92 protein-coding genes, 1 pseudogene and 1 riboswitch (2 of these 94 running past the window's edge) are annotated in these 115,343 nt (G+C 64.5%); of the genes and pseudogenes, 59 read left to right on the top strand and 34 right to left on the bottom strand.

Annotation, left to right across the window (positions count from 1 at the left end; translation table 11 throughout):
- Positions 1-429: the 5' end (the start) of a Tm-1-like ATP-binding domain-containing protein gene (locus tag NYE40_RS23695; protein ID WP_101807492.1), read on the bottom strand. 795 nt of this gene lie to the left of the window's left edge; only the first 429 of its 1,224 coding nucleotides appear in the window; the start codon lies at positions 427-429; its stop codon lies beyond the left edge, outside the window.
- A 237-nt stretch (positions 430-666) separates the two neighbouring features.
- Here NYE40_RS23695 and NYE40_RS23690 point away from each other — a divergent pair, with 237 nt between their 5' ends.
- Both NYE40_RS23690 and NYE40_RS23685 read left to right on the top strand, forming a co-directional pair.
- The gene (locus NYE40_RS23690; RefSeq protein ID WP_339279062.1) at positions 667-1,500 is read left to right on the top strand and encodes a phosphoenolpyruvate hydrolase family protein; all 834 of its coding nucleotides are present in this window, start codon (positions 667-669) and stop codon (positions 1,498-1,500) included.
- Positions 1,501-1,657: 157 nt separating this feature from the next.
- On the top strand, positions 1,658-2,872 hold the full coding sequence (locus NYE40_RS23685; RefSeq protein WP_101807493.1) for a phosphoenolpyruvate hydrolase family protein: 1,215 nt from the start codon (positions 1,658-1,660) through the stop codon (positions 2,870-2,872).
- Here the strand turns inward: NYE40_RS23685 and NYE40_RS23680 are convergent.
- The 4 genes from NYE40_RS23680 to NYE40_RS23665 form a co-directional block, all read right to left on the bottom strand.
- On the bottom strand, positions 2,869-3,771 hold the full coding sequence (locus NYE40_RS23680) for a histidine kinase dimerization/phospho-acceptor domain-containing protein (RefSeq protein ID WP_339279061.1): 903 nt from the start codon (positions 3,769-3,771) through the stop codon (positions 2,869-2,871). The genes NYE40_RS23685 and NYE40_RS23680 overlap by 4 nt on opposite strands.
- 22 nt (positions 3,772-3,793) lie before the next feature.
- Positions 3,794-4,564, bottom strand: coding sequence for an ABC transporter permease (locus NYE40_RS23675; protein ID WP_339279060.1), 771 nt, complete (start codon positions 4,562-4,564; stop codon positions 3,794-3,796).
- Positions 4,557-5,480: an ATP-binding cassette domain-containing protein gene (locus tag NYE40_RS23670; RefSeq protein WP_101807496.1), complete on the bottom strand. Its 924-nt coding sequence runs from the start codon at positions 5,478-5,480 to the stop codon at positions 4,557-4,559. The genes NYE40_RS23675 and NYE40_RS23670 overlap by 8 nt, the downstream gene beginning before the upstream one ends.
- A 92-nt stretch (positions 5,481-5,572) precedes the next feature.
- Complete coding sequence (locus NYE40_RS23665) at positions 5,573-6,268, bottom strand: response regulator transcription factor (RefSeq protein ID WP_339279059.1); 696 nt, start codon at positions 6,266-6,268, stop codon at positions 5,573-5,575.
- A 164-nt stretch (positions 6,269-6,432) separates the two neighbouring features.
- Between NYE40_RS23665 and NYE40_RS23660 the strand changes: the two genes are divergently transcribed.
- The 12 genes from NYE40_RS23660 (at position 6,433) to NYE40_RS23605 (ending at position 25,887) form a co-directional block, all read left to right on the top strand.
- On the top strand, positions 6,433-8,139 hold the full coding sequence (locus tag NYE40_RS23660; protein ID WP_101807498.1) for a histidine kinase: 1,707 nt from the start codon (positions 6,433-6,435) through the stop codon (positions 8,137-8,139).
- Positions 8,136-9,557 carry a response regulator gene (locus tag NYE40_RS23655; RefSeq protein ID WP_101807499.1) on the top strand — a complete coding sequence of 474 codons (1,422 nt, stop codon included), beginning with the start codon at positions 8,136-8,138 and terminating at the stop codon, positions 9,555-9,557. Before NYE40_RS23660 ends, NYE40_RS23655 begins: the two co-directional genes overlap by 4 nt.
- Positions 9,558-9,574: 17 nt before the next feature.
- On the top strand, positions 9,575-11,185 hold the full coding sequence (locus NYE40_RS23650; RefSeq protein WP_101807500.1) for an extracellular solute-binding protein: 1,611 nt from the start codon (positions 9,575-9,577) through the stop codon (positions 11,183-11,185).
- Between the two features lie 186 nt (positions 11,186-11,371).
- Positions 11,372-13,162 carry a glycoside hydrolase family 66 protein gene (locus NYE40_RS23645; RefSeq protein ID WP_180968347.1) on the top strand — a complete coding sequence of 597 codons (1,791 nt, stop codon included), beginning with the start codon at positions 11,372-11,374 and terminating at the stop codon, positions 13,160-13,162.
- Between the two features lie 37 nt (positions 13,163-13,199).
- Positions 13,200-14,789 carry an ABC transporter substrate-binding protein gene (locus NYE40_RS23640; protein WP_101807502.1) on the top strand — a complete coding sequence of 530 codons (1,590 nt, stop codon included), beginning with the start codon at positions 13,200-13,202 and terminating at the stop codon, positions 14,787-14,789.
- 94 nt (positions 14,790-14,883) lie between these two features.
- On the top strand, positions 14,884-17,880 hold the full coding sequence (locus tag NYE40_RS23635) for an extracellular solute-binding protein (protein WP_244912689.1): 2,997 nt from the start codon (positions 14,884-14,886) through the stop codon (positions 17,878-17,880).
- On the top strand, positions 17,870-18,823 hold the full coding sequence (locus tag NYE40_RS23630; protein ID WP_101807503.1) for a sugar ABC transporter permease: 954 nt from the start codon (positions 17,870-17,872) through the stop codon (positions 18,821-18,823). The genes NYE40_RS23635 and NYE40_RS23630 overlap by 11 nt, the downstream gene beginning before the upstream one ends.
- A 36-nt stretch (positions 18,824-18,859) precedes the next feature.
- A complete protein-coding gene (locus NYE40_RS23625) occupies positions 18,860-19,720 on the top strand; it encodes a carbohydrate ABC transporter permease (RefSeq protein WP_244912690.1) in 861 nt (286 codons plus the stop codon).
- 45 nt (positions 19,721-19,765) lie between these two features.
- Positions 19,766-21,757: a YIP1 family protein gene (locus NYE40_RS23620; RefSeq protein ID WP_146000431.1), complete on the top strand. Its 1,992-nt coding sequence runs from the start codon at positions 19,766-19,768 to the stop codon at positions 21,755-21,757.
- Entirely contained in the window at positions 21,751-24,033 is a 2,283-nt protein-coding gene (locus tag NYE40_RS23615) for a DUF5696 domain-containing protein (RefSeq protein WP_101807506.1), read from the top strand. Before NYE40_RS23620 ends, NYE40_RS23615 begins: the two co-directional genes overlap by 7 nt.
- Positions 24,034-24,140: 107 nt before the next feature.
- Positions 24,141-24,914 (top strand): sugar ABC transporter permease, encoded by a 774-nt coding sequence (locus NYE40_RS23610; protein ID WP_244912691.1) that lies wholly within the window; start codon positions 24,141-24,143, stop codon positions 24,912-24,914.
- Positions 24,895-25,887 (top strand): carbohydrate ABC transporter permease, encoded by a 993-nt coding sequence (locus tag NYE40_RS23605; RefSeq protein WP_244912692.1) that lies wholly within the window; start codon positions 24,895-24,897, stop codon positions 25,885-25,887. Before NYE40_RS23610 ends, NYE40_RS23605 begins: the two co-directional genes overlap by 20 nt.
- A gap of 147 nt (positions 25,888-26,034) precedes the next feature.
- Here the strand turns inward: NYE40_RS23605 and NYE40_RS23600 are convergent, their stop codons facing one another.
- The 3 genes from NYE40_RS23600 to NYE40_RS23590 form a co-directional block, all read right to left on the bottom strand.
- Positions 26,035-26,844, bottom strand: a complete 810-nt coding sequence (locus NYE40_RS23600; protein ID WP_339279058.1) for a hypothetical protein — start codon at positions 26,842-26,844, stop codon at positions 26,035-26,037.
- The gene (locus NYE40_RS23595) at positions 26,811-27,299 is read right to left on the bottom strand and encodes an FAD-dependent oxidoreductase (protein ID WP_339279057.1); all 489 of its coding nucleotides are present in this window, start codon (positions 27,297-27,299) and stop codon (positions 26,811-26,813) included. The genes NYE40_RS23600 and NYE40_RS23595 overlap by 34 nt, the downstream gene beginning before the upstream one ends.
- A gap of 65 nt (positions 27,300-27,364) precedes the next feature.
- Entirely contained in the window at positions 27,365-27,952 is a 588-nt protein-coding gene (locus NYE40_RS23590; RefSeq protein ID WP_101807510.1) for a TetR/AcrR family transcriptional regulator, read from the bottom strand.
- 171 nt (positions 27,953-28,123) lie between these two features.
- Here NYE40_RS23590 and NYE40_RS23585 point away from each other — a divergent pair, with 171 nt between their 5' ends.
- Positions 28,124-28,621, top strand: a complete 498-nt coding sequence (locus tag NYE40_RS23585; protein ID WP_339279056.1) for a sigma-70 family RNA polymerase sigma factor — start codon at positions 28,124-28,126, stop codon at positions 28,619-28,621.
- The gene (locus NYE40_RS23580; protein ID WP_339279055.1) at positions 28,602-29,165 is read left to right on the top strand and encodes a hypothetical protein; all 564 of its coding nucleotides are present in this window, start codon (positions 28,602-28,604) and stop codon (positions 29,163-29,165) included. The genes NYE40_RS23585 and NYE40_RS23580 overlap by 20 nt, the downstream gene beginning before the upstream one ends.
- 114 nt (positions 29,166-29,279) lie before the next feature.
- On the opposite strand, the gene NYE40_RS23575 is transcribed toward NYE40_RS23580, so the two are convergent.
- The 3 genes from NYE40_RS23575 to NYE40_RS23565 form a co-directional block, all read right to left on the bottom strand.
- On the bottom strand, positions 29,280-30,263 hold the full coding sequence (locus NYE40_RS23575; RefSeq protein ID WP_339279054.1) for a nucleoside hydrolase: 984 nt from the start codon (positions 30,261-30,263) through the stop codon (positions 29,280-29,282).
- A 105-nt stretch (positions 30,264-30,368) separates the two neighbouring features.
- Positions 30,369-31,583 (bottom strand): MFS transporter, encoded by a 1,215-nt coding sequence (locus tag NYE40_RS23570; protein ID WP_339279053.1) that lies wholly within the window; start codon positions 31,581-31,583, stop codon positions 30,369-30,371.
- A gap of 75 nt (positions 31,584-31,658) precedes the next feature.
- Positions 31,659-32,258 (bottom strand): TetR/AcrR family transcriptional regulator, encoded by a 600-nt coding sequence (locus NYE40_RS23565; protein ID WP_028600176.1) that lies wholly within the window; start codon positions 32,256-32,258, stop codon positions 31,659-31,661.
- Between the two features lie 193 nt (positions 32,259-32,451).
- Between NYE40_RS23565 and NYE40_RS23560 the strand changes: the two genes are divergently transcribed.
- Positions 32,452-33,342: a DMT family transporter gene (locus NYE40_RS23560; protein WP_101807515.1), complete on the top strand. Its 891-nt coding sequence runs from the start codon at positions 32,452-32,454 to the stop codon at positions 33,340-33,342.
- A gap of 220 nt (positions 33,343-33,562) precedes the next feature.
- On the opposite strand, the gene NYE40_RS23555 is transcribed toward NYE40_RS23560, so the two are convergent.
- The gene (locus tag NYE40_RS23555; protein WP_339279052.1) at positions 33,563-34,099 is read right to left on the bottom strand and encodes a hypothetical protein; all 537 of its coding nucleotides are present in this window, start codon (positions 34,097-34,099) and stop codon (positions 33,563-33,565) included.
- A gap of 186 nt (positions 34,100-34,285) precedes the next feature.
- Here NYE40_RS23555 and NYE40_RS23550 point away from each other — a divergent pair, with 186 nt between their 5' ends.
- Positions 34,286-35,146 (top strand): NAD(P)-dependent oxidoreductase, encoded by an 861-nt coding sequence (locus NYE40_RS23550; protein ID WP_043111724.1) that lies wholly within the window; start codon positions 34,286-34,288, stop codon positions 35,144-35,146.
- 1,036 nt (positions 35,147-36,182) lie between these two features.
- On the opposite strand, the gene NYE40_RS23545 is transcribed toward NYE40_RS23550, so the two are convergent.
- On the bottom strand, positions 36,183-36,938 hold the full coding sequence (locus tag NYE40_RS23545) for a glucose 1-dehydrogenase (RefSeq protein ID WP_339279051.1): 756 nt from the start codon (positions 36,936-36,938) through the stop codon (positions 36,183-36,185).
- Between the two features lie 142 nt (positions 36,939-37,080).
- On the opposite strand from NYE40_RS23545, the gene NYE40_RS23540 reads away from it, so the two are divergent.
- Both NYE40_RS23540 and NYE40_RS23535 read left to right on the top strand, forming a co-directional pair.
- A complete protein-coding gene (locus tag NYE40_RS23540) occupies positions 37,081-38,337 on the top strand; it encodes a helix-turn-helix domain-containing protein (RefSeq protein ID WP_052333518.1) in 1,257 nt (418 codons plus the stop codon).
- Between the two features lie 134 nt (positions 38,338-38,471).
- Positions 38,472-39,596 carry a GDSL-type esterase/lipase family protein gene (locus NYE40_RS23535; RefSeq protein ID WP_339279050.1) on the top strand — a complete coding sequence of 375 codons (1,125 nt, stop codon included), beginning with the start codon at positions 38,472-38,474 and terminating at the stop codon, positions 39,594-39,596.
- A 193-nt stretch (positions 39,597-39,789) separates the two neighbouring features.
- Here NYE40_RS23535 and NYE40_RS23530 read toward each other — a convergent pair whose 3' ends face one another.
- Together NYE40_RS23530 and NYE40_RS23525 are read right to left on the bottom strand one after the other, a co-directional pair.
- Entirely contained in the window at positions 39,790-42,048 is a 2,259-nt protein-coding gene (locus NYE40_RS23530) for a M56 family metallopeptidase (RefSeq protein ID WP_339279049.1), read from the bottom strand.
- On the bottom strand, positions 42,045-42,431 hold the full coding sequence (locus NYE40_RS23525; protein ID WP_028600181.1) for a BlaI/MecI/CopY family transcriptional regulator: 387 nt from the start codon (positions 42,429-42,431) through the stop codon (positions 42,045-42,047). The genes NYE40_RS23530 and NYE40_RS23525 overlap by 4 nt, the downstream gene beginning before the upstream one ends.
- 207 nt (positions 42,432-42,638) lie before the next feature.
- On the opposite strand from NYE40_RS23525, the gene NYE40_RS23520 reads away from it, so the two are divergent.
- The 3 genes from NYE40_RS23520 to NYE40_RS23510 all read left to right on the top strand — a co-directional run bounded on the left by NYE40_RS23520 (position 42,639) and on the right by NYE40_RS23510 (position 46,270).
- Complete coding sequence (locus NYE40_RS23520; protein WP_339279048.1) at positions 42,639-44,438, top strand: DUF5050 domain-containing protein; 1,800 nt, start codon at positions 42,639-42,641, stop codon at positions 44,436-44,438.
- Positions 44,439-44,563: 125 nt separating this feature from the next.
- A complete protein-coding gene (locus tag NYE40_RS23515) occupies positions 44,564-45,055 on the top strand; it encodes a pyridoxamine 5'-phosphate oxidase family protein (protein ID WP_339279047.1) in 492 nt (163 codons plus the stop codon).
- A gap of 225 nt (positions 45,056-45,280) precedes the next feature.
- Entirely contained in the window at positions 45,281-46,270 is a 990-nt protein-coding gene (locus tag NYE40_RS23510; protein WP_028600184.1) for a Gfo/Idh/MocA family oxidoreductase, read from the top strand.
- Positions 46,271-47,245: 975 nt separating this feature from the next.
- Here the strand turns inward: NYE40_RS23510 and NYE40_RS23505 are convergent.
- The gene (locus tag NYE40_RS23505; RefSeq protein ID WP_339279046.1) at positions 47,246-48,502 is read right to left on the bottom strand and encodes an MFS transporter; all 1,257 of its coding nucleotides are present in this window, start codon (positions 48,500-48,502) and stop codon (positions 47,246-47,248) included.
- Between the two features lie 478 nt (positions 48,503-48,980).
- Between NYE40_RS23505 and NYE40_RS23500 the strand changes: the two genes are divergently transcribed.
- On the top strand, positions 48,981-52,889 hold the full coding sequence (locus tag NYE40_RS23500) for an S-layer homology domain-containing protein (protein WP_339279045.1): 3,909 nt from the start codon (positions 48,981-48,983) through the stop codon (positions 52,887-52,889).
- A 69-nt stretch (positions 52,890-52,958) separates the two neighbouring features.
- Here the strand turns inward: NYE40_RS23500 and NYE40_RS23495 are convergent, their stop codons facing one another.
- Positions 52,959-54,245, bottom strand: a complete 1,287-nt coding sequence (locus NYE40_RS23495) for a HAMP domain-containing sensor histidine kinase (protein ID WP_323744210.1) — start codon at positions 54,243-54,245, stop codon at positions 52,959-52,961.
- The gene (locus NYE40_RS23490; protein WP_153784560.1) at positions 54,242-54,919 is read right to left on the bottom strand and encodes a response regulator transcription factor; all 678 of its coding nucleotides are present in this window, start codon (positions 54,917-54,919) and stop codon (positions 54,242-54,244) included. Before NYE40_RS23490 ends, NYE40_RS23495 begins: the two co-directional genes overlap by 4 nt.
- A gap of 235 nt (positions 54,920-55,154) precedes the next feature.
- Here NYE40_RS23490 and NYE40_RS23485 point away from each other — a divergent pair, with 235 nt between their 5' ends.
- The 5 genes from NYE40_RS23485 (at position 55,155) to NYE40_RS23465 (ending at position 59,880) form a co-directional block, all read left to right on the top strand.
- Positions 55,155-55,904, top strand: a complete 750-nt coding sequence (locus NYE40_RS23485; protein ID WP_028600189.1) for a polyphosphate polymerase domain-containing protein — start codon at positions 55,155-55,157, stop codon at positions 55,902-55,904.
- Entirely contained in the window at positions 55,901-56,584 is a 684-nt protein-coding gene (locus NYE40_RS23480) for a DUF4956 domain-containing protein (RefSeq protein ID WP_153784559.1), read from the top strand. The genes NYE40_RS23485 and NYE40_RS23480 overlap by 4 nt, the downstream gene beginning before the upstream one ends.
- Positions 56,585-56,613: 29 nt before the next feature.
- Complete coding sequence (locus NYE40_RS23475) at positions 56,614-58,920, top strand: carbohydrate-binding domain-containing protein (RefSeq protein ID WP_339279044.1); 2,307 nt, start codon at positions 56,614-56,616, stop codon at positions 58,918-58,920.
- A gap of 285 nt (positions 58,921-59,205) precedes the next feature.
- Positions 59,206-59,586 carry an AbrB/MazE/SpoVT family DNA-binding domain-containing protein gene (locus NYE40_RS23470; RefSeq protein ID WP_043111725.1) on the top strand — a complete coding sequence of 127 codons (381 nt, stop codon included), beginning with the start codon at positions 59,206-59,208 and terminating at the stop codon, positions 59,584-59,586.
- Positions 59,587-59,880, top strand: a complete 294-nt coding sequence (locus NYE40_RS23465; protein WP_101807524.1) for a type II toxin-antitoxin system RelE/ParE family toxin — start codon at positions 59,587-59,589, stop codon at positions 59,878-59,880. It abuts the gene before it with no gap.
- Positions 59,881-60,445: 565 nt separating this feature from the next.
- Here the strand turns inward: NYE40_RS23465 and NYE40_RS23460 are convergent.
- Genes NYE40_RS23460 through NYE40_RS23435 form a run of 6 tightly spaced genes read right to left on the bottom strand, consistent with a single transcriptional unit; the run spans position 60,446 to position 66,181 of the window.
- Positions 60,446-60,688: an HPr family phosphocarrier protein gene (locus NYE40_RS23460; RefSeq protein ID WP_028600192.1), complete on the bottom strand. Its 243-nt coding sequence runs from the start codon at positions 60,686-60,688 to the stop codon at positions 60,446-60,448.
- 60 nt (positions 60,689-60,748) lie between these two features.
- Positions 60,749-61,675, bottom strand: coding sequence for an AEC family transporter (locus NYE40_RS23455; protein WP_028600193.1), 927 nt, complete (start codon positions 61,673-61,675; stop codon positions 60,749-60,751).
- Between the two features lie 9 nt (positions 61,676-61,684).
- Positions 61,685-63,091, bottom strand: a complete 1,407-nt coding sequence (locus tag NYE40_RS23450) for an NAD-dependent malic enzyme (RefSeq protein ID WP_028600194.1) — start codon at positions 63,089-63,091, stop codon at positions 61,685-61,687.
- Between the two features lie 60 nt (positions 63,092-63,151).
- Positions 63,152-64,678, bottom strand: coding sequence for a tripartite tricarboxylate transporter permease (locus NYE40_RS23445; protein ID WP_028600195.1), 1,527 nt, complete (start codon positions 64,676-64,678; stop codon positions 63,152-63,154).
- 15 nt (positions 64,679-64,693) lie between these two features.
- On the bottom strand, positions 64,694-65,164 hold the full coding sequence (locus NYE40_RS23440) for a tripartite tricarboxylate transporter TctB family protein (protein WP_028600196.1): 471 nt from the start codon (positions 65,162-65,164) through the stop codon (positions 64,694-64,696).
- A gap of 51 nt (positions 65,165-65,215) precedes the next feature.
- Positions 65,216-66,181 carry a tripartite tricarboxylate transporter substrate binding protein gene (locus NYE40_RS23435; RefSeq protein WP_228551929.1) on the bottom strand — a complete coding sequence of 322 codons (966 nt, stop codon included), beginning with the start codon at positions 66,179-66,181 and terminating at the stop codon, positions 65,216-65,218.
- Positions 66,182-66,422: 241 nt separating this feature from the next.
- Here NYE40_RS23435 and NYE40_RS23430 point away from each other — a divergent pair, with 241 nt between their 5' ends.
- Complete coding sequence (locus NYE40_RS23430) at positions 66,423-68,009, top strand: sensor histidine kinase (RefSeq protein WP_153784555.1); 1,587 nt, start codon at positions 66,423-66,425, stop codon at positions 68,007-68,009.
- Positions 68,006-68,698: a response regulator gene (locus NYE40_RS23425; protein ID WP_339279043.1), complete on the top strand. Its 693-nt coding sequence runs from the start codon at positions 68,006-68,008 to the stop codon at positions 68,696-68,698. Before NYE40_RS23430 ends, NYE40_RS23425 begins: the two co-directional genes overlap by 4 nt.
- 985 nt (positions 68,699-69,683) lie before the next feature.
- Here NYE40_RS23425 and NYE40_RS23420 read toward each other — a convergent pair.
- Positions 69,684-70,601, bottom strand: a complete 918-nt coding sequence (locus tag NYE40_RS23420; protein WP_339279042.1) for an aldo/keto reductase — start codon at positions 70,599-70,601, stop codon at positions 69,684-69,686.
- A 206-nt stretch (positions 70,602-70,807) separates the two neighbouring features.
- On the bottom strand, positions 70,808-71,746 hold the full coding sequence (locus tag NYE40_RS23415) for a diacylglycerol kinase family protein (RefSeq protein ID WP_052333531.1): 939 nt from the start codon (positions 71,744-71,746) through the stop codon (positions 70,808-70,810).
- 218 nt (positions 71,747-71,964) lie between these two features.
- On the opposite strand from NYE40_RS23415, the gene NYE40_RS23410 reads away from it, so the two are divergent.
- From NYE40_RS23410 to NYE40_RS23395, 4 genes are all read left to right on the top strand, one after another.
- Entirely contained in the window at positions 71,965-72,891 is a 927-nt protein-coding gene (locus NYE40_RS23410; RefSeq protein WP_339279041.1) for an iron-hydroxamate ABC transporter substrate-binding protein, read from the top strand.
- 181 nt (positions 72,892-73,072) lie between these two features.
- Entirely contained in the window at positions 73,073-73,495 is a 423-nt protein-coding gene (locus NYE40_RS23405) for a MerR family transcriptional regulator (RefSeq protein ID WP_043111726.1), read from the top strand.
- A gap of 22 nt (positions 73,496-73,517) precedes the next feature.
- Entirely contained in the window at positions 73,518-74,744 is a 1,227-nt protein-coding gene (locus tag NYE40_RS23400) for an MFS transporter (protein ID WP_339280105.1), read from the top strand.
- Positions 74,745-74,965: 221 nt separating this feature from the next.
- The gene (locus NYE40_RS23395) at positions 74,966-76,522 is read left to right on the top strand and encodes a DEAD/DEAH box helicase (RefSeq protein WP_339279040.1); all 1,557 of its coding nucleotides are present in this window, start codon (positions 74,966-74,968) and stop codon (positions 76,520-76,522) included.
- 228 nt (positions 76,523-76,750) lie between these two features.
- On the opposite strand, the gene NYE40_RS23390 is transcribed toward NYE40_RS23395, so the two are convergent.
- Positions 76,751-76,903, bottom strand: a complete 153-nt coding sequence (locus tag NYE40_RS23390) for a DUF1540 domain-containing protein (protein WP_084137510.1) — start codon at positions 76,901-76,903, stop codon at positions 76,751-76,753.
- 261 nt (positions 76,904-77,164) lie between these two features.
- Here NYE40_RS23390 and NYE40_RS23385 point away from each other — a divergent pair, with 261 nt between their 5' ends.
- From NYE40_RS23385 to NYE40_RS23375, 3 genes are all read left to right on the top strand, one after another.
- On the top strand, positions 77,165-78,856 hold the full coding sequence (locus NYE40_RS23385; protein ID WP_028600205.1) for a methyl-accepting chemotaxis protein: 1,692 nt from the start codon (positions 77,165-77,167) through the stop codon (positions 78,854-78,856).
- 166 nt (positions 78,857-79,022) lie between these two features.
- The gene (locus tag NYE40_RS23380; RefSeq protein WP_339279039.1) at positions 79,023-80,441 is read left to right on the top strand and encodes a DUF3500 domain-containing protein; all 1,419 of its coding nucleotides are present in this window, start codon (positions 79,023-79,025) and stop codon (positions 80,439-80,441) included.
- Positions 80,442-80,576: 135 nt separating this feature from the next.
- The gene (locus NYE40_RS23375) at positions 80,577-81,428 is read left to right on the top strand and encodes a neutral zinc metallopeptidase (protein ID WP_339279038.1); all 852 of its coding nucleotides are present in this window, start codon (positions 80,577-80,579) and stop codon (positions 81,426-81,428) included.
- Positions 81,429-81,610: 182 nt separating this feature from the next.
- On the opposite strand, the gene NYE40_RS23370 is transcribed toward NYE40_RS23375, so the two are convergent.
- A complete protein-coding gene (locus NYE40_RS23370) occupies positions 81,611-82,336 on the bottom strand; it encodes an HD domain-containing protein (protein WP_339279037.1) in 726 nt (241 codons plus the stop codon).
- A 299-nt stretch (positions 82,337-82,635) separates the two neighbouring features.
- On the opposite strand from NYE40_RS23370, the gene NYE40_RS23365 reads away from it, so the two are divergent.
- The 9 genes from NYE40_RS23365 to NYE40_RS23325 all read left to right on the top strand — a co-directional run bounded on the left by NYE40_RS23365 (position 82,636) and on the right by NYE40_RS23325 (position 94,805).
- Complete coding sequence (locus tag NYE40_RS23365; RefSeq protein WP_339279036.1) at positions 82,636-83,790, top strand: MoxR family ATPase; 1,155 nt, start codon at positions 82,636-82,638, stop codon at positions 83,788-83,790.
- Positions 83,790-84,917, top strand: a complete 1,128-nt coding sequence (locus tag NYE40_RS23360) for a DUF58 domain-containing protein (protein ID WP_339279035.1) — start codon at positions 83,790-83,792, stop codon at positions 84,915-84,917. Before NYE40_RS23365 ends, NYE40_RS23360 begins: the two co-directional genes overlap by 1 nt.
- A 420-nt stretch (positions 84,918-85,337) precedes the next feature.
- Entirely contained in the window at positions 85,338-86,942 is a 1,605-nt protein-coding gene (locus NYE40_RS23355; protein ID WP_339279034.1) for a hypothetical protein, read from the top strand.
- A gap of 1,157 nt (positions 86,943-88,099) precedes the next feature.
- Positions 88,100-89,572, top strand: coding sequence for a phospholipase D-like domain-containing protein (locus tag NYE40_RS23350; protein ID WP_339279033.1), 1,473 nt, complete (start codon positions 88,100-88,102; stop codon positions 89,570-89,572).
- A gap of 333 nt (positions 89,573-89,905) precedes the next feature.
- Positions 89,906-90,676, top strand: coding sequence for an HAD family hydrolase (locus NYE40_RS23345; RefSeq protein WP_101807536.1), 771 nt, complete (start codon positions 89,906-89,908; stop codon positions 90,674-90,676).
- 190 nt (positions 90,677-90,866) lie between these two features.
- Positions 90,867-92,225, top strand: a complete 1,359-nt coding sequence (locus NYE40_RS23340) for an MFS transporter (protein WP_180968351.1) — start codon at positions 90,867-90,869, stop codon at positions 92,223-92,225.
- A gap of 94 nt (positions 92,226-92,319) precedes the next feature.
- On the top strand, positions 92,320-93,462 hold the full coding sequence (locus NYE40_RS23335) for a DUF3221 domain-containing protein (RefSeq protein ID WP_146000435.1): 1,143 nt from the start codon (positions 92,320-92,322) through the stop codon (positions 93,460-93,462).
- Between the two features lie 110 nt (positions 93,463-93,572).
- Positions 93,573-94,373 carry a tyrosine-protein phosphatase gene (locus NYE40_RS23330; protein WP_339279032.1) on the top strand — a complete coding sequence of 267 codons (801 nt, stop codon included), beginning with the start codon at positions 93,573-93,575 and terminating at the stop codon, positions 94,371-94,373.
- A 57-nt stretch (positions 94,374-94,430) separates the two neighbouring features.
- Positions 94,431-94,805 (top strand): glyoxalase, encoded by a 375-nt coding sequence (locus tag NYE40_RS23325; RefSeq protein ID WP_339279031.1) that lies wholly within the window; start codon positions 94,431-94,433, stop codon positions 94,803-94,805.
- 65 nt (positions 94,806-94,870) lie between these two features.
- Here the strand turns inward: NYE40_RS23325 and NYE40_RS23320 are convergent, their stop codons facing one another.
- Positions 94,871-95,821, bottom strand: coding sequence for an aldo/keto reductase family protein (locus NYE40_RS23320; protein ID WP_101807541.1), 951 nt, complete (start codon positions 95,819-95,821; stop codon positions 94,871-94,873).
- 160 nt (positions 95,822-95,981) lie between these two features.
- Here NYE40_RS23320 and NYE40_RS23315 point away from each other — a divergent pair, with 160 nt between their 5' ends.
- Entirely contained in the window at positions 95,982-96,314 is a 333-nt protein-coding gene (locus tag NYE40_RS23315; protein WP_244912694.1) for a helix-turn-helix domain-containing protein, read from the top strand.
- A gap of 37 nt (positions 96,315-96,351) precedes the next feature.
- Here NYE40_RS23315 and NYE40_RS23310 read toward each other — a convergent pair whose 3' ends face one another.
- Entirely contained in the window at positions 96,352-97,311 is a 960-nt protein-coding gene (locus tag NYE40_RS23310; protein WP_028600213.1) for a cation diffusion facilitator family transporter, read from the bottom strand.
- A gap of 165 nt (positions 97,312-97,476) precedes the next feature.
- On the opposite strand from NYE40_RS23310, the gene rlmN reads away from it, so the two are divergent.
- The 3 genes from rlmN to greA all read left to right on the top strand — a co-directional run bounded on the left by rlmN (position 97,477) and on the right by greA (position 100,384).
- Complete coding sequence (rlmN, locus tag NYE40_RS23305) at positions 97,477-98,574, top strand: 23S rRNA (adenine(2503)-C(2))-methyltransferase RlmN (protein WP_339279030.1); 1,098 nt, start codon at positions 97,477-97,479, stop codon at positions 98,572-98,574.
- Between the two features lie 176 nt (positions 98,575-98,750).
- Entirely contained in the window at positions 98,751-99,806 is a 1,056-nt protein-coding gene (locus NYE40_RS23300) for a GNAT family N-acetyltransferase (RefSeq protein ID WP_052333527.1), read from the top strand.
- 104 nt (positions 99,807-99,910) lie between these two features.
- On the top strand, positions 99,911-100,384 hold the full coding sequence (gene greA, locus NYE40_RS23295; protein ID WP_028600214.1) for a transcription elongation factor GreA: 474 nt from the start codon (positions 99,911-99,913) through the stop codon (positions 100,382-100,384).
- 677 nt (positions 100,385-101,061) lie between these two features.
- Here greA and NYE40_RS23290 read toward each other — a convergent pair.
- The gene (locus NYE40_RS23290; RefSeq protein WP_028600215.1) at positions 101,062-101,640 is read right to left on the bottom strand and encodes a YetF domain-containing protein; all 579 of its coding nucleotides are present in this window, start codon (positions 101,638-101,640) and stop codon (positions 101,062-101,064) included.
- A 135-nt stretch (positions 101,641-101,775) separates the two neighbouring features.
- Positions 101,776-103,164 (bottom strand): threonine synthase, encoded by a 1,389-nt coding sequence (gene thrC, locus NYE40_RS23285; protein ID WP_028600216.1) that lies wholly within the window; start codon positions 103,162-103,164, stop codon positions 101,776-101,778.
- Positions 103,165-103,283: 119 nt separating this feature from the next.
- On the opposite strand from thrC, the gene NYE40_RS23280 reads away from it, so the two are divergent.
- The 3 genes from NYE40_RS23280 (at position 103,284) to NYE40_RS23270 (ending at position 108,496) form a co-directional block, all read left to right on the top strand.
- On the top strand, positions 103,284-103,877 hold the full coding sequence (locus tag NYE40_RS23280; RefSeq protein ID WP_028600217.1) for a DNA-3-methyladenine glycosylase: 594 nt from the start codon (positions 103,284-103,286) through the stop codon (positions 103,875-103,877).
- 145 nt (positions 103,878-104,022) lie between these two features.
- Positions 104,023-104,871: a tail fiber protein gene (locus NYE40_RS23275; protein WP_127464585.1), complete on the top strand. Its 849-nt coding sequence runs from the start codon at positions 104,023-104,025 to the stop codon at positions 104,869-104,871.
- Complete coding sequence (locus NYE40_RS23270; RefSeq protein ID WP_339280103.1) at positions 104,813-108,496, top strand: InlB B-repeat-containing protein; 3,684 nt, start codon at positions 104,813-104,815, stop codon at positions 108,494-108,496. The genes NYE40_RS23275 and NYE40_RS23270 overlap by 59 nt, the downstream gene beginning before the upstream one ends.
- Positions 108,497-108,582: 86 nt before the next feature.
- On the opposite strand, the gene NYE40_RS23265 is transcribed toward NYE40_RS23270, so the two are convergent.
- Positions 108,583-109,164 (bottom strand): NAD(P)H-dependent oxidoreductase, encoded by a 582-nt coding sequence (locus NYE40_RS23265; RefSeq protein ID WP_339279029.1) that lies wholly within the window; start codon positions 109,162-109,164, stop codon positions 108,583-108,585.
- A 117-nt stretch (positions 109,165-109,281) separates the two neighbouring features.
- On the opposite strand from NYE40_RS23265, the gene NYE40_RS23260 reads away from it, so the two are divergent.
- From NYE40_RS23260 to NYE40_RS23240, 5 genes are all read left to right on the top strand, one after another.
- Positions 109,282-110,316, top strand: a complete 1,035-nt coding sequence (locus NYE40_RS23260) for an AraC family transcriptional regulator (RefSeq protein WP_028598828.1) — start codon at positions 109,282-109,284, stop codon at positions 110,314-110,316.
- Entirely contained in the window at positions 110,313-111,782 is a 1,470-nt protein-coding gene (locus NYE40_RS23255; protein WP_043111301.1) for an FAD-binding oxidoreductase, read from the top strand. Before NYE40_RS23260 ends, NYE40_RS23255 begins: the two co-directional genes overlap by 4 nt.
- Entirely contained in the window at positions 111,779-112,357 is a 579-nt protein-coding gene (locus tag NYE40_RS23250) for an MFS transporter (protein ID WP_052333204.1), read from the top strand. The genes NYE40_RS23255 and NYE40_RS23250 overlap by 4 nt, the downstream gene beginning before the upstream one ends.
- Before the next feature lie 61 nt (positions 112,358-112,418).
- A riboswitch (purine riboswitch) is annotated at positions 112,419-112,522 on the top strand.
- A 164-nt stretch (positions 112,523-112,686) separates the two neighbouring features.
- On the top strand, positions 112,687-113,325 hold the full coding sequence (locus tag NYE40_RS23245; protein ID WP_052333205.1) for a xanthine phosphoribosyltransferase: 639 nt from the start codon (positions 112,687-112,689) through the stop codon (positions 113,323-113,325).
- Complete coding sequence (locus tag NYE40_RS23240; protein WP_339279028.1) at positions 113,318-114,625, top strand: nucleobase:cation symporter-2 family protein; 1,308 nt, start codon at positions 113,318-113,320, stop codon at positions 114,623-114,625. The genes NYE40_RS23245 and NYE40_RS23240 overlap by 8 nt, the downstream gene beginning before the upstream one ends.
- A gap of 599 nt (positions 114,626-115,224) precedes the next feature.
- Here NYE40_RS23240 and NYE40_RS23235 read toward each other — a convergent pair.
- A pseudogene (locus tag NYE40_RS23235) lies at positions 115,225-115,343 on the bottom strand (general stress protein); its annotated part runs 367 nt beyond the window's last position; the annotation flags it as partial.

Genomic DNA, 115,343 nt, shown 5'->3' with positions numbered 1-115,343 from the left:
GATATCCTTCTCGCCGACGTAGGGCCGCGTATTGCCCGATGCGACGGTCGATACCATGAGCTTGGGAACCCCGATCGGGAGAGCCTGCATCGCATAGGTGCCGATCGTCGTGCCCGCCGAGCCGCCGAGCCCGATCACTCCGGCCACCCGGCCTTCCCGATGCAGACCGCCCAGCAGCGCCGCCGCGCCTTTCATCATGACGTCCATCGCGGCGCCGCGGTCCCTGCCGTCGATCAGCTCCTGCAGCGGAACGCCTCCGGCGCGGGCGACCTCCTCGTTCGACAGATCCGCCTGCCCGGTCAACGCTTCGAATACGCCTGCATCCAGGACGATCGTGGCGACGCCGGCGCCTTCGATCCGTTCCCGCAGGAACATGATTTCGGCTCCCTTCGTATCCAGAGTGCCGATGATAATTACGCTTCGGTTCATGCCCGATTTCCCGCCTCCCCATGATGACTGCGCTTACATGTCTTTACTTTCTCAAAGTCGGGCGGACGAGTAAATAGAGAATGGTAGGCTGCTTTAGGATTATGATAGGGAGTTTTCCGCAACTTGCGATGAAAGTGCTAGGAAGCATAACGATCGTCCCTGTCGAACGTCGGGCTCATCCTTCATACTGGAGGCATGCAGGCGGCGAACGGCCGCACGAGAAAGGAAGGCGACGTCATGGCTTCGAATAGAGGACCGATCCTGAATCGGCTCAGGGAGAAGGTCAAGGAAGGCGGCTACATCATCGGCGGAGGCGCCGGCACCGGCATCAGCGCGAAGTTCGAGGAGGAGGGCGGCATCGATCTGATCGTCATCTACAACTCGGGCCGTTACCGCATGGCGGGCCATGGCTCCTTGGCGGGCCTGATGCCGTACGGAGACGCCAACGCGATCGTCATGGAGATGGCAAGCGAGGTGCTGCCCGTCGTGAAGCGGACGCCCGTGCTCGCCGGGGTATGCGGGACCGATCCGATGCGGATCATGAGCCGGTTCTTGCGCCAGATCCGGGAGGAAGGGTTCGGCGGGGTGCAGAATTTCCCGACCGTCGGCCTGATCGACGGCCACTTCCGCGCGAACCTGGAGGAAACGGGAATGGGCTACGCCAAGGAGGTCGAGATGATCCGCATGGCGCATGAGCTGGATCTGCTGACGACCCCGTACGTGTTCGACGAGGACGATGCCGTGCAAATGACGCGCGCCGGGGCGGACATCCTCGTCGTGCATCTCGGCCTGACGACGTCCGGCGCGATCGGGGCGCGGACGGCCCTGACGCTCGACCAGGGGGTCGAGAGGGTCCGCTCGATCGCCCGCGCGGCGCTGGAGGTCCGGCCGGACATCCTGATCCTCTGCCACGGCGGGCCGATCGCCGAGCCGGAGGATGCCGCCTATGTGCTGGAGCGCTGTCCGGAGATCCACGGCTTCTACGGAGCGAGCTCTATGGAAAGGCTGCCGACCGAGCGGGCGATCCGCGACCAGACGGAACGGTTCGCGAAGCTGCGCCGCGAGCCGTGACGGCAAGGCCCGGCTCATGCGTGAGCCAAGACCGCAAGGCTCTGCCCGTTGGGGCAGAGCCTTTTTGGCGTCGGCCGGCGCTGAAACCGTGCCTTTTGAACGCCGTATCCCTCAAATGGTAGAATATAGGATACTAGGCAGGGAAGGGATGGCGAGCATGCAGACTTCGACTCAAATTCGCGAAAAGCTCATGGAAGCCGTCGCAAGCCAAAAGCCGATCGTCGGCGCGGCGATCGGCTGCGGCCTGTTCGCAGGATACGCGGAGGCGGGAGGCGCGGACCTCATTCTGGTGCTCAACGCCGGGCGCTTCCGCCTGATGGGCTGCGGCTCGACGGCGAGCCTGCTGCCGTTCGGCAACAGCAACCGCATGGTGATGGACATCGGCGTCCAGGAGGTGCTGAGGCAGGTCCGCCATACGCCGTGCATCTTCGGCCTGTGCGCGACCGACCCGGAGATCGAGCTCGAGTCCTATCTGGACGAGATCAAGGAAGCCGGCTTCGCCGGCATGACCAATTTTCCGACCGTCGGCCTGATCGACGGCGTTTACGGGGAAGCCCTTCACGAAGCCGGAATTTCGTTCGACAAGGAAGTGGAGGCCGTGGCCCGGGCCGTGCGCAAGGGGCTGTTCGCGGTCGCCTTCGTCTTTTCGGCCGATCAGGCCAGGCGGATGGCCGCGGCCGGAGCCGACATCATCTGCGCCCACCTCGGCTTCACCCAAGGAGGCGGCGCCGGCGTCAAGGGCTCGATGACCATGGAGCAGGGCATCGCGCTGTCCCGGACGATCTTCCGGGCGGCCGCCGAGGTCAATCCTCATGCGTTCAAGCTCGTCTACGGGGGGCCGGTAAGCTCGCCCGAGGACGCCGACCGGATCTACCGGGGGACGGACGCGATGGGCTGCATCGGCGGCTCGAGCTTCGAGCGCATCCCGACCGAGACGAGCATCGTGCGCGTCACGGAGCTGTTCAAGAACTACGAGGAAGTGAAGTCCGAGAACAAGCTGCTCCGGCAGCAGCTCGACCTGCAGGCCGCCATCGAGCAGGCGGACTACGTCCGGTATGTCACCTTGCACGTCTCGCTCCATCTTCACGAGCCGGTCTCGTTCGACGCGATCGCCAAGGGGCTGCATCTCAACCGGAACTACCTGAGCCAGCTGTTCACCCGCAAGATGGGCATGAGCTTCTCGCGCTGGCTGATCCGGCAGCGCATCCAGACCGCCAAGGAGTGGCTCGGCAGCGAGGAGGGGACGATCCACGACGCGGCAGCCCGGGTCGGATACTCCGACGCCTCTTATTTCAGCCGGATCTTCAAGAAGGAGACCGGCATGACGCCCAGCGAGTGGAAGGAGCGGCAGGGAGCCGATCCGGAGCGCTAGGCCAGCCGCCACTCGCAGGTCAGCTCCAGCGCGTCGCCCTTCATCTCGGCGTTCAGGCCGCCGCCCATCTTGACCATCAGCCCGCGCGCGATGGACAGGCCGAGGCCCGAGCTTGATCCCGAGCGGGACGCGTCGGCCATGTAGAACCGGTTGAACAGCAGCTCCGGGTCGGTGCCGAGCAGCTGCGGCGCGCGGTTGCGGAGCCGGAGCGCCGCTCGCCCGCCCTCGGCGGCCAGGGCGATCTCGACCCGCCCCGAGGCGTGCCGGATCATGTTCAGCGCCAGATTCTCCACGACGCGGCGCACCGCGGACTCGTCCGCGCGGATGACGAGCGGACGCTCGGACAGCTCGAAGGCGGGCTCCAGCCCCTTTTCCTCCATCGCATCATAGAAGCCCATCAGAATCTCGGGAACGAGCTTGTCGAGCCGCAGCCGCTCCGGCTTCAGCGCGTAGTCGGCGGAGTCGATCCTCGACAGCTCGTAGAAGTCGTCCAGCAGCGACTTCAGCCGCGCGGTGCGCTTGCGGATGACGGCGACCGCTTCCCGGCGCTCGTCCTCGCTGAGGCTCCCCCGCTCCAGCAGCTGGATATAGCCGGAGATGGACGTCAGCGGCGTGCGCAGGTCATGCGAGATGTTGGCGACGGCCTGGCGGAGCTCGTCCTCCGTGCGCCGCCGCTCGGCATGCGCCTGGACGATGAGGCCGGTATGGCGGTTGATCTCCGCGGCCAGCGCCTCCAGGGCGCGGTCCGGTCCGCCGATGACGGCTTGGCCGGACACCTCGCCGTCGTTGTAGCGGCGCAGATGTCGGGCGAGCGCCCGCGCCTCCTTGCGCATCCGCAGCAGCCGGAGCAGGCAGAGCGCGGCGACGCCCAAGGACAGGATGATCAGGATGGGCGCCATGCGCTGCCTCCTCCTTTTTGGTCTAGCGGATTTCCTTGCGCTCGAAGACGGCGATGCCGATGCCGATGAAGGCGGCGGCGACGAGCAGCGGGACATAGACCGACTGCGCGAGCTGCGCCGAGCTCATCGCGGGATCGGCGTAGGCGTTGATCAGGCTGAAGATGGAGTGCCGGTACATCGTTTCGACGAACGGGATGAACTTGCCGGCCATGGCGTACAGGCCGTCCGCGAAGAAATAGAAGACGAACAAGGTGCCGATCGTCTTGCCGCTGTCGGTCAGCACGGTCGCGACCGCGCCGGTCAAGGCGGCGAACGCCGCGGACAGCGTGACCGTCACGAGCAGCGAGCGCCAGGCGTAGTCCGCCGCGGACGCTCCGCCCGGCAGCTCGCCGACGCCCATCAGCGCGGAGCCGAGCGCGAAGATGACCGCCGGGAAGATGAGGGCGACGAGCACGGAGCCGCCGATGAAGACGAGCAGCTTGGCGGCGATGAAGCGGCTGCGGCTGTAGCCGGAAGCGGCGCCGCGCTTGATCGTGCCGGCGCTGTATTCGCTGGAGATGAAAAATCCGGCCAGCACGCACAGCCCGATCTTGATGACGTAGTTGTTGCCTCCCATCGCCGTGGCCAGCAGGTCGAGCCCGCTCGCCGCGCCCCGCGTCCCGCCGCCGTCCGGATCGTCGAAGTACGTCAACAGGACGTAGGCGATGCCCGATGCGGCCAGCACGGCCGCGAGCAGCCAGAGGGAGCGGTTGCGGAGCAGCTTGTAGCTCTCGGAACGCAGGAGGTTAAGCATGGCCGCCGCCTCCGATCCGCGAGGCGAAGTAGCTTTCGAGATCCTCGCCCATCGGCATGAGCTGCTCGAGCTCCAGCCCGCCGGCGACGAGCGCCGAGGCGACGGCCGCCGGCCGGTCCAGATGCGCGTACAGCCGGATGCTGCCGTCCGCCGCCACCTCGAATTCCCGGGTCGCGAGCTCGCGCTCGAGCACGACGGCCGCGCGCTCCGGCAGATTCACCTTGATGTGGATGAACTGGCGGCAGCGCTCCTGCAGCTCCCGGCTCGTCAGCTGCTCCAGCAGCCGGCCCTTGTGGATGATGCCGTAGTGCGTGGCCAGCAGATGGAGCTCGCTCAGGATGTGGCTGGAGATGAGGATCGTGATCCCGCTCTCCCGGTTGAGCCGCGTGAGCAGCTCGCGCATCTCGACGACGCCCATCGGATCGAGTCCGTTGGTCGGCTCATCGAGGACGAGCAGCTCCGGCTGCCCGAGCAGCGCGACGCCGAGCGCCAGCCGCTGCTTCATGCCGAGCGAGAACGCCCGCGCCTTCTTGCGTCCGGTGCCGGACAGGCCGACCAGCTCGAGGGTGCGGCGGACGCTTTCGCGGCCGGGGATGCCCTGCTGCAGCCGGTGCGCCTCCAGATTCTCGGCCGCCGTGAGCTGCGGGTAGAGCGCGGGGCTCTCGATGGACACCCCCATGCGCCGGCGCGCCTGCACGAGCTCGGAGCCGCTCGCCGCCCCGAACAGCTCGACCGATCCGGACGTCGGGAACGCCAGCCCCGTCACGAGCTTCATGAGCGTCGACTTGCCGGCTCCGTTCTGCCCGATGAAGCCGTAGATCGCCCCTTTGCGGACCGTCATGTCCGCATGGTCGAGCGCGACCTGCTTGCCGTACTGCTTGGTCAATTGATGCGTCCTCAAGACGTATTCCTGCATGATTGCCTCAGCCTCCTGGTCCCGGTTCGGGTCATGGCTCAAGTGTAGAGGCCGTTTCGTAAGCGTTCCTAAAGCCAATCCATAAGAAAGGCTTAAGTTTTGAGCCGGTAGCCCATGCCCCAGATCGTCTCGATGTACTCTTCCCCGGGACGGACCTTGGCCAGCTTGCTCCGCAGATGGCTGATATGCACGCCGACGACGTTGTCGCCTCCGCCGAGGAACTCCTCGCCCCAGACGCTCTCGAACAGGTTCGCCTTGGTGAAAAGCTTCTTCGGAGAAGCCATGAGCAGCGCGAGGATGTCGAACTCGCGCGCCGTCAGCGCCATCTCGGTCCCTCCCGCCGTCAGCGTCCGGGCTTCGGGATCGAGCTCCAGGTCCTTGTGCCGCAGCGGCTGCGGACCCGGCTGCTGCGGCAGGCGGCGATGGCGCCGGAGCACCGACCCGACGCGGGCCGATACCTCCTCGAGGTCGAACGGCTTGGTGATGTAGTCGTCCGCGCCGGTCCGCAGCGCGGAGATCTTGGGCTCGCGCCCGTCCCGCGCCGAGATGACGATGACCGGGCAGCCGTGCCGCGCGCTGATCGCCTCCAGCAGCTCCTCGCCCCGCTTGCCCGGCAGCATCAGGTCGAGCAGCACGAGCGCCCACGGCCGCTGCTCGAGATAGAGCTGCGCCTCCGTGCCGGAGTAGGCCGGCTGGGGCTCATGCCCGTCCTTGCGCAGCACGCCGCACAGCAGGCGGCTGATGTCGTCGTCGTCCTCGACGACGAGGATGGACAGCTTGTCCGTCATCTTTCCTCTCCCTCTCCCTCTCGCAAGTCGAGCGCGGCCAGATCCCTCGGCTCGGCCTCGATTTTTCACTATTGTAGACGTCAAACAGGAACCACAGGCCATTTTGACGAAATACACAACGGAAATCCATAACGGAAATCCATAACCATGCAGAGGTCATCGGAATGACATTGAAAAAAAGAATTTTCATCATTTATTTCCTCGGTTCGCTCGTTCCGTTCGTTTTTATCGTCATGATCTCTTACTATACCATCAACTCGATCCTGACCAACAAGCTTGAATCCAGCATCCAAAGCAATCTGAGCCAAGTCACCTTGTCCTTGGAGAATTCGCTCAGCGGCCTGAACCATATTTCCCAGCAGTTCGCCTACGAGGGCAGGACCGTCAAGGAGCTGGACGAGCTGATCCGCACGGAGGAGTCTTTCAACCGGATGAAGCTGCAGCATCAGTTCAAGAGCAAGCTGAACCTGATCACGTCCACCAATCCGGACATCGGTCTCGCCATGTATTATTTCGAGAAGGACCAGTCCTATCGGTTCGCCAACTTTCCGGTGAAATACAGCTTTTCTTCGGGAAAGCTGCCTCTCTTTGCCCAATCTTACGGAATTATTTATTATGGACCGCATGAAAGCTTCAACCGGCTGGACAACGAGCCGGTGCTGTCGGTCCTTCGGAAGGTGGATTTTCCCGGGAGGGATGACGCCTACGTCTATATCGAGTCCGGATTCCAGCTGGTGAAGAACATGCTCGACAGCAAGGAAGCCCGCAACAATCCTTCCCGGGTGGTCCTGCTGGACAGGAAGGGAAAGATTCTTTACAGCGAGGCGCCGCGACTGTTCAAGAGCGGGACGGCTTTCCCCGGATTCTCTCCGGAGAAGAGCGCCGATTACAGCAAGGGCTACTACTGGTACAAGCAGGAAAGCAAGCAGGGCTGGAGCGCCGTCTCCCTTTTCGCAGAGGCCGATTTCAACAAGGAGAAGAACCGCTGGTTCCTGCAAACCTCCCTGTTCTCCCTCGTCTTGCTGGGGGTGTCGGTGCTGCTGGCCGGGCTGTTGTGGAAGATGGTCTACAAGCCGCTCGGCGTCTTTCAGAAGGAAATCAAGACGATTACGCATGCGGAGGCGAGCGCAAGCCCCAAATGGACCGACATTCCGGAATTCGACGCGCTGCTGCGCCAATTCCAGAATATGAAGAGGCATATCTGGGAGCTGTTCCATGAGATCGGGGAGAAGGAGAAGCAGCGCGTGGACCTGGAAGTGGAGAAGCTGCTCCATCAGATCAATCCTCATTTCCTGATGAACACGCTCGATACCGCCCACTGGCTGGCGGTCATGAACGGACAGCATGAGATCGACCGCCTCGTGCAGTCGCTGAACAAGCTGCTGTACTACAATCTCGGCAAGCTCGGACGGCCCTCCACGATCGAAGAGGAGATCCAGGCGACCGAGCAGTATTTGACGCTGCAGCAGATCCGGTATGATTTCCAGTTCGATGTCCGCATCCAGGTCGAGGAGGAGCTGCTCAAGAAGGAAGTTCCGCGATTCATCCTGCAGCCGCTGGTGGAGAACTCGCTCTATCATGGACTGGACGACGAAGGATACATCCAGGTCGTCGTCCGGCAGAACCGCGGCATCGAGATCGCGATCCATGACAACGGCTCGGGAATGTCCGAGGAGAAGATCCAGGAGCTGCTCGGCAGCGAGCCTTCCGAGCAGCAGAAGACAGGAATGGGAATCGGCATGAGCTATGTCAAGCGTACGATCGAGACCCGCTACGGCGATCGGGCCAAGCTGGAGGTCCGCAGCGAGCTCGGCAAGGGGACGAGCATCTTCCTGACGGTACCGATTGAAGAGGAGAGAAGGCAACTATGATTAGAGTGCTTGTAGTGGACGACGACAAGCTGGTCCGCAAAGGGCTCATCTCGATGATGCCCTGGAGCCGCTTCGGCATGGAGGTTGTCGGCGAGGCGTCCAATGGGGAGAAGGCGCTTCGCTTTCTGGAAGCCAACGACGTCGAGCTGATGCTCACCGACCTCGGCATGCCGGTCCTGTCGGGGATGGAGCTCATGCGGGTCGTGCGCGGCCGCTTTCCCGAGCTTCCGGTCGTCGTGCTTACCCTGCACCAGGACTTTGAGTACATCCAAGAAGCCCTCAGGCTGGGCGCGATCGACTATATCGCGAAAGTGGAGCTGGAGAAGGAGCAGCTGGAGGACGTGCTCGGACGCATCGCCGAACGGATCCGCGACAAGCCGCGGGGCGAGGCGGCCGGCCGTTCTCCGGCAGGGATCCGAGAGCCGAGCCTGCAATGCGGCTATGCGCTGATCGGGCTGGACGGCCAGGATGAGGGCGGCAGGATCGAGCAGCTGAAGCAGGACGCCCAAGCCGAAGCCATCGCTGTCGACCGCAATGCCTGGCTGCTGCTTGCAGCCCGCGGGAGCGAGGAGCGGCTGCAGGCAGCCGTCTCCCGCCATAGCGGGTCGAGCCGCGATACGGCATGGATCCAGTGGTCGGATCTGCATGGCTTTACGCTGGCCGAGCTGCAGAGCTGGGTCCGGACGTTCGCCGGCACGGAGCTGTTTTATGCCTTCGACCCTCGGAGTCCGGTCCTGTCGCTCTGCATCCTTCCAGGCGATGAAGGACCGCTCCAGCCGGAGGGGGGCGAGCAGGAGCTGGAGCCGCTGAAGGAGCTGCTGCTGTCCGGAGAATGGCTGTATGACGACAGGCTGTTCGGCCGGCTCAAGGGGGGCATCAAGGGCATGCGGATTCCGCGGCCGAAGCTGATGGGACTGCTGTATGCCTTCGCCAGCGAACGGAACCGCATCTTCTCGTCGACTTGGGACGGCAAGCTGGAAGTCGACGAGTCGTTTTCATCCTGGCATCGGATCGAGCAGTGGCTCGAAGCGGTGCGAGAGAAGCTCCGCCTGCTGGCCGCGAAGATCCATTATTCGCAGGATATCGTCAACTGCGTCATGAAAGCGGAGCAGATGATGCGGGCCAGGCTGGACCAGCCCCTGACCTCTGCCGAAATCGCCAAGGAAATGAACATGAGCCGAAGCTACTTCAGCCAATGCTTCAAGGACATCATGGGTCGCACCTTCAAGGAGCATGTCCGCGAGATCCGGATGGAGCAAGCCAGGCAGTATCTGCTGCATACGAACCGGACGATCCAATGGATCGCGGAGCACACCGGGTATATGGACGAGAAATACTTCAGCCGCATCTTCCGCGACCAGTCCGGGATGCTCCCGAGCGAGTACCGGGTCCGCAAGCGGACGCCGCGACAACTTTAGACGCCCAGGAGGACCGCATGTTGAAAACGAAGGCTAGAGCGCTTCTGATCGTGATCCTGCTCGCCGCGGCTGCCGCCGCCTGCAGCGAGCCCGGATCCGGCGGACCGGCAAGGGAAGCGGAGGGAGAGCCGGCATTCTCGCCCTATAGCCGTCCGATCGTCCTGTCGATCGCCATGGAAGTAGACCCCAACTACAAATCGTATACCGGGGAGACGCCGGCCAGCAATCCATGGATCAGAGCGATCCGGAAAGAATTGAACGTCGACGTCCGGATCGACTGGTTCGCCACCAGTGAAAATATGGAGCAGCGGATCGATCTGGCGATATCCGGCAATGCGCTTCCGGATGCGATGGTCGTGTCCCGCTACCAGTTCAGCCAGATGGTCGAGGCGGGGGAGCTGGCGGATCTGACCGAGCTCTATCCGAAATACGCCTCCCCCGCTATGAAACGGATCCTGGAGAGCGCGGAAAAAGACGCGATGCGAAGCGCGACGCGGTACGGAAGGATGCTGGCGCTGCCCTCGGCAAATCCGGAGGACTTCAGCATGATGTGGATCCGCAAGGATTGGCTGGACCGGCTGGGCCTCGAGCCGCCTGCCTCGATGAAGGAGCTGGAGCTCGTTGCTAAGGCTTTCGTCGAGGAGGATCCGGACGGAAACGGGCGGAAGGATACGATCGGCATCGCCGCCGGCGCCTCGCTCTACGATGCTTTCCATGCCGGCCCGGGCAGCTTCGACCTGAATCCGATCTTCTCCGCGTACCAGGCCTATCCGGGCTTCTGGCTTCGAGGAGAAGACGGCCAGCCGGCCTATGGATCGATCCAGCCGGAAACGAGGAACGCTCTGGCCGCGCTCCAGGATCTCTATGCCAAGGGACTGATCGACCGCGAGATGGGAATGCGGGAGACGGAGGCGGAGGTCGTGATCAACGGCAAAGCGGGCATCTTCTTCGCCCCGTCCTTCGGCGGAGACTGGTCGATTCCGGAAGCCCTCAAGAACAATTCCCGAGCCGACTGGCAGGCGTACGCCTTGCCGCTCGACGCGGAGGGCCGGTTCAATGCCAAGGTGTTCCGGCCGACGCAGTCTTATGTCGTGGTCCGCAAGGAGTACGAGCATCCGGAAGCCGTCCTCAAAGTCGTGAACATGATCCTGAGGGACAGCTACAAATACGGAGACATCTTCAAGCCCCTGCCGCATGTGCTCGTTCCCCGCGATGAGATCAAGGTGTCCGTGGAAGCGATGCGGGACGTGCTCGCCGGCCGCCGGGACAAGGCCGATTTTAAAGGAATGTCCGAGTACGCGATGCTCGCGAACGATCTTGAAACGATCCGTTCGGTGAAGCGGAAGCCGTACGCCAGCACGGGCATCGTCGATTGGAATACGCGTGACGCGAATTTCAAGCGAGCCTATTCCTTGCTCGTGGGCGGACGGAACCTGCTCGATCCGAAGGTGGAGAAGGTGCAGAGCGGCGATCATGGCCTGAATGCTCTCGACCCGTCCTGGCGGCGCTTGCTGGACGAGGAAAAGGAGGTGTTCACCCAGATCATCATGGGCGACGCGCCGATTGAAGCCTTCGACCGATGGGTGGAGGAATGGAAGCGGCAGAAGGATGAGGCAGGCGAAGGGTAGACAGATGTCGGACGGGAGGGGGAAGGATGTCGCCGGGACGAAACATTTTTCCACCTGATCAGGGGACGGATTCCTATCTTAGGAATCCGTCCTTTACTTGTATCCTGATAACAGGCCACAAACATGAAAGCGCATGCGGAAAGGGGAAGCCGCTTTTCATATCCGAGCAAGAGGAGTTCGAGCAGGATGAAGATTCATGTACAGAGAGGAAGGCGCGCCGCGATCATCCTGACATGCCTCATGCCGGTGCTGGCGTCTGGATGCAGCGCGCCGCGAGAGCTGTCGGCCGTGGAGGCGGCTCATCCCGGCGAGCAGGTGCTGATGTCCCTGAACACGCAAAAAGCCGCCTACAAGCCCGGCGAGCCCGTGGAGTTTTCCCTGGAGCTGGATCCGGCCGGGAGCGGGCTGGAGCTGATCGTCCAGTACCGCCATCTCGGGACGAAAATAGGCAGCAGGAAAGTCGCGCCGCAAGGAGGCCGGGCTTCCTGGACCTGGACTCCGCCGAAGGAGGACTTCCAAGGCTATATGGCGGAGGTGTTCGTCACCCGGGACGAGAAGATCGTCGATCAGATGAACATCGCGGTCGACGTCTCGTCCGACTGGGCCAGGTTCCCCCGCTACGGCTATCTGGCCGACTTTCCGGCCATGGACCGGAAGCAGATGGAGCGGGTGATCGAACGGCTGAACCGGTTCCACATCAACGGAATCCAGTTCTACGACTGGCAGTCCAAGCATCATGATCCGCTCCCGCTGGAAGGCGGGAAGCCGGCAGCGAAATGGAAGGATATCGCGAACCGGGAAGTCGCCTACGACACGGTGAAGGGCTATATCGACCTGGCCCACAGCCGCGGCATGAAGGCGATGAACTACAATCTCCTCTTCGGCGCATACGACGATGCCGAGCAGGACGGCGTGAGGCAGGAATGGGGACTGTTCAAGGACCGGGACCGGACGGAGCAGGATAAGCATCCGCTTCCGGGATGGGCGAGCGACATCATGCTGGTCGATCCGGGCAATCCCGGCTGGCAGGACTATATCGTCGCCAAGGAGCAGGAAGTGTTCCGCCATCTGCCTTTCGACGGCTGGCATGTCGATCAGCTCGGACCCCGAGGAACGCTGTACGATGCTACGGGACGCGCCGTGAACCTTCCCCAGGATTACGTCTCCTTCCTCAAGGCGGCCAAGAAGAGCCTGGACGTCGACTACGTCATGAATGCGGTCGACCAGTACGGGCAAGGACTGCTGGCGGCGCTGGCGCCGGTGGAGTTCCTCTACACCGAGGTATGGTCCCATCCCCGCTACGACGACCTGAAGGAAGTCATCGACAAGAACGGCCGGTCCGGCCGAGGGAAGCTGAATACGGTGCTGGCCGCCTATATGAACTACGACCATTCCAAATCCGGCAAAGGTTCCTTCAATGCGCCGGGCGTCCTGCTGGCCGATGCCGTCATTTTCGCGGCAGGCGGCTCCCATCTGGAGCTGGGGGAGAACATGCTTTCCAATGAATACTTCCCCAACCGGAACCTGTCCATCCCCGCCGAGCTGGAAGAGAAGCTGATCGATTACTACGACTTCCAGACGGCTTACCAGAACTTGCTGCGGGATGGCTTGGAAGCATTCGACGCCAAGGCGGCCGGAACGTCCGGAGTCGAGGTCTCGCCGCGAGCCGAGCCCGGCAAGGTGTGGTCGTTCGCCAAACAGAAGGAAGGCGTCGACGTCATCCATTTCATCAACCTCACGCAAGCGTCGACGATGGAATGGAAGGACAACGAGGCGTCCCAGACCGAGCCTGGCGAGCTGACGGACGTCGGCATCAAGTTCCAGGCGGAACGCAAGGTGAAGCGGATCCTGCTCGCCTCGCCCGATTATTACGAAGGTTCCTCCGTCGAGCTGGAATTCGAGCAGAAGGATGGAAGCGTATTCGTAAAGCTGCCCAAGCTGCATTATTGGGATCTGCTGCAAGTCCGCTATGAATGAATCCAATCCAACTTAGGAAACGAACCGGGAGGGTCCTATGAAAAAAAGAATGATGGCCGTCACCGCGGTCATGGTGATCGCATCCATGCTGTCCGCCGCTTGCAGCAACGACTCCGGCACTGGAAATTCTTCCAACGTGGAGAACGCGGCTGTCGAGAACGGAGAGAATTCGAACACGGGCGATGCGGAAGCCGGGACGAACGGGACGGATGAAGACGGGAACGGAGTCGCCGACTGGCAGGAGCAGCCGATCGAGCTGACCTACGCGATGCGGTTCTACGGGGAAAACGACGATACCAATCCGATGTTCCTGAACGTCCGCAAGTTCATGGAGAAATACCCGAACATCACCGTGGTCCGCGACCAGCAGCTGGCGATCGAGCAGTCGGACAACGATGAGCTGGAGATCCTCACGGCGCGGGCGATGGAAGGGACGCTGCCGGACATCTACTACTCTCCGCTGGCTGCCGAAGCCTATGACCGCGAGCTGACGCTGGATCTGACGCCGTATCTCGAGGCGGATCCCGAGTCGAAATGGATCTCGGAGAATGCGCGCAGCTTCATGAAGACGTATGACGGCAAGGAGACGTACGGCATTCCGTTCCAGTCGGTGTCGGAGTTCCCTGCCTTGAACCTGGGGCTTTTGAAGGAGAACAACATCGCGGTGCCTCCATACAACTGGACGTACGCCGATTACGAGAACCTGCGGCTGGAAGTCGCCAAGCTGACTCCGAACAACCCGGTCTTCCCAGGCGGCATCGGTTTCATCGACCACGGCCCCCATTATTTCGACGGCGTCCCGAATGGCTGGAAAGGATTCAACTCCGAGACGAAGCGGTTCGACTTCGCGAACAGTCCGAAATACGGAGAGTGGCTGGACCAGTTCGCCAAAGAGGATAAGCAAGGCCTCTGGTTCTGGGATCTGCCGGAAGACGTGCGCAAGAAGAAGGTCGGCGACTCCACCAATCCATGGGGAGACGGCCTCGAAGCGGTCGGCAACTTCTGGCTCTACTCGCTCAGCAGCAGCGTCAATGAAATGATCAAGACCCGCAACATGGACATCGACATCTATCCGATGCCGGCCGCTCCGGAAGGCGGCGTGACCGCCTTGCACGGGTACTTCGATACGCTGAGCCTCTCCAGCGCGCTGGACGAGGAGCCGGTCAAGGCGGAAGCGGCCTTCCAGCTGCTGAAGTGGCTGACCTATGGAGAAGAAGGCCTGAAGTCACGCTGGGCGCTGATCGATGAATACCTGGGCCTGCCGGAAGATGCGCCGATCCGCGCGGAGGACAGCCTGATGGACTTCGTCCAAGGCTGGCCGATCACGACCAATCCGGAAGTGCTTAAAAACCATCCGCTCGTCAAAGGCTTCCCGGAGGACAGCGAGCTGTCGATCTTCAACTTCAAGGCCTTCCAGAACGTAGACTTCCAGCAGTCGCTGTCCAATCCAGTGCCTTATCCGAGGCAGCTTCCCGGCGTGAACAAAGCCTATGAGACCTTGAATCCGTGGGAGATCCGGGATCAGATCCGGGACAAAGGCAAGAAGTACACCGATGTGGCGGCGGAGTGGGACGCGCTGATGAACAAGACGCTCGACGACTACTTGCGCGAGTACAACGCCCAGTAAGGCGAGACGGAATCCGCAGCTGCCGGTCCAAGTACTCCGACCGGCGGCTGCGGATCCTTTTTAGTAAAACTCGACGAGGTTAGGTTGTGATCAAGTGAAGGCACGCAAAAAAACCGGCTATGCGTGGGCGGGCATCGGAATCATCGCCGCAGCCGGAGCGCTGGCGGTGATGCTCCCGGGCGGCAGCCCCGCTCCGCAAGCCTCGCCGGCGGAGCTGCAGCGCAGCGCAGCCGCTGTAGAGGCGTACATGAACGGCAAGGACGGCAGCAGCCAGTATGGGCATGTTCTCCGGAGCTGGACCGAGGCCAAGCTTGCCGCTCCCGAGCGGCCGGCCGGCATTTCCCTGAAGCGGGTCGGGGGAGGACAGGTGTACGGATCGGCTGAGAGCGAAGGGTACGGCGGCGATGTCATCTATGCCGCTCCGAAAGACAAGGTGGCCTATGAAGCGGAGGTGCCGGAAGAAGGGCTGTATGAGATCTGGCTGGACGACTTCATCCTGGCGCGCTCGGCCTTGAATCCGGAGCTGAGCGTGGAGGTCAACGGAGAGAAGCCGTACAACGAGATGAATGAGATCAAGCTCCCGGTGGATTGGAAAGTGCGCGAGGGAGACAAGAAGGTGGATCGGTACGGCGATGAGCTGGTTCCCGGATCGGAGATCGATTCGGCCTGGAGAAGCGAAGGCCTTCGCGATCCCAACTTCTTTTTCGCGGAACCGCTCAAGTTCCATCTGAAAAAAGGCCGCAACGCCGTCGAGATCACGATCAACGAAGGCCATCTGCTGATCGGAAAGGCAGAGCTGAAGAACACGGCCACAGCCGTGCAGCCGTATCAGGACTATCGGGCATCCAAGCCAGGCGCCCCATCGGGCGAAGTCCAGTCCGTCACGATCGAAGCCGAGGACATGGCGCGGAAGAGCAGGCCGAGCATCCGGGCGAAGTACGTTCGCGATGCGGCCGTCACTCCCTACTCGTACAAGAACAGGGTGCTGAACGTGCTCGACGGCTACTCGTTCGGAGAAAGCGGCGACAAAGTCTCGTACCGCTTCGAAGCGAAGGAAAGCGGCTTCTACCGCCTGACCTTCAAGTACTCCCAGGATACGAACAACGGGATGCCGAGCCACCGGAAAATCGAGCTGGACGGGAACGTTCCGTTCCGCGAGCTGAGCAGCTATTCCTTCCCTTATTCCAGCGGCTGGAAAAACGAGACTCTCCAGGACGAGCACGGAACGCCCTATGAAATCTATTTGGAAAAGGGAATGCATAGCCTGACCTTGTCGAACGACAATTCTTCCGTGCGGGACATCTATCACGAGCTGCTCGAGACGGCCGAGATGATGGACGCCGCATCGCAGCAGGTCAACCGGCTGACAGGCGGACTGGTCGATCGGGAACGGAAATGGAATCTGGAAAAGTACATTCCCGAGATCTCCGCCTATCTGCTGGGAATCGCCGCCAAGATCGAGGAGCAGAAGCGGGCCTTGGCGGAACAGACGGGGAAGGAGGATCTGCCGGCCCTCTCGCAGCTGGAAGTCGCCGCGCAGATGGTGCGGGAATTCGTGGACGATCCGAACGAGCTGCCCCATTACATGGGCAAGTTCGTCGGAGATCAGACTTCCGCCTACGGAAGGATCAAGTCCGTCCTCCCCATGCTCGTCTACAGTCCTCTTCACCTCGACAAGATCTATGTCGGCAGCGGAGGGGAGCTGCCGAAGCCGGAAGCGGGGATCGTCAAAAGCTCGGTGGAGAACGTCAAGTCCTTCTTCTATTCGTTCGCCAATCCGAGATACGGCAGCGCGGGTGCCGTCGACGGCCAGACCGTCCAGGTCTGGGTGAACCAGTCCCGCCTGTATGTCGAGCTCATGCAGCGGATGATCGACGAAGAGTTCACGCCTGCCACCGGCATCAAGGTCAATCTGTCCATCCTCCCGGACGAAAACAAGCTGGTTCTGTCCAATGCGGCCGGCAGCACGCCGGATGCGGCCATGGGCGTCAGCTTCGGCAAGCCGTTCGAGCTGGCGATCCGGGGCATCATCGAGGATCTGAGGCCATACGACGGATTCTACAAGCTGGCCGAGGAGTACAACCCCGGCGCGTTCATCCCGTTCATCTACGACAAGGGCGTCTACGCCTTCCCGGAGACGCAGGACGTCAAGCTGCTCTTCTATCGCAAGGATCTGATGAAGTTCCTCGGCGAGGAGCCGCCTCAGACCTGGGAAGATGTCGCCAGCCTCGTCCCGATGCTGCAGAAGTACGACATGAACTTCTATACCCCGCTCGGATCGAACAACTCGTTCAAGGGATTCGATACGACGACGCCGTTCCTGTACCAGTTCGGCGGCCGGCTGTATGACGATACCGGCAGCAAGACGGCGATCAATGCGAGCGGCGCTTACGAGGGATTCGAATTCATGACGGATCTGTTCACGGTGTACAACGTGCCGATCACGACATCCGAGTTCTACCAGAGCTTCCGCAACGGCAAGACGCCGGTCGGAATCGGCGACGCGAACACGTACATCCAGCTGAAATATGCCGCCCCCGAGCTGGCGGGACAGTGGGCCGTCCTGCCGATCCCGGGAGTCCGGAACGAGCAGGGGGTCGTCGAGCGCTGGGATCCGACGTACGGATCGTCCAGCATCATCTTCAAGAGCAGCGAGAAGAAGGAATCTGCGTGGAAGTTCATCCAGTGGTGGGCCAGCGCGGATACTCAAAGCGCGTTCTCGTACAACATCAAGTCGACTCTGGGAGAGAAATTCCTGTACATGACCGCCAACCTGAAAGGCTTCGCGGACAGCGCATGGCCGTCCGACTCGAAAGAGGCCATTCTCGAGCAGTGGAAATGGATCCAGACGACCGGCAAAGTGCCGGGCGACTATGTGCTGGAGCGGGAAATCAGCAACGCCTGGAATGCGGTCGTCTTCAACAAGCAGAATCCGCGCACGGCGCTCGACAACGCGGTGAAGACGATCAACCGGGAGTTCGACCGGAAATTGCAGGAGTTCGGATATGTCAAGGATGGCAAGCTGATCAAGCCATACCGCGTTCCGACCATCGATAACGTAGGGAATTGGGTGAAAGACGATGGAAAGTAGCACTTCGATCGAGCGCGCGGCGAGTCCGGGCCTCAGCGGGGAAACCGAGCGGAGCCGCTTCAAGCGGCTCGCCGATTCTCCTTATCTGTTCATCCTGCCGTATGCGGCATTGTTCACGCTGCTGATCGTATTGCCGGTCGCCATCGCCGCGGCGATGTCCTTCACTTCCTTCAACACGGTGGAATTTCCCCGGTTTGTCGGCTTTCAGAACTACATCGACCTGTTTACCGGAGACTCGGTGTTCCTGCAGCATGCCGTCACCAACACGCTGCTGTACGGCGCGATCGTCGGCCCGATCGGATACATGCTGGCATTCCTTCTCGCCTGGATGCTGTCCCAGGTTCCCCACCGGATCCGGACCTTGTACACCGTCATCCTGTATTCCCCGTCCATCACCGGCCCGGTCATGATGACCGTCGTATGGAAAGTGCTGTTCAGCGGTGACCAGACCGGCTACCTGAACTACTGGTTCATGAAGATGAACCTGATCAAGGAGCCGGTGCAGTGGCTGCAAGCGCCGGATATCCTCGTGCCGATCATGATCTTCATCGCGCTCTGGGGAAGCATGGGCGTCGGATTCCTGGCGATGCTGGCGGGCCTGCTGAATATCGACAAAACGATGTATGAAGCGGCCTATATCGATGGTATTCGGAATCGATGGCAGGAGATCTTCTTCATCACGATCCCGTCCATGAAGCCGCAGATGCTGTTCGGGGCCGTCATGGCGATCATCGGCACGTTCAACGCATCCGGGATGGCCGCGGCGCTCAGCGGAGGGACGCCTCCTCCGCAATATGCCGGCTGGCTGATCGTGGACCATGCCAACGACTTCGGCTTCATCCGCTACGAGATGGGCTATGCTTCCGCGGTTACGGTCGTGCTGCTGTATATCGTAATCCTGTTCAACAAAGTCAGCTACAAGCTGTTCGGGGACAAATCCTGAAGCTTGAAACCTACTTCCGTTAGAGTGGTGAGAAGAGTGGTCAAAATCAATCCCGACAAGCTGCACCGGGATCAGACGGGGTTTCATCTGGTCCTGGCGGTCCTGTCCCTGTTCATGGCTCTGCCGATCGTGTTCATCATCAACAACTCGTTCAAGCCGTTCACGGAGCTGTTCGCCTATCCCCCGCGGTTTTTCGTCAGCCAGCCTACGCTGGAGAATTTCCGCCTGCTCGTTCATTTTTCAACGGAATCGGGCCTCCCGCTGTCGCGGTACGTGTTCAACAGCCTGCTCGCGGCGATCGCGGTCATCCTGCTTACCCTCGCGGTAAGCTCCCTGGCGGCTTTCGCCTTGTCGAAGCTGACCTTCAAGGGCAAGGACACGTTCAACAGGATCAATACGCTGGCGCTCATGTTCGTGCCGATCGCCGTAGCCATCCCGCGCTTCCTCATCATCGAGAAGATGGGCATCTTCAATACCTATCTGGCGCATATCGTACCCCTGCTGGCGATGCCGATCGGCATCTTCCTGCTCAAGCAGTTCATGGACCAGGTGCCGGATGATCTGATCGAAGCCTCCAAGATGGACGGAGGAGGAAACTGGCGGGTGTATTGGAGCGTCATGCTGCCGCTCGTGAAGCCGGCTCTCGTCACCGTCGCGATCCTGACGTTCCAGGCGACGTGGGGCAACGTCGAAAGCTCGGCCAACTTCATGAACGACGAATCGCTGCGGACGCTCCCGTTCTATCTGAACACGCTCGTGGCGCAGTCGGGGAACATCGTGGCCGGCGCCGGCTTGTCGGCCGTGGCCGGCATGATCCTGTTCGTGCCGAACCTGGTGCTGTTCATCATTCTACAAAATAAAGTCATGGATTCCATGGCTCATACGGGGATCAAGTAAATGGGAATGCGCATAGCAAAGGGAAGCTGGAGGTTTTGGACGGCGGTGCTGGTCCTGGCGCTGCTGGGATCGGCGCAGGCCCATGCCGCATCGGATGCTCCTTACTTCACGTACACCAGCGACAGCGACGGCTATACGATCCGGACGCAGGACGCCTATACGCCCGGGCAGCAGATCGGCCAGATCAACGGACAGCGGCTCGACACGCCGGAGCATGTGTTCGTGGACAGCCAGGACTATGTCTATGTCACCGACAGCGTGCTGAACAAAGTCTTCATCCTGGACAGCAAGCTCCGCTTCTACAAGGAGCTGGCCAGCGACAAGTTTTCCGGAGTCAAAAGCACCTTCGTGACGGAAGCCTCCATCTATGCGGTGGACGCCAAGGCGCAGAAGATCCTTGTCTTCGACAAAGAGTCGCTTGCGCTGACCGCCGAGATCGGCAAGCCCGATTCGCCGATCTTCGCGGAAGGCTACGAGTTCAGCCCGACGAATGTCGCGGTCGACGTCAGGGGCAACATCTATGTCCGAAGCGCGGGATCGACGTACGGCCTCATCCTGCTCAACCGCGAGGGCGAGTTCATTACGTTTTTCGGCGCCAATCCGCTGAAGGTGCCGCTGATGGACCAGCTGCGGTCCGCTTTTCTGACCAAGACTCAGAAGGATAAGCTGGCCAAGGCGCTCCCGGACGTGCCGAGCAATATCGCCATCGACAAGAAGGGGTTCCTCTACACGGTCACTTCCTCCGTCGAGACGAATCCGATCAAGAAATTCAACGTCTCGGGCAAGAACTACTTCCCGGATGATATCGTCGGCATGTTCTCGATGGAGAGCGTATGGATCGGGCGCCATAATACCGTCTTCTCCGTCAGCTCGGACGGGTGGATCTTCGAATATGACGCGAATGGAAACCTGCTGTTCATGTTCGGCGGCAAGGATTTCAACTCCAGCCGGCTGGGCCTGCTGAATCGGCCCGTCAGCATCGCGTCCAATTCGGCCGACGAGCTGCTCGTGGTCGACCAGGGCACGAAGATGATCCAGACGTACCGGCCGTCGGAGTTCTCCCATATCGTCCATCAGGCGATGGATGCCTATCAGGACGGGGACTACGCCGAGAGCCGGAAGCAATGGCAGCATACGCTCCACTACAACTCCACCTTCGACAAGGCCCATATCGGCCTGGGCGAGGCTTATCTCCGCAGCGGCGAGGCCGACCTGGCTTACCGGGAGTTCGAGGAGGTCGGCTACAAGCCGGGCCTGTCGGAATCATTCTGGGAAATCCGCCAGATCTGGCTGCGGGACCATCTGGGCCTTGTGTTCGGCATCCTGCTGGGCTTGATGGCGCTGCGCTACGCGCACAAGTGGGCGAACCGGACCTACGGCTATGCCGCTCGGGCCAAAGAACGGCTGAAGGCCGCGTCTCGAAGGAAGTTCCTTCACGATTTCCTGCTGATCTTCCGGATCCTCAAGCATCCTCTCGATTCGCTCTACGAGATCAAATATGAGAACAGAGGCTCCCGGCTGTCGGCTACGCTGATCTATGCGCTGATCTTCGTCCTGCTCATCGCGCACCATGAGTTTGCGAGCCGCCTTTTTGTCGACAAGCAAGGCTACTTCCTCCATCAGCTGTGGATCATCCTTGGATTCGCCGTGCTGTGGGTCGTCTCCAATTACCTGGTCTGCTCGATCAGCGACGGGGAAGGGAGCTTCAGGGAGGTGTACATCGCGACGGCATACGCGCTGAGCCCGCTGATCGTCATCCTGCCGCCGCTCATCCTGGCCAGCAATGGATTCACGCTGGAGCAGTCGATCTTCTATGAGCTGCCGATTCAGGCGATGACGCTATGGATCGCGTTCCTGATGTTCTTCATGATCAAGGACATCCACAGCTATGAAGTGGGCGAGACGGTCGGCGTCGTCTTCAAGAGCGCCTTTACGATGCTCATTGTCGGATTGTTCCTGTTCGTGCTGTATTCACTGGGCAGCCAGCTGCTCGGGTTCGGGCAAGATGTCATTACGGAGGCGGGCAAAAGATGGTGAAGAAATGGTGGGGCTTGGCGATCGTCATCCTGATTGCGGCGGCTCTCTTCGCGACTCATCGGCTTGGAGACCACCAGAGCGTCAAGTATGGCATAGCTGCAGCCCAAAGCAGCCACAAGGCTATCGCAGTGAACGACGGGCAAGGCTGCATCGGTCCCGCCAAGGAGGCTGCCGGGAACGCCGCTGCAGCGGTTCCCGCCTCCTTCCGGAAGGCGGCTGAGAACAGCCAGCTGGCGCTCTATGTGGAAGAAGAGACCGCGGCCGTCGCGGTCAAGGACAAGTGCAGCGGGGAAACCTGGTTTTCCTATGATGTCGGGATGGATCAGGGAGGAGCCAAGTACAGCGCCGAGATCGCGGGGTATATGAAGTCCGGCGTCTCGATCATGACGTACAACAAGTTCACGGCCGGCCGGCGCACCCTTCTGGGAGACCGCGCCAAAATGACGTTCGAGTACAGGGAGGACGGCTTCAAGGCCGCGATCGACTTCGCCAAGGCGAAGATCAGGTTCGACCTTGTCGTCTCGCTGCAGAAAGGGGATCTGCTGGTCGACATCCCCCGCAGCAGCATCGAAGAGTACAATCCCAAGCTCGGCAAGCCGGGGAACAACGACGTCCGGCTGAGCGAGATCATTCCCTACCCGTTCTTCGGGAGCGTCGCGCACAGGGAGAACGGCTATATCGTCTTGCCGGACGGAGCGGGAGCGCTGGTGAGGCTGAGCGAGAAGCCGAGCTATGCGACCGGCTATTCCGCTCCCGTCTACGGACCGGATCCCGGCTATGAAGATACGCCGGAGTTCAACTCGCGCAGGACGGTCGTCAAGCCTCTCGAGCGGGTGACGCTGCCGATCTTCGGCATGGTCCACGAGGCCGGACGTTCGGGCGTGCTCGTCATCGCGGAGGGCGGCACCGGGTATGCGACCTACAATTACGTGTCTCGGGACTTGCAGACCAATCTGTATCAATCCTATTTCTCTTACACGTACCGCACCCAGTATGCCCAGGTGCAGAGCCGGACGAACACGGACCAGTCGATCCTCAGCTTCCAGAAGGATCCGAATCCGTTCGACCTGACGCAGCGCTATGTCTTCCTGAGCGGCAAGCAAGCCGATTATGTCGGAGTAGCCAAAGGATTCCGCGAATTCCTGCTCCAGACGGACGGTTTGCCGAAGCGGATGCAGGAAGTCAAAGAGCGGATGCCGATGAAGATTGATTTCGTGAACAACGAAATCAAGATGGGAACGCTCGGCGTCGAGAATGTGCCCGTCACGACCTATGGACAGGCGCAGGAGCTTGTCAAGCAGCTGAAGGAGAAAGGCTACGGGGACCTGGATGTATCGTTCAAGACCTTCGTCAAGAAGGAACGGGCTTATCGGTTCGGCGTATTGAGCCAGCTAGGCGGCGAAGGGGCGTTCAGGGAAGCGATGGATTACTTTTCTTCCAACGGCGTGAAGTTCAGCTCCTATGCCGATTATGCGAGATCCTGGCATGATCCCACCTCCTATACGGCCAGCAAGCTGAACCGGCAGGATATGAACGTGGTCAACGAGAACAAGGCGCTTTACAACTACTTGAACAATCCGAAATTCTATCCCGTGCTGGCCGAGCAGGATGCGGGGCCGCTGAAGAAGGAGTCTGTCGGAGCGCTGGCCTTGGACGGATTCGGCTCCAGCGCGTTCACCCATTATGATCACGGGACGATCGGCTACGCTCACGAAGGGATGGCCTATGCGGAAAAGGCGCTGAAGGAGCTGAACGAGAGCGGGATCACGACGGGCCTGTATCGGCCGGATGCCTACCTGTACAAGTACATCAGCGCTTACTACGATACGCCGATCGCCTCGTCCAACCTGATCTTCATCGATGCGACCATTCCGTTGGTGCCGCTTGTCCTGAGCGGATATACGGAGATGTACTCTCCTTATATGAACTTCTCTTCCAACGATGCCGAGTCGATCCTGAAGCTGATTGAATTCGGAACGTATCCTTCCTTCGTGCTGACCGGCGAATCCACCTACCGGATCAAGCGGACGGCGTCCAACGATTTCTTCGTGTCGCAGCTGGGCGTGCTGGAGGATCGGATCGACGCCTATCATGCGGCAGTGGGCGAGGCGCTGGACCAAGTCCTGGGCAGGGAGATGGTCAACCATACGATCGTCGACGACGGGATCGTCCTGGTCGAGTACGACAACGGCCTGAAAATCCTGATCAACCACACGGATGCGGACTACAAGTACGGCAACGCAGGGATCAAATCAAAAGGATTCGTGATTCTATGAAACTAAACATGAGGACCAAGAAAAGCCTGACGGGAATCTTGTTCATCAGTCCATGGATTGTCGGTTTTCTTGCCTTCGTCCTTTATCCGCTGTACAGGACGATCTCCATGAGCTTCTACAAAGTCTCCTTCGGATCGAAATCAGGCTGGCGGTATGCCTGGGTCGGAACGGAGAACTACAAGCGGATCCTTTTCGAAGAGCCGGATTTTGTCGTGGAAGTGCAGACGTATTTCGTCGAGACGCTGCTGTACGTGCCGGTCATCATCGCCTTGTCGATCATCATCGCCATGCTGCTCAACCAGAAGATCCGGGGCAAGGCCTTCTTCCGGCTGCTGTTCTTCCTGCCGATCATCATCCTGAGCGGAAAATTGATGGAGAACATGAGCACGTACGGAGGCATGTCCATCACGGCCAATGGCTTCATGCTCGAGACGCTTCGGACCCTCATCCCGTCCCGGGAGATCCTGCTGCTGATCGTCGACCTGTTCGAGCTGATCCTGCAGCTGCTGTGGTACAGCGCCGTTCCGATCCTGATCTTCCTGGCGGCGCTGCAAAAAATCAGCAAGGACTTGTACGAGGCCGCCTCGATCGACGGGGCGTCTCCGTGGACGTCCTTCTGGAAGATCACCTTGCCTACCATCTACTCCTTGGTCAGCGTATGCGTGATCTATCTGGTCGTCTTCCTCGCGAACTTCGACCTGAACCCGATCAACAAGATCATCATGGAGGCCAAGTTCGACGGATCCAGGCGGGAAGGATACGCCTCCGCCCTGTCCTTGCTGTATGCCTTCGTCCAGATCGCGCTCATCCTGATCCTGTATTATGCGACCCGCAACCGAAATTCGAAAGAGGGCGGCTCTAATGGCACGTATGCAAGGTGAACTCAACCGGTCAGGACAGATGAAGCGGCTTCTCGGGACATACGTCCCTGCCCTGAAGAAATTCCTGTTCGGCATGCAGATCAGCGACGGATTCCTCCACAAGGCCGTGACCTATCTCGTCCTGATCGTCTTCGGCTTCGTGTTTCTGTATCCGCTGCTTTATATGGCGTCGGCCAGCCTCATGTCCAACATGGATCTGGTCGACAGCACGGTGAAGTGGCTGCCCACCCAGTGGTATGCGTTCAACTACGAGATGACCTGGAAGGCGCTGAAGCTGCCGGGGTCGTTCCTGACGACCGGCCTGCTGGCGGGAGCCTCGACCGTCAGCGTGATCGTTTCCTCCGCCTTGATCGGATATGGATTGGCGCGCTTCTCCTTCCGGGGAAAGAGCCTGGTCCTCATGCTGCTTCTGTTCACCTACATCGTTCCGAAAACGCTGTTCTTCATTCCTCGCTTCCAGATTTTCCTGGAGCTTGGCCTGAAAGGCAACCTCGGAGCGCTCGTCGTGCCGGCCTTGACCGGACAAGGCGAGCAGGCGGCTCTGTTCATCCTGATCTTCTTCCAGTTCTTCAAGATGATCCCGAACGCGCTGGAGGAGGCGGCCTTCATCGATGGCGCAGGCGCATTCCGGACGTTCTGGAGAATCGCGATTCCGATGGCGGGCCCGGCCTTCATCATCGTCGGCGTGTATGCCTTTTCCATCTACTGGAACGAGACGTTCCTGACGTCGTTCTACCTGGACGGGAAGATCCGGACGGTTCCGATGCTGCTGGGGGATCTCCAGAACTCCTACGGCGCGGCGGTCAAGGCCAGCCAGGGCGGCGACTTCAATCAGAACCCGAATCTGAACTTCACGGAGGCGAAAGCTTTCGCCGGGACGCTCGTCTCCATCCTTCCTCTCGTCCTTCTGTATCTGATCGTTCAACGATGGTTCGTAGAAAGCATCGACAAGACCGGCATTACCGGAGAGTAAGGTCAAGCAAAAAGGGGCTGATTGCCGCAAGCCGTTTTGGATGGCTTGCGGTATCGGCCCCTTTGCATGCCTCGGGCGCAGGAGGGTTGCCTGATTCCCGAAAGAGATCCTCCGACTGCAACGGCGAAGGATCTCTTTCGGGAGCTGCTAGCGGCGGCGCAAGATCTCCTCGGCCGCCGCCTTGGCGCTGGCCATGGCGGCGTCTGCCAGCCGTCCGTCCGCGCCGACCCAGTCGCCGGCGACGAACAGGCCGGACACCTCGGGCACCGCCGGTCCGGGAGCAGGACCGGCGCCGTGGCGGCGGGCCGGGCGCGAGTCATGGGCGACGAGGACGCCGGGAGTGAAGCGCATGGCGGCGATTTCCTTGTCCCAGCCCGGCTCCAGCAGGTCCAGAAGCTCGGTCAGCCGGCTTTCGTCGGCCTTCGCGTCGGAGCCGCCGTCCGTCCCGTTGTACTTCATCGCATGGAACACGGCGGACCCGTCGTCGCTGAGGGACACCGGTCCCGAATGCTTGGAGAAATACAGCGGCTCATCGAGCCCGAGGGCGAATACGCGCTCCGGGCAAGGGGGCCGCTTCAGCGCGATGTCCAGGCAGGCCGCATAGAGGGGGCGTGCCTCCCCGCGCCACTTGCCGAGCGACATCCGCGCGCTGCCGGGCACCAGCCGGCAGGCTTCCTCGGGACCTGCCGCCATGAGGACGGCTGCCGCCTCCAGGGCAGACCCGTCGGCCAGCGAGACTCCGCGCACGCGGCCGTCCCGCAGCAGCACCCGCTCGGCCGCTCGGCCGGCCGCGAGGACGGCCCCGGCTTGAACGGCCGCCCCGCGCAGCCGCTCGACCGCCGCCTGCCAGCCGCGGTCGACGTAGCGGACGCCGAGGGCGGCCAGCTGTCCTTGACGGATGGCGAAGCCGGCGCTGAGCGCGCTCATGTCGCCGCTGTACGTCCATTGCCTGCACATGCCCTCGAACAGGAGCCGCACGCGCTCGTGACGGATCTTTTCTGCGACCAGTCCCGCAGGCTCAGCGAGCCGACGGCATCCGTGTCGATCCCGCTCAGACCGCCCATGAGCCCGCTCCACTCCCCGCTTTCCTCCGCGGACAGGTCGCGGGAGACGTCGACGATCCGTCCCTGGAGGATCCCCAGCATGCCTGACTTCGCCGCATAGCCCCCTGGAGGCTCGCAATCCAGCTCGCGCAGGATGCGGAGCGCCGCTCCTCCCTCGTACATCGCGTGCGGCCCCAGATTGAACAGCGCCCCGTTGATGCGGGTCGTCTCCGCCATTCCTCCGAGCCGCCGCTCTTTTTCCAGCAGGATCACCGATCGGCCCGCCCGGGCCAGATAGACGGCCGCCGTCAGCCCCGTCAGTCCTCCTCCGATGATGGCGGCGTCGTACGCTTGGATCGATTCCTTCATGCCGTTCACGCTCCTTCGCTTCGTATGGGTGTCAGTGCTTACTGACATAAGGGGGATAAAAAAGGCTAGGGGGTCAAAGCCCTAGCGAACAGCCTCGCGCTCTCCTGCAGGAACGGCTCCAGCTCGAGCTGCGGATAGTTTCTTCCAGCCTCCAGATCGTTCGAGAAGGCGCCGAACTGAGCCATCATGAACGTGAACGCCTGCATCCGCGGATTTCCCGGAACGGCCTTTCCCTTTGCACCCATCTCGGTCAGATAGTGCGTCAGAATCTCCAGCAGCTGCAGCGGGTGCTGCCGGGTCCGCTCCTTGAACCCCGGCAGATGCGCCTCGTCCTTGATGCTGATCTCGATGAGCTTGCGGTTGCGGTTCATGATCGCGTGGTAGGTGCGGCAGACGGTGAGCAGATCGGCCTCCAGCTCCCAGGTCAGCTTCTCCTCGAAGAGCTTCTTCATCTCTTCGGCGTAATGGTGCCGGTCGAACGCGGCTTCGAGCAGGTTCTGCTTGCTCCCGAAGTGGCGGAACAGCGTCTTCTCGCTGAGGCCGGCCGCCGCGGCGATCTCCTGGGTCGTGACGCCGTTGTAGCCCTTCTCCGCGATCAGGTCGATCGCGGCCCGCAGGAGCTTGCCGCTGCTCTCCAGATGACGGTTGCTCACAGCTCGCTCTCCTCTTTTATCCCTGATAGATGTCAGCGGTTGCTGACATCAGGGTAAGGCGCACGGCCGGATCTGTCAAGGGCCAGCGGACGGCAGAGGAAAAAAAAGAATGGGCGCCATGAAAAATAACGCGTTCCCGAGTTGTATTCCTAGTGAAAGGAGGTGCCGGCGGTGCACGATTCCGATGCGTTCCACGAATCGCTGCGACGGGCGATCGGCGAGCATTCGCAGAGCCTGATCAAGGTCTCTTTCGCTTATTTGAAAAACACGGCGGATGCCGAGGAAGCGGCGCAGGACACGTTCCTCGCCTACCTGCAGAAGCGTCCCGTCTTCGAGAGCCGCGAGCATGAGAAGGCGTGGCTGATCCGCACGGCGATCAACAAAAGCAAGAACATGCTGAAGGCGGGCTGGTTCAAGAGCCGCCATCCCGTGCCCGAGGACCTGAGCTATCTTCCGAAGGAAGAGAGCGAGGTGCTGCAGGCCGTGCTGGCTCTGGACGGCAAGTACCGGCTCCCCATTCACCTGCATTATTACGAGGGCTACTCGATCCAGGAGATCGCGGCGATCCTGCAGGCGAAGCCCGCCACGGTCGGCACCTGGCTGGCGCGCGGGCGCATGATCCTGAAGCAGAAGATCGGAGGTCTGGACCATGAAGAAGTCTGTCTATAAGTCGGCGATGGACCGCGTCAAGACGAGCGAGGCCTTTCAGGAAGAGACATGCCGGAAGCTGACGGCGGCAGCGGCTTCGGCCGAAGAAATCAAATCCAATCCCGCGAAGGAGAGAATGAATATGGAAGCAAGCAAAAAGAGAACGATCGCAGGCTGGAGCGTCGGCCTGGCCGCCTGCGCGGCCTTGTCGGCAAGCCTGTTCCTGATGAATCCGAGCGCGCCGGAGCCGGCTCCGAAGCCGCAGGCCTCGGCCGGCGTCGGCACGAAGCCCCCGGTCATGGGCAAGGTCGCCGTCAACATCGACGGCGTCATCACCGAGGTGAGCGCGGACGGCAAGAGCTTCAAGGTCGGAGACCTGTGGGTGTCGGTCACGGAGCAGACCCGCCTCGGCAGCCCGGAGCCGACGGCCGCAGAGCCGTCCGAGGAGCTGCTGCAGAAGGAGTTCAAGGTCGGCAACGTCGTCTCCGGCTACACCTCGCAGGATGTCGCCGGCGGCAAGGTGACGGCGGACGTCATCTACAACAACATGGCTCCGGCGAACTGAGCGGAGCCTGGCGCGCCAAGCGGAAAAAGACGGCGCCGGGAGCATCCCGGCGCCGTCTTTTTCCGCGTTCTCCGCGGGACAGAGGCAGGCAGCCCCTGCCGGGCCGCGCGCGCCTCAGGCGAACTCGCGGAAGTCGCCGCTCAGCACCGCCGTCAGCATCCGGTAGAACCGTTCGTAGTCGGCCTCCAGGCACACCTCGGCGGTTGTCCGCTCGCCGCCGGTCCAGGCCGGCGTATTCTCCGGCGCGGGCCGGGTATCGACGGCGCTGAAGCCGCGGTTCGCCTCGCTCTGGCACTCGATGTCCACCTGGCAGCGCTGCGAGCGCAGCATCAGCTCCGGCTGGATCGCCATCGCCATCGTGATGGAGTCGGGATGCGTGACGCCGTCCAGTCCGTTCGCTTGGTTGAAGGCGAGCGCCTTGCGGTTGACCTGGCGGTAGAAGCGCGCTGTCGGCGTGTCGATCGCGTGCAGGCGCTGCAGGTCCTCGCCGCCGACGAGGGCGTTGCGGACGCAGATGTCCCAGCCGATCATGACGATCGGGAAGCCGGCCTGGAACACGATCCGGGCCGCTTCCGGATCGACGTAGAAGTTGAACTCCGCCGTCGCGGTGATGTTGCCCCGGAAGTGGCAGCTGCCGCCCATGACCCACACCTTCTTGACCTTATGGACGATGGAAGGGTCGAGCATGTACGCGACGGCGAGGTTCGTGAGCGGGCCGTGCGCGACGATCTCCAGCTCGCCGGGATGCTCGTTCAGCAGCCGGACGATCGCATGGGCGGCATGCTCGGTCTCGGCGCGATGCTCGGGCGGCGGAAAGTTCGACTCGCCCATGCCGTCCGCGCCGTGGACGTAGGCCGCCTGCATGAGCGGCCGCAGCAGCGGCCGGTCGCAGCCCTGGTAGACCGGCACCTGGCCGCCGCGGCCTGCCGCCTCGACCGTCGTCAGCGCATTGGCCGTGCAGGATTCGACAGGAATGTTGCCCATGACGGTGGTGATCGCCTCGATGCGCACGCCGGGCCAGAGCAGGCCCATCAGGAGCGACGTGACGTCGTCGCCGGCGGTGTCGGTGTCGACGATCAGTCGGAGATTCGAATGCATGGAGAGACCCTCCTTTGCTGGTTGTTTAATGCGCCGCTGACCCCAGGATAAGGAATCGGGCTGCCGCGGTTCAAGCCGAGCGGGACACGGAAGAAGGAGCTCCGCCTAGCGGCCCGTCTCCGGCTCCCCGCCCCGCAGCCTCGTCGAGAGGACGAAGCAGAGCAGCAGCACGACGCTCGCGAGCGCGTACGGCGTCGCGATATGGACGTCGAACAGCACGCCCGCGACGATCGGACCGGCGATGTTGCCGAGGCTCGTGAAGGCGGAGTTCAGTCCGGCTACGTAGCCCTGGTCGGCGCCGGCAAGCTTGGACATCTGCGTGCTGATGGCGGGCCGCAGGATGTCGATCGCGAGGAAGACGACGAACGTCACGGCGAAGATGAGCCAGAACGTGTGCACGAACAGCGTCAGCAGGATGAACGCGCCGGCGAACAGCAGGCAGGTCGAGATGACGCGCTTCTCGCCGAACCGGTTCAGGATCCAGCCGAAGGCGGTCACCTGCACGACGGCGCCGGCGATGGAGCCGAACGTGATGATGAAGGCGATGTCCTTCGGCTCGAAGCCGAACCGGTGGTCGACGAACAGGCCGAACACCGTCTCGAAGTTGGCGAGGCCGAACGACAACGTGAAGACGACGATCAGGCTGAAGAAGTACGGCTCGCGGTGGGACGTCAGCAGCTGGCCGGCGAGGCCGCGCCGGCGGCCGTAGGAGGCGTCCGGAAGCTGCGCCGCGTATGCGGCTGCGTCCGGCTGCGCCGGCTTCGACTCGCGCAGCACGAACAGCGTGAGCGCCGCGGCGATCAGGCCGGCGACGCCGGCCGCATAGAACGGCACGCGCAGGCCGAACTCGGCGATGTAGCCGCCGATGCCGGGCCCGATGATGAAGCCGGTCGTGATCGCGGCGTTGATGTAGCCCATCCCGGCCGCGCGCTCCTCCTTGGTCGTCACGTCCGCGGCGTAGGCCATGACCGCCGGCATGATGAGCGCGGCGCTGACGCCGCCGAGCAGGCGCGAGGCGAACAGCAGCCAAGGCTGCTCGGCGAAGCCGAACAGCGCTTCGGATACGGCGAAGACGGTCATGCCGATCACGATCAGCCGCTTGCGGCCGAACCGGTCGGAGAGCCGTCCCGCGAGCGGAGAGAACAGCAGCTGCGTCAGCGAGAAGGAAGCGACGAGCAGGCCGACGAGGCTGCCGGAGATGCCGAGCAGCTCCATGAATTTCGGCATGATCGGGATGACGAGGCCGATGCCGGTGAAGACGATAAACAGGTTGAGCATGAGGAGCAGGATCGCTCCGCGGTTGCGCAGTAGAAGCGTCATGATGATGGTACCCCCTGATGGATTGCGAAAATCCTGAATATTCGTTCTAGAATATGGCGAAAAAAAGCGCGGCTGTTACCGAGCCGCTCCGGCGATTCCGTACAGGAACGCATCCATTCCGGCCCGATAGGCCGCGAGAGCCTTTTCCCGCGTCATGCGCTTGGCATGCTGGCTGAGGCCGTAGAGCAGGCTGTCCAGCAGGAGAGCCGCCGTCTCCACGTCCTGGACCGCGAACTCTCCGCTGTCGACGCCCTTTTGCAGCAGCTGGCGGTTGAACGCCAGATAGCCTTCCACGATGCCGTGCATTCGCTCTTCGACGCCGCTCGTCTTGTCGGACAGGTTGAAAAACTCGTCGACCGCCTTGGCCAGCGGGTGGCTCCACTGGTCGAGCGCGAGATGCTCGGCCATGCCGTACAGCTTGTCGGCCGCCGTCTCGTAGCGGGCTTCCTCGGCGAGCCAGTTGTCTTCCCATTCGCGGTTCCACTCGTCGAGCAGATGGAGGATGAGCCCTTCCTTGCTCTTGAAATGGTAGTAGATGTTGCCGGCGCTGCAGCCGGTCGCCTGGACGATCTCGTCGATCGACGTCGCCTTGTAGCCCTTTTGCACGAACAACGTCCGTGCGGCGTCGGCGATCCGTTTTTTCGTCTGCTCCGTCTGCTGCTGCTTCTTGTTCAACTCGGCCTCACCCCGGTTTCCTAGCCTTGATCGTATCCTGAACGTATATTCAGTATTATAGCGAGGAATGCCGCCTTCCACAACCGCTTCCGCAGGGGGAACGGCTGGAAACGAAGCCGCTCGGCCTTCTGCCGCCGCTCTTGCCTATTCTCCCGTGCGAGCCTATACTTCATGCATCGAAGGGGGAACGGCAATGGGTTACGTGCTTGTGCTTCTGGCCACGCTGGCCTGGAGCTTCGTCGGCGTGCTGGTCAAGACCGCTTCGCCGATGCTGGACAGCTTCGCGATTTCGTTCGGCCGCTTTTTCTTCGGCGTGCTGTTTCTGGGAATCTATATGCTCGTGCGGGGCCGCGGGCTGCGGCTTCATCTGGCGCTCAAGTGGATCTGGATCGGCGGAGCGGCCAAAGCGGCCAACTACCTGTTCGAGAACGCCGCGATCACGCTCGGCTACTCGTACTCCAACATCCTGATCCCGCCGGTGCAGACGACGGCGATCCTGCTGTTCTCCGCCTGGCTGCTGCGCGAGCGCGTATCCGGCCGCGGCTGGACGGCCGCCGCGCTGCGCATGCTCGGCGTCGGCCTCATCGGCTGGAACGGCATGCCGCTGGAGCAGCTCGGCTCGGGCGGGCTGACGATGCTGCTGCTCGTGCTCGGAGGCACCGGGGCGGGGCTGCATGTCATCAGCCAGCGCCGCCTCGTCGGCGAGCTGGATTCCGGCAGCATGAACCTGTCGGCGTTCGCCGTCAGCGCGCTGCTGCTGGCGCCGTTGCCGCCGCTGCAGCCCGGCTGGGGCTTCGTCGGCGAGATGTCGCTTGCCGCATGGGCGGCGGTGCTCGCGCTCGGCCTCATTACCGGGCTCAGCTTTGTCTGGTTCGCGGAAGGGCTGAAGCGCGTGCCGCTCGCCGCGGCCGCGCTGCTCGGCAACGTGCAGGCGCTGTTCACGATGCTCTGGTCGGTGCTGTTCTTCGACGAGCCGATGACGATCTACGTCGGGATCGGAGCGGCCGTGTTCATCGGCGGCATCCTCTGGCTGCAGCTGCCGCTGTTCAGGCGGCCCGCCAAGCCGGCCTCCGCGCAGGCGTAAGCGGCGGGCGCGAGGAGCCGCTCGCTCGGCAGTCGGCTCCCCGCGGGCGACGCAGGCGAAGCTGGCCTGCGGGCCACACGGGCCTCGCGGGCCATACAGGCGACGCTGGCCTCGCTGGCCACACGGGCGACGCAGGCGATGCTGGCCTCGCACGGGCCACCCGGGCGACGCAGGCGAAGCTGGCCTCGCGGGCCACACGGGCGACGCCGGCCTGCGGGCTTCAGGCCGCCATCCAGAAGCGGATTAGGCCCAGCGCGGCGAATCCGAGCAGGATCGTCCCGCAGCCGATGCCGGTCATCGCGCTCGAGGCGACGTTCAGCTTTCGCGCCAGCGGGACAGCGGCGAAGGCGACGGCGATCATGACGGCCGCGAGGATATGCAGCGCCGGGTCGTCGAAGACGCTTTTCAGGCTGATTAAATGGGCTCCGACGACGAGCGCGATCCACGGCGCCACGAAGGACGGCTTCTTGGCCCGGTACAGGAGCCAGGAGCCGATGCCGGCCAGCGCCAGCTCCGCATAGAAGGCGATCAGATAATCGCGGTAGGCGTTCGTCTCGTTCAGCGCCGATGGCGCATCCCAGTTCGCGATGCTCAAGTAGACGCCGGCCAGGCAGACGAGCAGCGCCGCTCCCGCCGCGATTCCGAGCCAGACGCGCCACGACTCGCGCGGCTTCTCCTGAGCCCAGCCGAACCAGCTCATGCCGAACAGGCCGAACACCGACGCATACATCGCATAATCCCTCACATATTCCTCCACCGGACCGCTCCCCCTCCACCATTCTCGGATAGGTAAACCATACCTTTTTTTCCACTTCGGGCATAGTCCAGAAATCGATTGTTTATCGTTTAAACCAAGTTTAAGCTAAGGGAAGCTGCTGCCCAGGCTTCGGGCATGCAAGCGTAGCAGGGCCATGAAAACCATCTAGAGGAGGCAGATCCGACCATGTCATCTGCAGGCAAAAAAGTCGTCGTGACCGGAGGAAGCGGCATGCTGGGCCGCTGGGTCGTCCGGCATTTCCTCGAGCAAGGCTATGAAGTGACGAATGTCGATACCCGCCACCCGGAGGAGCCGCTCTGCCCGACGCTCATCGTCGATCTGCAGGATCTCGGCCAGACTTACGGCGCGCTCGCCGGCGCAGACGCGGTCGTGCACCTGGCGGCGATCCCGAGAGCGGGCATGGTGCCGCCCGAGACGACGTTCCGCAACAACGTCATGTCCACCTACAACGTGCTGGAGGCCGCGGCGGGGCTCGGCATCCGCAAGGCCGTCGTCGCCTCGAGCGAGTCGAGCTACGGCATCTGCTTCGCCGTGCATCCGTTCGGCCCGCAGTATGTGCCGATGGACGAGGCGCATCCTCAGCTGCCGCAGGACAGTTACGGCCTGTCCAAGGTCGTCGGCGAGCTGACGGCCGATATGTTCCATCGGCGGACCGGCATGCAGGTCGTCTCGCTGCGGCTCGGCAACGTCATTCCGCCGGAGTGGTACGAGCAGTTCCCGTCCTGGATCGACAAGCCCGAGGAGCGGGAGCGCATCCTATGGAGCTACATCGACACGCGCGATGCCGCCGAGGCTTGCCGTCTGGCCGTCGAGGCGGAGGGGCTCGGCTCGGTCGCGCTGAACCTGGCGTCGGACGAGACGAGCATGGCGGTTCCGAGCCGCGAGCTGATGGCCGCGCGCTATCCCGAGGTGCAGGATTATCGCGCTCCGCTGGAAGGGCATGAGTCGCTGCTGAGCAGCGAAAAGGCGATGCGCCTGCTCGGCTGGCAGCCGAAGCGCCGCTGGCGGGAGCAGCTCGGCCTCTAGGCGAGCTGCACTGCGGGCGAGCGGCAGGACGATGCGGGACGGGCAAGGCGGACAAGGCAAGTCAGGTAAAGGTGGAACGAGGCGGACAGGGCAAGGCAGGTAGAGGCAGGGCGAGGCGGACAAGGCAAGGGCAGGTACAGCCAGGACGTACGAAGGTAGTCTGAACTCCTTCATCGCAGTCCGCCGTATGCAGCCATCCTCGCTTGCCCGGAACCGGTGAATCCAAGGCAGAAAACTGCCTTGGAGCCGGTCCGACGGCCGGAACCGGCGAATCCAAGGCAGAAAAGTGCCTTGGATCCGGCCCGTCGGCCGGAACCGGCGAATCCAAGGCAGAAAACTGCCTTGGATCCGGCCCGGACGGCCGGAACCGGTGGATCCAAGGCAGAAAACTGCCTTGGATGCGGCCCGTCGGCCGGAACCGGAAAATCCAAGGCAGAAAACTGCCTTGAATCCGTCCCGGCCGGCCGGAACCGGCAAATCCAAGGCAGAAATGTGCCTTGGACCCGGCCCGACCGGCCGGAACCGATGGATCCAAGGCAGAAAACTGCCTTGGATCCGGCCCGACGGCCGGAACCGGCGAATCCAAGGCAGAAAACTGCCTTGGATCCGGCCCGGACGGCCGGAACCGGTGGATCCAAGGCAGAAAAGTGCCTTGGATCCGGCCCGACCGGCCGGAACCGGCGAATCCAAGGCAGAAAACTGCCTTGGATCCGGCCCGTCGGCCGGAACCGGCGAATCCAAGGCAGAAAAGTGCCTTGGATCCGGCCCGACCGGCCGGAAACGCTGAACCCAAGGCAGAAATGTGCCTTGGATCCGGCCCGACGGCCGGAACCGGCAAATCCAAGGTAGAAATGTGCCTTGAATCCGTCCCAGCCAGCCGGAACCGATGGATTCAAGGCAGAAAACTGCCTTGAATCCGTCCCGTCCCGCCGGTTCCGGCGGTCCATCCGCCCATCGCCATCAACCGCAAAAAAGAGAAGGAGCCGAGCAAGCTCGGCTCCTTCTCTTTTTTGCGACTTTCCCGTCCGTCCGCGCCTTACAGCGTGAGCCCGCCGTCGGCGACGACGATCGAGCCGGTCATGTAGCTGGCGCGATCCGAGGCCAGGAAGCAGGCCACCTCGGCGAGCTCGTCCGGCTGGGCGTAGCGGCCCATGCGCATGTTGCCGACTTCCTCCGGCACGTAGCCGCCGGACAGGAACGCCGCCTCGACGCCCTTCGTCAGCGCCGTCTCGACGCCGCCCGGGCAGATGGCGTTGACGCGAATGCCTTTTTTCACATATTCGATCGCCGCGCCCTTCGTCAAGCCGACGACCGCATGCTTGCTCGCGGAATAGGCCGACGCGCTATGCTCGCTCTTCACGCCCGCGGTGGAAGCCGTGTTCACGATCGAGCCGCCGCCCTGCTGCTCCATCACCTTCAGCACATACTTCATGCCGAGGAAGACGCCGCGCACGTTGACGCTCATGATGCGGTCGAACTCGCTCTCCTCGATGTCGGCGAGCCGGTTGAACTTCTGCACGATGCCGGAGTTGTTGAAAAAGACGTCGATCCGGCCGAAGGCGTCGACGGCCGCCTGCACATAGCGCTGCACGTCCTCGGCCTTGGAGACGTCGGCCTGGACGAAGATCGCCTCGCCGCCCTGCTCCTGGATCAGCCGGACCGTTTCCTGGCCTCCGGCCTCGTTGAAGTCGACGATGACGAGCTTGGCTCCGTAGCCGGCCATCTTCAGGCTCGTGGCGCGGCCGATGCCGCTACCTCCGCCGGTGACGAGCGCGATTTTTTCGTTAAGCATATGGGAATCATCCTTTCGGAGAGAGTGGGATCTGCTGCTCCTCCATTGTAGAGCGCTTACATCGGCGTTCCTTGTTCTTTTCTCCGATTTGTAGTACTTTTTTCACATCTTGAGATCGGCCGGCAGCCGAAGGGGGACGGACATGAACAAGCTGGAGCAGCTGAGGGAATTCGGAAGGCTTCTATACGACGCCCTGCAGGTGCCGGTCTTCATCGTCCATCCAGGGCGAAAAATCGAAGCGGAGCACGCCCCCGCCGCGCTCCGGACCAATCCGTTCTTCGCGGCCGTCCGCGACCAGGTCGCCGGCGCCGAATATGCGCTTGTGGCGGCCGACCAGCCGATCCGCTTCACGCGCTCGCGGCTGCAGTACCTGTTCGTGAACGCGCTGGACGACGAGCGGCTCGCCGGCACGATCGTGCTCGGACCGTTCGCGCAGGAGCGGGATGCGGGCGACGGCCTGGACGAAGGACTGGCCGCGCTCCATGCCGGCAACCGGCGCCAGCTGCTCGAGCTGTACGAGGCGGTGCCGCTGCTGGAGTCGGAGCGGGCCGCCGCGATCGGCCTCATGGTCCACTTCGCGGTGCGCCGGACGCCGGTCGATCCGGCAGCCGGCCTGCTGGCCGAGGCTCCGCTGCAGGAGCCCGCCTCGGCGGAGCGGCGCGGCGCGGAGGCGGAGCTGTCGCGCAGCCGGCGCAGCGGGCTGCAGCATGCCAATCTGCCGCATGAGCGCGTCTTGCTGCACTACGTGCGCACCGGGGAAAAAGAACGGATGCGCGCGTTCGTCATGGAGTTCATCGTCGGCGAGGAGGAATTCGGCGTGCTCGCGCGCCGCAGCCGCCTGCGCAGCGAGAAGAACCTGATGATCACCGGCATCGCGCTCATCTGCCGGGCCGCCATCGAGGGCGGCCTGCCGGAGGAGACGGCTTTCACGCTCAGCGACTACTATATTCAGCAGCTCGAGGACCAGCCGTCGCTGCAGGAGGTCGGCGCGGTCATGACCAAGGCGCTGTTCGACTTCGTCGACCGGGTGGCGCAGGAGCGCCGCGGCCGCTTTTCTCCCGCCGTGCAGGACTGCCTCCATGAGATCGCCAGCGGGCTGTACGGAGAGCTGACGCTTCCCCGGCTCGCCGAGCGCGCCCACCTCAGCCCCAACTACCTGTCCGGCCTGTTCCGCCAGGAGGTCGGGCTGACGATCTCGGCCTACATCCAGCGCGAGCGGATCGAGGAGGCCAAGAAGCTGCTGTCGCTCACCGACTACCCGGTCGCGGACATCGCGGCGTGGCTGAGCTTTCACGATCAGAGCTACTTCATCAAGGTGTTCAAGAAATGGGAAGGCCAGACGCCCCGGGCGTACCGGCGTGCGGAGCGGCGTCCGGCGCGGAGGCTGCCGCAGGCTTGACGATCCCTCTGCCGAGTGGAACGATAAGGAGGAGATCGGTGCGGCCTAACCGTTAGGCTGCGCCGCCCGTGGGCGCTGGACCCATGCACGGATGCAGGGCTCGCGCGAAAAGAGCCGACGAGGGGGATGCGAGAATGGAACGGAAGATGCGGACGATGGCGCTGGAGGATGCGCCGCTGATCCGAGCGCATGGGAGGACAGGGCCGTCGCGCTCGCCGCTCGCGCTGTTCTGGACGGGCAGCGGCATCGAGCTGGTCGTGACGGGGACGGAGCTGTGGCTGGAGGTCGAGGCTTCGTTCGGATCGTATGAGCCATGGTTCAGCCTGCTGGTGAACGGGGCTCCGGTCAGCCGCCAGATGGCTCAGGAGGGCCGACGCTGGGTGCCGGTGTTCCGCGGGATGGACCCGCGGACGGCCAAGCGCGTGCGTTTCGTCAAGGAAACGCAGGCAATGAGCGGAGATCCGGCCTGCGCGCTGCTGCTCCACGGCCTGCGCACGGACGGGGAGCTGCTGCCGGTGCCGGAGCGGGCGCGCCGGATCGAGTTCGTCGGGGACAGCATTACTTCCGGCGAAGGAGCGGTCGGGGCGCAGGCGGAAGAGGACTGGATCCCGATGTGGTTCAGCGCGCTCGACAGCTACGGCTGGCGGACGGCCGAGGCGCTGGACGCCGACTGCCGCATCCTGTCGCAGAGCGGCTGGGGGGTGCTCAGCGGCTGGGACAATGATCCGCGCTCGCGGATGCCGGCGGTGTACGAGCAGACATGCGGCCTGCTCGGCGGCGAGCGCAACGCGGCGCTCGGCGCGCTGGAGCCGCATGACTTCGGCTCCTGGCAGCCGGATGCGGTCGTCGTCAATCTCGGCACGAACGACAGCGGCGCGTTCCGCTCGCCGCAGTGGACCTGCGCGGAGACGGGGCAGACGTTCAAGCAGCGGCTGAAGGACGACGGCAGCTTTCACGAGGAGGATTTGCAGGCGTTCGAGGCGGCGGCTGAGCAATTCCTCGGACGGCTGCGCGCCTGCAATCCGCAGGCGTGGATCGTCTGGGCGTACGGCATGCTCGGCATCGAGATGATGCCGAGCCTCTATCGCGCCGTCGACGCCCATGCGAGGCGCACCGGCGACCGCCGCGTCGCCGTGTTCCAGCTGCCGGCGATGACGGCCCGCACGCAGGGCGCCCGCCAGCATCCCGGCGCCGAGGCGCATCGGCAGGCGGCGGAGGCGCTGGCGGAGCATTTGCGGGGGCTGCTGCACGAACGTTGACAGCCGACGGCCGAGCCCCGCGAGCTGCTGGCTGACCGCATGCCGCCGCAATTGGTCGGCGAGCTCTTTGCCGCCAGGGGCAAGGCGGCGGCGCTAGTTTTCGCCAGGCCTCGACGATTGGCAAAAGAAGCGTCCGTCCAAGCTCTTGCGAGCCGGAACGGACGCTTCTTTTTTTCTTTCCGGTGAAGCCTTCCTACCTCTTCGTCAGTCCGACCAGCTCTTTCAGCACCTCATGGTGGAATTCGTCCATGCCGCGGAAAAACGCCACGTAATGCCGGCCGCCGCTTTCCCAGATGTAGTAGGTGTGGGTGCGGTCATCGTTGTAGCCTTTATCGAATCCATATGGATTTGTTGCGGAATTGCTGTCTTTCACGACTAATAAATCCATGCCGTGCAAGCTTATGCGGCTTGGGGGAATCAGCTTGTCCGCCTCGACGAGGGGGCCGCTGCCTTGATAGAAGGATACCGTATCGTTCCGATCGCCTATGGGGGCATTGGAAGGCGCGCGGTAGGTGCTTTCCAGAGAATCGCTCACAATTAGCGACGGATAGCTAATATTCCGTCCACCCCGCTGAAGCATAACCGCATTATCAAGCGTCAGCTTCTCTGTCATGATCGTCTTCGGCAGCATTGGCTCGAAGCCGAGGATTTTTGTCGCAGCGTCCAGATCTTCGGTATCGTAAAGCGGAAATGGTTCGCCTGCTCCGCTGTAGTCCGTCGCCTTTACTTGATCCGGCCAGACGAACGAGCGGAGCACCTGATCACGCTGCGCGTCGCTGAGGTTCATCCAGTGCTGAGGCGTTCCTTCCTTCTGGCTATGGTTTTCGCTGAAATAATCGAGAGCGTACCAGACGTCTCCGTCCTTCCAAATGAATGTCTTGGCGTGCTCGGGAAGATGCCAGGCATAGTTCTGGACCTCCGTGACGAGCGTGCCTTGAATACCTGCGAATTCGGCCGGCTCGTGCCGGAACGCAATCGGCTCCGGTTTTCCCCTCATCGCCGGAGCGTTCGTCCAAAATTCCTCGCCTGGCTGCACGCGATACGTCTCTCGCAGATCGTTAAGCGAGGCCTTAAGCTCGAACCTCGGAACGTAGCCCGCTGCAGGGCTCATGGAGACGAACCCGACGGTGACGCGGTCTTTTTCCTCTTTTCGGACGGCCTGGTCGACGTTTAAGTAGCTCATCTTATACCCCTGCGGCAGATCGTCCGGCACTTTAAAGTCAAAGTTCGTATGGACGCGCAGCCGATCCAGACTGGAAAACCATTTGAAGTCATCCATGTTGCGGGTGATGCCGAGAGATCCAGGCCCGCGGCTGTCACCCTTCGCCGAGACCGTTTCGAGCGTCTTCGGCCCTTGAAGCGGGGCGGAGGCCATCATCAGCAGCACGGCGCTGGCGGCGAGCGCCAGTACGATGATCGGAAACGAAAGGCGATACGAGCCTTCGCGGAAGCGCGCGATCATGGCGATCCGCCGCTTCAGCTCACCGCGCTTCTGCGGGAACAGCGCGAACGGCAGTCCCGGCGCCGGGCGCGGGCCGGGGCGGCGGGCAAGCTGAAGCAGCGTCATGCCGTAGGAGGAGCCTTCCCGTTCGCCGAGCGCGTCCAGCACGCCGGCGTCGCAGGCGATCTCACGGTCGGCCTTCATGCTCCGCAGCGCCAGCCAGACGAACGGATTGAACCAGTAGATCGCGGCGACAGCGGCCCAGAGCGCGCCGACCCACACGTCCTTCCGCTTCACATGGATCAGCTCATGCAGCAGCACATGCGTCAGCTGCCGGGAATCGGCTTCGGCGGCGAAGCCTGCGGGCATGTAGACGGCAGGTCTCATCCAGCCATAGACGAAAGGACCCGCTCGCCCGGGCAGCTCGTACAGCCCGATGCGGCGCCGGATGTCGAGCCGCTGCCGACACGCTTCCAGGGCGAAAAGGACGGAAGCTTCCTGAACCGGTACGGCATGCGTCAAGATACGGCGGAAGCGCAGCGCGGCATAGAGGCCGGTGCCGCCCAACGCCAGCATTCCTGCCAGCCAGACGAGCGCGCCTAACGTCAGCCAGAGGCTGAGGGCGGAAGCAGCCGGATCCGGCGCTGCAGCAGCAGTCGGCTTGTCTGAATCCGCTGTGCTGATTGCGCTGGCCTCGGCGCCAGGATCCGCCGGCTGAGCTGCTGCCGGGAGGCTGGCCGGACCCGATGCGGCCGACTCCGCAGGAGCTTCCGAGACGGCGCTGGAAGCTTCCTGAACCAGCGCCGGGACGACTCGGAATAGATTGAACGGCGTTTCCGGCAGCGCCGGAACAAGCAGCTTGACGAGCACGAGCAGCCAGAGCAGCGGCATGACGCGCGGCAGCAGCCGCCCCTCGCGCCAGCGGCGGAGGAGCAGCACGAGCGCGATGAGCGCCGACGAGCCGATGGAGGCCTGGAGCAGCAGCAGGAAGATCGCCTCGAGCGCGCTCATGCGTCGCCGCCTTTCTTCTGCTTGTCGAGCAGCCGCTGCAGCTGCTCGATCTCTTGATCGGACAGCCTTTCTTCTTCCAGGAACTTGGCGCACATCATGCCGATCGCTCCGTCATAGACGCGGTTCAGGAACGAGCGGTTCTCCGATCTCAAGTACTCGTCGCGCGTGACGAGCGGATAGTAGAGATACGTGCGGCCGGACTTCTCGAAGCGGATCGCTTCTTTATTGAGCAGGCGGTTGAGAAAGGTCTTGATCGTCTGATCCGACCAATCCATCTGCCGCTGCAGGCGTTCGATGATCTCGCTGGCCGTGAGCGGCTCCTGCTCCCACAGCAGCTTCATCACCTCGCTCTCCGATTCGCTGATGCGGATGGGGGCGTTCATTCGGAATTCCTCCTTTTCCTTGAACATCTACACATGTAAACGATAGGTATAGATTACAGATGTAAATGATAGAGGTCAAGAGAAATCTCGGAACGCGTGCGTGGAGCGGCGGGCGGCGGACAGGAGACGGGCTCGGGATGGAGGCAGGAACATTCTTCCGTCGACATCCGTCTATTCGTGAAGACAACCACAAAAAGGAGACCCGACATGAAAAAGACTGCGCTCGCCGTTCTCGCGGCCGCCCTTTGGGCTGGCGCCGCGCTTGCTCCCGCCGATGCGGCGGACAGCGGAGCTCCGGCCTCGACGTCGCTGAAGCAGGCGTTCGACCGGACCGTCATCCTGCCCTACGACTTTCAGCAGAAGGTGTTCATCCGCGGACAGAAGACGGACCTGTACCTAGACTACAAGCTCGTGCAGCGCGAAAGCCGCGTCTTCGTGCCGATCCGCCTGCTGAGCTACTTGGCGGGAGAAGCGAACCGCTCCGGCGGCATCTGGGAAACGATCTGGGACGCCAAGCGGCCGAATGAGGTCGTGCTGACAAATGCCGCGCTCAAGAGGACGATCCGCTTTGCCGTGGGCAGCCGGACGATGGAAGTGAACGGCAAAGCCGTCGCGATCGACGTCGACCCGTACAAGGTGAACGGCACGATCCTGCTGCCGCTGCGCAGCGCCTCGAGCGCGCTGGAGAAGGAGATCCAATGGCTGGACGGGCTCATCCTCATCGGCGACGACAAGATCGATCCGAAGCTTGCCGATACGCGCTCTCTGATCGATCCGATCAAGCGGCAGCTGACGGACAAGCGTACGCGCGCCGAGGTGGAGAGCTCGACCGAATTGCTGGCAAGGTCGGGTAACACTTCGTACTACTACCGTGCGTTCTATACCGCCACGGCGACATCCGAGCTGCTGTACAAGCAAAAAGACGGCGCCAAGCCGGTCCGGATCGAGCTGCCGGGCAAGCCGGTCCTCAGCCAGGCGAAAGCGGCGGACGGCAAGGTCTACTATCCGACGGTCATCAGCGGCAAGGCGGAGCTCCACGCGCTCGATCCGGCGACGGGCAAGGCGGCCAAAGCCGCCTCGCTGAGCGGCTGGAAGCCAAGCGACGGCTGGCTGGAGGCAGTGGTCAAGCTGGAGGGCCAGCTGCTGGTCAACCTGCATTCCGGCGATCTTACGATGGGCTCGGAGACGCTGTACCGGCTGGACGGCGGGACGCTCAAGGAAGTCGGAGGCGGCAAGAGCCTGATGGCCTATGCCCGCTCCGGCGACCGGCTGCTGTACACTAACTTTCACTTCATGACGATGCAGCCGGGCAACCTGAAGCAGGTCGACCTCCGTACCGGCAAGTTTTCGTCCATCGGCGACAGCGCCTTCACCTACGGCATCAATCGGACGGTCTCAGGCGGCAGCGTCGGCCATGTCGGCAGCGACAAGCTGTACGTCAAGGACGGCAGCGCCTATGCGCTCGGCTATGAAGAGGCGGACCAGACGGCGACGAGCGCCGTCTACCGGATCCCGCTGGACGGCGGCGCGCAGACGAGGCTGACTCCATCGGCCTCCGACTTCTGGCTGGAAGGCGCCTCCGTCTACTATGTGGACCGCGCGACCGGCAAGCTCGGCCAGGCCGGACTCGGCGGAGGCGCGAGCCGCATCGTCGTCGACCGTCCCGTCTTCGACGTCCGGCTGCATGGCGGCAGCCTGTACTATCGGGCGCAGCCGGTCGGGACCCGTCCGAGCGATCTGCATGCTCAGGCGGGCGATCTGTACCGCTACGATCTGGCGGCCGGGCGCGAGATCAAGCTGAGCGACAAGCCGGCCCATTCGTACGAGGTCGGACCGAAGGGCGTCTATTACGTCTCGGACGGCTATGAGCCGGGACTATACAAGGTCGGAGCCGACGGCAAAAGCACGGCGATCGTCCGCGACAATGTCGCTGCGACGCTGCTGACGGACAGCGGCATCGTCTATACGCTCACGTACAAAAGCGGCGTCTTCGCCGCCGGCGGTTGAGCGTAACATTTGTGCAGGGCGGCCTTCCTCGCGGGAGGGCCGCCCTTTTTGCGCGTCAGCAGAACGATTGGAACTTATCGATTCCGTGTAAAAAGGGAATACAAAAGCGGAAGAGGTGATGCATCATGTCGGAAAAGCAGACGACCCATGAACAAGCGGTGGAGAAGGTGCGGGAGCTGATCGACGGCATCGAGACCGCGATGCTGACTACGATCGCGGAGGAAGGCCTTGTCTCGCGGCCGATGAAGACCCAGGAGATCGAGTTCGACGGCGACCTGTGGTTCGTCACGATGAAGGATACGGCGAAGTACGGGGAGCTGCGGCGCGATCCGCGGGTCAACGTCGCTTATGCGGGCAAGTCGTTCGTCTCGATCCGCGGCAAGGCGGAGTTCGTCGAGGATCTGGAGAAGAAGAAGGCATTCTGGAACAAGGCGTACGAAAAGCTGCTCCATGCCTCCTACGACGACCCAAACGTCGTGCTCGTCAAGGTGAACGCCGAGGCGGCGGAGTATTGGGACACGGCGAATAAATTCGAGGCGGCCAAGCTCGTGCTGCACCGGCTGACCGGCGCCGGCTCGGGCGACAGCAAGCTGAACGAGACGGTCGAGCTGCAATAGGCGGGGTTTCGCCGCAGGACGAGCCTAGAAGCCGAGAGCCGCTATTCAAGCGATGCTTGAGTGACGGCTTTTTCGGCTGTCCGCCAGGCGGTCCGAAAAAAGGGGCCCACCCGAGGGCGGATGGCTGGCCCCGTCCCTCTTTTCGCAGCCGGGAAGGAACCGCGAAGCGCCGGGTCGAACCCTTAGAGAGACCGAACATTTCAAGGCATCAGGGGGAGCTGAACCATGGACAAGATCCGGATGGCCGTCATCGGCCTGGGCAATATGGGCAAGGGCATGTCGCTGCGCACGCAGCCGAGGTTCGCGGAGCAATGCGAGCTGGTCGCGGCGAGCGAGCCGCGCGCGCAGACGCTGCGGGAGATCGGGGAGCAGCGGCCCGGAATCGCGCTGTACGAGGATTGGCGGCTCATGCTGGAGCGGGAGAAGCTCGACCTCGTCTACATCGCTGTCCCGCCGTCCCTGCATCGGGAGACGGCCGAGGCCGCGATGGCGAAGGGCATCCATGTCTTTTCCGAAAAGCCGCTGGCGAGCAGCCTCGAGGAGGCGGAGCGGATGCGCGCGGCTGCGGAGGCGGCCGGCGTCGTGAATGCCGTTCATTTCTCCTTCCCGCAGGACCCGGCCGTGAGGGAAATGCGCCGCCTGCTGCTGGAGGAGCGGACCGTCGGAGAGATCGAGAGCATGGAGCTCATCCTGGAGTTCCCGCAGTGGCCGCGCGCCTGGCAGCAGAACGATTGGATCACGACGCGCGCGGAAGGAGGCTTCCTGCTCGAGGTCGGCATCCACTGGATCCACATGATCCAGCAGCTGTTCGGCGACATCGTCGGGGTGCGCAGCCAGGTCGACTACGGCGACGGAGCGGAGGCGAGCGAGACGCAGGCCGAGGCGGAGCTGACGCTGGCGGACGGCAAGCGGATCCGGCTGACCGGGCGCACGCGCGGCGTAGCGGAGGAGCGGGTGTCGATGGTGATTCGCGGCCGAGACGGCGTCGTCGCGCTGGAGAACTGGCGGCAGCTGCTCGTCGGACGGGACGAGGCCTCGCTCGAGCCGGTGGAGGTCGCCGAGGACGAAGGACCGCTGCCGATGCTGAAGCAGGTGCTGCGCCGCATCCGCGGCGAAGAGGCGATCGTGTACGACTTCGCCGACGGGGTCAAGGCTCAGGCTGTGCTGGAGGCGCTGCATGACCCGGCTTATCGGGACGGCAAGGAGCTGCGCTAGAGCTCAGGCGCTCTACGCGCGGAAAAACCTCGCGAAGCGCTCGCCGCGCTAGCGCCCAGGCGCCCGACGCGCGGAAAAACCGCGCGAAGCGCTCGCTGCGCTAGCGCCCAGGCGCCCTACGCGCGGAAAAACCGCGCGAAGCGCTCGCTGCGCTAGCGCCCAGGCGCCCTACGCGCGGAAAAACCTCGCGAAGCGCTCGCTGCGCTAGCGCCCAGGTGCTCTACGCGCGGAAAAACCGCGCGAAGCGCACGCTGCGCTAGCGCCCAGGCGCCCTACGCGCGGAAAAACCTCGCGAAGCGCTCGCTGCGCTAGCGCCCAGGTGCTCTACGCGCGGAAAAACCTCGCGAAGCGCTCGCCGCGCTAGCGCCCAGGCGCCCTACGCGCGGAAAAACCTCGCGAAGCGCTCGCCGCGCTAGCGCCCAGGCGCCCTACGCGCGGAAAAACCGCGCGAAGCGCTCGCCGCGCTAGCGCCCAGGCGCCCTACGCGCGGAAAAACCGCGCGAAGCGCACGCTGCGCTAGCGCCCAGGCGCCCTACGCGCGGAAAAACCTCGCGAAGTGCTCGCTGCGCTAGCGCCCAGGTGCTCTACGCGCGGAAAAACCGCGCGAAGCGCTCGCCGCGCTAGCGCCCAGGCGCCCTACGCGCGGAAAAACCGCGCGAAGCGCACGCTGCGCTAGCGCCCAGGCGCCCTACGCGCGGAAAAACCTCGCGAAGCGCACGCTGCGCTAGCGCTCAGGCGCCCTACGCGCGGAAAAACCGCGCGAAGCGCACGCCGCGCTAGCGCCCAGGCGCCCTACGCGCGGAAAAACCGCGCGAAGCGCTCGCTGCGCTAGCGCCCAGGCGCCCTACGCGCGGAAAAACCGCGTGTAGCGCACGCCGCCCGCGACACCAATACAAAAAAGCTGCCCGAATGATCCGGGCAGCACGGCCGTTCCCGGCAAGGAGGCGGCTTTTTTCTTTTGCCTGCGTCAAAAATCTACGCCTGCGCCGGCACCTGCGCCGGCTGCTCCGGAGCCTTGTGCCTGGCGATCGGCAGCATCGCCAGCGCGCCGAGCAGGAACAGCAGGCCCGAGCCGCTGTAGATGGCGACGAGCGGGAACGCGCTCTTCAGCACGCCGGCCAGCGACATCGACACGACCATCATGCCGATGAACAGCGGGTTGAGCACGCCATTCACCCGCCCGACAATCGACGGCTGCGACCAGGTCAGGATCATCGTGCTGATGCCGATGTGGATGCACGGGAAGGCGAGGCCGTTGATGAACTGGGTGACGAGCGTCACCGGCACGCTCGTCGAGAAGCCGACGATGACCGTGCACACCGCGCTGAACAGCATGCCGGTGGCCAGCAGCAGCTGCGGAGGGATGCGCTTCGCGAACGCGGCGACGACGCCTCCGCCGATCAGCATCGCGACGCCGCTGACGACGAGCAGGTACTGGAGGAACTCTTTGTCCTGGCCGAGCCGCTCCGTCACGATGAACAGGTTGAGCGCCTGCGCCAGGCCGACGGCCAGGCCGGCGAGCAGGAAGGCGATGCCGAGCGTCCGCAGCACCGTGCTGCGCCAGACGTAGCGGAAGCCCTCGGCGAGCTCGCCCCAGAACTGTCCGCTTGCGCCGGCCTCGCGCGGCTGCACGAGATCCTTGGGCAGGCGCACGAGCACGAGCGCCGACAGCAGGAACGCCGTGCCCATGACGGCGATCGACGTCTCCAGGCCGAAGCGGCTGTAGACGAACGTGCCGAGCATCGGCCCGAGCACCATGAACGTCGCCTGCAGCGACTGGAACAGCGCCATCCCTTGCTGCATCTGGCTTTCCGGGACATGCTGCTTGAACAGGCGCATGCCGGACGGCTGGGAGAACTGGGACAGGATGGCGGAGATGAACGCGACCAGGTAGATCGACTCCCAGCTGCCGAAATGGACGGCCAGCAGCACGGCGAAGACGGATACGGCCGAGAGCAGGTCGCACCAGACCATCGTCCGCTTGGGCCGCCAGCGGTCGGCGAACGTGCCTCCGATGAACGAGAAGATGAAGATCGGGGCGAACTCGGCTACGCTGATGAGCGAGATGGCGATCGGATCGTCGTTGGTCTTTTCGGCGACATAGAGCAGGATGGCGAAGTTGCGCACCCAGATGCCGATCTGCAGCGTCATGCTCGAGAGCAGGATCGTCTGCAGGAACCGGTTGTGGAAAAGGCTCGGCGAAGATGGTAGGTTCGTGGATGGAGCATCCATGGAATCAGCCCCTTTAAGGTTAGGAATGGGAAGAGGACGGCATGCGCCGGAGTCGATGCGGACCTCCGTTTCCCAGTATAACCTTATCGGGACTTCGCCTTTCAGGGGTAAAACATTTTTATCCAAACTATACCAGAAATGAAAAAAGGCGAGCTCATGGCGGGCTCGCCCGGCTGCATGCCGGAGCGCATCCTTGCGTCTGGTTCAGGTGCTCATCTCCCTGCTTGCGGAAGCTTGATCCATCATGCCTCCAGAGCGGTATTCTTTTAAAAACATTTATATGGAATATTTTAAAAAAAAGCCGTAAATTAGGAGAGGCTCTTGATTCGTAGAGGAGAGGCAGGACAGGACGATGAAAAGAATAGTCACGAAGGGGTTAAGCGCATTCCTAGCGGCGGCAGTCCTATTGTCGGGAGGGGTTTCAGGACTCGGGGCAGCCGGCACGGCGCATGCCGAGAAAGCTCCGCAAGCAGAGACATTGAAGCAGATCGGAACGATCCCGCTGGCAAACGTCCTGACGGATTGGGACTTGGACGAAGCTAGCGGAAAGCTGTATGCGATCTCCAAGACGACCAACACCTTGACCATTGTGGATACGGCCACGCAGAAGGTGGAAAAGGAGCTGACGGTCGGCTCCATGCCGTCGGATCTGGAGCGGTACGGCAACGAGCTGTATATCGCTTCCTCCGGAGCGACATCGATTCGGGTCGTGGACATGACGACGCAAACGCTCGCTTCGGTCATTGAAACGACGTACAGCCCTCTGCAGCTGGCTGTAACGTCGCAATATATATTCTATACAAGCGGCGGCTCGTGGAATACGGTCTATAAGCAGGACCGTTCCACGGGGGTTACGACCCGATTTGCAGAGTCGGTCTCCGACGCGGTGCTGAAGGCGGATGAGAGCCGTCGTCTGCTGTACATCGGCGAAACGGGGAGTACAGGCTCCAACCTGTCTTCCTATGAGTACGACACCGGAAGGAAGAGGAGCGAATCCACCTACCGAGGAGGGTATGGATTCGAGTTTCCAGCTCCGTACATCGGTCTTGACGGGGATGACGTCTTCTATGCAGGCTCGCGTCTGGATGCGCTCGACTTGACGTGGATCAAAGGCATGTACCCGAGATCAGGCAGCTACTCGTATCTGAGTTCCCAGCTGATGGACCAGAAAGGAGAGCTGATCCTGACCCAGCAAGGTTTGTACAGCCGGGATCGTTATCTGCAGCTGGCCGGATTCCCTGGAGACGTTTTCGCCGAGGCGGAGCGCGGACAGATCGGGGACGGCAGGATCTACGTGCAGAAAGGCCGGTGGGATGCCAAGGAAATTGAAGTCTACGAGCTTCCGGAGAAGCTGATGCAGCCTGAATTCAAGCTGCAGGCGGCATCCGGCTTCCACGCCGTGCCGAACGCCCCGCTTTCGAGCATCGTCTCGGACGAGACTTATCTCTATGGCGTGTCGAAGGACACAAACGAAGTCGTCAAGCTTTTGAAAAGCGACCTGTCGGTCGTGGAGAAGGCTTACGTCGGCTCCCAGCCCGCTCATCTGGAGCTGCAGGCCGGAAAGCTTTATGTGGCCTTCCATGGGGAAACCGCGATCGGCATCCTCGATGCATCTGCTCTTGGGAGCGGAGTGCAGCGGATCCGGACGTCGTCCAATCCGCAGCGGCTGCTTCCCGCAGGCTCCAAGCTTTTCTACTGGGGCGAGGAAATGAATGGAGAATTGCGCCTTGCAGGCAGCGGAACGAATCAGCCCGTCTTCGCCTATCCGAGCAATCCGTCCCAAGGCCAAGCGGTCTACGATGCGGCAAGCGGCAGCCTGTACGTCGCTACTTACAGCAAGATCAGCCGCTATGATGCAGCCACCCTGCAGGAGGTCTCCTCGACCTCCGTTGCTTTCTCCTCGGGCGACGGTCCCGTCCTGCAGGATGGGACGAGCCTCTATCTGGGCAACGTCAGGCGGAGCAAGAGCTCTCCTGCCCAGATTCTCGGAACCTATCCCGAACGGCCGCTTGCCGTGGGCAAGGAATTCGTCATCGGAAGAAAAGCGGTCTACGGCCGTGATTCGTACGCCAAGATCGCCGACCTGCCGTTCGAAGCCAAGGAAGCGCATGTCGCTGCGGACGGAACGATCGTGCTGGCCACGGACAGCCGGACGTATCGGTTCGCGAATCTGGACGGGCTAGAGGAGTACGTCCAGACGATGCTCATGCCGAGCGATGTGCAGCTGGAGTACGGCTATTCCAGCCCGAACTCCTTTCAGGGCAAGCTGTACCTGACTCCTGGAGAAGATTCCGAGATGGTGAGGGGCTACGTGGCGGAGCTGAGGGATGCATCCGGCAAGAGTCTGTCCTCCAACCTGACAATCTACTCGGAGGCCAAGCTGGAGGACGGCACAGTCGTCCTCAAGGCCAGCGTCTATGATGCTCCTGCTCAAGCGGTCTCCCTGGCCGTGTGGCCCCGCACGGACAACTATGACTGGAAGCCGCGTAATCCGGTCGTGCTGCCGTTCTGGAATTTCCCTGGGGCATTCGCCAAGGAGTTCTCGCTGGCGGAGCTGCCGGCAAAGGACGGGGAGCTGGAAGGCACGCTGACTTGGAAGCCTGGCGTGGAAAGAACCGCCATGACCTACAAGCTGTACTGGATGGGAGAGGACGATCTGCTCGGCGAGGCGATCGCTTCCGTTCCGGGAGGCAAAGCCTCCTATAGCCTGAAAGTCGGCCCTGTGCGGATTCCGGACAAGGCGGTCGGCCTGGCTCTGGTCCAGAGCGGCGCGGATGGCGAGGCGCCTTTATATCAGTACCTCGTCCTGAGTCGTTTTGAAAGCTCGCCGCCAGCCGCAAGCGATATCTCTTTGTACAAGTATCTGTACGCGAGCGACCGGGTAGAGGTCAGGAATCTGGCGGCTGGCGACATGATCCGTGTCTATCATTCGAATTACGCGCTCCTTGCCTCCGGCAAGCCCTCCTCGGGCAGCAGCTCCGTTTCTTTGGATACAGGCGACATGGGATCGCCAGGAGGTACGGTCTTCATTACGCGGACGAGCCAAGGCAAGCTGGAAAGCGAGCCTGTCGCCATGACCATTCCGGCGATGATCATAGATACCCCTGGCGGCGGCGTCAAGCCGACTGCGCCCCCGGCCGGCGGAGGCGGGGGCGGAGGCGGAGGCGGAGGCGGCATGATCGGCGGCGGCGGAGCGCCGGCGCCGAGTCCTACGCCAGCGCCGGCGAAGCTCGATGTCAAGGAAGAGACCGACGCGAATGGAGTCGTGACGGCGGTCATCGGCTTGAATGCGGCCTATGCGGCCGGCCAGCTCGCAGGGTCATCGGACGTCCGGGCCAAGAGCGAAAGCAAAGCCGGACAAATTGTTTTCCAAATCGAATCGGGAGCGGTCCAATCGGCCGCGCAGAAAAACGGCCGCCTGATTCTGGAAACATCGGTCGGAACCTGGACCGTTCCTGCCTCAGCCCTAGCCTCGAACATGCCGGAAGCGAGCTCGCTGCGGCTGTCCATTTTCGTCCAGGATGCCTCGCTTGGCGCGGAGCTGCGCACATCCAATAAAGGCGCGATGCTAGGCTCTGTCGTCAAATTCGATCTGGCGGCAGTTCAGAAAGACGGGTCCGTCCAGGACTTGAACGACTATGGGCAGTACGTGGGGCATGCCATCCTCGTTTCCGGCAGCATGCCTGCTTCTCAGATCGGAGGCTACCGGCTCAACCCGGAAACGAACCGGTTCGAACCGGTTCCCGTACGAGTCGACTCCGCTGCAGGCGGTGCGAACGTCACGATGTACAGCCTGAAGGACGGATTGTTCGCGGTCGTCAAGAAAGCGTCGTCCTTCAAGGATGCGACGGGAAATGCGGCGTACGACTCCAGCATCCTGACGCTGACTGCGCGCGGCGTCTTGAACGGCTATTCGGACGGGACGTTCCGGCCGGACGGCAAGGTGACGCGGGCCGAATTCGCCGTCATGCTGAGCAAGGCGCTGGGCTTGTCGCCGTCCGCGAGCGGCGAAGCGGCGGCGGCCTTCAAGGATGTCGCTGCAGGAAGCTGGTACAGCGATGCCGTCAAGCTGGTCGCAAAGGCAGGCATCATCAACGGATACAGCGACGGCGCGTTCAAGCCGAACCAGACTATCACGCATCAGGAAATGATGGTCATGCTTGTCAAAGCGATGCAGTTCAGCGGCTACAAGCCCATGTCCGTTGACATGATCGCCACGCCGAGCCTCTCGGCATGGGCTGTAGAGTCCTATCGCCAGGCGATCGGCTCGAAATTGATCGGAACCGCGAACGACCCGTTCCATTTCGAAAGGAACGCATCAAGCAGCCGCAAAGAGAGCGCCTTGCTGCTTCAGCGTCTGCTGGGAGAAATTCTCTTCCAGTCCTGATCCTCTCCGGAAGCTGCAGCACGAAGGGCCTTCTTCCACCGTTCCTGGTGGGAGAAGGCCCTTTTTTCGTCATCCGCCCAGCTGCATATAAAAGCTCGTCTCCGCGCCCGGGACGCTTTTCGCGTACAGGCGCCCTTTGTGCTGCTCGACGATCGAGCGCGCGATGGCGAGGCCGAGGCCGTACCCGCCCTGCTTGCGGGAGCGCGAGGCATCGACGCGGTAGAAGCGGTCGAAGATGCGCTCCAGATGCTCCTCGGGGATGCCCTCGCCGGTGTTCGTCACCTGCAGCAGGCAATGATGATGCTGCTTCTTGAGCGAGATCGCGATCCGTCCTTGCGGGCCGGCGTACTTGATCGCGTTGTCGAGCAGGATGAGCACGACCTGGCGGATCTGCTCGGCGCTGCCGACGGCGGTCAGCCCCGGCTCGATGTCATAGTCCAGCTCCAGCCGCCGCTCGTAGACGACGGCTTCCATCGTCAGGATGACGCTCTCCACCGTATCGCTCAGGTCGAACGGCACCTGCAGCGGCTGCTCGCGCGCGTCCTCCATTTCCGTCAGGTAAAGGAGGTCGGTCGTGAGCCTCTTCATGCGCTCGGTCTCCGACTTGATGCGCTGCAGCCACTTGGCCTGGCTGTCGATCGTCTCGGAGCCGCTCGCCAGCAGCACGTCCGCGTTCGTGTTGATGACCGCGAGCGGCGTCTTGAGCTCATGCGAGGCGTCGGCGATGAAGCGCCGCTGCTTCTCGAACGCCTCCCGCACCGGCTCGATCGAGCGCCCGGCGAAATAGCGGCTGGCGAGGAAGATGGCGGCGAACATGACGAGCGCGACGGCGGTGAACGTGTAGATTAGATTCGTCAGGATCGTCTGCTGCGCGCTCACGTCGAGATAGACGATGGAGTAGCCTGCGCCGTCCGGGCGCTGCTGCACGCTGTACGCCCAGCGGGTCCCGTCGAGGGTGAAGCGGCCGATTTCGACCGGGCTTGCGACCGCTTCGTCCTTGGCCTGCTCGTAAAAGTCGTCCTCCATGTCGAAGCGGGTCGACTTGGAGAGCAGGTTCCACTCGCTGTCGGTGTGCAGCGCGAACGAGACGGAGCGCTCCGGCGGCGGCTCCATGCGTCCGCCGGGCTGGAACGGCCGGAAGCCGTCGCCTTTTCCCCCGTCCTGATGCGGCCCGGCGCCTGGCCCGCCCAGATCGTTGCGGTAATAGTCCGCCACGCGCAGCAGCTCCAGGCGGATGTCCTGGTTGATGTTCTGCACGGTGATGCCGTAGATCGCGCCGAAGGCGGCGAGCATGAGGATCGAGAACAGGCCCAGGTTCAGCAGCAGGAACCGGTTGCGCAGCCGCTGGAACATCATGTCCCCTCCTCCAGCACGTAGCCGACGCCGCGGATCGTGGCGATGCGCGCCTTCGCCTTGAGGAAGGCCAGCTTCTTGCGCAGGAAGCTGACGTATACCTCGACGTTGTTCGGCTCTGCGTCGGAGTCGAAGCCCCACAGCTTCTCGATGATCTGCTCCTTGCTCGTGACCGCCGCGCGGCGCGTCATGAGCAGCTCCAGCAGCTCGCTCTCCTTCAGGATCAGCTTGAGCTCCTTGCCCCCGCAGCTCAGCTTGAGCGTCTGCGGGCTCAGCTCGATGTCGCCGAAGCGCAGCCCCTCCTCCGGCAAAACCTCGCCCTTGCGCCTCAGCGCCGCGCGGATGCGCGCGAGCAGCTCGCCGGTATCGAACGGCTTGGCGATATAGTCGTCGGCTCCCGTATCGAGGCCGGCGATCTTGTCGGCCGTCTCGCCCTTGGCCGTCAGCAGGATGACCGGCGTCGCGACGCCTTCGGCGCGGAGCGCCCGCAGCACCGAGATGCCGTCGCGCTCCGGCAGCATGATGTCCAGCAGCACGAGATCGTAGATGCCGCTGAGCGCGTGGTCGAGCCCTTCCTCGCCGTCATGCGCCAGATCGACCGAATAATGATGCTTGCGCAGCACCTGCGCGAGCGCTTCGGCGAGATTCGTCTCGTCCTCCACGATCAGAATCCTCATCGCAGTCCCTCCTATCGCCTGCGGACCCGGCCGCTCCCGGTCCCGCTTCGTTTCTCTTGTTCCCTTGCGCTTATTTTAAGAAGCGAACCTTTAGCCAACCTTAACCGGCGGCCTGTACGCCCTAAGTGTAGCATGTCCGGCGGGGTTTAAGCTTCGCTAAAGGTTGACCCTCTAAGCTAAAGCCAGCACGACGGGGACGCCCGCCGATACGACAGCCGAAAGGGGCGATGGGATCATGGCGATCGAGGTGTTCAACCGGTACGAGAACAAGTACCTGATGGATGCGAAAGCCTTCTATGACCTGTACAACCGCCTGATGGAGCATATGCAGCTGGACGAGTTCAACCGGAACGACAAGTTCTATGCCATCAGCAACCTGTATTACGACACGGAGCAGCACACGCTCATCCGCACGAGCCTGGCCAAGCCGAAGTACCGCGAGAAGCTGCGCATCCGCGCTTACGGCGTGCCGGGGCCGGACGCCAAGGTGTATCTGGAGCTGAAGAAAAAGGTGAGCGGACTCGTCAACAAGCGCCGGACCGCGATGCGGCTCGGCGAGGCGTACGGCTTCGCCCGGAGCGGCGTGCCGCCCGAGTGGCGCGAAGGCATGAACCGGCAGGTGATGAGCGAGATCGAATACTTTCTCAGCCGCTACGAGCTGCGGCCGATGGCCTATCTCGCCTACGACCGCATCGCGCTGTTCAGCAAGGAAAGCCGCGACCTGCGCATCACGTTCGACACGAACATCCGCTCCCGGCGGCATGACCTGCGGCTGGAGGCCGGCGATTACGGCGAGCCGCTGCTGGAGCGAGGACAATGGCTCATGGAAGTGAAGGCGGAGAAGACCGTTCCGGTCTGGCTGTCGCGGCTGCTCTCGGAGCTCGGCCTGTACCGGACCGGCTTCAGCAAGTACGGCAACGAATACAAGAAGAACATCCGCGGCGCAGGGGCGCCCGTCATCGAAAGGGAGAGAATCGTGCTATGATCGAATCCATCTTCGGCACCGCCGCTGCCGGCGAGTCCGCGCTCACGCTCGGCCATGCGCTGCTGACGCTCGGCGTCGCGATCGGGCTCGGCCTGCTCATCAGCCTGACCTATATGAGGACGCAGCCGGCGTACAGCCCGAGCTTCACGCTGACGATGATCGTGCTGCCGACGATCGTCGCCATCATCATCCTGCTCATCGGCAGCAACATCGCCCGGGCGTTCAGCCTGGCCGGAGCGTTCTCGATCATCCGCTTCCGCAGCGCCCCCGGCGACGCCAAGGACATTTCCTATGTGCTGTTCTCGATGGCGGCCGGCCTCGCCTGCGGCGTCGGGGCTTTCGGCTATGCGGTCCTGTTCACGATCGTGCTCTGCGCGCTGATGCTCGTGCTGAAGGCAGTCAAGTTCGGCGCGAGCCGCCCGGCGATGAAGACGCTCAAGGTGACGATACCCGAGAGCCTCGGCTACGAGGAGGCGTTCGCCGAGGTGTTCCGCCTGCATCAGGTCGAGTACGAGCTGAAGCGGGTGCGCACGACCGAGCTCGGCAGCTTGTATGAAGTGATGTACTCGGTCCAGATGGGGCCGCAGACGAACCAGAAGGAGTTTCTCGACGCGCTCCGCGTCCGCAACGGCAATCTCGACATTACGCTGACGATGAGTCCCGTCGTGCAAGAGTATTGAACCTACCTCGTGTGGAAAGGAAGATGACGATGAATGTATCGGTAAAAATGGCCGGCCTCGTCCTGCTGTCCGCCATTCTGGCGGCCGGCTGCAGCGACGGAGCGGCGGATACGGCTGCGGAGGCCGCAGCCACAGGGAGCGAGGCCGCGGCTGACGCCTCGGCGGAAAGCGCGGCGGCTGCCGCCAAGCTGGCGAGCGTCAAGCTGAGCGATATCGCGTCCTATGACGAGGATGACCTGGCGGTCGAGTGGGACGCTTCGGCAGCGACGACGATCACGCTGAGCGGCGCTGGCGCCAGCGTCGACGGCGCCGGGGCAAGCGTGGACGGCGGCATCGTCACGATCTCGGCCGCCGGCACCTATGCAGTCAGCGGCTCGCTGACGGACGGCCGCATCGTCGTGGACAGCGCGGACGAGGGCGCCGTGCGTCTCGTGCTGGGCGGAGCGGAAGTGTCGAGCTCCAGCGGTCCGGCGATCTGGGTCAAGCAGGCCGGCAAGACCGTGCTGACGCTGCAGGAGGGCACGTCGAACCGGCTGGCCGACGGCGCGGCCTATGCCGAGCAGGACGAGGACGGCGAGCCGTCGGGCGCGGTGTTCAGCAAGGACGACCTGACGATCAACGGCGCGGGCAAGCTGTCCGTGACGGCCCGTTTCAACGACGGCATCGTCGGCAAGGACGAGCTCAAGATCGTCAGCGGCACGATCGACGTGACCGCCAAGGACGACGGCATCGTCGGCCGCGACCTGCTGGCGGTGAAGGATGCCGTCCTGACGGTGAAAGCGGGCGGCGACGGCTTCAAGTCGACGAACGACGGCGAGGAAGGCAAAGGCTATGTGGCGCTGGAGGGCGGCAAGTATGACGTGGCCTCGGGCAGCGACGGCTTCCAGGCGGCGAGCTCGCTGCTCGTCGGCGGCGGCACGTACCGCATCGTCAGCGGAGGCGGCAGCGCCGAGGCGGAGCCCCATCAGGAGGAGGGCTTCGGCTTCGGCGGCATGGGGCAGCGCCAGCAAGGCGGAGCCGGAGAGGGTACGGGGAACGGGGCAGGCACAGGTACGGACACAGGCGTGGAAAATGGAACGGGCGACGAGGGCACGGAGACCGATGCGGAATCCGGCAGCGCCAAGGCGTTCAAGGCGACCGTCGGCATCTCCATCGCGGACGGCGACTTCGACATCGACGCCAAGGACGATGCGGTCCATAGCAATGGCGCGGTCGCAATTAGCGGCGGCCAGCTGGCGATCCGCACCGGCGACGACGCGGTCCATGCCGACGCCTCGCTCGCGATCAGCGGCGGCATGATCAACATCGCCGCCAGCTACGAAGGCTTGGAGAGCGCCGACATCGCCATCAGCGGCGGCGAGATCCATGTCGTCGCCAGCGACGACGGGGTCAATGCCTCGGAAGGCAGCACGGAGGAGACGGCCGCATCACCGACAGGCACGGCGGGACAAGGTCAAGCGCCGGCTGAGGAGCAGGGCGCCGCCGATGGCGCATCCGGACAGGGCCAAGGCGGTCCGGGCGGCGAGCCAGGAGGCCAAGGTGGCGGCCCGGGCGGCGGCTTCGGCGCGGCGGGCAAGGCGCGGCTCGCGATCAGCGGCGGCTATCTCATCGTCGACGCGGAAGGCGACGGACTCGATTCCAACGGCTCGATCGCGATGTCCGGCGGCACCGTCATCGTGAACGGCCCGACGAACGGCGGCAACGGCAGCTTGGATTACGACGGAACGTTCGAGCAATCGGGCGGACTGCTCATCGCCGCCGGCAGCTCCGGCATGGCGCAAGCTCCGTCGGACACCTCTTCCCAGCGCTCCGTATCGATGACGTTCCCGTCGGCTCTCGCGGCCGGCACGCTCGTGACGCTGGCGGATGAATCGGGCACGCCGCTGGTGAGCTTCGAGACGTCCAAGACGATCCAGAACATCGTCATCGCCTCGCCGAAGCTGGAGTCCGGCAGAACCTACAGCTTCTATACGGGCGGGACGTCCGGCACCGCAGCGAAGGACGGCCTGTACGAGGGCGGCTCGCTCAGCGGCGGCATGGAGGTCGTAAGCTTCGAGCTCGGCGATTCGGCTGTCACCTATGTCGATGAATCGGGCGTCACGACCGGCGGCGGAGGCATGGGCGGAGGCCGCGGCGGCTTCGGCGGCCAAGGCGGAGGGCGCGGTCAAGGCGGCATGACGCCTCCCGATGGCCAAGGCTTCGCCCCGCCGGACGGTGCTCCAGGCGAGCCTCCTGCGCAGGGGGACGGTCCCGGCAGCACGACGCCGGGCGACAGCTCCGCTCCGGGCGCGGCCGGCTCGGCTTCCGGCGCGGCCGGCGCCGAGAGCGGCGCGTAGCCTCTTTCGCATCCGGAGCGTGCGAGCCTCCCTTGGAATTGGCGCGTGCGGCATGGAAGCCCCAGGCAGGCGATAGCCTGCCCGATCCAGCCAACTAAAAGGCCGGCGAAGCTCGATGCCAGGCATGCGGGAAGCCGCCCTCCACTACGTCGCAGGACGGGGTGGAGGGCGGCTCTGCTTTTGCTTAAACGTGCAAGAATCCCTCTTTTCCAATCGCAACGAAAGGTGTAAAGTAAAGAAGAATGGAAACAAAGAAAATGAGAAAAAAGGAAAATGGGGTATACTATGGCAATTGCAAATGAGGTGATGAACGGTATGGAATGGAAGCGTGCGCGAGTCTCGCCGAAGCGCCAAGTAACGATACCTCAAAAGTTGTTCGAACAGGCGGGCATCCAGGATGAAGTCGAATTCAGCATCAAAGGCAGCCACATCATCATTCGGCCCGTGCGTGAACAGGCTGGGAACGACTATTATGCCGATTTGATTCTTGCCGATCTCATTCAGGAAGGTTATGTCGGTTCCGAATTGCTCTCTAAATTCCGCGAGAAGCAGCAGGCTTTGAAAGCCGCCGTCAAAACCATGATTTCCGAATCCCAGGATGCCGCTCGCCACTTCGAAGGCTCCGACCGAACGGAAGCCATCTTCGGCGATGTGATGGAGGATTAGATGCTTCCCGTCATCTATCTTGGTCCTGCGGAACGCTACTTCAAAAAGCTCGTCGAGAAGCCGCTGAAGCGTGCGTACTTCGATGCGATTCTCGCCATTCGTCATGATCCATCAATCGGGGAACGAAAGACCGGGGATCTTTCGGGCTTATTCGGCTACGATGTCTCTTATAAGGAAACAAATTATGAGATCGCGTACCGTGTCGAAGAGAACGAGGAAGGAGAACTGGTCGTCATTATCCTGGCTGGTTCTAGGGAAAACTTTTACGATCAGCTGAAAAGATGCTTGAAGTAGGACAAACGAAAGGAGCCGTCTCTGAGACGGCTCCTTTTTTGATATCTTTTCAGGCTGCTGAGACTGTGGGAAAAATAGGATCATGGAAACGAACCTCTTAAAGCGGGTATTGCATGCGGCCGTAATGAATTCAAGCTGGCGGTGTGCGAGCGTTCGTCGGCATCAGCGCGTCCTAACGTCATTTTTGCCTTTAGGGAGCGCGGTTCGTCGGTATGAGCGCGTCCTAACGTCATTTTTGCCTTTAGGGAGCGCGGTTCGTCGGCATGAGCGCGTCCTAACGTCATTTTTGCCTTTAAGGAGCGCGGTTCGGGGGCCTTCGCTCTCTGCAGAAGCCAGAAGCGAAACGGAGTCCGTGTGGAAGAAGAAAGCGGCAGCGCTTTTTTCCTTGATGGACTTCGAATTCACCTAGGAACAATATCCCCCCTAGGGCGTGTTTGCAAACCCGCTCAGGGGCATCTATCACCGCCTTTTTGCCCCCTGCTTCGTCACGCAGGGATCAAAAATTCGGCCCCATCTGCTTCCTTCGGGGTATGCAAACACGCCCTGGCGAATCCGCCTCCGGCCGCTACTTCATCCGCACGCGGAGCCCCGCGGCGGCGAAGGCGTCGAGCAGCGCGACCGCCGCGTCGACCTCGTCCGGGCCGTGGATCTCGAGCGTGTAGCATTCGTCCCGCACCAGCGTGACGGTGAGGCCGAGGATGCTTTTGACGTCGATGCAGCGGCCGCCCGCATGCAGCACGATGCTGGACTCGAAGCCCGACGCCGTACGGTTGATGTCGATAATTTCCTTCGTTCCGATTCCGCTCATGCTTCATTCCTCCTGATGGCCTCTCGGGCCGAGTAACGAGAACGTTTTATGCCGCCCGCCTCATCCAAACAGCTGCTGAGCGGCGAACACGGTCGCCGCCACGGTCAGCGAGCTGAGCAGCGTCGTCAGCAGCACCGCCTCGGCGGCGTAGTCGGGATCGTTGCCGTGCTCCATGGCGAACTGCGCCATATTGCGCGAGCATGGGAACGAGCCGGCGATGAGCAGCGCCTGCGCGGTCACGCCGTCCAGGCCGAGCGCGAGGATGAGCGCCAGCGCCAGCGCCGGAGAGATCAGCAGCCGGCCGGCCGCCGTCAGCAGCAGCGGCAGCGACGGGCGCCGCAGCCGCAGCCCGGCGATCTGGGCGCCGAGCGTGAACAGCGCCACCGCCAGAAAGGCGGACGCGACCGTGTCGATCGGCCGCCAGATGAAATCCGGCAGCCGCAGCCCCGTCGCCTGCAGCGCGATGCCGGCGAGCATCGCAAGCACGATCGGGTTCAGCGCCAGTCCGCGCAGCGCGCGCCAGCCCGGCGTTTCCACCCGCATCGCGTTGAACAGGCCGTACGTGTTCGTGACGAGCGTCTGGAACAGCGTGACGATGACCTGGATGGACATCCCGACCGGCTGCGTAGCGAAGACGAGCTGGCTGACCGGCAGGCCGAAGTTGCCCGAGTTGAACAGGACGATGCTGTTGCGGAACGTCGAGGCGGTGCGCGCCTCCAGCCGCAGCCAGCGCGCGGCCGCTTCCGCGGCGAGCATCAGCAGGCCGTTCTGCAGCAGCAGGAACAGCGCGACCTGCAGCACGAGCGCGGCCTCGAACCGCGCCTCGTACAGATTCGCGAACACGAGCGCCGGCAGCAGCACGCTGCCCGTCAGCCGCGACAGCGTGCGCGGATCGAAGCGCAGCCGGCGATGGAGCAGCGCGCCGAGACCGAGCAGCGCGAACACGGGGAAGATGACCTGCAGCAGGATGAGCAGAAAGACGCCCATGACGGCGGATCAGCGGAAGTCGCGCGGAATGCGGCGGGCGACGCCGGTGTCGATCGCCGCCTGGATGACGGCCGTCCGCACGCGCTGCACGACTTCCTCGTTGAACACGCTCGGGATGATGTAGGACTCGCTGAGCTCCTCCTCGCTGACGGAGCTTGCGATCGCCTCGGCCGCGGCCAGCTTCATCGGCTCGTTGATGGAGCGCGCCCGGCACTCCAGCGCCCCGCGGAAGATGCCGGGGAAGCAGAGCACGTTGTTGATCTGGTTCGGATAATCGCTCCGCCCGGTCGCCATGACGCGCACGTACGGCTCCGCCAGCTCCGGCTCGATCTCCGGCTCGGGGTTCGCCATCGCGAACACGATCGGATCGCGGGCCATCCGCTGCAGATGCTCCACCTTCAGCACGCCCGGTCCCGATACGCCGAGGAAGATGTCGGCGCCGGCGATGGCCTCGTCCAGCCCGCCGCTCTCGCCATGCGGATTGCTGTGCTCGGCGAGCCAGCTCCACATCGGATTGTCGTAGGCCTCGCCCGCGCGGATCGCCCCGTGCCGGTCGACGCAGACGACGTTGCGGAAGCCTGCGGCGAGCAGCATCTTGGCGCAGGCGACGCCCGCCGCGCCGATGCCGACGATGACCAGCTTGACGTCCTCGCGCCGCTTGCCGACGATCTTGAGCGCGTTGAGCATGCCCGCCAGCATGACGACGGCGGTGCCGTGCTGGTCGTCGTGGAACACGGGGATGTCGAGCTCCTCCTTGAGCCGCTCCTCGATCTCGAAGCAGCGCGGTGAGCTGATGTCCTCGAGGTTGATGCCGCCGAAGCCCGGCGCGATGTTCTTGATCGTGCGGATGATGTCCTCTGTGTCGGTCGTGTCCAGGCAGATCGGGAATCCGTCCACGCCGGCGAACTGCTTGAACAGCATCGCCTTGCCCTCCATGACCGGCATCGCGCCGTACGGCCCGATGTCGCCGAGGCCGAGCACCGCGGTGCCGTCGCTGACGATGGCGACCGTATTGCGCTTGATCGTCAGCGAGAACGCCTTGGACTCGTCCTCATGGATCGCCCGGCACACCTTGGCGACGCCCGGCGTGTACACATGGGACAGCTCCTCCCGGTTTTTGACCGCGATGCGGGGCGTCACCTCGATCTTGCCGCCGAGATGGACGAGGAACGTGCGGTCGGAGACGTTGACGACCTTGAGGCCCTGCAGCGAGGACAGATGGGAGACGAGCGCTTCGCGGCGCTCGTCCGGCACGTGGACGGTGATGTCGCGGATCGCCGTCTCCGGCGACGAGCGGATGACGTCGGTGGCGACGATGTCGCCGCCGCAGGCGCCGATCGTCACCGCCACCTCGCCGAACGAGATGGCGGACTTGCGGATTTCCAATCGGATGATGATGGTCGAGCTGGATGCCATGGCGGATCTTCCTTTCCGGTCGGACGGGGATGAGGAAAGGGAGCGTCGCCGCTCCCCTCCTTACGCTTCTTCGTTGATGATCACTTTTTTGCCGCGCAGCTTGAGCAGCAGCGGCACGAGCAGCCACAGGACGGCGACGAGGAGGAAGGCGAGCGAGATCGGCTTCGTCAGGAAGATGCTGAAGTCGCCGTTCGACGCCGTGAGCGCGCGCCGCATGTTGTTCTCGATCATCGGCCCGAGCACGAGGCCGAGCACGAGCGGAGCGAGCGGATAGTCGTTCTGCGCCAGGAAGTAGCCGGCGATGCCGCAGCCGATGAGCAGCAGCAGGTCGAACGTCGTGTACTGCACCGCGTAGACGCCGAACACGGAGATGGCGATGATGATCGGCAGCAGGTACTTCGGCGGCGTCTCGATGATCTTGGCGAACACCTTGACGAGCGGCATGTTGAGCACGAGCAGCATCAGGTTGCCGATGAACATGCTTGCGATCAGCCCCCAGGCGACGCCCGGATGGTCCTCGAACAGGAGCGGGCCCGGCTGCACGTTGTACATGATGAGCGCGCCCATGAGGATCGCGGTCGTGCCGGAGCCGGGGATGCCGAGCGTGAGCAGCGGGATCATCGCCCCGCCGGAGGCCGCGTTGTTGGCCGACTCGGGCGCGGCGACGCCGGCGATGGCGCCCTTGCCGAACTTCTCGGGATTGCGGCTGAGCTTCTTTTCCATGATGTAGCTGAAAAAGGAGGCGAGCGTCGCGCCGGCGCCCGGCAGCACGCCGATGAAAAAGCCGAGCAGCGAGCCGCGCGCGATCGGGCCTGCGCTTTCCTTGAGATCCTGGCGGGTCGGCAGCACGCGGCCGACCTTGATGATCTCGCCTCCGCCATAGTCGCGGTGCAGCACCGTCTTGAACACCTCGCCGAGAGCGAACAGGCCGACGGCTACGGTGAGGAATTCCAGCCCGGAGTACAGCACCGGCACGTTGTAGGTGAAGCGGGCGACGCCGGAGACGTTGTCCATGCCGATCGTCGCGAGCAGCAGGCCGAGCACGGTCATGATCAGCGCCTTGGTCATCGACTTGCCGGCGAGGCCGCTGACGGCGGCGAGGCCGAGCAGCATGAGCGAGAAATATTCCGCCGGACCGAACTTGATCGCCACCTCGGACAGCGGCTTCGCCAGCAGCACGAGCGCGACGAGCGCCACGATGCCGGCGACGAACGAGCCGATCGCCGCGATCGAGAGCGCCGCTCCCGCCCGGCCCTGGCGGGCCATCTGGTAGCCGTCGAGCGTCGTCACGACGGACGAGGACTCGCCCGGCGTGTTGAGCAGGATCGACGTCGTCGAGCCGCCGTACATCGCGCCGTAGTAGACGCCGGCGAGCAGGATGATCGCGCTCGTGGCGGCGGACGCCGGATCCTGCCCGCTCGTCAGCGTCGCCGTGACCGGGATGAGCAGCGCCACGCCGCTCATCGGGCCGATGCCGGGCAGGACGCCGACCGCCGTGCCGATGAGCACGCCGACGAAGGCGAACAGCAGGTTTTGCCATTGCAGGGCCGAAGCGAAGCCGTCGGCAAGGAATTGCAGCGTTTCCATGGGGACAGCCTCCTTCTACCCGAGATTCATCCAGGAGGGAAAGCCGGGCAGAGTGCCCTCCAGGACTTGGACGAACAAATAATAGACGCCGAACGAAAACAGCGCGGACACGAGCAGCGAGACGAGCCATCGGCCCCGCTCGATGACCTGGAAGCCGAGCAGGAGGAAGAGGAACGTGCCAAGCACGTATCCGATGTCCTCCAGGAAGTACGCGTACAGGAGCGCGGCGCCGACGAGGATGCCGAAGCGCTTGTAGTCGAGTCTCGGCTTCTCGCCGCTTGCCGCGTCCGTCATCCGGCCGCGGAGCGTCTCATAGAGCAGCCGCGCGCTCAGCAGGATGAGCAGGATGCCGAGCCCCATCGGAAAGATATCCGGACCGACGTTGCTGCCGTAGGAGCTCTCGCCGATCTTGCGGCTTTCCCAGACGAAGGCTGCGCCGACCAGCAGGAACGCGACGCCGGCGTACCGGTCGAAGATGCGGTTCATGATGCCTCACCTCGCAAGAATGGAATCGAAATCAATCGGAAATACTCGGTGTTACTTAGCCATGCCGAGCGCGGTCAGCAGCTCTTGAATCATCTTTTCCTGCTCGCCGAGGAACGCGGCGAAGTCGTCGGAGCCTTTGAATTCCGGCTCCCAGGCATTGGCCGCAAGCTCTTTCTTCCACGCGTCCGAGTCGTTCAGCGCCTGCAGCTTCTCGGCCCAGTACGCCTTCTGGTCGTCGGTCATTTCCTTCGGTCCGAACACGCCGCGCCAGATCGTGAACTCGGCGTCGATGCCGGACTCCTTGAGCGTCGGCACGTCCTTGAAGTCGCCGCCGAGGCGTTCCGGGGACGTGATGCCGAGCACGCGCACCTTGCCGGCCTTGAGGTACTCCGACGCGCTGGAGATGTCGGTGCCGATGGCGTCGGCGTTGCCGCCGAGCAGCGCCGCGATCGCTTCGCCGCCGCCGTCGTAGGAGACGTACTTGACCGCCTTCGGGTCGATGCCGGCCTTATAGGCGGGCAGCACCGTGATGAGATGGTCCATCGAGCCCGGAGCCGAGCCGCCGGCGACCGTCACCTTCGTTGGATCCGCTTTCAGATCGGCCATCAGCGACTGGATGTCGGCATGCTTGGAGTCGGCCCGCACGACGATCGCGCCGTAATCCTTGGTCAGCTGGGCGAGCGGCGTCGCGTCCTTGTAGCCGTAAGGGCTGTTGCCTTCCTTCTTGAGGTTGTTGATGAGGATCGGCGGCGAGCTGACGAACAGCCGATACGGGTTCTTCTTGTCCTGCGTGGCGTATTCGGCCATGAATACGGCGCCGCCGCCTCCGGGCTTGTTCTCGACGGTCATCGTCTTGTCGACGAGCTTGGTCTCGCCGAGCACCTTCGTCAGCGAGCGGGCGGTCTTGTCCCAGCCGCCTCCGGCTCCGGACGGAGCGACGACGACGATCGGCTTGGACGGATACGAGCCCGAGCCTCCGGAGCCGCCTCCCTCTCCGCATGCCGTCAGCGCGGACATTGCCGCTGCGGCCGCCAGCGCGGCGACGACCGGTTTCCATTTCCACGAATTGAATTTCATGACGCTTCCCCCTTGTGGTATAGTACGGATACTCCAATCAAGCGCCAATCCTTTATGATAGCGGTTACAATTGTGACTGTATCATGAACATATTCCAGCCGGCTATATTGCGCGCATACCTTGCATTTGCCGCATTTCAGCCATTTTGTTCATAAAAACCACGGAAAGGACGAGCCGACCGATGCGCCTGCAAACGAAGCTGACGCTGCTCCTCTGCGCGCTTACCTCCATCATCCTGCTGCTGCTGTCGCTCGCCTTTCGGGAGATGCTGCTCGATACGTACAAGAAACAGGAGGGCTCCAAGGCGCTCAATCTGGCGCAGATGGTCGCGGCCATTCCCGACGTCCGGGACGCTTTTGCCGAGCCGGACCCGTCGCTCATCCTGCAGCCGATGGTCGAAGAGATCCGCCGCCGCACCGATGCCGAATTCATCGTCGTCGGCAATGCCGAGGGCATCCGCTACGCGCATCCCAATGCGAAGCTGATCGGCCAGCCGATGGTCGGAGGCGACAACGGGCCGGTGTTCGCCGGTCAGTCGATCGTGTCGGAGGCGACGGGCACGCTCGGCCCGTCGCTGCGCGGCAAGACGCCGGTATACGGCGCGGACGGGAGCATCATCGGCGTCGTGTCGGTCGGCATTCTGACCGAGGACATCGAGCGCGAATCCCGCAGCTTCCTGCTGCCGATCGCCGCGCTCGCCTTGGCCGCGCTCGCCCTGAGCGCGCTTGGCGCGGCGCTCATCGCGCGCCATGTGAAGCGCGCCATCCACGGCCTCGAGCCGGAGGACATCGGGCGGCTGTATCGCGAGCAGGAGGCGGTGCTCGAGTCGGTGCGCGAGGGCATCGTCGCCGTCAACAACCGGGGCGAGGCGACGCTGCTCAACCAGCAGGCGATGCGGATGCTTGGCCTCGAGGACCGCGCGCAGCTGCTCGGACGCCCAGCGCGCGGGATTTTGCCCGACGCCGCTTTTCCACGGCCGGGCGAGTCCGAGGCCGCCGCCTACGGCGAGGAGGCGATCGTCGGCACGCGTGCGGTCATCGTCAGCCGGGTGCCCGTCAAGGATGCCGGCGGCCGCGTCGTCGGCGCCGTGTCGAGCTTCCGCGACCAGTCGGAGCTGTACCTGCTGACGCAGCAGCTGTCGCAGATGCAGCAGTACGCCGACGGCCTGCGCGCGCAGACGCATGAGTTTTCCAATAAGCTGCATACGATCTCGGGGCTGCTCCAGCTGGACCAGTACCGCGAGGCGGTCGCGTTCATCGCGAGGGAGTCCGACAGCCACAGCAGCCGCATCGGCACGATCCTCAAGGAGATTCCCGATCCCGTCATCGGCGGGCTGCTGCTCGGCAAGATCAACCGCGCGCAGGAGCTGCGGGTGGAGCTGGAGGTCGACGAGGACAGCACGTTCCGCGACGTGCCGCCGGAGCTTGACCGCTCGCAGCTCGTGACGATCCTCGGCAATCTGATCGACAACGCGCTGGAGGCGGTCAGCCACGACGGAGAGGGGCGCGTCGCCGTGCTGCTGACCGATCTCGGGCCGGATCTCGTGCTGGAGGTGGAGGACAACGGCTGCGGCATTCCGGAGGAGGCGGCCGAGCGCATCTTTGAGGTCGGCTATTCGACGAAAAGCAAGGAGAGAAGAGGCTACGGCCTGGCGCTCGTGCAGAGCTCGGTCCGCCAGCTCGGCGGCTGGCTCGAATTCCAGCCGGGCGAACGCGGAGGCACGCGCTTCACGGTCGCCATCCCCAAGCAAAGGAGCGATTCGCCATGATTCAAGTGCTCATCGTCGAGGACGACGTGCGCAACGCCGAAATCCACCGCCGCTTCGTCGGCAAGGTGGACGGCTTCGAGGCGGCCGGCGTCGCCACGGACGGCCGCCAGGCGCTGGAGCTGCTGGACATCCTGCAGCCGGACCTCGTGCTGCTGGACCTGTTCCTGCCGCATGTCGACGGCTTGGAGCTGCTGCGCCGCATCCGCGCCGGCCATCCGCGCACCGGCGTCATCATGGTGACGGCGGCCAAGGAGCTGCATCGGGTGCGCGAGGCGATCGAGGGCGGAGTGTTCGACTACCTGCTCAAGCCGGTCATTTTCGACCGGCTGCAGGAGACGCTGCTCGGCTTTCGCTCCTACCGCGAGCGGATGGCGGAGCTGGAGGCGGCCGGCGCGCTCGGCCAGTCCGAGATCGACACCCTGCTGAGGCTGCGCGAGCCGGTCGTGGAGCGGGGCCGGCCGACCGGCTATCCGAAAGGCATCGACCAGCTCACCCTCGACAAAGTAAGCGGGCTGCTCGGCGAGGAAGAGGGGCCGCTCACCGCTCCGCTGCTGAGCGCGCGGCTCGGCATCAGCCGTTCGACCGCCCGCCGCTACCTCGAATATCTCGTCAGCGCGGGCCGCTTGCAGGCCGATCTGGCCTACGGCAGCGTCGGCCGGCCGGAGCGGGTGTATCGGCGCAAGCCCTAGCCCTGGCCGCAGCGCGTGGAGGGTGCTGAGCGGGTGGTGGGCGGAACCCGCCCAGCAGAGCAGGAGCGCGGGGAGGGACGGCCGGCCGCTTCGGGCGCTGCGGCCCGGAGAGCGGGTCCTTAACGGTAAAACCGGCCCCCATTTCAATTCGTTGATCGGGCTCGACTACTGGAGTGGATGGGGCTGGAGCAAGCGTGGCAACGTTCGGCAACTTACGGGTGCGCTTTTTTACTACTGGCTATGACTAGAGCTGATAGACGAACTTGGCCGCTTTCGGAACCGGCCGCACGAAGGTAGTCTAGACCCTCTCATTGCCCGTTGCATGGTCGGCATGGCGCATCTCGCGACATTGAATTCCCGGCCAGGCAAAAGGCTCGCCTACACGCGGAAAAACCGCGTGTCGCGAGAGTCTGTAGCGCCGGACGGCGGCCTATGCGCGGAAAAACCGCGTGTAGCGGGAGGTTGGAGAGCCGTACTGCGGCCTATGCGCGGAAAAACCGCGTGTAGCGGGAGGTTGGAGCGCCGGTCTGCGGCCTACGCGCGGAAAAACCGCGTGTAGCGGGAGGTTGGAGCGCCGGTCTGCGGCCTACGCGTGGAAAAACCGCGTGTAGCGGGAGGTTGGAGAGCCGTACTGCGGCCTACGCGCGGAAAAACCGCGTGTAGCGCTCGTTCCGGGCGGAACGACAAATAGGGCTTCCCATCAGTCGTTGATACCGACCTTGGGATAGCCCTCTTGTCGTGACGCCAGCATCGCGCAGCCGCTCTGCTCGCAGCAATGTCGAGCCGCGTGCTCGTGTTTACTCCCGCGCAAGCACCGGCCCGCCACTCGCGCCCATGCCCGTCGCAGTTTCGCCCGCTCGCAGTTGCTGGAGCCCGCTCGCACCAACACTGCTCGCTCTAGCCAGCGATGCTGGCCCATTCACAACCGCGCTCAGATCCGTGCCTCCGCGCCCGCGCGGTCAGCGCAGGCGCATCTATGCGCGCATCAAGGCAGCACGTTGCCCGCAGCGCGGAAGATCGCGTACCATTCCTCGCGCGTCAGGCGGATGTCCGCCGCACGCACGCAGTCGGCGAGCCGCTCGATGTTCATCGTGCCGGTCACCGGCTGCATGTTCGCCGGATGGCGCAGCAGCCAGGCCATCGCGATCGTCGTCGCGCTGACGCCGTAGCTTTCCGCGACCTCGTCGATCTTGGCGTTCAGCTCGGGGAATTTGGCGCTGCCGAGGAACACGCCCTCGAAGAAGCCGTATTGGAAAGGAGACCAAGGCTGGATCGTGATGTCGTGCAGGCGGCAGAAGTCGAGCACGCTGCCGTCGCGGTTCACCGCCGATTCGTTTTCCAAGTTGACGTTGAAGCCCTGCGAGATCATCGTGCTGTTCGTAATGCTCAGCTGCAGCTGGTTCGCGACGAGCGGCTGCTTGACGAATTTTTGCAGCAGCTGGATCTGCATCGGGTTCTGGTTGGAGACGCCGAAGTGGCGCACCTTGCCGGAGCGCTCCAGCTGGTCGAACGCCTCGGCGACCTCTTCCGGCTCGACGAGCGTATCCGGGCGATGCAGCAGCAGCACGTCCAGATAGTCGGTGCGCAGCCGCTGCAGGATCTTGTCGACCGACCCGAGGATATGCTCCTTGGAAAAGTCGAACTGTCCCGAACGGATGCCGCATTTGGACTGAAGGATCAAGCTCTCGCGCACGCTCGGGCTCATGCCGACCGCCTCCGCGAAAATCTCCTCGCACTCGCCGGCGCCGTAGATGTCGGCATGGTCGAAGAAGTTGGCGCCGAGATCCAGCGCGCTGCGGACGAAGCGCTCCGCCCCCGGCTTGTCCAGCGAGTTGATGCGCATGCAGCCGACCGCGACCGCCGGCACCTCCAGGGCGCTTGCGCCCAGCTTGAATGTTCTCATGGATCGATAGCCTCCTTAGGCTGTTAAGGTAGGATGAATCCAGCGGATTCGAATCCGCGTCCTCCTTATTGTGGCACAGCGCAAGCAAGCGCTTCAACCTTTTTTAGAAACCGATTTCACAGTCAGCGCGGACCGGCTCGCGTACCAGGCCTGAACGACGACCGAGGCCGTCCCGTAACGGGACGGCCTCTTTGCTGTCCGGCGCTTCACCGATCGTCCTCCGGCACGACAACCTCGACATGGCCCGGCAGCAGCTGCAGCTCCAGCGGCAGGTCGGGGCCTTCTTCTCCGTCCACGTTCGTCCGCACGCGCTCGGACGAGCGCACGCTTACCTGGCGTGCCGTGAAGGCGACGACATCCTTGTGCTCCCGCAGGCTGCCTGCCCAGAGCGACCAGCCCGCCGTGAGCGTGCCGAGCCAGCCGATGTCCTTGAAAATGAAGCCGTGGATCAGGCCGTCGTCGACAGCCGCGTCCGGCACCATCTTTTCGAAGCCGGCGACCGAATTCGTCAGCGCGGCGACGAACAGCGGCGATTCGCCTTCCCAGACCTCTCCATCATATTCAATCCGCATCGGATAGGCTTTCTGCGAGACCAGCTCCTTGAGCCCTTCCTTGAGGTAGGCGAGCGAGCCCAGGCGGGACTTCTCCTCCGAGCTGACCGCCGCCACCGCTTCGGCGATGTTGCCGGCGGCGACGACGTTCGTGAACAGCCGGTCGTTGATCCGGCCCAGATCGACCGCCCGGACGCGGCTTGAAGCGAGCGCCGCGATCGCGGCTTGCGGATCGAGCGGGAGGCCGAGAGCCCGCGCGAAGTCGTTCACCGTGCCGAGCGGCACGATACCGAGCTGCGGCCGATGCTCCTGGCTCAGCAGGCCGTTGATCGTCTCGTTCAGCGTGCCGTCGCCGCCCGCCGAGACGACGAGGTCGCAGCGCATCCCGCAGGCGGAGCGGCAGAAGCGCGTCGCGTCCTGCTCGCCGGCGGTCTCGCGCAGCTCGACGTCGTAGCCTTTGGCGCGCAGCACGTCTTCGATGTCGCGCGCGTATTCGGCCGCCCTTTCCTTCCCGGAGGAAGGATTGAGGATGACCATCGCTTTGCGGGCCGGCTTTGCCTTTCCGATCTCGTTATCTACCGTGAATCCACTCATGACGACGCCTCCGTCCGCTGGTCCGGCCGCCTCCCGGCGCTGCCGTCGACCGCAAGTCATTACTACGGAATTACCACGAATGCTCCTTTTGCAAACCGCCCGGGAGGAGTCTGTTTTTTCCTATTGACAGGCAGGGGCGGCCCCCTTATAGTAATGAAGTCGCCACTGATAATCATTATCAATTACTTCATGAAACATATAAAAAGGGGTTCTTCATCATGAGAAAATGGCTTGCTCCGATCGCGCTGACGCTGGCGCTCGTCCTCAGCGCCTGCGGATCGAAAAACGACTCCAGCGGCGGCTCCGAGCCGACGGCTTCTCCGGCCGCGACCGGCACGATCACCTACCAGGCGGAATCCGGCCCGGTCGAGGTGCCGGCGAACCCGCAGCGCATCGTCGCGCTGGCCAGCGCGCCGAACGTGCTGTCCCTCGGCCTGCCGCTCGTCGGGGTCGACGAATGGACCGGCAAGAACCCGCTGTTCACGGATAAGCTGGCCGGCGTCGAGATCGTCTCCGAGGAGAACCTCGAGAAGATCGTCGAGCTTGACCCGGATCTCATCATCGCCGGCACGCACAACAAGAACCTCGACAAGATGGCGGAGATCGCGCCGACCGTCGCCTACACCTGGGGCAAGCTCGACTACCTGCAGCAGCAGGTCGAGATCGGCAAGCTGCTGAACAAGGAAGCCGAAGCCCAGGCCTGGGTCGACGACTTCAAGACGCGCGCCGCCGAGGCGGGCGAGCAGATCAAGGCGAAGATCGGCGAGGACTCGACCGTATCCGTGTACGAGTATGACGCCAAGAACATCTATGTCTTCGGCAACAACTGGGCGCGCGGCACCGAGGTGCTGTACCAGGCGATGGGGCTCAAGATGCCGGAGAACGTCACCAAGGACGTGCTCGGACCGGGCTATTACGCGCTCTCGAGCGAAAAGCTCGGCGATTACGCCGGCGACTACATCGTCCTCAGCCAGACCAAGGGCATGTCCAACCCGGTCTTCGAAACGGAGACGTGGAAGGGCATCCCGGCCGTCAAAGCGGGCCGCGTCATCACGATCGACACGGAAGCGTCGACCTACAGCGATCCAACGACGCTCGACCACCTGCTGAAGCTGTTCACCGAGCAGTTCCTGGCGCTGCCTTGATCGCGCCCTGACGCGGCGCTCCTAGCGCCGCACCGACATCGTTTCCTCCACCCGCAAGCAGCCTTCGGGCTGCCTGCGGGTTTTTTTTGTTGCTTTAACGTTGACGTGAAGGTGAAGCGGTGGTACGATTGTCGCATAATATTTCAGTAATAATATATATAGAACAGAGAGAGTGGACGCCATGTACAAGATCGAGGACATCGCGCAGATGACCGGGCTCACGAAGCGCACGATCCGCTATTACGAAGAGATCGGCCTGCTCGCCCCGGAGCGGAGCGACGGGGGGTACCGGCTGTACGGAGAGGAGCATGTCGCGCGGCTGCGCAAGCTGATCGATGCTCGGGACGCGCTCGGATTCTCCTTGCAGGAGCTGCAGCAGTATGTGGCGATCCATGAGGAGCTGACGCGGCTGCGGCAGGCGGTGCGGGAGGAGACGGGCGCGGAGAAGCGCGCCGCCGTGCTGCGGCTCGAGGACACGGTGCGGCAGCAGCTGGACGTGATCGACGCCAAGCTGGCCCAGATCGGACGCGTCCGCGACGAGTATCGGGAGCTGCAGGCGCGCATCGACGAGGCGAAGCAAGCATGGCGACAGGAACAGGAGTGACAACAGCGTGGCGAAATCGACTTTGACGGCAGAAGCCGTCCAGGAGGCGGCGCAGCCGTCGTCCAGCATCTTCAACCAGCCCCGGGCCGTATGGGCGGTCTTTTTTGCGGGCGTCATCTCGTTCATGGGCATCGGGCTCGTGGACCCCATCCTTCCGGCCATATCGGAAAAAATGAACGCGACCCCAAGCCAGACGACGCTGCTCTTCACGAGCTACAACGCCGTCATGGCGGTCGCGATGCTCGTGACCGGCCTGATCTCGAGCCGTCTCGGCATGAAGCGGACGCTGCTCGTCGGCGTCGTCATCGTAGCGCTGTTCTCCGGACTTGGCGGCATCTCCAGCGGCATCTGGGAGCTCGTCGCCTATCGGGGCGGCTGGGGCTTCGGCAACGCGCTGTTCGTCGCGACCGCGCTGACCGCCATCGTGTCGATGTCGCGCGGCGGGGTCACCAAGGCGATCATCCTCTATGAAGCGGCGATCGGCATCGGCATCGCGGTCGGGCCGCTGCTCGGCGGCGAGCTCGGCACGCTGTCCTGGAGGGGACCCTTCCTCGGCGTCGCAGGCTGCATGCTCGCGGCCTTCGTCGCGCTGATCGCGCTCATGCCCAAGGAGCGCAAGGCCGCGGCCGGAACGGCTCCCGCGCGCCGCGCCTCCTTGCTGGATCCGATCCGGGCGCTCGTCCGCCACCGCTCGCTGCTCGTATTCGGCCTCACCGCCTGCCTGTACAACATCGGCTTCTTCACGCTGATGGCCTACGCCCCGTTCGTCATGGGGCTGGAAATCCGCGGCATCGGCTACGTGTTCCTCGGCTGGGGCGTCCTGCTTGCCCTGACGTCGGTGTTCATGGCGCCGCGCCTGCAGCGGGCGTACGGCACGGTCAAGACGATGGGCGCGATGCTGGCGCTGTTCGGCCTGACGCTGCTCGCGATGGCGGTCTGGACCGACGTCCAGTGGGTCGTCATCGCCAGCGTCGTGTTCGCCGGCGCTCTGCTCGGCAACAACAACACGCTCATCACGACCGGCGTCATGAACGCCGCTCCGGTCGAGCGCTCGACGGCTTCGGCCGCTTACAGCTTCCTGCGCTTCATCGGCGGCGCGATCGCGCCTTACATGGCCGGCAAGCTCGGCGAGCATTACGGCCACAGCGTGCCCTTTTATGTCGGCGCCGGCTTCGTGCTGCTGTCGGTGGCCTTCCTGGCCGCGAACCATAAGCATATCCGCCATGTCGACCAGGCCGAGGGCCACTAGCGCGCGGCCTCCGGGCGAATGGCGGGCCGCTTCTCCCGCAGGCTCCGATGCGGGCGGGAGCGGCTTTTTTTGCCTGACGGCCTGCGATCGGGCGCCGAGGCAGTATATTTCATTCGAAGCTTGCGTTATGATAGAAGGGAATATTCGCGGATTGCAGCTTACGGAGCCTACAAGTTCGACCATACCGTGAAAATAGATCATTCAAAACGATAGGAGACCCAATGAAATTCACTGAGTTGAAGCTGATTTCCCCCATTCTCAAAGCGCTTGAGAAAGAAAGCTACACCGAGCCGACGCCGATCCAGGCGCAGGCCATCCCGGCGGCCCTCGAAGGCCGCGACGTGCTCGGCTGCGCGCAGACCGGCACCGGCAAGACGGCCGCCTTTTCCATCCCGATCATCCAGCGGCTGACGAGCCAAGGCGGCAAAGCCCAAGGCAAGCGCCGCATCCGCTCGCTCATCCTGACGCCGACGCGCGAGCTGGCGATCCAGATCGAGGACAACATCCGGGCGTACAGCCAGTTCACCGACATCCGCTGCTTCTCGATCGTCGGCGGCGTGTCCCAGCGGGCGCAGGAGATCCAGCTGGCGCGCGGCATGGACATCCTGATCGCGACGCCGGGCCGCCTCATCGACCTCATCAACCAGAAGCACGCCGACCTGCAGCATGTCGAGATCCTCGTGCTCGACGAGGCCGACCGCATGCTCGACATGGGCTTCATCAACGACGTCAAGAAGATCATGGCGCGCATCCCGGCCAAAAAGCAGACGCTGTTCTTCTCCGCTACGATGCCGCCGGAGATCAACCGGCTCGTCGAGTCGCTGCTGCATGACCCGGTCAAGGTCGAGATTACGCCCGTCTCTTCCACGGTCGACCGGATCGACCAGTCGGTCTACTTCGTCGACAAGGACAGCAAGCCGCAGCTGCTCATCCATCTGCTGCGCGACCGCTCGATCGAGTCGGTGCTCGTCTTCACCCGCACCAAGCATGGCGCGGACCGCGTCGTGCGCGTGCTGACCAAGGCCGGCATCACCGCGCAGGCGATCCACGGCAACAAGTCGCAGAACGCCCGCCAGGCGGCGCTCGGCAACTTCAAGAGCGGCGCGACGCGCGTGCTCGTGGCGACCGACATCGCGGCCCGCGGCATCGACATCGACGAGCTGTCGCATGTCGTCCAGTTCAACCTGCCGAACATCCCGGAGACGTACGTGCACCGGATCGGCCGCACGGGCCGGGCCGGCAAGAGCGGCACGGCGATCGCGTTCTGCGAGGACGAGGAGGTTCCTTACCTCAAGGACATCGAGAAGCTGACGAAAAAGAAAGTGCCCGTCGTAAGCGACCATCCGTACCCGATGGCCGGCGGCGAGCCGGTGCTTCCGTCGCTGTCGCAAAGCCAGGGCGGCGGGAACGCGCGCCAGGGCGGCGGCTCCCAGCAGCGTGATGGCGGGAACGCGCGCCAAGGCGGCGGCTCCCAGCAGCAAGGAGGCGGGAACGCGCGCCAAGGCGGCGGCTCCCAGCAGCGTGACGGCGGGAACGCGCGCCAAGGCGGCGGCTCCCAGCAGCAAGGCGGCGGCAACGCGCGTCAAGGCGGGCGTCCGCAGCCGAGCGGCCAGTCGCAGCAGCGTCCCGCAGCCGGCGGCTCCGAAGCGCAGCAGCCGGGCGCAGCCGGCGCCGGCCGCAAGCGCAAGCGTCGCCGCGGCGGCTCCGGCCGCGGTCCAGTCTCCGCCGGAACGGCTCCGTCCGCGCAAGGCGCGCGTAGCGGCCAGCCTCGCGGCTAAGGCGGCTGGCAGCCGGCCTCCGGCATATCGGCGGCCTGGCGCCGCTGATATGACGGAGGAGGACCATTTCTCGTACGGTACGCAAAGAACCTTATCTCCGCAAATGCGGGCGAGATAAGGTTCTTTTTTTATCCCGTTTTTTTTCATCTCGACTGATAATAAGAATCATTATTGGTTAATATAACAAAAGAGAAAGACGACCGCTGGCACGGCCGCCTTTCGGATGGATCACACTTTCGGTTCAAAGGTTTTGCAGTCGGTTTCGTCGGAATGGCTCGGCTTGCTGCTGCGGCTCACGACATAGATCGAAGAAGCGTTGCAGTGATTGCCGGCAGCCCAGTGCTTGCACGAGTTTACTTCACAGCGCACGTCTTTTGCCATGGATCTCACCTCCTTGGCATTAGGATGGTCGATCAGGATAGCTTTTTATACCTCCATTCGCTCGCCTTGAATCGTTGCAAGATTCGAGCGGGCTTTTTTTCGTTGCTTCGGTGAAGAAGCAATGTGTAAAAAGGCTAGACAGGAAAAGAATTTTTATTAATCCCATCATTCGTTTCGCGGAATACTGTGATTAATCGCTAACAACTTGGCCTTATCATGTCGAAATACATTCTATTCTGTTTTAGAAAGGATTATTTTCGCATGAAGATCAAGCTGAGGCACAAATTAATCGCCATTTTTGTTCTCGTCTCTCTTCTGTTCGGGCTGGCATCCGTCCTTTCCTATTTCAATGAGAAGTCGACACGGGCTTCGTACGCGTACATCACCGATGTGGCCGGGGAGCTCCGCTCCGACGCGCAGACGATCCAGATGCTGTCGGAACGGCAGGTAAGCCGGCTGAGGGCATTCCTGCTGTACGACGACCCGTCCTACAAGGAAGGGCTGTACGAGTCCAATGACGGGATCGACCAGACGATCGCGTCCGCGATGAAGCGGAGCGATGCCAAGGAGGTCCGGGAGCAGCTGGAGCGCATTCAAAAGGCGAACCATCAGTTCCGCCAGATGACCGTGCGCATCATGAACGCTTATCTCGTCAACAAACGGCAAGCCGCGCTGGAGGGGCAGAAGGACATCAAGCCGATCAGCGACGAGATCCGGGCCGAGAGCGACGCGCTGGCCACCTGGGTCGAGAAGGAAGTCATCGAGGTCGTCAAGCTGGAGGCGCAGCGTAAAGCCGAGAAGGGACAGCTGTTCATCATGGTCATCTGCGGCCTGGCTTCGGCCGCGGCGATCGCCGCCGGCTGGTTCGCCGCGCGCATGATCAGCCGTCCGCTCGCCGGCCTGAACGGCGCCGCGCAGCGGATGGCCGACGGCGACCTGACGGGGGAGCAGCCGCAAGTGCGCGGCCGCGACGAGCTGCGGGAGCTGAGCGACTCGTTCCGCCGCATGTCGGACAACATACGCGGCATGGTCGGCGGCATCGCCGTTCACGCGGGCAGCCTCGGCTCTGCGGCGGAGCAGCTGAGCAGCGGCGCCGAGCAGTCGGCGCGGGCCGCGGAGTCCGTGGCGTCGGCGATCGAGGAGATGGCTGGCGGCGCGGAATGGACCGCCGCGCGGGTGGAGGAGAACCGGGAGACGCTGAAGGAATTCGCCCAAGGCGCGGAGCTCGTCGGATCGACGTCCGCCGAGGTGCTGGAGCTGTCTCGCCGGACGAGCCAGGAGGCGGAGCAGGGCGGACGCATCGTCGCCGAAAACCTGGAGCAGATGCAGACGATCCATGCTTCGATCGAACGCGCGAGCGGCGTCGTGCACTCGCTGTCGGAGCGCTCGCGGGAGATTCGCGGCATCCTGCAGGTGCTGGGCGAGCTGTCTCGCCAGACGAACCTGCTGGCGCTCAACGCCTCGATCGAGGCGGCCCGCGCCGGCGAGCATGGACGGGGCTTCGCCGTCGTGGCCGACGAGGTGCGCTCGCTCGCCGAGCAGTCGCATCGGTCGGCGGGCTCGATCGGCGCGCTGATCGGCGCGATCCTGCAGGAGACGGAGGAATCCGCCCGGCTCATGGAGGAAGCGATGCGCAGCGCGGAGGACGGCGTCGAGGTGTCGCGCCAGGCTTCCGACAAATTCGGCGTCATTCTCGGCGGCACCCGAGGCATTACTCCGCATATGGAGGAAATGGCGGCCGTGGCGCAGCAGATCCGCGTCCGCGCCGGGGAGATGACGGAGTCCGGCCGCCGCATGGCCGAGGTCGCGCAGTCGCATTCGGCGAGCGCCCAGGAGGTTGCGGCTTCGACGGAGGAGCAGCTCGCTTCGATGGAGCAGATGCGCGCCTCCGCCCGATCGCTCGCGGAGATGGCCGACGAGCTGCAGGGGCTGGTCAGCCGGTTCCGTACGTAGGCGGATGGAGCCTTGCCTAGCGGCGGCCAGGATGCCGCTTGCTCCATGCAGCGTCCCATGGGACGGGCTTTTGCCCTCCATGGGGCGTTTTTGCTTTGCCAAGAAACGTATAAAAGGGAGGCGGGAGGAAGAAGCTAGCAGGTGGAAAAAGGAGGAGAACAGAGCCTTGAAGCAGAGCAGGTGGAGAAAAACGGCTGCGATGGCCGTATTGGCGACGGGAATCGGCGCGACGCTGGGAGGCGGCTATCCCGGACCGGAAGCGCAGGCGGCCCCGGCCCCGGCGCTTGCGCCGAGCTTGATGGACATGGCGGCCCGAGCGCCGCTTGCGCGGAACGAAATGGACGGAGCCGCGCCGTCCGTGCCCTCGCCGCAAACGTCGAATGCGACGACGGGAACGGCGGCGCGGCTGGATGCGCCGCATCAGGCAGCTGGAGCTGCGCCTGCGCCGAATGCGGCGCGCCGGGCGCCGGGCGCCGCCGCGCCAGGACAGGCAGGAAAGCCTGCGCCTCCTGGCGGCAAGAGCGGCCTCGCCGTCGCGGACGCGGCCGTCGGCCAGGCGATGGCGCGGCCGATCGCGTCGTCCGCCGAGGCGAGATGCCCGGCGCAGCCAACCAAGCCGGAGCGGCCGGGCGAAGCGTCCCAGACGGATGCGCCGTCGCGGCTCGTTTGCCTGGCGGTGGCGTTCGAGGCGACGCTGACGCCGCCGCAGCGGGAAGCGCTGCGGCTTCCTTTTACGGCCAAGCATGCCGTCAGCTGGAGCAACCGCCCCGTCGACGAGTTCCCGCGCAACGGCATCGCGCTCGGCACGCTCGGCGAGGACAGCCTGGAGGCGCTCAAGGCGCTGCTGCGGGAGGCGCTCAGCGAGGGCGGCTACGACACGGCCCGAGGCATCATCCTCGCTGACGACAAGATGTCGTCGGCCGCAGGCGGCAATCCGCGCTGGGGCTCGGCGCTGTACCATGTCGCGTTCCTCGGCGACCCGAGCAGCCGCGAGCCGTGGATGCTGCAGCTGAGCGGGCGCCATCTGGCGCTCAACCTCGCCAGCAACACGCGCGAGACCGGCGTGACGCCGATGTTCCTCGGCATCGAGCCGCGGCTGTTCTCCGCCGGCGGACGCGACTGGGCGGTCATGGAGCCGCGGCTGGAGAGCATGTACGCGATGCTGCGCTCGCTGCCGCCCGACCAGATGGCGGCGGCACGGCTCGGCGACAGCCACGCCGACGTGCTGCTCGGCCCGGGCAAGGACGGGCACTTCCCCGAGGCGGAGGGCATCCCTTACTCCCATCTCGGGGAGCAGCAGAAGCAGCGGGTGCGCGCGTCGATCGCCGCCTGGGTGCGCACGGCGGCTCCGGCATCGGCGCAGGCGCTGCTCGCGGCCTACCTTTCGCCCGAAGCGCTGGAGCGCACGTACATCGGCTGGTCGGGCTCGACGGACGACCGCGTGCCTGGCTCGTACGTCCGGATCGACGGGCCTCGCCTATGGCTGGAGACGGTCACGCTGGCGGAGGAGGCGCTGCCCGGCCGCGGCCATGTGCATACGGTGTGGCGCGACCGCAAGGCCGATTACGGCGGCTGCTTCTTTTAGGACGTGCAAGGCATGCTTGCAGCCTAAGTCCGGCTCGGCGGCATTCCGGTCGGCGACGTCCTTTTCGCCCCCTTCGCGTCAATGGCCCGGAAGCGGGTATATCTTCAATAAAACGAAGGCGCGGAGGAGAAAGGGATGCGGACGCAAGGGAGAAGAGGCAGCGCGAACGTGGAGGACCGCCGGGGCAGAGGCATCGGCGGCAAGACGGTGGTTGGGGGCGGCATCGGCGGCATCATCCTGCTGATTCTCGTCACGCTGATGGGCGGCAATCCGGGCGACCTGCTCGGCGGCGTCATCGGCGGAGCGGGCACGGAGCAGTCGCAGCCGTACGAGGAGACGGCCGAGGAGGCGGAGCTGTCGCAGTTCGTGTCGGTCGTGCTGGCCGATACGGAGGAGATCTGGGGCGGCCTTTTCCAGCAGCAGGGACTGACGTATGAAAAGCCGACGCTCGTCCTGTACGACGATGCGGTCGAATCGGCCTGTGGCACGCAGCAGTCGGCGGTGGGGCCGTTCTACTGTCCGGGCGACCGCAAGCTGTACATCGACCTCAGCTTTTATGACGAGCTGCGCCGGCAGTTCCAGGCTCCGGGCGACTTCGCCATGGCGTATGTGATCGCCCACGAGGTCGGGCATCATGTGCAGACGCTGCTCGGCACGTCGGACAAGATCATGCCGCTGCGCGAGAGGCTGAGCGAGGAGGAGTTCAACCAGTACCTCGTGCGCTTCGAGCTGCAGGCGGACTACTACGCCGGCGTCTGGTCGCATCATGCGCAGGGCAAGAGCCTGCTGGAGGAAGGCGACCTGGAGGAGGCGCTCACGGCCGCGAGCGCGGTCGGCGACGACCGCATCCAGGAGAAGGCGCGCGGCTACGCGGTGCCGGAGAGCTTCACGCACGGCACGTCGGAGCAGCGCAAGCGCTGGTTCTACAAGGGCTTCGAGTCCGGCGCGCTCGAAGGCGGCGACACGTTCGGCGCGAAGAGCTTGTAGGCGCGGAGCAGTAGAGCATGCAGAAAGGTCCTCGGGGCATGAGCCCTGAGGACCTTTTTTTGGCTGGCGGCAGGAGCCGGCAATCGAATATTCGCAGGTTCCTTCCTCGGCGGTCAGCAAGCGGATCTCGCGGTCCATGGCATCCTTCCTCATCCCCTGATGGTGTCGTCGTTCCGGCGCGGCTACCGCTTGCCGTCCCATTCCAGCCGGAACTGCTCCAGGTAGCCGAGCATGAAGTCATGGCGCTGCTCGGCGATGCGCTTGGCCGCCGGCGTGTTGAGGCGGTCCTTGAGCTTCAGCAGCTTCTCGTGAAAATGGTTGATCGCCGTGCTTTTGTCCTTGCGGTATTCCTCGGACGTCAGCACGAGGCGGTCGCGCGGAGGCAGGCCGGGATCGTGGATCGGATGGCCGACGTGGCCGGCATAGGCGAACGTGCGCGCGACGGCGATCGCGCCGATCGCGTCCAGCCGGTCGGCGTCCTGGACGACGCGGCCCTCGGGCGTGCGCATCGGGGGATTCGCCCCGCCGTTGTAAGACATCGTGCCGATGATCTCCAGCACATGCTCCCGGTCGCCGGGGGCCAGCTCGCGCGCCTCCAGCCAGGAGGCGACCTTGGCCATGCCCGCTTCCTTGGACGGGTTCAGCTTCTCGTCGGCGACGTCGTGCAGCAGCGCGGCGAGCACGCAAAGGAAGGCGTCGGCGCCTTCCTCCGCGGCCAGACGGCGGGCCATGTCGGCGACGCGCTGCACATGCCACCAGTCGTGGCCGCTCGTATCGCCGCCCAGCTCGGCGCGGGCGTAGGCTTCGGCATCGGCGAGCAGGGCGGCTGCGGACGGGCTTGGCGGCGTCGGGACCGCAGTCGGATCAAGATCAGGAGCCTGGGTCGGTTGCTCGTGCAGATTGGACACGGGGATCACAGCCTTTCGGGCAGGCGCTGGGCCTGGCGGGAATGGTTCAGGAGGCGAAGCTCCTCCGGCAGCAAAGGATCGGGAGGGCGCGGACGAGCGGGCCTCCCTTGCGGCGGCTTCTGGCTCCAGTGTAGCAGGAGCCGTTCAGGCCGCCTTCCTTGCGGCGGGCTTCTGGCTCCAGTGTAGCAGGAGCCGGGCGGCTCGTCTGCCCTTTTCGGGCGGCTTTCCGTGCCAGGACGGCCGGCTTTTGGTAGAATCAGGAGACAGAGGGCGGCCGAGGGCCGGGGAGGAGCGAGGACATGGAACAGGTGAAAGCGCTTGCCGATGCCGTTCGGACAAGCTTGGCGCAGACGATCGTAGGCAAGGGGGAGGAGGTGGAGCTGCTGCTGACGGCGCTGCTCGCCTCCGGGCATGTGCTGCTGGAGGACGTGCCGGGGACGGGCAAGACGCTGCTCGCGCAGTCGCTGGCGGCGGCGCTCGGGCTGGAGTTCCGCCGGGTGCAGTTCACGCCGGACCTGCTGCCGTCGGACCTGACGGGCATCCACTACTACAACCAGAAGGAAGGCGAGTTCCGCTTCCGCCCAGGCCCGCTGTTCACGCAGATCGTCCTCGCCGACGAGATCAACCGGGCGACGCCGCGCACGCAGTCGAGCCTGCTCGAGTGCATGGAGGAGCGCCAGATCAGCATCGAGGGCGAGACGATGGCGCTGCGGGAGCCTTTCCTCGTGCTCGCGACGCAGAATCCGATCGACAGCCAGGGCACGTTCCCGCTGCCGGAGGCGCAGATGGACCGGTTCATGATCCGCATGAAGCTCGGCTACCCGGATCGGGAGGAGGGCGTCGAGATTTTGCGGAGGACGGCGCTCGGGCAGCTGCAGCGGGGCGGGACTCCGGGCGAAAAAGACCCCGCGGCGGCAGGCGGCCGCGCGGACGAAGGGAACCGGTCCCGAGAGGCGCAGCTGCTGGAGGCGCAGCGCCGCTGCCGCGAGGTCGCGGTCCACGCCGACCTGCTCGCCTATCTCGTCGAGCTGGCGGAGGCGACGCGCGAGCATCCGGACGCGCTGCTCGGCGTCAGCCCGCGCGGCACCCAGGCGTGGCTGCGCGCGGCGCAGGCGTACGCGGCGATGCAGGGCCGCGCGTATGTGCTGCCCGACGACATCAAGCGGCTGGCGGTGCCGGTATGCGCCCACCGCATCGTGCCGCGCCGCCGCCAGGAGCCGCAGGCGGCCGCGGCCGGGCGCATCATGCAGGACGCGCTGGCGCGCGTGCCCGTGCCGAGCGAGGAGGCGCTGGCCGCGCTCGCCGCGAGCGCCGCGGGCGGGAAAAGCCGGGCTGTCGGGGCTGCCGGATCAGCTGGCGGGGTCGGGCCGGCCGGGACAAGCGGGGCAGGCCGATTTGCCGGGACAGCGGGCGAGCCGGGCGCTTCTTCGGGCTCCGGCGCGGGAGGCCGCTGATGGGGATGCTCGCGCTGCTGGCCGCGCTGGCGGCGGCGCTCGGCCTGCAGGGGCTGCTGCTCGGGCGCTGGGCGCTGCGCGGCGTGCGGGTGGAGCGCTCGTTCAGCGCGTCGGCTTGCCATGCGGGAGATGCCATCGAGATGGTCGAGACCATCGAGAACGGCAAGCGGCTGCCGGTGCCGTGGCTGCGGCTGGAGGCGATGCTGCCGGCGGGGCTTTTGTTTCGCGGGACGGGCCAGATGTCGATCAGCTCCGGCTCGATCTACCAGAACCACGCCAGCTTGTTCACGCTGCCGCCGCGAGTGCGGATCATTCGCCGCCATGCCGCCGTCTGCGCGAGCCGGGGCGTCTGGCATATGGGCACCGCGACGATGACGGGCGGCGATCTGTTCGGCCTGTTCGCGGCGTCGATCAAGGTCGAGCTGCCGTGGCGGCTCGTCGTCTATCCGGAGCTGGCCGGCCTCGAGCGGCTGCCGGAGTCGTGGCTGCGCTGGCAAGGCGAGCTGGAGGTGCGGCGCTGGGTGGCCGAGGATCCGTTCGTGACGAGCGGGGTGCGGGACTACGCGCCGGGCGACGCGATGAACCGCATCCACTGGAAAGCCTCGGCGCGCTCCGCCGGCCTGCAGGTGCATCGCTACGGCCACACGGCGAATCCGCGGGCGATGCTGCTGCTGAACGTCGAGGAGTCGGAGACGATGTGGGGCCGGGTGAACGACGCGGAGGGGCTGGAGGAAGCGCTGCGCTGCGCCGTCGCGAGCGCGGCCGAGCTGCTGCGCCGCGGCCTTGGCGCGGGCTTCGCGCATAACGCGATGCTGGCCGAGGAAGCGGCCGGCTTGCCGGACCGCGTCGAGCCCGGCTACGGCGGACTCGCGCTGGAGCCGCTGCTGGAGGCGATGGCGGCGGTGGCGCCGCAGGCGCGGGTGCCGTTTCACGAGCTGCTGCGCCAGGAGGCGGATCGGCAGGAGCAGGGAGCCGGCGGCGAGCGGCTCGATTATCTGCTCATCACGGCGCATGAGTCGGCCCGCGTGCGGGAGGCGGCGGAGCGGCTGTCCGCGCTCGGGCATGGCGTGACGATCGTGCGGCCGCCGTCCGCGGACGGGCGCAAGCGAAGGAGGGAGCCGGCATGAGCGGTCGGAAGCGGTTGGACGACGGCCTGAAAGGATGGCGGCAGGAGCCGGGAGAAGCGGATTCAGCCGCAGCGGGCGGTCCGAAGCAGAAGGACGCGGGCCGGCTGGAGCCCGGCGGCTCGAGCGGGTCGGGGCACGGGGGAGCGAGCGGTCCGGAGCAAGGCGGAGCTAGCGGTCCGGGGCATGTCGGAGCGAGCAGGTCGGGGCACGGGGAATCGAGCGGTCCGGAGCATGTCGGATCGAGCGGGTCGGGGCACGGCGGAGCGAGCAGATCGGGACACGGGGAATCGAGCGGCCCGGAGCGGGATGAGTCGGCGCTGGCGGCGGCGCAGCTGGCCGAGGATCGGCGCGGCCTGTTGCTGTGGGGCACGCTGCCGGAAACGGCGGCGCTCTACCCGGCGGCCGTGCTGGCCGCCGAATATGCCGCGCCGGCGCTGGCGGCGCCGCTGCTGTGGGCGCTCGGCGCGCTGCTGCACGGCCTCGGCGGCTGGAGCGGCCTGCGCGAGGCGCAGCGCGGCCGCTTGGGCGCCGGGCGCTGGCTGGGCGCTGGCCGCCGCGCTCGGCGCGGCGCTCGGCTGGGCGGCCGTGCCGGCCGGCGGTTCGGCCGCCGGCATCGCGGCCGCGGCGCTCGGCGCGCTCAGCGCTGCCGCCGCGATGCGCGGTCGGCAGCATGGCCGCCGCCGGTTATGGCTCGGCGGCGACGCGCGCCTGGCTCTGGCCGGGCTCGCGCTGGCGGCAGGGGTTTATTTCGCCGGCGCGGGTATCGAGCGGCTGCTGCCGTACCGGCAAAGCCTGCTGCTGTTCGCCTTCGCCGCGATCAGCTTGCTGCTGCTGCGCTGGAACGGCTGGCAGCTGCGCCGAGCGGCGCATGCGGAGGATAGCAGCCGCGCGGTAACACCGAGTATTGCCATGCTCAATCGGCGGCTCACGCTCGGCGTCGTCGCCCTGCTCGGGCTCGGCGTCCTTTGGCTCGGCCCGCTGCAGGCGCTGCTGGACGGCTTGCGCTCGCTGCTGCGCCGCCTGCTGTCCGGCTCGACAGAGCCGCCTCCTCCCGCGACGGAGCCGCCGGCCGGCGCAACGGGGATGCCGCCGATGCCTCCATCCGAGCCGCCGCCGGCTTGGCTGGCGCTGCTCAGCGATTGGTTCGGCTACCTCACCGCTGCCGCCGCTGCCGTGCTCGCGCTGGTGCTGCTTTACCGGCTCGTGCGGCGCTGGCTGCCGGAGCGGCTGCGCCGGCTGCTCGGCCAGCTGCTGCGCTGGCTGCGGCTGTCGCGCGAGCTGCGCCGTCCGGGCGTCGAGACCGGCTACGTCGACGAGGTCGTCCGCCTGGAGCGGGTCGGCGACGCCCAGCGGCGCGGCCGCCACAGCGCCGGCGGCGGCGATCCGGCCGCCGGGCCGGGCGGCGAAGCGCGCCGCCGATACCGCGCGCTGATCGCGCGCGAGATCGGCCGCGGCTACGCGTACCGCGCCGACCGCACGCCGGCGGAGCATGCGCGCGAGCTGGAACGGCGGCTCGGCGGCGGCACGTCCGGCGGTGGAGGAGACGCGGTCGGCAGCGTGAGATCCGCGTCCGGGGTTAGAGGGGGCGGAGTCGGCAGCGTGGGATCCGCGTCCGGCGGCAGTGGGGGCGCGGTCGGCAGCGTGGGATCCGAGTCCGGCGGTAGAGGAGGCGCGGGAGACGCCGAGCAGGCTGCTGCTCCATGGCGTCCTGCTGCCGAGTCGGCTGCGGCCTCTATACAGCGGGGCGCAGCTTCACGCTTGGCCCGCTGGTTCGGCGGCCGAGGCTCCGTCGACAGCGGTGCGGCTGCGCCCGCTGCGGACTCGGGCGCCGAGCTGCGCTCCGCGAACGAGCTGGCGGAGCTGCTCCGCCAGTACGAGGCGGAGCGGTACGGGGCGCCCGCTGAGGCGAATCGGCATCGGCCAGCAGCTGTGGACGGGCCTGGCTCCGTTTCAGCTGGGGCAGGAGCTTCAAGTTCCGGCGCTCTGGCCAGCGAGGACGACGATTCTAGCGATCTCCGCGACTAAGCTGGCGACCGCTCGAGCCCGGCAGGCACCCCAATTTGGGCCGCCGACTAAAATCCAGGGCACAAAAGTGCCTTGGATGCACCGAAACGGGCCGCCGAATAAAATCCAGGGCACAAAAGTGACTTGGATGCACCGAAACGGGCCGCCGAATGAAATCCAGGGCACAAAAGTGCCTTGGATGCACCGAAACGGGCTGCCGACTAAAATCCAGGGCACAAAAGTGCCTTGGATGCACCGAAACGGGCTGCCGACTAAAATCCAAGGCACAAAAGTGCCTTGGATCCTCCGAGACGGGCCGCCGAATAAAATCCAGGGCACAAAAGTGCCTTGGACCCGCCGAAACGGGCCGCCGACTAAAATCCAGGGCACAAAAGTGCCTTGGATGCACCGAAACGGGCTGCCGACAAAAATCCAGGGCACAAAAGTGCCTTGGATGCACCGAAACGGGCTGCCGACAAAAATCCAGGGCACAAAAGTGCCTTGGATGCACCGAAACGGGCTGCCGACAAAAATTCAGGGCACAAAAGTGCCTTGGATCCTCCCAAACGGGCCGCCAAATAAAATCCAGGGCACAAAAGTGCCTTGGATGCACCGAAACGGGCCGCCGACAAAAATCCAGGGCACAAAAGTGCCTTGGATGCACCGAAACGGGCCGCCGAATGAAATCCAAGGCACAAAAGTGCCTTGGACCCGCCGATGGGATCCATAAATTTGGACCGGTGGCTGCCGCTTCAGAGGCTTGGCCTGCGTGCCGCGTCCGGAGCCGTTCAATTGAAGCGCGGGCGGTCATTCCTGCCGCCCGCGCCTCTTCTTTCCTCTGCTGTTTCAAAGGGACGAGCGCGGCGGTACTCATGAAGAAAACCCTCGCGAAACGCGGGACTAGAAAGAGGCCTTCCATGAGCGCATCCCGCCCCAATGAACCGATTCCTCCATCCGACCTCGCGGACGCCGATCCATCCGATCCGCGTCGCCGCCAGCGGCCATCCGACCGCCGTCATGCAGCGAACCCGCTTCCGGCAAAAGCGGCACGCAGCGCGCCGGCCGCTGTACAGGGCGGGGATGAGCCCGCGCCCGCTCGGCCTGATTCGGGCGGAGCTTCAAGCCGTCCGCGCCGTTCTCGGCGCCCCCGCCGCCCCGGCCTGCGGCTCGTCCTGCTCTTGCTTTTCTTGCTCTTGTACGCCGGCGTCGTCCTCTATCAGGCGAACAAGCCGCTGCCGCCCGGCGTGTCGTTCGAGGGCGCGGTCCATCCTGTGCCGGCAAGCCGCATCGAGCTGCTGACCGACTTGACGTTCGAGGACGAGGACGGGGGCAAGACGACGGAGCAGGCCATTTTCTCGCGCATGCTCCGGGCGATCGGGGACGCCGAGCGGTTCGTCGTGCTTGACCTGTTTCTTTTCAACGGGTATTACAACGAGGACCAGTCGTTCCCGCCGCTGAGCCGGCCGGTCGCAGACGCCCTCATCGCCCGCAAAAAAGAGCTTCCGAATCTGAGCGTCACGGTCATCACGGATGACGTGAACACCTCCTACGGCTCGCATCCCGCTCCTGACCTGGAGCGGCTGCGGCAGGCCGGCATCGCCGTCGTCGTCACCGACGTCGATCCGCTGCGGGACTCGAATCCGCTTTATACGGCGGGCTGGCGGTTGACGGCGGGCTGGCTCGGCACCGAGGGCCGGGGCTGGCTGCCAAACAAGATGGCCAGCGGAGCCCCCGGCATGACCGTCCGCTCCTACCTCAAGCTCGTCAACGCCAAAGCCAACCACCGCAAGACGCTCATCACCGAGGTTACGCTCGTCGTCGCCAGCGCGAACGCGCATGACGCGAGCTTTTTCAACTCCAACAGCGGCTATGCCGTCACCGGCGTGCCGGAGCTGCTGGCCGAGGCGCTGCGAACCGAGCAAGCGGCGATCGACCTGTCCGGCTCGGACGTGCGGCTGCCGGGACCGGATCAGCTCGCTCCGACGCCAGCAACTGAAGCGCCGTCCTCCGCCGCATCCGATCCAGCCTCGGCATCCTCGGGTCCGTCCTCCGCCGAGCAAGCTTCCGTGCAGCTGCTGACCGAAGGCCGCATCCGCGCGCATGTGCTGCGCGATCTGGACGCGGCGGGAGCGGAGGACCGGATCTGGCTGGGCATGTTCTACCTGGCGGACCGCGACGTCGTGCAGGCGCTGGTCCGCGCGTCCGACCGCGGCGCGCAAGTGCGGCTCATCCTCGATCCGAACGAGGTCGCCTTCGGCAACTCCAAAATCGGCGTGCCCAACCGCCCCGTCGCCGCCGAGCTGCGGGACCGGACGGACGGCCGCATCGAGGTGCGCTGGTACAACACGGACGAGGAGCAGTACCACGCCAAGCTCATGCTCGTCTCCGGCCCGGACGGCGCGGTTATCCATAACGGCTCGGCCAACTTCACGACGCGCAACCTGGACGACCTCAACCTGGAGACGAACCTGCGGGTGCAGGCCGCTCCGGACAGCCGTCCCGCCGCCGAGCTGGAGGCGTATTTCCGCAAGCTGTGGACGAACGACGGCGCCCGCTACACGCTCGACTACAGCGAGTACGAGGAGAAGACCGTCTGGCTCAAGCGGCTGATGTACCGCGTGCAGGACCGGCTCGGGTTCACGACGTTCTAGTCGGGACAGTCGAGCGCTTGGACTCGAATAAAGCCGCGCGTTCCGCAAGGAGCGGGCGGTTTTTCTGCTTCGGCACTCGCTTCGGGAGCTGCATCCGCACCGCACTCGCTTCGGCACCTGCTTCGGCAGCTGCACCCGCACCGCGCTCGCTTCGGCACTCGCTCCAACACCTGCATCCGTCTCCGCACTTGCTTCGGCACCTGCCTCCACACCTGCCTCCACACCCGCATCCGTCTCGCCCCCGCTCTCGCTCTACTCCCGCCTCGGCTTGACTATTCCGGCCGAACCTTCTTCAATGAGATCAGGAATCGAACTTGGGAACGGAGGAGACAGATGGCGCTGCTGCTGGCAGGAGAGAAGGGCTTCGAGGTGGAGGCGATCCTGTTCGACAAGGACGGGACGCTGATCGAATTCAGCTACACATGGGGAGTATGGACGCGGCATATGCAGGAGGCGTTCGCGGAGCGGCTGCGGGGAAAAGGGTTCCCGGACCTGCCGCGCGAGGAGCTCGGCCGGGAATGGGGCATCTCGTTCGCGGAGAGCGGCATCGCCTCCGGCTATGACCGGAACGGTCCGCTCGCGGCCGGCACGCTGGCCGAGCTGCTCGCGCTGCTCGCGGCAAGCGGCTACCGGCGCGGCCTCGGCTGGAGCGAGGCTCGCGTCTTCGCCCAGGAAAGCCTGCATCTCGCCGAGAGCCGGATGCAGCAGGAGCGGCCCGCGCTGGCGCTGCCCGGCGTGCCGGAGCTGCTCGCGTCCTGCCGCGAGCTCGGGCTGCCGGCTGCGGTCGTCACCGCAGACGAGACGACATCGGCCGTGCAGCATCTGAGCTGGCTCGGGCTGGACGGCTATTTTGCCGAGATCATCGGCACCGACCAGGTCGACCGCGGCAAGCCATACGGCGACATGGTCGAGCTCGCCTGCCGCCGGCTCGGCGTCGATCCGGCGCGCGTCGCCGTCGTCGGCGACACGAACGGCGACATGCTCATGGCGCGGGCGGCCGGAGCGGGAGCCGCCATCGGCCTGGCCGACGCGGACAAGGCGCAAGAGCTGCCGGACGCGGATGTCGTCGTGCCGTCCTGCGCGCAGCTGGAGCTGCAGCGCTAGGGCGTGTTTGCAGCCCCGCTCAAGCGGGCAGGGAAGAAGGGCGACGGTTCTCGGACCGTCGCCCTTCGATTTGACGCGCCCCTCCGATGACTGGATCGACGCCCGCCACGGGAACGCCATATCTGCCTCCGGGACGCCACGCATTCCTGTGATATTCTGGAAGAAAACGTAAAATTGGAGGCGCTTCCGAATGACCTCATGGAGGCAAGCGGTCCTGCTCGTCAGCGGACTGGGACTGTCCTATCTCGGCAACTGGATCTACTTCGTCGCCATCAACCTGACGGTGCTGGACCTGAGCGGCGGCTCGGCGGCCGCCGTGGCGGTGTTGTTCGCGCTGCGCCCTGCGGCGCTGCTGCTGACGAACTTCTGGTCGGGCAGCATCGTCGACCGCGCCGACCCGCGGCGGCTGATGATCGCCTCCGATCTCGTGCGCGGCGCGCTGATGGCGGCCATTCCTTTCGTCTCCACGCTGTGGGGCATCTACGCGCTCGTGTTCCTGATCGGGCTTGCCGGCTCGTTTTTCGGTCCCAGCCAGCAGGTGTACATCGTCAAGCTCATCCCCGGACAGGAGCGAGCGCGCTTCAACTCCATCCTCGGCATGAGCAGCTCCGGCGCGTTCCTGCTCGGACCCGCCGTCTCGGGCCTGTTCATCCCGCTATGGGGCGCAGACTTCAGCATCTTCTTCAACGCCGCGACGTTCTTCGCTTGCGCCGGCATGATCGCGCGGCTGCCGTCCGTGGGCGAAGGCGCAGCGGGCGCGCCTGCGGCTCCCAAGGAGGCCGAGGCGGATCGGGGCGAGCCGGCTGCCGGTGCAGCCGAACGCTCCCCTCATGGCTCGAATTCCGCCGACGAACCGAGCCTCCCTTCCGGCTCCGCCCTGGCTGCGCCAGGGAAAGTCCGGCTGCCGCGGCTGCGGGCATGGGCCGCCGACTGGCGGGAGGTCGGGCGCTTCGCCCGCTCGGCCAAGCCGTTCCTGCTCGTGTACGGCCTTTTCCAAGGCGCGATGCTGCTCGGAGCGGCGATCGACTCGCAGGAGGCGACGTTCATCCGCGAGCAGCTGACGCTGTCCCCGGAGGCGTACGGCCTGCTCGTCAGCATGACCGGCATCGGGTCGCTGGCCGGCGCGTCGACGGCGGCGCTGCTCGCCCGGCGCGTTCCTTTCCTCTGGTACCTCGGCGGCGGCACGTTCATGACCTGCGTCTTCTATTTGCTGTTCTATCTGTCGGATGGGTTCTGGATGCCGTCGGCGGCGTTCATCGGGCTCGGGTTCGGCATGGCGTATGCGGGAGCGGGCTATGCGACGTACTTCCAGCAGCAGGTGCCGGCGCAGCTGATGGGCCGCGTCGCCAGCGCGTCGGACATGGCACAGGGCGGGCTGCAGATCGCGCTTACGCTGCTCGTCGGCCTGCTGGCGGACCGGCTCGGCCTGCAGCCGGTATGCGTGGCCGTTGCCGCGCTCGCGGCCGGACTGGGGCTGGCGCTCTTTCTCCGCACGTCGCTGTTCAGGCGGTCGATGGGGGCAGGCGGGCCTTCTACGCTCGGAATGTGAGGCGCATGGCAACCTTTGGCAGGCGGCGGGCGTCAGGAAGGGCAGAAGAGGCGTTCGGTCGAGCCGAAGCCGACCCGAGAAAGGGGAGCGTGTCATGCGAGAACCAGCCGTTCGGCAGCAGGAGGGAAATGTCCTCCGCGCGCCGTCGTACCCTTCCGCCGTCCCGCCTGTCCGTGCCGAAACCGCCGCAGTAAACCGCCGCCGTCCGGATCTAGAGAGGCTGGACGGCTCCAGGCTGAACCATCGCCGCCCGGTTCGGCAGGGGCCGGCAGCCCCCGGCCTGCGCCATCGCCGCTTGCTTGGTCTGCTTGCCGCGCTCGCCCTGCTGGCCAGCGTGCTGGCGGGCTGCGGCTCAAGCGACGACGCGGAGTCGCCGGCCGTCTCCACCGCTCTACCGTGGATCGGACATGCCGTGCGCGTCGAGGAGGGGCGGTTCCTGTTCACTTCCTCCGCGCCCGGTTTGCCGAGCAACGAAGCGGTCTGGGTCGCGGTCGGAGGCGAGCTGGAGCTGCCGCCGGTCGGACAGAAGGTATCCGTCGATTTTCAAGGCGGAGCGATCGCGACCAGCTATCCCGGACAGGGAACCGCCCGCGTCATCAAGCATCTGCAGGAGGAGGGAGAGCCGTTCGCAGGCGCGTCGCTGACGGCGGCCGAGGCGATTCGCCGGGCGCTGGAGCAGCTGCCGGAGCTCGCCGTTCCGGTCGTGCAGGGAGTCGTCTATGCGGCGGACGATGCGAGCTGGACGGTGCGGCTGGAGGATGACCAGGCGAAGGACGAACGAGTTCAGGAGGTCCGGATTCCGGATGCAAAGACGCCCGCCGAACAAGGAGCGTCCATGACCGGACATGTCGTCCGCATCGACAAGGGCGGGTTCCTTCTCACGGGAGAGGGCGGCCCGTCGGGCAACGCCCTGTCCGTCACGAGCCCTGTTTCCGTCGAGCTCGGTCAGCAGGTGAGGGTCCGTTTCGACGGAGGAATCAACGAGTCCTATCCCGCCCAGGCGAAGGCGGCGTCCGTCGAGCGGATCGACAGCGGCGACCCGCAGAAGCTGGCCCTGTCGCGGGAGAAGGCGATCCGCATGGCTCTCGAACAGGCGCATGCGGCCGTGCCGATCATCGTCGAAAGCTCGTACCAGGAAAACGGCGCGAGCTGGACCGTCGTCATCCAGGACGGCATGGATGCCGAGGCGGAGCCGGAAAGCATCGGCATCCGAGTCGATGCGTCGACCGCGCCGTGAACCCGGCGCTGGACACCATCGATTCGTCGATAGCGGCAGGAGCCGGCTCGTCTCGGGACGAATAACCTTTGCGATGAGCCTGGAGCTGTCTATCCGAGGAGGAGAAAGAGATGAGCCTAGAAGAGGCTGTGGGACAAAGCGGGGACGTCCGCGCCGAGCTGAAGCGCCGGCTGAACCTGAGGGAGCTGGGCGGCTTGCCGGCCGAGGGCGGCAGGCGGGTCAAGCCGGGACATCTGTACCGGTCGGGGGAGCTGACCGATCTGAGCGAAGGGGAGTTCCGCCTGCTGGAATCGCTCGGGCTGGCGTTCGTCTGCGACCTGCGCACGGCGGACAAAGGGGCCGAGGTGCCGACGCCGCGCATCGGCGAGGCGCCGTATCTGCAGCTGCCGGTGTTCGGCGGCAACTTCAGCTCCGGAGAGATTCCGAAGCTGCTCGGCCAGCTCGCGGTGGGCGGCCAGCTCGACAATCCGCTGCCCGGCATCTACCGGCAGTTCGTGACCGACGAGCATACCCGCGGCGCCTATGCCCGCCTCATGCGCGCGCTGCTGGAGGCGGAAGGCCGCCCGGTGCTGTGGCATTGCACGGTCGGCAAGGACCGCACGGGCTTCGCAGCCGCCGTCGTGCTGCTGGCGCTCGGCGCCTCGGAGGAGACGATCGCGGCCGACTACATGGCGACCGAGGGCACGCGGCCGGAAGCGACGGAGCGCATCCTCGCCCAGGTCGGCGCCGTGCTGCCGGACGAGCGGGTGCTCGGCTTTGTCCGCTCCGTGCTGGGCGTGTCGCCGGAGTACATCCATAGCGCGCTGGACGAGATGCGGCGCGTGTACGGCTCCACCGTCGGCTACCTCGAGCAGGCGCTCGGCGTGAGCGCGGAGGAACGCCGCTTGCTTCGGGAGCGGTATTTGGAGTAAGGGGGCGCGGCTTCTAGAAGGCCCGCTCGATTGCCTGCGTGGAAAGGGAGGGACAGGATGGCTTTCGCCTACGAAGGAATCGACCATGTGCAGCTGGCCGCGCCGGCGGGCTGCGAGGAGGAGGCTCGCCGCTTTTACGGCGGCCGCCTCCAGTGGGAGGAGCTGCCGAAGCCGCCCGAGCTGGCGAAGCGGGGCGGCGTCTGGTTCCGCTGCGGCCGGCATGAGGTCCATATCGGCGTGCAGGACGGCTTCGTGCCGGCTCGCAAAGCGCATCCGGCCTTTCTCGTGACGGGGCTGGAGGAGCTGCGCCGGGCGCTGGACGAGGCAGGGATCGCGACGGCCGACGACGACGCAAGGCAAGAAGAAGGCATCTTGCGCTTCTACGCGCAGGATCCGTTCGGCAACCGGCTGGAGTTCATGGAACGGGTATAGCCGCATCCGACTAAAAGAGCCGTACCGCCGTCAGCAAGCTGACGAACGGTACGGCTCTTTTGCGATTACTTCTTCTCGCCGGTCAGGATCGACTCGATGCGCTCGACGATCTCGGCGTCGAGCTTCACGCCGGAAGCCTTGGCGTTCTCGACGACCTGCTCGGGACGGCTCGCGCCGACGAGGGCGCTGGCGACGTTCGGCTGGCGCAGAATCCAGGCGAGCGCCAGCTGGCCGACCGTCAGGTCGAGCTCTGCCGCCACGTGCGCGAGCTGCTTGACCTTGCCGATCTTCTCCTCGGTGATGCCGTTTTTGACCCAGTCGAGCTTGGCCGCGCGGCTGTCCGCCGGGATGTCGGTCGCCGACGTGTACTTGCCGGTCAGCAGCCCTTGGGCCAGCGGCGAGAAGACGACTTGTCCGACGCCGCTGCGCTCGCTGTACGGGATGATCTCCGGCTCGATGTAGCGGTTGAACATGTTGTACTGCGGCTGGTTGACGACGATGCGGTCGAGCAGATAGCGGTCGGCGATCGCATGCGCTTCCGCGATCTGCGACGCCGTCCACTCGCTCACGCCGACGTACAGCACCTTGCCGGCGCGCACGAGGTCGTCCAGCGTGCGAAGCGTCTCGTAGAGCGGCGTCTCCGGATCATGCCGGTGGCAGTACATGATGTCGACGTAATCCACGTCCAGCCGCTTCAGGCTCGCGTGGAACTGGTCGGTCAGATGCTTGCGCGAGAGGCCGCGGTCGTTGGGCAGGTCGCCCATCGGCCAGAACGCCTTGGTCGCCAGCACATAGGAGTGGCGCGGGAACGCTTTGATCGTCTCGCCGAGCAGCGTCTCGGCCGCTCCGCGCTCGTACACGTTCGCCGTATCGAAAAAGTTGATGCCCAGATCGTATGCCGTATGGATCGCCTTGACGGCGTTCTCGCGTTCCACGTACCCTCCGTACGTCAGCCAGCTGCCCAGGCTGATGTCGCTCACCTTGACGCCGGCGCTTCCCAGCCTGCGGTAATTCATGCTCATCGGGATATCCCTCCATTGGAATCGGATTTCGGAACAGCCTCTATTCTACGCATGTTTCTACCGGGATGGAAGTAGTGAAAAATTCGTCACTTTATTATACAAGGGTTATCTACTATACTTGAGGTTACTAGCTTACGAGAAGGAGACGTTCGACTTGGCTGCCAACAACTATGTACCGAAAAAGCCCGACGTGATCAACTGCAACATCGAAAAGACGCTGGACGTCATCGGCGGCAAATGGGCCTTTCTCGTCCTGCGGGAGCTGTTCGTCGGCACGCGCCGCTTCGGCGAGCTGCAGCGGCTCATCCCGGCCGTCAGCCCGCGCGCGCTCACGAGCACGCTACGCCATATGGAGCAGAAGGGCGTGCTTGAACGCAAGGTATACCCGACCGTGCCGGTCACGGTCGAGTATACGCTGACGCCCAAGGGCGAGGATCTGCATCAGATCATCCGGGAAATGAAGCTCTGGGCTTCCAAATGGACGTGAGGCTGGCTGCGGCGGCCGCCGCGCTTGCGGAGCCCCGCTAGACGCGCCGGCCGCTCGAGCGCAGGCCGAGCCGCTTGCGCTGCAGGAACGCGGCGCCGTATTCGCCATGCGGATGGATGCGGGCATGCTCGATCTGCACGGTGGAGTGGGAGATGCCGAAGTTCTTTTGAAGCGTGTCGTTGATGGCTAGAATGATGCAGTGGGGCTGGATGCGCTCGTCGGCGAACACATGCGCGGTCAGGGAGTAGTGCTCGGTCGACACGGCCCACAGATGCATCTCGTGCACGTCCTCGACGCCCTCGACGGCGCGGATCGCCCGGCGGATCTCCTCGAGATCGAAGCCTCCCGGCACGGACTCCATCAGCACGAGGTACGCCTCGCGCGTGATGCGCGCGCCGCCGGCGAAGATGATGCCCGCGATGACGAGGCTGACGAGCGGGTCGAACCAGACGCGCCCGGTCCAGAGGATGAGCAGCGCGGAGGCGATGACGCCGATCGAGCTGAGCAGGTCGCCGATGAAGTGCCAGAGCGCGCTGCGCACGTTCAGGTTGTCTTCCTCCTTCATGCTGCGGCTGAGCACGATCGTCAGCACGATGTTGACGACGAGCCCGATCGAGGCGATGCCGAGCATGAGGCCGAAGTCGATCGGCTCCGGCCGCAGGAAGCGGCGGACGCCCTCGATCAGGATGCCGACGGAGATCGCGGCCAGCGCCAGCCCGTTCAGGAACGAGGCGATGATCTCGAAGCGCAGATAGCCGAACGTATAGCGCGAGTCCGGCTGGCGCGACGCCATGTAGATGGCGGTCATGCTGAGGCCGAGCGCGATGACGTCGGAGATCATATGAGCGGAGTCGGAGAGCAGCGCGAGCGAGTTCGACAGCAGGCCGCCGACGATTTCCACGATCGTGAAGAAAAAGGTCAGCAGCAGCGTGATCCAGAGCGTGCGCTTGGAACGGGATTGCGTTTTGACATGCTCCAGGTGATGATAGTCTGGCATGGGGGTCGCGACCTTTCCGGATCCGGGGTGCGGAGCACGGCAGCCGCCGCTGTCCGGCGCCCTCGGATCTAAATTAGATTAATTATTATATTAACTCAATTCTTACATGGTTGCAATTATTATAAATGACAATGATTGTCAGTCTCAGAAAAGAGGAATGGAACGATGACTTCCCTGTATGGATTCACTTTGGATGGGCTGGAGGCTTGGCTCGGCGAGCGGGGACACCGCAAGTTCCACGCGATGCAGGCGTGGGAGAGCCTCTACCGCAAGCGGGTGCGCGACTTCGCGGGCATGGAGGCGGCCGGCGTCAAGCCGGAGGTCGCGCGGCTGCTGGAGGCGTCGTTTGCGATCGGCACGCTGGAGGAGCATACGCGCCAGGAGTCGGTGGACGGGACGGTGAAGTTCCTGTTCCGCCTGCAGGATGGCAACCTGATCGAGACGGTGCTGATGAAGCATAAGTTCGGCCTCAGCGTCTGCGTGACGACGCAGGTCGGCTGCAACATCGGCTGCAGCTTCTGCGCGAGCGGGCTGCTCGCCAAGAGCCGCGATCTGACGGCCAGCGAGATCGCCGAGCAGATCATGCGCGTGCAGCTGTTCCTCGACGATGCGGGGCATGGCCAGCGGGTGAGCCATATCGTCGTCATGGGCATCGGCGAGCCCTTCGACAACTACGCGCATCTGATGGACTTCCTCGCGATCGTCCAGCATCCGAAGGGCCTCGCCATCGGCCCGCGCCACATCACCGTGTCGACGAGCGGCCTGACGGCCAAAATCCGCGAGTTCGCGGACAGCGGCGTGCCGGCGAACCTCGCCGTGTCGCTTCATGCCCCCAATGACGAGCTGCGCACGCGCATCATGAAGATCAACAAGGCGTACCCGATCGCGAAGCTGCTTGACAGCATCGACTACTACCTCGAGCGCACGCGCCGCCGCATCACGCTGGAGTACATCCTGCTGGCGGACGTGAACGACCGCCGCGAGGAAGCGCAGCAGCTCGCCGAGCTCGTCCGCTCCCGCCCGCAGCTGCTCCGGCTGGCCAACGTCAACCTCATTCCGTACAATCCGGTCGACGAGCATAGCCAGTATCGGCGCAGCACGCAGGAGGCGATCGACGGCTTCTACGACGTGCTCAAGAAAAACGGCGTCAGCGTCAGCGTGCGGCTCGAGCACGGCGCCGACATCGACGCCGCCTGCGGCCAGCTGCGCAGCAAGCAGCTGCGCGGCGGCGAGGGCAAGGAGCCGGCCGCTGCCGGCGTGTAGGCGCATCACGGCCTCCAGGGCTGCCCCGAACGTCCTTTGCGGACGGGACGGGGCAGCCCTTCTTTGGCTATATCCGTTTCCTCCCTTTACCGGGCCTGCGGCAGGCTTCCATAATGGAGTCATCAAGGACGCCGACAGGCGGACAGGGACAGGGACAGGGACAGGGAGGAACGCCATTGATCGGGACGAAGATTCGGGCGCCAAGGCTGCCGGACGATTACGACGGCATGGCCGCGCTGTGGAACGAGTGGCTGGCGGAGCCGACGACGGCGGAGGGGCTGGCCGAGGAAGACCGCAAGATGTACGAACAGGGACAGCTGCATCGAAACGAGGAAGGCAAGCTCGCGGGCTACGATCGGCTGCGCCAGGTGGCCGAGGCGGAGGACGGACGGCTCGTCGGCTACTCGACGATCTGGCGCGCGCCCTGGACGCCGCCGGGCATGGTGAACCACTTCGTGCTCGTCGCCGCCGACGCGCATGGACAGGGCATCGGCGCGGAGCTGACCCGGAGCTCCCGCGAGTGGGCGCGAGAAGCCGGCGCGGACACGCTGCTCAGCGAATGCTGGGACGATGACGAGCGGGCGATTGCCTTCGCGCGCCGCGGAGGGTTCGAGACGGAGCGGCGCTCGTGGCAGTCGGTGCTCGATCTGACGGACGGCCAGGACCCTTCGCAGCCGGAGGACAGGATGATCATCGAGCGGCTGGAGGAGGAGGGCATCGCTTTTGCCTCGCTGGCGGACCTGCCTCCGGGAGAGGAGACGCTGCGGCGGCTGCATGAGCTGTGCACGTCGACCTATACGGACATCCCCGGCTTCCTCGGCGAGACGATGCCCTACGGGGAATGGCTCAAGTGGGGCCTGCAGGTGGAGGGCTACGCGCCGGCGCGGGTGCTCGTGGCGATGGACGGAGAGCGTCTCGTCGGCATCTGCAACGTCATCTACAACGAGGATTCCGGCGGCATGTACCACGAGTATACCGGCGTCGCGCGGGAATATCGCGGCCGCGGCATCGCCCGCGCGCTCAAGCTGCTGTCGATCCGCCTCGCGCTGCGCGCCGGGGCCCGCTATTTGCGGACGGACAACGACTCGCTCAACGTCCCGATGCTGGCGATCAACCGCCGCCTCGGCTACCGGCCGCTGCGAGGCCGCCATCGCCTGATCGCGACGCTGGAGCAAGGAGCTTCGACCCGGGAGGGCTCCGGCGCCGGCCGGACCGGAGCGCCGACGGCTTGAGGAAATTCGCCCGTCCTCTGCCGCGTCGGGGCCGCCGCTCAGCATGGTCCGGCTCGATTGTGATACACTAGAGGGCATATGCGACCCGATAGGAGAGAACGATCATGGCGAATGAAGAAATAATCCTGACGGCCGAGGGACTGGCCAAGCTGGAGGCGGAGCTGGAAGACCTGAAGGGTCCGAAGCGCCGCGAGCTGGCGCAGCGGATCAAGACGGCGATCAGCTACGGCGACCTCAAGGAGAACAGCGAGTACCACTCCGCCAAGGAAGACCAGGCATTCATGGAGACGCGCATTCTGCAGATCCAGGCGATGCTCAAGAAGGCGCGTGTCGCCGACAGCTCCGATACGTCCAAGGTGACCGTCGGCTCCCTCGTCTCGCTGCTCGATCAGGAGTTCGACGAGAAGCTGCAGTACCGCATCGTGGCGCCGGCCGAGGCCGACGTCATCGACGGCAAGATCTCGTACGAGAGCCCGCTCGGCAAGACGCTGATCGGCAAGCGGGTCGGCGATACCGTCGAGGTCGACGCGCCGATGGGCAAGATCCAATACAAGGTGCTGGAGATCAAGAGCGCCTGATTTCGCAAAAAAAGCGCATCGTTCCCGGAAGGGGACGATGCGCTTTTTTCGATATTAAAGAAAGGATATCTTTTCAGGCAATGGAGTGAGATTTTTCGATGAGAACCATCATTGGGAGCGATTCGTAGAGAAGAATCGAGACCGCATGCGGCCGTAATGAATTAGGTGTACGAGCGTTCGTCGACATGAGCGCGTGCTAACGTCATTTTTGCCTTTAGAGAGCGCGGTTCGTCGGCATCAGCGCGTGCTAACGTCATTTTTGCCTTTAGGGAGCGCGGTTCGACGGCATGAGCGCGTGCTAACGTCATTTTTGCCTTTAGGGAGCGCGGTTCGACGGCATCAGCGCGTCCTAACGCCGTTGGAACCTTCGCTCTCTGCAGAAGCCAGAAGCGAGACGGAGTTCGTGGAAGATAACAAGTTAAAAAGGTTCAACTTGAAAAAGTAATCATCATAATGCCCATCGTTAGGATATAACAAACAATATATATTGATTGGCTTACTCAAATTGTCAAGAACCCCACGCTTTTCTTAAAAGCGTCGGATTTCTTTTTGTTGTTTGCTCCTTTTCAGGCCGAGTGAAATAGCATTCTACGCCGGTAGCCAACAGGGGCGTTTTGGATGCATTTCCTCTCTTGCTCCTATCGCCGCCTGCTTAGACGGCAGGAGCTCTCGCCCGCCTATTGCAGCTTCGAATCGACGGCGCGGGTGCCGTGGCCCTGGCGGGACACTTCGTCGAACAGCTCGGCCGGTCCGGCCGCCGCAGGCAGATGCTTCAGCAGCAGGTCCTCCAGGTCGCCGACGGTCGCCGGGCGCGCCCGGCGCGTCAGCTGGTAGCCGAGCAGGCCGTTCGGCTCCAGCGTCGCCCGCTCGATCTCGCTCAGGCTGGAGATGCCGAGGTTGCGCAGCTGCATCTCGATCTGATCGACGGAGTGGCGCAGCTTGCGCAGGTTCGCCTCGTGGATCTGGCCGTTCTCGATGATGATCTTGGAGCCGCCCCGGACGAGCCGCTCGAACCGGTTCGACTTGAGCTCCAGCCAGTCGACGGCCAGCAGCGTAAGGATGAACATCACGGCGGAGCCGATGGCGATCCAGAGGTGGTGGTTGGCGATCGGCTGCACGATCGTCGTGCCGATCGAGATCATGATGACGGCTGGCGCGATGCTCATCTGCGACAGCGGCTTGCGGCCGGCGGCACGCAGCAGGACGATGCCTACGAGCACGAGAAAAGCGGATTTCCAAACCCAGTCGAACGACATGCAAAGCCTCCTTTATGGCAGAACGAGGATATCCATAGGGTAGGCAGCGCAGCCGGGGATTATGTGGCCGAAGGAAAAAGCTCGCCAAAAAGCCCCGGCATTCGCTGCCGGGGCTTGGGATCGGGCTACTCTCGTTTACTCGAAGAAAGTCTTCAGCCGGTCTGCGATCGCGTCCGCGTCCGCCGGCGACAGCTCGACATACGTCGGGCGCTCGAACAGCTCCGCGATCTGCGGCGGGTACGTCTGCTCGATGCCGACCAGCCGGATCGACTCGTCGAACTTGGCCGGATGCGCCGTCGCCAGCGCGACGACCGGGCTCGCCGGAGCGATGCGGTCGGCGGCTGCGACGCCGCAGGCCGTATGCGGATCGAGCAGATAGCCGGTGTCGCGATGGTAGCGGGCGATCGTGTCGAGGCATTCCTCGTTGCCGACCGCATGGGCGGAGAAATCCGCCTGCACGGCGGCGAGCTTGTCGGCCGGAATCGAAAGGGAGCCTTGCTGCTTGAACTGCTCCATCAGCCCGGCGACGCTCGCGGCGTCCTCGCCATAGAGATAGAACAGGTAGCGCTCGAAGTTGCTCGCGACCTGGATGTCCATCGACGGGCTGTGCGTGCCGCGGAACTCGCCCGGCTGATACACGCCCTCGGCGACGAAGCGGGCGAGGATGTTGTTCTCGTTGGTCGCGAGGATGAGGCGGTCGACCGGCAGGCCCATGCGCTTGGCGAGGTAGCCGGCGAAGATGTCGCCGAAGTTGCCCGTCGGCACGCTGAAGCTGACCGGGCCGGCATGTCCGCGCTTCGCCAGCTGCAGGTAGGCGTAGAAGTAGTAGACCGTCTGCGCGAGGATGCGGGCGATGTTGATGGAGTTGATCGCGCGCAGGTGGTAGCGGTGCTTGAAGTCCACGTCGGCGAACAGCTCCTTGATGATGCGCTGGCCGTCGTCGAACGTGCCGTCGATCGCCAGGTTGAGCACGTTGGCGTCGTCGATCGTCGTCATCTGCAGCTCCTGCACCCGGCTGACCTTGCCGTGCGGATGGAGGATGCAGATGGAGATGCCTTCCTTGCCGCGCACGCCCTCGATCGCCGAGGCGCCGGTGTCGCCGGACGTCGCGCCGAGGATATGGATCGTCGAGCCGGTCTTGGCCGCGACGTAGCGGTACAGGTTGCCGAGGAACTGCAGCGCCACGTCCTTGAACGCGAACGTCGGGCCGTGGAACAGCTCCAGCACGTCCAGGCCGTCCCGCAGCCCGCGCACCGGCGTCACGTCCTCGTCGCGGAACGTGGCGTAGCTGTCGTCCACGAGCTGCTTGAGCTCCGCGCGCGGAATTTCGTCCCCGATGAACAGGGAGAAGATCTCAAGGGCGAGCTCTTGGTAGCGAAGCTCCTGCCACTGCTTGAGCGCAGCCTCGGACAGCTGCGGCAGGCGGGCCGGCACCAGCAGGCCGCCGTCGTCGGCCAGTCCCATCAGGATGGCGTCGACGAAGCCGACCCCGGACACTTTCCCTCTCGTGCTGATGTACTCCATATCGATCCCCTACTCTGAGTGAATTTTTCGTTATTGTATCAGAAAAGCCCCCTCTTACCCACCCCTCGCGGGTAAAATAAAGGCAGATTCATGGCAGATCGGAGAAGGAGAGGACGCGCATGGAATGGATGCCGGTCGATCAGGACTTTTTCCGCCGGCCGACGCTTGCGCTGGCGCGGGCGCTCATCGGCATGGCGCTCGTCAAGGAGACGCCGGAGGGGAGGGCGGCCGGCTGGATCGTCGAGACGGAAGCCTATTGCGGCCCGGACGACCGGGCGGCGCACAGCTACGGCGGCCGCCGTACGAAGCGCACGGAGGTCATGTTCGGCGAGCCGGGACATGCTTATGCGCATGTGATGCACACGCATTGCCTGCTCAACATCGTCAGCGAGCAGGCGGGATGTCCGCAAGGCGTGCTCATCCGGGCGCTGGAGCCGTGCGAGGGGCTGGAGCTGATGGCGCGCAGGCGCGGCCTCGGCCTCCGGCCGCATGAGCTGGCCAGCGGACCGGGCAAGCTGTCGCGGGCGCTCGGCATTACGATGGCCGATTACGGCCATGCGATGTGGGTGCGGCCGCTGTTCGTCGCGGCCGGGCGCGAGCCGGGAGAGATCGTGGCCGGCCCGCGGGTCGGCATCGGCAATAGCGGCGAGGCGCGGGACTATCCGTGGCGCTTCCGCGAGGCGGGTAACCGGAATGTGTCGCGGCCGCGATAGCGCGTTTGGCAAAACTAGAAATTGCATTTTTTTGGAATGAATGCTGTAGTAGAGTAGAGAAAGCATTCATTATGATCCATGGGGGAATCTGATTGTGATATTGTTGCCGATGCCGGCGCTCCTGCGCCGAACGCTTGTCCTGGCGATGGCCGTATTGATCGCGCTGGGGGGCGGGCTGCTGCCTGCGCCGCCAAAGGCCAATGCCGCTTCTGGAATCGAGCCGATGCTCGGGCAGGTCGCGCTGTTCGCGACTGATTTCGCGCCGCGAGGCTGGACGTATTGCGATGGCCGGCTGTTGAGCATACAGTCGAATACCGCTTTGTTCAGCTTGCTGGGGACTAATTATGGAGGCGACGGGAAATCGACATTCGCGCTCCCGGATCTTCGGGACGAGGATCCGATGGGCGGAGTGGGTTATTATATCGCCGTGAGAGGCGCTTTCCCCAATCGCGATGAAACGGCGGATATGCCGGGTCAGATCGGAGTGAACATCGGCGAGGCCGTTCTATTCGCCGGCAGCTTCGCCCCGGGGGGCTTTCTCAGCGCCAATGGCGGCACGCTGGCCATACGCGAGCACTCCGCCCTGTACTCGCTTGTCGGCACGACCTACGGAGGGGACGGCAGCTCGACGTTCGCTCTTCCGAATGTGGCGGATGTCGATGGAGTGAAGGTGCTGGTCGCTCACAAGGGCGGCTTTCCCGACCCGCAAGTTTCTACGTATCCGCAGGAGTTAGCCTACATGGGCATGGTGTCGATGCATGCCGGCGCTGCCAGATGGCCGCAGGCCGTCGGGCAGACAATTCAGATATCGGAAAACGAGGCGCTCTTTTCCGTGCTGTACGCCCGCTTCGGAGGCGACGGCATCCGGATCTTCCAGCTTCCTGACCTGAGAGGCAAGCTGCCGTTTCCGGCTTACCTGGCGGAGACGGGCATTTATCCGGTTCGCGAGGGGGGGCTCCGCGCCGCTGGCGGCAGGAGACAGCTTCAGCTTTAGAGCGGCGCCGGCCTTTGCGTCCAGCGTCAGCGTGCTCGCCAATGACAGCGGAGCCAACCGGGCGGCGGTGAGCAAGCCTCCATCGAACGGAACGCTGACGCTGCGCCCCGACGGAACCTTCATCTATCAGCCGAGGATGGGCTTTGTCGGAGGGGACTCATTCCTTTACCGCGCCTCCAACTCGGAAGGCAGCAGCACGGATGCGCTCGTCCAGCTGAACGTAAGTGCGGAGCCGGCGCCGGTCGTGACCGGCGTGACGAACGGCGCCTCGTACAGCCGGCCCGTGACGATTGCGTTCGACAGCGGTACGGCGACGCTAGACGGCCGGCAGATTCCGAACGGCCATGTGGAGTCGGGCGAAGGCTCCCATGTGCTGGATGTGCGTTCGCTGCATGGAACGTCGCAGACCAGGCTCACCTTCAGCATCGACATGACGCCTCCAATCGTGACAGGCGTGAAGGATGGGGGCTCCTACAACGTCCCGGTGACGCCGGTGTTCACGGAAGGCACGGCGACGCTCAACGGGGCGCTCTGGACGAGCGGCCAGCCGGTGTCGGCAGATGGGACGTATACGCTCGTCGTGACCGACGCGGTCGGCAACGCGGCGACGATCACCTTCCGCATCGAAACAAGCGCGGTCGTGGCTTTCGACAGCCATGGAGGCAGTACGGTCGCATCGCAGACGGTGCCGGCCGGAGGGAAAGCCGTGAAGCCGAGCGACCCTACGCGGACGGGCTATACGTTCGGGGGCTGGTACACGGACGCGGAGCTGAAGCAGGCGTATGATTTTAATGCGGCAGTGACGGGCCCGCTGGAGCTGCATGCGAAGTGGACGCTGAATCAGTATGCGGTGAGCTTCGACAGCCATGGAGGCAGCGCGGTTCCGGCGCTGGACGTGGATCATGGCGCCAAAGCCGCGAAGCCAAGCGATCCGACGCGAACGGGTTACACGTTCGGCGGCTGGTACACGGAGGCGGAACTGAAGCAGGCGTATGATTTTGACGCCGAGGTGACGGGTGCGCTGGAGCTGCATGCGAAGTGGACGCTGAACCAGTACGCGGTGAGCTTCGACAGCCAAGGAGGCAGCGCGGTTCCGGCGCTGGACGTGGACCATGGCGGCAAAGCCGCGAAGCCAAGCGATCCGACGCGAACGGGCTACACGTTCGGGGGCTGGTACATGGACGCAGAGCTGAAGCAGGCGTATGACTTCGACGCTGAGGTGACGGGCGCGCTGGAGCTGCATGCGAAGTGGACGCTGAACCAGTACGCCGTGAGCTTCGACAGCCAAGGAGGCAGCGCCGTTCCGGCGCTGGACGTGGATCACGGCGGCAAGGCCGGCAAGCCGAGCGATCCGACGCGAACGGGCTACACGTTCGGGGGCTGGTATACGGACGCGGAGCTGAAGCAGGCGTATGATTTTGACGCCGAGGTGACGGGTGAGCTTCAGTTGCATGCGAGGTGGACACTGAACCAGTATGCGGTGAGCTTCGACAGCCACGGAGGCAGCGCGATTCCGGCGCTGGACGTGGATCACGGCGGCAAGGTCGGCAAGCCGAGCGATCCGACGCGGACGGGCTACACGTTCGGGGGCTGGTACACGGACGCAGAGCTGAAGCAGGTGTATGATTTTAATGCGGCGGTGACGGGCCCGCTGGAGCTGCATGCGAAGTGGACGCTGAACCAGTATGCGGTGAGCTTCGACAGCCACGGAGGCAGCGCGGTTCCGGCGCTGGAAGTGGATCACGGCGGCAAGGTCGGCAAGCCGGCCGACCCGACGCGAACGGGCTACACGTTCGGGGGCTGGTACACGGACGCAGAGCTGAAGCAGGCGTATGATTTTAATGCGGCGGTGACGGGCCCGCTGGAGTTGCATGCGAAGTGGACGCTGAACCAGTACGCGGTGAGCTTCGACAGCCACGGAGGCAGCGCGGTCGCGAAGCTCGACGTCGATCACGGATCGAAAGCTGTGAAGCCGGCCGATCCGACACGGACGGGCTACACGTTCGGGGGCTGGTACATGGACGCAGAGCTGAAGCAGGCGTATGACTTCAACGCCGCAGTAACGAGTGCGCTGGAGCTGCATGCGAAGTGGACGCTGAACCAGTACGCGGTGAGCTTCGACAGCCATGGAGGCAGCGCGGTTCCGGCGCTGGAAGTGGATCACGGGGGCAAGGTCGTTAAGCCAAGCGATCCGATGCGAACGGGCTACACGTTCGGCGGCTGGTACACGGACGCGGAGCTGAAGCAGGCGTATGATTTTAATGCGGCGGTGACGGGCGCGCTGGAGCTGCATGCGAAGTGGGCGGCCGTTCCAACGCCGGAGCCATCGCCAACACCGACGCCAGCTCCGACGCCAACACCGACGCCGAGCCCGACGCCAACGCCAACGCCGACGCCAACGCCGGGAACGGCGAGCCCGAGCCCGACGCCAGCTCCGACTCCCGGCGCGGACGCGGTTCTCATGGTGAACGGCCAGCCGGCGGCAATGGAGAAACAGGACGTACCGCTGACGGACGGACGGCAATCGACCCGCTTCCTTGTCAGCTCGGAGCAGCTCGCGGCCTGGATGGCCGCCGCTGAGGGAAGGAGCCTGACGCTGCGCCTCGAGGCGACGAGCGAGCTTGCCGAGCTGGTCTTCCCGGCCGGAGCGCTGCAGAAGCTGACGGCCGGCGCGGCTGTCGAGCTCATCGTCGAGAAAGGCTCGGCGAGCTACAGGCTGCCGGTCTCCCGTCTTGCCGGGCTGAGCAGCGAGGCTGTCGTAACGGTCGTGATCGGCGTTCCTTCGTCGGAAGCGGCCGCTCAGGCGGCTCGCGCAGCAGGCGCTTCCGGCCGCAGCCTCGGTCCGATGGCGGAGTTCTCGCTGCGGATCGACGGCAAGAGCGCCGGCGACCATGCCGGAACGTATATCGAGCGGACGCTCGTGCCGCCTTCGACGGAAAGCGGCTGGTCCGCCTTCTATTTGGATGAGCGCACCGGACAGCTGCGGTTCATCCCGCTGCGAAACGAGAACGGACGGATCACGCTGTTGTCGCCGCATGACAGCGTCTACGGGCTGATCCGGTCCGATGCGGCGTTCAAGGATCTGGCGGGCCACTGGGCGCAGGCCGACCTGAACCGCCTGGCCCGCCTCGGCATCTCGAGCGGAGTCGGGGAAGGCCGATTCGCGCCGAACCAGGCGGTCACGCGCGCGGAGTTCGCGGCGATGCTGGCTCGCGCGCTCGGCCTGGCCGAGCCGGCGGAGCGCTCCGGCTTCGGCGATGTGCCGGACCAAGCCTGGTATGCGGGCGATCTCGCCTCTGCCGTGCGTGCCGGCCTCGTGAACGGCGTCTCCGCCGAGAGCTTCGCTCCGCAGGCGCTCGTCACGCGGGAGCAGATGGCGGTCATGGTCGCCAAGGCGCTGGCCTATGCGGGCCAGCCGGCAGCGGCAGATGCTGCGGCGCTGTCCGCTTACCGCGATGCCGCTGCCGTCTCGAGCTGGGCGCAGGAGCCGGTTTCCGCGCTGACGCAGCTCGGCCTGATGTCCGGCACCGGCAGCGGCGAGCTGGATCCGCAAGGCAAGGCCGACCGCGCGCAAGCGGCGGTGCTGATCCTGCGCTTGCTGGATCGGCTCGGCTTCGCCGGATAAAAGAAAAAAGCGTCCAGCCCCGCATCGACATGCGGGGCTGGACGCTTTTTGCCTTCAGGGCAGCCAGGATCAGCCGCTGCGGGGCATCACTTCTGCGCCCGCCCGAGCTGCTCGGCCTGGGCCAGCATTTTCGCTCGCCGCTCGTCGCTTGAGCCGCGGATCGAGCCGAAGCGGGTGACGCCGACCGGGCGGATGCCGCAGAACTCCAGCACGCCTTTTTTCATGACGGTAATGCCGGCATCCCGAAGTAGGGTTCGGTAATACCAAGTCGGGGAGTCCATCGTGGCGATGATCCGTCCGCTCCTGCCGCCCAGCAGCTTCACCGGCACCGGCTTGCTGTCGTCGTAGCGGAAGGCGAAGCCGGGCAGCAGCGCGCGGTCGAGAAAGCCCTTGAGCACGGCAGGCATGGAAGCCCACCAGATGGGGAAGATCCAGACCGTATGGTCGGCCTTCAGCAGCGTCTGCTGGGCATTCAGCAGATCCGGCTCCAGCTCGGTGCGCTTGCGGTAGCCGTAGCGGAGGTTCGGCTCGAACGCCAGCGAAGCGAGGTCGAGCACGCTCACCTGCGCGCCGGACGCTTCGGCTTCGCGGATATAGGCGGCGGCCAGCGCGTGGCAGAGGCTTTGCGAATCAGGATGGCCGATGATGACAGCGATGCGGCGGGACATGGGCAGTTCTCCTTTTTTCTTCCAGGATGAGGTTGATTCTATGATAAACTGGCCGTAACGCGCCGCGCAGTGAGCGAAGGCGCTGCGATGATGACGAAAGGCGCAAGGAGGTGCCGCATGAAGGAAAACGGAATGACGGTGGCGCTGCTGGCCGCATCGGTGCGCGGCATGGCCGCTCGCGGGCTCGATACCGGGCGCTTCTGCCGGGAGGCCGGACTGGATCCGGAGCTGCTGCGGCGAGGCGATGCCCGGATCGCGCACGAGGAGATGGCGCGCCTCATGGACGAGGCGGCGCGCTTCGCCGGCGACCCGCTGTTCGGGCTGCATCAGGGAGCTGCGATGGAGCTGGCCGATCTCGGCGTGGCGGGCTATGTCGTGCAGCACTGCGCCACGGCCGGCAAAGCGGTGCAGGCGATGAACAAGTATCACGAAATGATCTGCAGCGGCTATGAGCTGAAGGCCGCGCCTGCGGAGAACGGCCTGACGGAGCTGCGCTTCCGTCTGAACGACCCGGCGCTGGAGGCGTCCCGCCACTGCACGGAGGACATGGTCGCCTCGCTCTGCCGCTCGCTGCTGCGGCTCGTCGGCCGCCCGGTCGAGCTGGCCGGGGTGTCGTTCCGGCATGCGCCGGCGGCGGATCCGGAGCGGTACCGGGACGTGTTCGGGCTGACTCCGGAATTCGAGGCGGCGGAGGATGCGATCCGGCTGCCGGCCGAGGTGCTGGACTGGCCCGTGCTGGCGCGGGAGGAGAGGCTGCGGCAGGAGTTTCAGGCGCTGGCCGACCGGATGCTGGACTCGCTCGCAAAAGGCCAGGAGACGACGCGCGAGCTGACCCGCTATCTGCTGGAGCGGACCGGAGCCGCGCCGCCTGCGCTGCCCGCGGCCGCGCGGGCGCTCGGCATGAGCGCGCGCAGCCTGCAGGCCAGGCTGCAGCGAGAGGGGGCGACGTTCGCCGGCGTCGCCGCGGAGATGCGCCGCAAGCTGGCGCTCCGCTACTTGGCGAAGCAGGAGCTGAGCGTGGCGGAGGTGGCGTACCTGCTCCACTTCTCGGAGCCGAGCGCTTTTCACGGGGCGTTCAAGCGCTGGACCGGCATGACGCCGGGCCAGTACCGGAGCAGCCTCGCGCTCGAAGCGGGGCAAGCCGGCGGATGAAGGGCCGTCGCGGCAGGCTTCGCCTCGCGCTGGCCGCCTGCGCGGTCTACGCGCTGCTGCTGTCGCTGTCGCTGCACGCCCGGTCGGCTCAGCCCCGCGGCGAGCAGGCGACCGACGTCGGGCGCGTCGTCAGCGCGCGCGTGGACCGGACGGTGACGGTCCGCAGCGCGGACGACGCCCGCCGGGCCGTGCTGGAGGCGGCCGCCGAGGGCCGCAAGGTCAGCATCGCCGGCACGCGCCACAGCATGGGCGGGCAGACTTTTTATGAAGGAGCGGTCGTGCTCGACCTGAAGCGCTACGACCGCATCCTCGCGGTCGACGAGCAGGCGCGGACGGTTACGGCGCAGGCCGGCGCGACGTGGGCCGACATCCAGGAGGCGGTCAATCCGCTCGGCCTGTCGGTCCGCGTCATGCAGTCCCAGAATCTGTTCACGATCGGCGGCTCGCTGAGCGCCAATATCCACGGCCGCGACCCGTCGGAAGGCCCGCTCATCGCCGCCGTCCGCTCCATCCGGATGCTGCTGGCCGACGGCAGCATCGTGACGGCGAGCCGGGAGGAGCGGCCGGAGCTGTTCCGCGCGGCGATCGGCGGCTTCGGCGTGCTCGGCGTCATCCTCGAGGCGACGCTGGAGCTGACGGCGGACGAGGTGTACGAGTCCCGCACGTCGCTGCTGTCGTACCGCGAGTTCCCGCAGCGGTTCGAACAGGCGGCCCGCTCGCCGGATACGGGGCTGCTGATCGCGCGGCTGTCGACGGCGCCGGAGCATTTTCTCGAGCGGATGTACATGACGGAGTTCCGGCGGACCGGGCTGCCGCTGGCGAGCGCGGACCGGGAGCTCAAGCAGGACCGGGCGGTCGAGCTGACGCGCTTCGTGTTCGGCCTGCAGCGCAAGCACGATTGGGGCAAGAGCCTGAGCTGGAGCCTGCAGGAGCGGCTGTTCCGCTCGGAGCAAGGCGGACTCGTCACGCGCAACAACGCGATGCGGCCGGAGAGCGATTTCCTGGACTATCGGGATGCGCAGCATAGCGACCTGCTGCAGGAATATTTCGTCCCGCTCTCCCGGTACGAGGCGTTCGTCGACGGCCTGCGGGCGCTGCTGCGGGAGGAGCCGCTGAATGTCGTCAACATCACCGTCCGCTACATGCCGCAGAACGGCGAGTCGGCGCTGTCCTACACCGCCTCGGAGGATCGGGCCGCGCTCGTGCTGCTGATCAACGAGAAGCGGAGCGCGGCCCGGCTCGAGCGGCTGGAGCGGCTGACGCAGCGGATGATCGGACTGGCCCAGTCGCTCGGCGGCACGTATTACTTGACCTATCAGCCCTATGCGACGCTGGAGCAGTTCCGCCGGAGCTACCCCGGATGGACGGAGCTTGCGGCAGCCAAGCGGAGGTACGATCCGGGAAGCCTGTTCTGGAACGACTGGTACGGCAAGTATGGAAGCGAAGAAGGGGGAGGACGCCGATGAAGCCGATGAAGCGGAGCGCGCTGCGCTGGGTCATGCTGTCGCAGAACGCGATGACGCTCGGTTCGGGCATCGTCTTTCCGTTCTACTTGATCCAGATCAAGGAGATCGGGGGCGGCTTCGCGGAATACGGCATCGCCTACGGCTTGTTCACGATCTGCTCGGCGTTTCTGAACGGCTGGTTCGGCCGCTCGTCCGACCGCTTCGGCCGGACGCCGCTGCTGCTGATCGGCTCCTGGGGGATGGCCGGACTATTCCTGCTGTTCCCGCTCGCCACGAGCATCGCCCAGGTATACGCCCTGCAGATCGCGATGGGGGCGTTCGGAGCGATGCAGCGCACCTGCGAGAAGGCGCTGCTCGCCGATCTGACCGACGGAGAGCCCGGACGAGGCGAGAAGATCGGCCGCTATCAGACCGGCATCGCCTTGTTTTCGGGGATAGCGGTCATCGCGGGCGGCTTCCTGATCGACTACTTCACGCTCGACCTGATGTTCTATGCGGGCTCGGCGCTGCTGCTGGCCAGCGGCCTGCTGCTGCTGCGGGTGGACGAGCGGGGCGAGGAAGGACAGGCGGGCTAGGGGCTCGGCGATGTCGGATATTGGGGCTTGCCAGCCCTTGTCGGATTGTGTAGGATACGTTAAAGATAACTGAATACAAGCTCGTATAATCATGGGGATATGGCCCATAAGTTTCTACCGGACGACCATCGCAATCGTCTGACTATGAGTGGGAGCGCCCGCGCGGGCGGCCGGCCCGGACCTGGAATCAGGTCCGCCGGACCGCTTCGCGCAGGCGCCGACAGGACTTGTCATCGCAGACAGATCTCACTTGGAGCAGCGCGCCCAGGGGAGGTCTGTCTTTTGTTTTGCCGGATGAGGGGAATCGAGGAGAAGAGGGGCGACGGACAATGGAAAAGCTGGAGCAAAGGATCCGCCAGGAAGGGCTGATCCTCTCCGACAAGGTGCTGAAGGTGGACTCGTTCCTGAACCACCAGGTCGACACGAGGCTGGCGCTGGAGATCGGGCAGGAATTCGCCCGCATCTTCGCGGGACGCGGCATCACCAAGGTGCTGACGATCGAGGCGAGCGGCATCCAGTTCGCGATGGCCGCGGGCATCGCGCTGGACGTGCCTTTCATCTATGCCAAGAAAAAGAAAGCCGTCACGCTGACGGAAAACCTGTTCACGGCCGAGGTCGTGTCGTTCACCCGCGGAGAGACGTATCAGGTGAGCATCTCGCAGTCGTATCTGACGCCGCAGGACCGCGTCCTCATCGTGGACGACTTCCTCGCGACGGGCGCGGCGCTGGTCGGGCTCGTCGACATCGTGAAGCAGTCGCGCGCCGAGCTGTGCGGCGTCGGCTGCGTCATCGAGAAGAGCTTCCAGGAAGGGCGCGGGCTGCTCGAGGAGCTCGGCGTCGAGGTGCATTCGCTGGCGCGGATCGCGTCCATGCGCCCGGGCGAAGTGACCTATGTGCGCGAGGCGCAGGCGGCGGCATCCGCCGCATCCGCGCCGGCCGGCGGCCAAGGCGGAATCTCGCATGGCTAAGCCGCTCGCTCCCGGCAAGGTGGCCGCGCTTGGCCTGCAGCATGTGCTGGCGATGTATGCCGGCGCCGTCGTCGTGCCGCTCATCATCGGCGGCGCGCTCGGCCTGACCGAAAAGCAGATCGCCTATCTGATCGCCGCGGACCTGTTCACCTGCGGCCTGGCGACGCTGCTGCAGGTCATCGGCTCGCGCTGGTTCGGCAGCCGCCTGCCGGTCGTGCTCGGCTGCACGTTCACGGCCGTCGGCCCGATGATCGTCATCGGCTCCGAATACAGCCTCGCCGCCGTCTACGGGGCGATCATCGTCTCCGGCCTGTTCGTCGTGCTGGCGGCGCCGCTCTACGGCAAGCTGCTGCGCTTCTTCCCGACGGTCGTCACCGGCTCGGTCGTAACGATCATCGGCCTGTCGCTCATCCCCGTCGCGATGAACAACGTCGCCGGCGGCCAGGACGCCGCCGACTTCGGCGCGCCGCGCAACCTGCTGCTCGCGCTGCTGACGCTCGTCGTCATCCTGCTCGTCAGCCGCTTCGCGCGCGGCTTCCTGCGGGCCGTCTCGGTGCTGGTCGGGCTCGCGGCCGGCACGGGCGCGGCGTATGCGATGGACATGGTGAGCTTCGGCGGCGTCGCCGAGGCGTCGTTCGTCAACGTGCCGACGCCGTTCTACTTCGGCGCGCCGGAGTTCAGCCTCGTGGCGATCGGCACGATGATCCTCGTCAACATCGTCAGCATGGTCGAGTCGACGGGCGTCTATCTCGCCGTCGGCAAGGCGACCGACCAGAAGGTCGAGCAGCGCCAGATCGTGAACGGCCTCCGCTCCGAAGGCGCGGCGATCATGCTCGGCGGCGTGCTCAACGCCTTCCCTTATACGGCGTTCTCGCAAAACGTCGGCCTGATCCAGCTGACCAAGGTGAAGACGCGCAACGTCATTTTCGCCGCGGGCGGCATCATGGTGCTGCTCGGCCTGCTGCCGAAGCTGGCGGCGCTGACGACCGTCATCCCGAATGCCGTGCTCGGCGGCGCGATGATCGTCATGTTCGGCTCCGTCGCCGCGGCGGGCATGAACATCCTGTCCGAGGTCGACCTGCGCAAGGAAGGCAACCTCATGATCGTCGCCTGCAGCCTCGCCGTCGGGCTCGGCTCCGCGACGGTGCCGTCGATGTTCGCGCAGCTGCCGACCGAGCTGTCGATGCTGCTGCAGAGCGGCATCGTCACCGGCTCGATCACGGCGATCGTGCTCAACCTCGTCATGACGCGCCGCCGCGAATCCGCCGCCGCGTTCCAGGAGGCCGGCGAAGCTTCCTGAGCGGGTCGAGCCAGGGAAGAAGCTTCCTTGCCGGGACGTCCGCATGGCTGTCCGTAAAATAAAGAAAGGCCTCTCCGAACAACGGATGAGGCCTTTCTTCATCTTTTGCGGCGCGCCGCCCTCGCTCTATTGAAGCGGAGCTGTCCGCTTAAGGAAGGCTGCCGGCCACGCCTCGCGTGGCGTTAAAACCGGTTGTCGACCTTGTCGCGCAGGTTCTGGGCGCGCTCCTTGAGCGTGACGTCGCCGTCGCCGTCGCGGTCCTGATTCAGCGGCGGACCGTCCCGGCGGACGCCGTTCTCTTCATAATAACGGCTGTCCCGCGTGCGTCCCGGCTCGGCGTAGCCGTCGGCGGCGCGATAGCTGCCGTCCACCGGATCGCGGTCGCTGCCGATCACCCGGCCGTCGCGGTCGCGGTCCAGATCGGTATCGACGTAGCTGTCGCCGGCCAAGCCGATCGTCGTCGACGCGTCGGGGCGGCCGGCCCGCACCGGCGTGCCGTCCGGGTAGACTTCGCCTGCCGGCACCGCCCCGGCATCGCCGGGCAGCTCGGTCGCGGCCGCCGACTGGCCGTAAGGCTGCACGTCGCGCTCATACGAGGGGGCGTTGATGGAGCCGGTGCTCCGCAGGGAGTCATAGACTTCATGGTCGCGCTCGGCGCGCGATTCGACCAGCACCAGGATGTTGCCGTCCTGGACATATTCATGGTAAAGGGAAGCCT

Origin of the sequence: Paenibacillus sp. FSL W8-1187 (assembly GCF_037965485.1) — a bacterium.
Lineage (GTDB): Bacteria > Bacillota > Bacilli > Paenibacillales > Paenibacillaceae > Paenibacillus_O > Paenibacillus_O pasadenensis.
The sequence above is the reverse complement of the archived record's forward strand: the minus strand, read 5'-3'. Positions and strand labels throughout refer to the sequence as shown.

Bases quoted from the DNA above. Each gene is read 5' to 3' on its own strand.
- NYE40_RS23245 (WP_052333205.1), top strand. From the start codon at position 112,687: ATGGAAAAGCTGGAGCAAAGGATCCGCCAGGAAGGGCTGATCCTCTCC.
- NYE40_RS23355 (WP_339279034.1), top strand. From the start codon at position 85,338: ATGCCGCGCCGGCGCTGGCGGCGCCGCTGCTGTGGGCGCTCGGCGCGC.
- NYE40_RS23665 (WP_339279059.1), bottom strand. From the start codon at position 6,268: ATGACGGACAAGCTGTCCATCCTCGTCGTCGAGGACGACGACGACATC.
- NYE40_RS23325 (WP_339279031.1), top strand. From the start codon at position 94,431: ATGGCTTTCGCCTACGAAGGAATCGACCATGTGCAGCTGGCCGCGCCG.
- NYE40_RS23535 (WP_339279050.1), top strand. From the start codon at position 38,472: ATGGAACGGAAGATGCGGACGATGGCGCTGGAGGATGCGCCGCTGATC.
- NYE40_RS23560 (WP_101807515.1), top strand. From the start codon at position 32,452: ATGGGTTACGTGCTTGTGCTTCTGGCCACGCTGGCCTGGAGCTTCGTC.
- NYE40_RS23395 (WP_339279040.1), top strand. From the start codon at position 74,966: ATGAAATTCACTGAGTTGAAGCTGATTTCCCCCATTCTCAAAGCGCTT.
- NYE40_RS23330 (WP_339279032.1), top strand. From the start codon at position 93,573: ATGAGCCTAGAAGAGGCTGTGGGACAAAGCGGGGACGTCCGCGCCGAG.
- NYE40_RS23680 (WP_339279061.1), bottom strand. From the start codon at position 3,771: ATGGCGCCCATCCTGATCATCCTGTCCTTGGGCGTCGCCGCGCTCTGC.
- NYE40_RS23290 (WP_028600215.1), bottom strand. From the start codon at position 101,640: ATGTCGTTCGACTGGGTTTGGAAATCCGCTTTTCTCGTGCTCGTAGGC.
- NYE40_RS23575 (WP_339279054.1), bottom strand. From the start codon at position 30,263: ATGCATTCGAATCTCCGACTGATCGTCGACACCGACACCGCCGGCGAC.
- greA (WP_028600214.1), top strand. From the start codon at position 99,911: ATGGCGAATGAAGAAATAATCCTGACGGCCGAGGGACTGGCCAAGCTG.
- NYE40_RS23255 (WP_043111301.1), top strand. From the start codon at position 110,313: ATGAAGGGCCGTCGCGGCAGGCTTCGCCTCGCGCTGGCCGCCTGCGCG.
- rlmN (WP_339279030.1), top strand. From the start codon at position 97,477: ATGACTTCCCTGTATGGATTCACTTTGGATGGGCTGGAGGCTTGGCTC.
- NYE40_RS23570 (WP_339279053.1), bottom strand. From the start codon at position 31,583: ATGACGCTTCTACTGCGCAACCGCGGAGCGATCCTGCTCCTCATGCTC.
- NYE40_RS23475 (WP_339279044.1), top strand. From the start codon at position 56,614: ATGAATGTATCGGTAAAAATGGCCGGCCTCGTCCTGCTGTCCGCCATT.
- NYE40_RS23345 (WP_101807536.1), top strand. From the start codon at position 89,906: ATGGCGCTGCTGCTGGCAGGAGAGAAGGGCTTCGAGGTGGAGGCGATC.
- NYE40_RS23540 (WP_052333518.1), top strand. From the start codon at position 37,081: ATGAACAAGCTGGAGCAGCTGAGGGAATTCGGAAGGCTTCTATACGAC.
- NYE40_RS23675 (WP_339279060.1), bottom strand. From the start codon at position 4,564: ATGCTTAACCTCCTGCGTTCCGAGAGCTACAAGCTGCTCCGCAACCGC.
- NYE40_RS23320 (WP_101807541.1), bottom strand. From the start codon at position 95,821: ATGAATTACCGCAGGCTGGGAAGCGCCGGCGTCAAGGTGAGCGACATC.
- thrC (WP_028600216.1), bottom strand. From the start codon at position 103,164: ATGGAGTACATCAGCACGAGAGGGAAAGTGTCCGGGGTCGGCTTCGTC.
- NYE40_RS23615 (WP_101807506.1), top strand. From the start codon at position 21,751: ATGGTGAAGAAATGGTGGGGCTTGGCGATCGTCATCCTGATTGCGGCG.
- NYE40_RS23310 (WP_028600213.1), bottom strand. From the start codon at position 97,311: ATGCCAGACTATCATCACCTGGAGCATGTCAAAACGCAATCCCGTTCC.
- NYE40_RS23455 (WP_028600193.1), bottom strand. From the start codon at position 61,675: ATGGGCGTCTTTCTGCTCATCCTGCTGCAGGTCATCTTCCCCGTGTTC.
- NYE40_RS23515 (WP_339279047.1), top strand. From the start codon at position 44,564: ATGTCGGAAAAGCAGACGACCCATGAACAAGCGGTGGAGAAGGTGCGG.
- NYE40_RS23640 (WP_101807502.1), top strand. From the start codon at position 13,200: ATGAAAAAAAGAATGATGGCCGTCACCGCGGTCATGGTGATCGCATCC.
- NYE40_RS23415 (WP_052333531.1), bottom strand. From the start codon at position 71,746: ATGAGTGGATTCACGGTAGATAACGAGATCGGAAAGGCAAAGCCGGCC.
- NYE40_RS23605 (WP_244912692.1), top strand. From the start codon at position 24,895: ATGGCACGTATGCAAGGTGAACTCAACCGGTCAGGACAGATGAAGCGG.
- NYE40_RS23465 (WP_101807524.1), top strand. From the start codon at position 59,587: ATGCTTCCCGTCATCTATCTTGGTCCTGCGGAACGCTACTTCAAAAAG.
- NYE40_RS23445 (WP_028600195.1), bottom strand. From the start codon at position 64,678: ATGGAAACGCTGCAATTCCTTGCCGACGGCTTCGCTTCGGCCCTGCAA.
- NYE40_RS23510 (WP_028600184.1), top strand. From the start codon at position 45,281: ATGGACAAGATCCGGATGGCCGTCATCGGCCTGGGCAATATGGGCAAG.
- NYE40_RS23390 (WP_084137510.1), bottom strand. From the start codon at position 76,903: ATGGCAAAAGACGTGCGCTGTGAAGTAAACTCGTGCAAGCACTGGGCT.
- NYE40_RS23410 (WP_339279041.1), top strand. From the start codon at position 71,965: ATGAGAAAATGGCTTGCTCCGATCGCGCTGACGCTGGCGCTCGTCCTC.
- NYE40_RS23610 (WP_244912691.1), top strand. From the start codon at position 24,141: ATGAGCTTCTACAAAGTCTCCTTCGGATCGAAATCAGGCTGGCGGTAT.
- NYE40_RS23385 (WP_028600205.1), top strand. From the start codon at position 77,165: ATGAAGATCAAGCTGAGGCACAAATTAATCGCCATTTTTGTTCTCGTC.
- NYE40_RS23650 (WP_101807500.1), top strand. From the start codon at position 9,575: ATGTTGAAAACGAAGGCTAGAGCGCTTCTGATCGTGATCCTGCTCGCC.
- NYE40_RS23595 (WP_339279057.1), bottom strand. From the start codon at position 27,299: ATGAAGGAATCGATCCAAGCGTACGACGCCGCCATCATCGGAGGAGGA.
- NYE40_RS23240 (WP_339279028.1), top strand. From the start codon at position 113,318: ATGGCTAAGCCGCTCGCTCCCGGCAAGGTGGCCGCGCTTGGCCTGCAG.
- NYE40_RS23420 (WP_339279042.1), bottom strand. From the start codon at position 70,601: ATGAGAACATTCAAGCTGGGCGCAAGCGCCCTGGAGGTGCCGGCGGTC.
- NYE40_RS23335 (WP_146000435.1), top strand. From the start codon at position 92,320: ATGCGAGAACCAGCCGTTCGGCAGCAGGAGGGAAATGTCCTCCGCGCG.
- NYE40_RS23505 (WP_339279046.1), bottom strand. From the start codon at position 48,502: ATGGATGCTCCATCCACGAACCTACCATCTTCGCCGAGCCTTTTCCAC.
- NYE40_RS23360 (WP_339279035.1), top strand. From the start codon at position 83,790: ATGGGGATGCTCGCGCTGCTGGCCGCGCTGGCGGCGGCGCTCGGCCTG.
- NYE40_RS23490 (WP_153784560.1), bottom strand. From the start codon at position 54,919: ATGAGGATTCTGATCGTGGAGGACGAGACGAATCTCGCCGAAGCGCTC.
- NYE40_RS23660 (WP_101807498.1), top strand. From the start codon at position 6,433: ATGACATTGAAAAAAAGAATTTTCATCATTTATTTCCTCGGTTCGCTC.
- NYE40_RS23520 (WP_339279048.1), top strand. From the start codon at position 42,639: ATGAAAAAGACTGCGCTCGCCGTTCTCGCGGCCGCCCTTTGGGCTGGC.
- NYE40_RS23435 (WP_228551929.1), bottom strand. From the start codon at position 66,181: ATGTCCGCGCTGACGGCATGCGGAGAGGGAGGCGGCTCCGGAGGCTCG.
- NYE40_RS23485 (WP_028600189.1), top strand. From the start codon at position 55,155: ATGGCGATCGAGGTGTTCAACCGGTACGAGAACAAGTACCTGATGGAT.
- NYE40_RS23265 (WP_339279029.1), bottom strand. From the start codon at position 109,164: ATGTCCCGCCGCATCGCTGTCATCATCGGCCATCCTGATTCGCAAAGC.
- NYE40_RS23440 (WP_028600196.1), bottom strand. From the start codon at position 65,164: ATGAACCGCATCTTCGACCGGTACGCCGGCGTCGCGTTCCTGCTGGTC.
- NYE40_RS23460 (WP_028600192.1), bottom strand. From the start codon at position 60,688: ATGAGCGGAATCGGAACGAAGGAAATTATCGACATCAACCGTACGGCG.
- NYE40_RS23430 (WP_153784555.1), top strand. From the start codon at position 66,423: ATGCGCCTGCAAACGAAGCTGACGCTGCTCCTCTGCGCGCTTACCTCC.
- NYE40_RS23630 (WP_101807503.1), top strand. From the start codon at position 17,870: ATGGAAAGTAGCACTTCGATCGAGCGCGCGGCGAGTCCGGGCCTCAGC.
- NYE40_RS23375 (WP_339279038.1), top strand. From the start codon at position 80,577: ATGCGGACGCAAGGGAGAAGAGGCAGCGCGAACGTGGAGGACCGCCGG.
- NYE40_RS23480 (WP_153784559.1), top strand. From the start codon at position 55,901: ATGATCGAATCCATCTTCGGCACCGCCGCTGCCGGCGAGTCCGCGCTC.
- NYE40_RS23250 (WP_052333204.1), top strand. From the start codon at position 111,779: ATGAAGCCGATGAAGCGGAGCGCGCTGCGCTGGGTCATGCTGTCGCAG.
- NYE40_RS23550 (WP_043111724.1), top strand. From the start codon at position 34,286: ATGTCATCTGCAGGCAAAAAAGTCGTCGTGACCGGAGGAAGCGGCATG.
- NYE40_RS23530 (WP_339279049.1), bottom strand. From the start codon at position 42,048: ATGAGCGCGCTCGAGGCGATCTTCCTGCTGCTGCTCCAGGCCTCCATC.
- NYE40_RS23260 (WP_028598828.1), top strand. From the start codon at position 109,282: ATGAAGGAAAACGGAATGACGGTGGCGCTGCTGGCCGCATCGGTGCGC.
- NYE40_RS23545 (WP_339279051.1), bottom strand. From the start codon at position 36,938: ATGCTTAACGAAAAAATCGCGCTCGTCACCGGCGGAGGTAGCGGCATC.
- NYE40_RS23470 (WP_043111725.1), top strand. From the start codon at position 59,206: ATGGCAATTGCAAATGAGGTGATGAACGGTATGGAATGGAAGCGTGCG.
- NYE40_RS23645 (WP_180968347.1), top strand. From the start codon at position 11,372: ATGAAGATTCATGTACAGAGAGGAAGGCGCGCCGCGATCATCCTGACA.
- NYE40_RS23275 (WP_127464585.1), top strand. From the start codon at position 104,023: ATGGCCGTATTGATCGCGCTGGGGGGCGGGCTGCTGCCTGCGCCGCCA.
- NYE40_RS23690 (WP_339279062.1), top strand. From the start codon at position 667: ATGGCTTCGAATAGAGGACCGATCCTGAATCGGCTCAGGGAGAAGGTC.
- NYE40_RS23525 (WP_028600181.1), bottom strand. From the start codon at position 42,431: ATGAACGCCCCCATCCGCATCAGCGAATCGGAGAGCGAGGTGATGAAG.
- NYE40_RS23405 (WP_043111726.1), top strand. From the start codon at position 73,073: ATGTACAAGATCGAGGACATCGCGCAGATGACCGGGCTCACGAAGCGC.
- NYE40_RS23495 (WP_323744210.1), bottom strand. From the start codon at position 54,245: ATGATGTTCCAGCGGCTGCGCAACCGGTTCCTGCTGCTGAACCTGGGC.
- NYE40_RS23450 (WP_028600194.1), bottom strand. From the start codon at position 63,091: ATGGCATCCAGCTCGACCATCATCATCCGATTGGAAATCCGCAAGTCC.
- NYE40_RS23365 (WP_339279036.1), top strand. From the start codon at position 82,636: ATGGAACAGGTGAAAGCGCTTGCCGATGCCGTTCGGACAAGCTTGGCG.
- NYE40_RS23340 (WP_180968351.1), top strand. From the start codon at position 90,867: ATGACCTCATGGAGGCAAGCGGTCCTGCTCGTCAGCGGACTGGGACTG.
- NYE40_RS23670 (WP_101807496.1), bottom strand. From the start codon at position 5,480: ATGCAGGAATACGTCTTGAGGACGCATCAATTGACCAAGCAGTACGGC.
- NYE40_RS23600 (WP_339279058.1), bottom strand. From the start codon at position 26,844: ATGTGCAGGCAATGGACGTACAGCGGCGACATGAGCGCGCTCAGCGCC.
- NYE40_RS23655 (WP_101807499.1), top strand. From the start codon at position 8,136: ATGATTAGAGTGCTTGTAGTGGACGACGACAAGCTGGTCCGCAAAGGG.
- NYE40_RS23280 (WP_028600217.1), top strand. From the start codon at position 103,284: ATGGAATGGATGCCGGTCGATCAGGACTTTTTCCGCCGGCCGACGCTT.
- NYE40_RS23685 (WP_101807493.1), top strand. From the start codon at position 1,658: ATGCAGACTTCGACTCAAATTCGCGAAAAGCTCATGGAAGCCGTCGCA.
- NYE40_RS23425 (WP_339279043.1), top strand. From the start codon at position 68,006: ATGATTCAAGTGCTCATCGTCGAGGACGACGTGCGCAACGCCGAAATC.
- NYE40_RS23580 (WP_339279055.1), top strand. From the start codon at position 28,602: ATGAAGAAGTCTGTCTATAAGTCGGCGATGGACCGCGTCAAGACGAGC.